Annotated in this window: 111 protein-coding genes, 1 tRNA gene and 1 pseudogene (2 of these 113 cut by a window edge); 72 read left to right on the plus strand and 41 right to left on the minus strand. The window is 63.9% G+C overall.

From position 1 onward, the window contains the following. On the plus strand, positions 1–18 hold the 3' portion of the coding sequence (locus tag AC3FLX_RS06205; RefSeq protein ID WP_488694836.1) for an HD domain-containing protein. Its footprint begins 624 nt before the window's first position; the window shows 18 of its 642 coding nt (coding positions 625–642); the start codon falls outside the window, past its left edge; it ends in the stop codon at positions 16–18. Positions 19–82: 64 nt separating this feature from the next. Further along, complete coding sequence (locus AC3FLX_RS06210) at positions 83–802, plus strand: SDR family oxidoreductase (protein ID WP_488694838.1); 720 nt, start codon at positions 83–85, stop codon at positions 800–802. A 74-nt stretch (positions 803–876) separates the two neighbouring features. Here the strand turns inward: AC3FLX_RS06210 and AC3FLX_RS06215 are convergent, their stop codons facing one another. The 4 genes from AC3FLX_RS06215 to AC3FLX_RS06230 all read right to left on the minus strand — a co-directional run bounded on the left by AC3FLX_RS06215 (position 877) and on the right by AC3FLX_RS06230 (position 4,704). Next, positions 877–1,356 carry a GNAT family N-acetyltransferase gene (locus AC3FLX_RS06215; RefSeq protein WP_488694840.1) on the minus strand — a complete coding sequence of 160 codons (480 nt, stop codon included), beginning with the start codon at positions 1,354–1,356 and terminating at the stop codon, positions 877–879. A gap of 147 nt (positions 1,357–1,503) precedes the next feature. Then, positions 1,504–2,907 carry an ATP-dependent RNA helicase DbpA gene (gene dbpA / locus AC3FLX_RS06220; protein ID WP_488694842.1) on the minus strand — a complete coding sequence of 468 codons (1,404 nt, stop codon included), beginning with the start codon at positions 2,905–2,907 and terminating at the stop codon, positions 1,504–1,506. Between the two features lie 143 nt (positions 2,908–3,050). After that, positions 3,051–3,851 carry a phosphodiesterase gene (locus AC3FLX_RS06225; protein ID WP_488694844.1) on the minus strand — a complete coding sequence of 267 codons (801 nt, stop codon included), beginning with the start codon at positions 3,849–3,851 and terminating at the stop codon, positions 3,051–3,053. An 88-nt stretch (positions 3,852–3,939) separates the two neighbouring features. Next, entirely contained in the window at positions 3,940–4,704 is a 765-nt protein-coding gene (locus AC3FLX_RS06230; RefSeq protein ID WP_488694845.1) for a thioesterase family protein, read from the minus strand. Positions 4,705–5,024: 320 nt separating this feature from the next. On the opposite strand from AC3FLX_RS06230, the gene AC3FLX_RS06235 reads away from it, so the two are divergent. The 4 genes from AC3FLX_RS06235 (at position 5,025) to AC3FLX_RS06250 (ending at position 9,629) form a co-directional block, all read left to right on the plus strand. After that, entirely contained in the window at positions 5,025–5,267 is a 243-nt protein-coding gene (locus tag AC3FLX_RS06235; protein ID WP_488694846.1) for a hypothetical protein, read from the plus strand. Between the two features lie 115 nt (positions 5,268–5,382). Beyond that, on the plus strand, positions 5,383–6,912 hold the full coding sequence (locus tag AC3FLX_RS06240; RefSeq protein ID WP_488694848.1) for an efflux transporter outer membrane subunit: 1,530 nt from the start codon (positions 5,383–5,385) through the stop codon (positions 6,910–6,912). Then, complete coding sequence (locus AC3FLX_RS06245; protein WP_488694850.1) at positions 6,909–8,084, plus strand: EmrA/EmrK family multidrug efflux transporter periplasmic adaptor subunit; 1,176 nt, start codon at positions 6,909–6,911, stop codon at positions 8,082–8,084. Before AC3FLX_RS06240 ends, AC3FLX_RS06245 begins: the two co-directional genes overlap by 4 nt. Before the next feature lie 24 nt (positions 8,085–8,108). After that, positions 8,109–9,629, plus strand: coding sequence for an MFS transporter (locus AC3FLX_RS06250; protein WP_488694852.1), 1,521 nt, complete (start codon positions 8,109–8,111; stop codon positions 9,627–9,629). Positions 9,630–9,632: 3 nt separating this feature from the next. Here the strand turns inward: AC3FLX_RS06250 and AC3FLX_RS06255 are convergent, their stop codons facing one another. After that, positions 9,633–11,252 carry an ATP-binding protein gene (locus tag AC3FLX_RS06255; RefSeq protein ID WP_488694853.1) on the minus strand — a complete coding sequence of 540 codons (1,620 nt, stop codon included), beginning with the start codon at positions 11,250–11,252 and terminating at the stop codon, positions 9,633–9,635. Positions 11,253–11,509: 257 nt separating this feature from the next. Between AC3FLX_RS06255 and AC3FLX_RS06260 the strand changes: the two genes are divergently transcribed. Continuing rightward, a complete protein-coding gene (locus AC3FLX_RS06260; RefSeq protein WP_488694855.1) occupies positions 11,510–12,208 on the plus strand; it encodes a response regulator transcription factor in 699 nt (232 codons plus the stop codon). An 11-nt stretch (positions 12,209–12,219) separates the two neighbouring features. On the opposite strand, the gene AC3FLX_RS06265 is transcribed toward AC3FLX_RS06260, so the two are convergent. Next, entirely contained in the window at positions 12,220–12,597 is a 378-nt protein-coding gene (locus AC3FLX_RS06265; protein ID WP_488694856.1) for a response regulator transcription factor, read from the minus strand. A gap of 388 nt (positions 12,598–12,985) precedes the next feature. On the opposite strand from AC3FLX_RS06265, the gene AC3FLX_RS06270 reads away from it, so the two are divergent. The 5 genes from AC3FLX_RS06270 (at position 12,986) to AC3FLX_RS06290 (ending at position 17,706) form a co-directional block, all read left to right on the plus strand. Further along, positions 12,986–14,023 carry a LysR family transcriptional regulator gene (locus AC3FLX_RS06270; RefSeq protein WP_488694858.1) on the plus strand — a complete coding sequence of 346 codons (1,038 nt, stop codon included), beginning with the start codon at positions 12,986–12,988 and terminating at the stop codon, positions 14,021–14,023. Between the two features lie 249 nt (positions 14,024–14,272). Then, positions 14,273–15,259 (plus strand): Bug family tripartite tricarboxylate transporter substrate binding protein, encoded by a 987-nt coding sequence (locus tag AC3FLX_RS06275; protein WP_488694860.1) that lies wholly within the window; start codon positions 14,273–14,275, stop codon positions 15,257–15,259. A gap of 23 nt (positions 15,260–15,282) precedes the next feature. Then, positions 15,283–15,966 carry a 3-oxoacid CoA-transferase subunit A gene (locus AC3FLX_RS06280; RefSeq protein WP_488694862.1) on the plus strand — a complete coding sequence of 228 codons (684 nt, stop codon included), beginning with the start codon at positions 15,283–15,285 and terminating at the stop codon, positions 15,964–15,966. Beyond that, positions 15,956–16,660, plus strand: a complete 705-nt coding sequence (locus tag AC3FLX_RS06285) for a 3-oxoacid CoA-transferase subunit B (protein WP_488694864.1) — start codon at positions 15,956–15,958, stop codon at positions 16,658–16,660. Before AC3FLX_RS06280 ends, AC3FLX_RS06285 begins: the two co-directional genes overlap by 11 nt. Before the next feature lie 32 nt (positions 16,661–16,692). Beyond that, on the plus strand, positions 16,693–17,706 hold the full coding sequence (locus tag AC3FLX_RS06290; protein ID WP_488694866.1) for a Bug family tripartite tricarboxylate transporter substrate binding protein: 1,014 nt from the start codon (positions 16,693–16,695) through the stop codon (positions 17,704–17,706). 28 nt (positions 17,707–17,734) lie between these two features. Here AC3FLX_RS06290 and AC3FLX_RS06295 read toward each other — a convergent pair whose 3' ends face one another. Next, positions 17,735–18,616: a LysR family transcriptional regulator gene (locus AC3FLX_RS06295; protein ID WP_488694868.1), complete on the minus strand. Its 882-nt coding sequence runs from the start codon at positions 18,614–18,616 to the stop codon at positions 17,735–17,737. Between the two features lie 181 nt (positions 18,617–18,797). Here AC3FLX_RS06295 and AC3FLX_RS06300 point away from each other — a divergent pair, with 181 nt between their 5' ends. After that, positions 18,798–20,177 (plus strand): MATE family efflux transporter, encoded by a 1,380-nt coding sequence (locus AC3FLX_RS06300; RefSeq protein ID WP_488694869.1) that lies wholly within the window; start codon positions 18,798–18,800, stop codon positions 20,175–20,177. A gap of 39 nt (positions 20,178–20,216) precedes the next feature. Here the strand turns inward: AC3FLX_RS06300 and AC3FLX_RS06305 are convergent, their stop codons facing one another. Both AC3FLX_RS06305 and AC3FLX_RS06310 read right to left on the minus strand, forming a co-directional pair. Then, positions 20,217–20,768 carry a hemerythrin domain-containing protein gene (locus tag AC3FLX_RS06305; RefSeq protein WP_488694871.1) on the minus strand — a complete coding sequence of 184 codons (552 nt, stop codon included), beginning with the start codon at positions 20,766–20,768 and terminating at the stop codon, positions 20,217–20,219. Positions 20,769–20,948: 180 nt separating this feature from the next. Further along, the gene (locus tag AC3FLX_RS06310; RefSeq protein ID WP_488694873.1) at positions 20,949–21,848 is read right to left on the minus strand and encodes a LysR family transcriptional regulator; all 900 of its coding nucleotides are present in this window, start codon (positions 21,846–21,848) and stop codon (positions 20,949–20,951) included. Between the two features lie 153 nt (positions 21,849–22,001). On the opposite strand from AC3FLX_RS06310, the gene AC3FLX_RS06315 reads away from it, so the two are divergent. The 10 genes and pseudogenes from AC3FLX_RS06315 to AC3FLX_RS06360 all read left to right on the plus strand — a co-directional run bounded on the left by AC3FLX_RS06315 (position 22,002) and on the right by AC3FLX_RS06360 (position 31,572). Further along, the gene (locus tag AC3FLX_RS06315; protein ID WP_488694875.1) at positions 22,002–22,892 is read left to right on the plus strand and encodes an amidohydrolase family protein; all 891 of its coding nucleotides are present in this window, start codon (positions 22,002–22,004) and stop codon (positions 22,890–22,892) included. A 34-nt stretch (positions 22,893–22,926) separates the two neighbouring features. Then, positions 22,927–23,907: a Bug family tripartite tricarboxylate transporter substrate binding protein gene (locus AC3FLX_RS06320; RefSeq protein WP_488694877.1), complete on the plus strand. Its 981-nt coding sequence runs from the start codon at positions 22,927–22,929 to the stop codon at positions 23,905–23,907. Positions 23,908–23,926: 19 nt separating this feature from the next. Then, positions 23,927–24,661, plus strand: coding sequence for a transporter substrate-binding domain-containing protein (locus AC3FLX_RS06325; RefSeq protein WP_488694879.1), 735 nt, complete (start codon positions 23,927–23,929; stop codon positions 24,659–24,661). Between the two features lie 24 nt (positions 24,662–24,685). Continuing rightward, positions 24,686–24,901, plus strand: coding sequence for a tautomerase family protein (locus tag AC3FLX_RS06330; RefSeq protein WP_488694881.1), 216 nt, complete (start codon positions 24,686–24,688; stop codon positions 24,899–24,901). Further along, entirely contained in the window at positions 24,898–25,695 is a 798-nt protein-coding gene (mhpD, locus tag AC3FLX_RS06335) for a 2-keto-4-pentenoate hydratase (RefSeq protein WP_488694882.1), read from the plus strand. The genes AC3FLX_RS06330 and mhpD overlap by 4 nt, the downstream gene beginning before the upstream one ends. Further along, on the plus strand, positions 25,692–26,486 hold the full coding sequence (locus AC3FLX_RS06340) for a 2-keto-4-pentenoate hydratase (RefSeq protein WP_488694884.1): 795 nt from the start codon (positions 25,692–25,694) through the stop codon (positions 26,484–26,486). Before mhpD ends, AC3FLX_RS06340 begins: the two co-directional genes overlap by 4 nt. Beyond that, positions 26,483–27,442: an acetaldehyde dehydrogenase (acetylating) gene (locus AC3FLX_RS06345; RefSeq protein ID WP_488694886.1), complete on the plus strand. Its 960-nt coding sequence runs from the start codon at positions 26,483–26,485 to the stop codon at positions 27,440–27,442. The genes AC3FLX_RS06340 and AC3FLX_RS06345 overlap by 4 nt, the downstream gene beginning before the upstream one ends. Then, on the plus strand, positions 27,439–28,464 hold the full coding sequence (gene dmpG, locus AC3FLX_RS06350) for a 4-hydroxy-2-oxovalerate aldolase (protein WP_488694888.1): 1,026 nt from the start codon (positions 27,439–27,441) through the stop codon (positions 28,462–28,464). The genes AC3FLX_RS06345 and dmpG overlap by 4 nt, the downstream gene beginning before the upstream one ends. A gap of 533 nt (positions 28,465–28,997) precedes the next feature. Then, positions 28,998–30,374: an MFS transporter gene (locus AC3FLX_RS06355; RefSeq protein ID WP_488694889.1), complete on the plus strand. Its 1,377-nt coding sequence runs from the start codon at positions 28,998–29,000 to the stop codon at positions 30,372–30,374. Between the two features lie 100 nt (positions 30,375–30,474). Further along, positions 30,475–31,572 (plus strand): annotated as a pseudogene (locus tag AC3FLX_RS06360) (porin). 10 nt (positions 31,573–31,582) lie between these two features. Here the strand turns inward: AC3FLX_RS06360 and AC3FLX_RS06365 are convergent. Then, a complete protein-coding gene (locus tag AC3FLX_RS06365) occupies positions 31,583–32,146 on the minus strand; it encodes a J domain-containing protein (RefSeq protein ID WP_488694890.1) in 564 nt (187 codons plus the stop codon). 170 nt (positions 32,147–32,316) lie between these two features. On the opposite strand from AC3FLX_RS06365, the gene AC3FLX_RS06370 reads away from it, so the two are divergent. The 8 genes from AC3FLX_RS06370 (at position 32,317) to AC3FLX_RS06405 (ending at position 40,626) form a co-directional block, all read left to right on the plus strand. Continuing rightward, positions 32,317–33,120: a transporter substrate-binding domain-containing protein gene (locus AC3FLX_RS06370; RefSeq protein ID WP_488694891.1), complete on the plus strand. Its 804-nt coding sequence runs from the start codon at positions 32,317–32,319 to the stop codon at positions 33,118–33,120. A 210-nt stretch (positions 33,121–33,330) separates the two neighbouring features. Continuing rightward, positions 33,331–34,296 (plus strand): Bug family tripartite tricarboxylate transporter substrate binding protein, encoded by a 966-nt coding sequence (locus tag AC3FLX_RS06375; protein ID WP_488694892.1) that lies wholly within the window; start codon positions 33,331–33,333, stop codon positions 34,294–34,296. 24 nt (positions 34,297–34,320) lie between these two features. Continuing rightward, a complete protein-coding gene (locus AC3FLX_RS06380; RefSeq protein ID WP_488694893.1) occupies positions 34,321–35,277 on the plus strand; it encodes an NAD(P)H-dependent flavin oxidoreductase in 957 nt (318 codons plus the stop codon). Between the two features lie 13 nt (positions 35,278–35,290). Next, entirely contained in the window at positions 35,291–36,022 is a 732-nt protein-coding gene (locus AC3FLX_RS06385) for an enoyl-CoA hydratase/isomerase family protein (protein ID WP_488694894.1), read from the plus strand. A 6-nt stretch (positions 36,023–36,028) separates the two neighbouring features. After that, entirely contained in the window at positions 36,029–37,228 is a 1,200-nt protein-coding gene (locus AC3FLX_RS06390; protein ID WP_488694896.1) for a CaiB/BaiF CoA transferase family protein, read from the plus strand. Between the two features lie 37 nt (positions 37,229–37,265). Further along, a complete protein-coding gene (locus AC3FLX_RS06395) occupies positions 37,266–38,045 on the plus strand; it encodes an enoyl-CoA hydratase/isomerase family protein (protein ID WP_488694898.1) in 780 nt (259 codons plus the stop codon). Beyond that, a complete protein-coding gene (locus AC3FLX_RS06400) occupies positions 38,042–39,664 on the plus strand; it encodes an AMP-binding protein (protein ID WP_488694899.1) in 1,623 nt (540 codons plus the stop codon). Before AC3FLX_RS06395 ends, AC3FLX_RS06400 begins: the two co-directional genes overlap by 4 nt. Positions 39,665–39,684: 20 nt before the next feature. Then, complete coding sequence (locus tag AC3FLX_RS06405; RefSeq protein WP_488694901.1) at positions 39,685–40,626, plus strand: hydroxymethylglutaryl-CoA lyase; 942 nt, start codon at positions 39,685–39,687, stop codon at positions 40,624–40,626. Here AC3FLX_RS06405 and AC3FLX_RS06410 read toward each other — a convergent pair. Further along, entirely contained in the window at positions 40,612–41,244 is a 633-nt protein-coding gene (locus AC3FLX_RS06410; protein ID WP_488694903.1) for a MarR family winged helix-turn-helix transcriptional regulator, read from the minus strand. The genes AC3FLX_RS06405 and AC3FLX_RS06410 overlap by 15 nt on opposite strands. A 159-nt stretch (positions 41,245–41,403) precedes the next feature. Between AC3FLX_RS06410 and AC3FLX_RS06415 the strand changes: the two genes are divergently transcribed. Beyond that, positions 41,404–42,582: a porin gene (locus AC3FLX_RS06415; protein WP_488694905.1), complete on the plus strand. Its 1,179-nt coding sequence runs from the start codon at positions 41,404–41,406 to the stop codon at positions 42,580–42,582. Between the two features lie 135 nt (positions 42,583–42,717). Here the strand turns inward: AC3FLX_RS06415 and AC3FLX_RS06420 are convergent, their stop codons facing one another. The 3 genes from AC3FLX_RS06420 to AC3FLX_RS06430 form a co-directional block, all read right to left on the minus strand. Further along, positions 42,718–43,098, minus strand: coding sequence for a hypothetical protein (locus tag AC3FLX_RS06420; protein ID WP_488694907.1), 381 nt, complete (start codon positions 43,096–43,098; stop codon positions 42,718–42,720). Positions 43,099–43,275: 177 nt separating this feature from the next. Further along, a complete protein-coding gene (locus AC3FLX_RS06425; RefSeq protein WP_488694908.1) occupies positions 43,276–43,917 on the minus strand; it encodes a hypothetical protein in 642 nt (213 codons plus the stop codon). A gap of 1 nt (position 43,918) precedes the next feature. Then, the gene (locus tag AC3FLX_RS06430) at positions 43,919–44,596 is read right to left on the minus strand and encodes a hypothetical protein (RefSeq protein WP_488694910.1); all 678 of its coding nucleotides are present in this window, start codon (positions 44,594–44,596) and stop codon (positions 43,919–43,921) included. Positions 44,597–44,753: 157 nt separating this feature from the next. Here AC3FLX_RS06430 and AC3FLX_RS06435 point away from each other — a divergent pair, with 157 nt between their 5' ends. Then, positions 44,754–45,356 carry a hypothetical protein gene (locus tag AC3FLX_RS06435; RefSeq protein ID WP_488694911.1) on the plus strand — a complete coding sequence of 201 codons (603 nt, stop codon included), beginning with the start codon at positions 44,754–44,756 and terminating at the stop codon, positions 45,354–45,356. 222 nt (positions 45,357–45,578) lie between these two features. Here the strand turns inward: AC3FLX_RS06435 and AC3FLX_RS06440 are convergent, their stop codons facing one another. Together AC3FLX_RS06440 and AC3FLX_RS06445 are read right to left on the minus strand one after the other, a co-directional pair. After that, entirely contained in the window at positions 45,579–46,517 is a 939-nt protein-coding gene (locus AC3FLX_RS06440) for a dihydrodipicolinate synthase family protein (protein ID WP_488694913.1), read from the minus strand. A 48-nt stretch (positions 46,518–46,565) separates the two neighbouring features. Beyond that, a complete protein-coding gene (locus AC3FLX_RS06445) occupies positions 46,566–47,294 on the minus strand; it encodes an IclR family transcriptional regulator (protein WP_488694915.1) in 729 nt (242 codons plus the stop codon). Positions 47,295–47,503: 209 nt separating this feature from the next. On the opposite strand from AC3FLX_RS06445, the gene AC3FLX_RS06450 reads away from it, so the two are divergent. The 7 genes from AC3FLX_RS06450 to AC3FLX_RS06480 all read left to right on the plus strand — a co-directional run bounded on the left by AC3FLX_RS06450 (position 47,504) and on the right by AC3FLX_RS06480 (position 53,067). After that, positions 47,504–48,427, plus strand: coding sequence for a tripartite tricarboxylate transporter substrate binding protein (locus AC3FLX_RS06450; RefSeq protein WP_488694917.1), 924 nt, complete (start codon positions 47,504–47,506; stop codon positions 48,425–48,427). Between the two features lie 37 nt (positions 48,428–48,464). Next, positions 48,465–49,163 (plus strand): RraA family protein, encoded by a 699-nt coding sequence (locus AC3FLX_RS06455; protein ID WP_488694919.1) that lies wholly within the window; start codon positions 48,465–48,467, stop codon positions 49,161–49,163. Next, complete coding sequence (locus AC3FLX_RS06460; RefSeq protein ID WP_488694920.1) at positions 49,160–50,104, plus strand: hydroxyacid dehydrogenase; 945 nt, start codon at positions 49,160–49,162, stop codon at positions 50,102–50,104. The genes AC3FLX_RS06455 and AC3FLX_RS06460 overlap by 4 nt, the downstream gene beginning before the upstream one ends. 87 nt (positions 50,105–50,191) lie before the next feature. Then, a complete protein-coding gene (locus AC3FLX_RS06465) occupies positions 50,192–51,160 on the plus strand; it encodes a Bug family tripartite tricarboxylate transporter substrate binding protein (RefSeq protein WP_488694922.1) in 969 nt (322 codons plus the stop codon). Positions 51,161–51,185: 25 nt separating this feature from the next. Then, positions 51,186–52,103 carry an SMP-30/gluconolactonase/LRE family protein gene (locus AC3FLX_RS06470; RefSeq protein WP_488695587.1) on the plus strand — a complete coding sequence of 306 codons (918 nt, stop codon included), beginning with the start codon at positions 51,186–51,188 and terminating at the stop codon, positions 52,101–52,103. Between the two features lie 92 nt (positions 52,104–52,195). Next, a complete protein-coding gene (locus AC3FLX_RS06475) occupies positions 52,196–52,630 on the plus strand; it encodes a YeeE/YedE family protein (protein ID WP_488694924.1) in 435 nt (144 codons plus the stop codon). A gap of 2 nt (positions 52,631–52,632) precedes the next feature. Then, a complete protein-coding gene (locus tag AC3FLX_RS06480) occupies positions 52,633–53,067 on the plus strand; it encodes a DUF6691 family protein (RefSeq protein WP_488694926.1) in 435 nt (144 codons plus the stop codon). Between the two features lie 42 nt (positions 53,068–53,109). Here AC3FLX_RS06480 and AC3FLX_RS06485 read toward each other — a convergent pair whose 3' ends face one another. Next, positions 53,110–54,603: a chloride channel protein gene (locus AC3FLX_RS06485; RefSeq protein ID WP_488694927.1), complete on the minus strand. Its 1,494-nt coding sequence runs from the start codon at positions 54,601–54,603 to the stop codon at positions 53,110–53,112. Between the two features lie 274 nt (positions 54,604–54,877). Between AC3FLX_RS06485 and AC3FLX_RS06490 the strand changes: the two genes are divergently transcribed. Then, entirely contained in the window at positions 54,878–57,004 is a 2,127-nt protein-coding gene (locus AC3FLX_RS06490; RefSeq protein WP_488694928.1) for a LamG-like jellyroll fold domain-containing protein, read from the plus strand. A gap of 88 nt (positions 57,005–57,092) precedes the next feature. On the opposite strand, the gene AC3FLX_RS06495 is transcribed toward AC3FLX_RS06490, so the two are convergent. Then, positions 57,093–57,824: a glutathione peroxidase gene (locus AC3FLX_RS06495; RefSeq protein WP_488694930.1), complete on the minus strand. Its 732-nt coding sequence runs from the start codon at positions 57,822–57,824 to the stop codon at positions 57,093–57,095. 297 nt (positions 57,825–58,121) lie between these two features. Next, on the minus strand, positions 58,122–58,520 hold the full coding sequence (locus AC3FLX_RS06500; protein WP_488694932.1) for a ProQ/FinO family protein: 399 nt from the start codon (positions 58,518–58,520) through the stop codon (positions 58,122–58,124). A gap of 416 nt (positions 58,521–58,936) precedes the next feature. Between AC3FLX_RS06500 and AC3FLX_RS06505 the strand changes: the two genes are divergently transcribed. Both AC3FLX_RS06505 and hmpA read left to right on the plus strand, forming a co-directional pair. Next, positions 58,937–59,932, plus strand: a complete 996-nt coding sequence (locus AC3FLX_RS06505) for an NADPH:quinone reductase (RefSeq protein ID WP_488694934.1) — start codon at positions 58,937–58,939, stop codon at positions 59,930–59,932. A gap of 78 nt (positions 59,933–60,010) precedes the next feature. Beyond that, entirely contained in the window at positions 60,011–61,222 is a 1,212-nt protein-coding gene (hmpA, locus tag AC3FLX_RS06510) for an NO-inducible flavohemoprotein (protein ID WP_488694936.1), read from the plus strand. A 7-nt stretch (positions 61,223–61,229) separates the two neighbouring features. Here hmpA and AC3FLX_RS06515 read toward each other — a convergent pair whose 3' ends face one another. Beyond that, positions 61,230–62,147, minus strand: coding sequence for a LysR family transcriptional regulator (locus tag AC3FLX_RS06515; protein ID WP_488694938.1), 918 nt, complete (start codon positions 62,145–62,147; stop codon positions 61,230–61,232). Positions 62,148–62,467: 320 nt separating this feature from the next. Here AC3FLX_RS06515 and AC3FLX_RS06520 point away from each other — a divergent pair, with 320 nt between their 5' ends. The 7 genes from AC3FLX_RS06520 (at position 62,468) to AC3FLX_RS06550 (ending at position 71,543) form a co-directional block, all read left to right on the plus strand. Continuing rightward, positions 62,468–63,418, plus strand: a complete 951-nt coding sequence (locus AC3FLX_RS06520; RefSeq protein WP_488694939.1) for a pyridoxal-phosphate dependent enzyme — start codon at positions 62,468–62,470, stop codon at positions 63,416–63,418. Positions 63,419–63,444: 26 nt separating this feature from the next. Next, positions 63,445–64,425, plus strand: a complete 981-nt coding sequence (locus AC3FLX_RS06525) for a tripartite tricarboxylate transporter substrate binding protein (RefSeq protein ID WP_488694940.1) — start codon at positions 63,445–63,447, stop codon at positions 64,423–64,425. Positions 64,426–64,557: 132 nt separating this feature from the next. After that, on the plus strand, positions 64,558–64,899 hold the full coding sequence (czcI, locus tag AC3FLX_RS06530; protein WP_488694942.1) for a cation efflux protein, CzcI family: 342 nt from the start codon (positions 64,558–64,560) through the stop codon (positions 64,897–64,899). A gap of 72 nt (positions 64,900–64,971) precedes the next feature. Beyond that, the gene (locus AC3FLX_RS06535; RefSeq protein WP_488694944.1) at positions 64,972–66,228 is read left to right on the plus strand and encodes a TolC family protein; all 1,257 of its coding nucleotides are present in this window, start codon (positions 64,972–64,974) and stop codon (positions 66,226–66,228) included. A 15-nt stretch (positions 66,229–66,243) separates the two neighbouring features. After that, on the plus strand, positions 66,244–67,509 hold the full coding sequence (locus AC3FLX_RS06540) for an efflux RND transporter periplasmic adaptor subunit (protein WP_488694945.1): 1,266 nt from the start codon (positions 66,244–66,246) through the stop codon (positions 67,507–67,509). 15 nt (positions 67,510–67,524) lie between these two features. Further along, positions 67,525–70,716: an efflux RND transporter permease subunit gene (locus AC3FLX_RS06545; RefSeq protein ID WP_488694946.1), complete on the plus strand. Its 3,192-nt coding sequence runs from the start codon at positions 67,525–67,527 to the stop codon at positions 70,714–70,716. Between the two features lie 140 nt (positions 70,717–70,856). Further along, positions 70,857–71,543 (plus strand): hypothetical protein, encoded by a 687-nt coding sequence (locus AC3FLX_RS06550; protein ID WP_488694948.1) that lies wholly within the window; start codon positions 70,857–70,859, stop codon positions 71,541–71,543. Between the two features lies 1 nt (position 71,544). Here AC3FLX_RS06550 and dmeF read toward each other — a convergent pair whose 3' ends face one another. The 3 genes from dmeF to AC3FLX_RS06565 all read right to left on the minus strand — a co-directional run bounded on the left by dmeF (position 71,545) and on the right by AC3FLX_RS06565 (position 73,211). Continuing rightward, positions 71,545–72,588, minus strand: a complete 1,044-nt coding sequence (gene dmeF / locus AC3FLX_RS06555; RefSeq protein ID WP_488694950.1) for a CDF family Co(II)/Ni(II) efflux transporter DmeF — start codon at positions 72,586–72,588, stop codon at positions 71,545–71,547. 15 nt (positions 72,589–72,603) lie between these two features. Next, entirely contained in the window at positions 72,604–72,879 is a 276-nt protein-coding gene (locus AC3FLX_RS06560) for a metal/formaldehyde-sensitive transcriptional repressor (RefSeq protein WP_488694952.1), read from the minus strand. 140 nt (positions 72,880–73,019) lie between these two features. Next, complete coding sequence (locus tag AC3FLX_RS06565; protein WP_488694954.1) at positions 73,020–73,211, minus strand: hypothetical protein; 192 nt, start codon at positions 73,209–73,211, stop codon at positions 73,020–73,022. Between the two features lie 282 nt (positions 73,212–73,493). Here AC3FLX_RS06565 and AC3FLX_RS06570 point away from each other — a divergent pair, with 282 nt between their 5' ends. The 11 genes from AC3FLX_RS06570 (at position 73,494) to AC3FLX_RS06620 (ending at position 84,278) form a co-directional block, all read left to right on the plus strand. Beyond that, positions 73,494–73,991 carry a VOC family protein gene (locus tag AC3FLX_RS06570; RefSeq protein WP_488694956.1) on the plus strand — a complete coding sequence of 166 codons (498 nt, stop codon included), beginning with the start codon at positions 73,494–73,496 and terminating at the stop codon, positions 73,989–73,991. 88 nt (positions 73,992–74,079) lie between these two features. Continuing rightward, entirely contained in the window at positions 74,080–75,813 is a 1,734-nt protein-coding gene (locus tag AC3FLX_RS06575; RefSeq protein WP_488694957.1) for a cation:proton antiporter domain-containing protein, read from the plus strand. 167 nt (positions 75,814–75,980) lie between these two features. Then, a complete protein-coding gene (locus tag AC3FLX_RS06580) occupies positions 75,981–76,625 on the plus strand; it encodes a CDP-alcohol phosphatidyltransferase family protein (protein ID WP_488694958.1) in 645 nt (214 codons plus the stop codon). A gap of 6 nt (positions 76,626–76,631) precedes the next feature. After that, positions 76,632–78,407, plus strand: a complete 1,776-nt coding sequence (locus AC3FLX_RS06585) for a bifunctional alpha/beta hydrolase/class I SAM-dependent methyltransferase (RefSeq protein WP_488694960.1) — start codon at positions 76,632–76,634, stop codon at positions 78,405–78,407. Continuing rightward, a complete protein-coding gene (locus tag AC3FLX_RS06590; RefSeq protein ID WP_488695589.1) occupies positions 78,407–79,804 on the plus strand; it encodes a phosphatase PAP2/dual specificity phosphatase family protein in 1,398 nt (465 codons plus the stop codon). The genes AC3FLX_RS06585 and AC3FLX_RS06590 overlap by 1 nt, the downstream gene beginning before the upstream one ends. Further along, on the plus strand, positions 79,801–80,238 hold the full coding sequence (locus AC3FLX_RS06595) for a hypothetical protein (protein ID WP_488694961.1): 438 nt from the start codon (positions 79,801–79,803) through the stop codon (positions 80,236–80,238). The genes AC3FLX_RS06590 and AC3FLX_RS06595 overlap by 4 nt, the downstream gene beginning before the upstream one ends. A gap of 10 nt (positions 80,239–80,248) precedes the next feature. Then, entirely contained in the window at positions 80,249–80,893 is a 645-nt protein-coding gene (locus AC3FLX_RS06600) for a lysophospholipid acyltransferase family protein (protein ID WP_488694963.1), read from the plus strand. Positions 80,894–80,911: 18 nt separating this feature from the next. Next, positions 80,912–81,868: a phosphatidate cytidylyltransferase gene (locus AC3FLX_RS06605; protein WP_488694965.1), complete on the plus strand. Its 957-nt coding sequence runs from the start codon at positions 80,912–80,914 to the stop codon at positions 81,866–81,868. A gap of 91 nt (positions 81,869–81,959) precedes the next feature. Next, positions 81,960–82,943 carry a Bug family tripartite tricarboxylate transporter substrate binding protein gene (locus tag AC3FLX_RS06610; protein ID WP_488694967.1) on the plus strand — a complete coding sequence of 328 codons (984 nt, stop codon included), beginning with the start codon at positions 81,960–81,962 and terminating at the stop codon, positions 82,941–82,943. After that, complete coding sequence (locus tag AC3FLX_RS06615) at positions 82,936–83,796, plus strand: PhzF family phenazine biosynthesis protein (protein WP_488694969.1); 861 nt, start codon at positions 82,936–82,938, stop codon at positions 83,794–83,796. Before AC3FLX_RS06610 ends, AC3FLX_RS06615 begins: the two co-directional genes overlap by 8 nt. Continuing rightward, complete coding sequence (locus tag AC3FLX_RS06620; protein ID WP_488694971.1) at positions 83,793–84,278, plus strand: RidA family protein; 486 nt, start codon at positions 83,793–83,795, stop codon at positions 84,276–84,278. The genes AC3FLX_RS06615 and AC3FLX_RS06620 overlap by 4 nt, the downstream gene beginning before the upstream one ends. Before the next feature lie 12 nt (positions 84,279–84,290). On the opposite strand, the gene AC3FLX_RS06625 is transcribed toward AC3FLX_RS06620, so the two are convergent. Both AC3FLX_RS06625 and AC3FLX_RS06630 read right to left on the minus strand, forming a co-directional pair. Then, complete coding sequence (locus AC3FLX_RS06625) at positions 84,291–85,058, minus strand: helix-turn-helix transcriptional regulator (protein WP_488694972.1); 768 nt, start codon at positions 85,056–85,058, stop codon at positions 84,291–84,293. A gap of 67 nt (positions 85,059–85,125) precedes the next feature. After that, positions 85,126–85,572 carry a winged helix-turn-helix transcriptional regulator gene (locus AC3FLX_RS06630; RefSeq protein WP_488694974.1) on the minus strand — a complete coding sequence of 149 codons (447 nt, stop codon included), beginning with the start codon at positions 85,570–85,572 and terminating at the stop codon, positions 85,126–85,128. 99 nt (positions 85,573–85,671) lie between these two features. Between AC3FLX_RS06630 and AC3FLX_RS06635 the strand changes: the two genes are divergently transcribed. Further along, positions 85,672–86,895 (plus strand): MFS transporter, encoded by a 1,224-nt coding sequence (locus tag AC3FLX_RS06635; RefSeq protein ID WP_488694976.1) that lies wholly within the window; start codon positions 85,672–85,674, stop codon positions 86,893–86,895. 51 nt (positions 86,896–86,946) lie between these two features. On the opposite strand, the gene AC3FLX_RS06640 is transcribed toward AC3FLX_RS06635, so the two are convergent. The 3 genes from AC3FLX_RS06640 to AC3FLX_RS06650 form a co-directional block, all read right to left on the minus strand. After that, a complete protein-coding gene (locus AC3FLX_RS06640; protein WP_488694978.1) occupies positions 86,947–87,600 on the minus strand; it encodes an alternative oxidase in 654 nt (217 codons plus the stop codon). Positions 87,601–87,870: 270 nt separating this feature from the next. Then, positions 87,871–88,773 carry a sterol desaturase family protein gene (locus AC3FLX_RS06645; RefSeq protein ID WP_488694980.1) on the minus strand — a complete coding sequence of 301 codons (903 nt, stop codon included), beginning with the start codon at positions 88,771–88,773 and terminating at the stop codon, positions 87,871–87,873. 249 nt (positions 88,774–89,022) lie between these two features. After that, the gene (locus AC3FLX_RS06650; RefSeq protein ID WP_488694981.1) at positions 89,023–90,741 is read right to left on the minus strand and encodes a diguanylate cyclase; all 1,719 of its coding nucleotides are present in this window, start codon (positions 90,739–90,741) and stop codon (positions 89,023–89,025) included. Between the two features lie 237 nt (positions 90,742–90,978). On the opposite strand from AC3FLX_RS06650, the gene AC3FLX_RS06655 reads away from it, so the two are divergent. Further along, positions 90,979–91,743 carry a bestrophin-like domain gene (locus tag AC3FLX_RS06655; RefSeq protein WP_488694983.1) on the plus strand — a complete coding sequence of 255 codons (765 nt, stop codon included), beginning with the start codon at positions 90,979–90,981 and terminating at the stop codon, positions 91,741–91,743. A gap of 43 nt (positions 91,744–91,786) precedes the next feature. Here the strand turns inward: AC3FLX_RS06655 and AC3FLX_RS06660 are convergent, their stop codons facing one another. The 5 genes from AC3FLX_RS06660 to AC3FLX_RS06680 all read right to left on the minus strand — a co-directional run bounded on the left by AC3FLX_RS06660 (position 91,787) and on the right by AC3FLX_RS06680 (position 97,308). Beyond that, positions 91,787–92,524: an aspartate/glutamate racemase family protein gene (locus tag AC3FLX_RS06660; RefSeq protein WP_488694985.1), complete on the minus strand. Its 738-nt coding sequence runs from the start codon at positions 92,522–92,524 to the stop codon at positions 91,787–91,789. Positions 92,525–92,552: 28 nt separating this feature from the next. Continuing rightward, positions 92,553–93,971, minus strand: a complete 1,419-nt coding sequence (gene hydA / locus AC3FLX_RS06665) for a dihydropyrimidinase (protein ID WP_488695591.1) — start codon at positions 93,969–93,971, stop codon at positions 92,553–92,555. A gap of 26 nt (positions 93,972–93,997) precedes the next feature. After that, on the minus strand, positions 93,998–94,726 hold the full coding sequence (locus AC3FLX_RS06670; protein ID WP_488694987.1) for a maleate cis-trans isomerase family protein: 729 nt from the start codon (positions 94,724–94,726) through the stop codon (positions 93,998–94,000). 68 nt (positions 94,727–94,794) lie between these two features. Continuing rightward, on the minus strand, positions 94,795–95,970 hold the full coding sequence (locus AC3FLX_RS06675) for a serine hydrolase domain-containing protein (RefSeq protein WP_488694989.1): 1,176 nt from the start codon (positions 95,968–95,970) through the stop codon (positions 94,795–94,797). Positions 95,971–96,009: 39 nt separating this feature from the next. After that, positions 96,010–97,308 (minus strand): MFS transporter, encoded by a 1,299-nt coding sequence (locus AC3FLX_RS06680; protein ID WP_488694991.1) that lies wholly within the window; start codon positions 97,306–97,308, stop codon positions 96,010–96,012. Positions 97,309–97,502: 194 nt separating this feature from the next. Here AC3FLX_RS06680 and AC3FLX_RS06685 point away from each other — a divergent pair, with 194 nt between their 5' ends. After that, positions 97,503–98,228, plus strand: a complete 726-nt coding sequence (locus AC3FLX_RS06685; RefSeq protein WP_488694993.1) for a GntR family transcriptional regulator — start codon at positions 97,503–97,505, stop codon at positions 98,226–98,228. A 314-nt stretch (positions 98,229–98,542) separates the two neighbouring features. Beyond that, complete coding sequence (locus tag AC3FLX_RS06690; RefSeq protein ID WP_488694994.1) at positions 98,543–99,364, plus strand: class I SAM-dependent methyltransferase; 822 nt, start codon at positions 98,543–98,545, stop codon at positions 99,362–99,364. A 33-nt stretch (positions 99,365–99,397) separates the two neighbouring features. Here the strand turns inward: AC3FLX_RS06690 and AC3FLX_RS06695 are convergent, their stop codons facing one another. Next, positions 99,398–100,732 (minus strand): tetratricopeptide repeat protein, encoded by a 1,335-nt coding sequence (locus AC3FLX_RS06695; protein WP_488694996.1) that lies wholly within the window; start codon positions 100,730–100,732, stop codon positions 99,398–99,400. Positions 100,733–100,970: 238 nt separating this feature from the next. Here AC3FLX_RS06695 and AC3FLX_RS06700 point away from each other — a divergent pair, with 238 nt between their 5' ends. From AC3FLX_RS06700 to AC3FLX_RS06710, 3 genes are all read left to right on the plus strand, one after another. Next, complete coding sequence (locus AC3FLX_RS06700) at positions 100,971–101,375, plus strand: hypothetical protein (RefSeq protein WP_488694998.1); 405 nt, start codon at positions 100,971–100,973, stop codon at positions 101,373–101,375. A gap of 232 nt (positions 101,376–101,607) precedes the next feature. Continuing rightward, entirely contained in the window at positions 101,608–101,937 is a 330-nt protein-coding gene (locus AC3FLX_RS06705; protein WP_488695000.1) for a hypothetical protein, read from the plus strand. Between the two features lie 277 nt (positions 101,938–102,214). After that, positions 102,215–102,508, plus strand: a complete 294-nt coding sequence (locus AC3FLX_RS06710) for a GYD domain-containing protein (protein ID WP_488695001.1) — start codon at positions 102,215–102,217, stop codon at positions 102,506–102,508. Between the two features lie 66 nt (positions 102,509–102,574). Here the strand turns inward: AC3FLX_RS06710 and AC3FLX_RS06715 are convergent, their stop codons facing one another. After that, a complete protein-coding gene (locus tag AC3FLX_RS06715; protein ID WP_488695003.1) occupies positions 102,575–102,817 on the minus strand; it encodes a hypothetical protein in 243 nt (80 codons plus the stop codon). A 256-nt stretch (positions 102,818–103,073) separates the two neighbouring features. On the opposite strand from AC3FLX_RS06715, the gene AC3FLX_RS06720 reads away from it, so the two are divergent. After that, on the plus strand, positions 103,074–104,285 hold the full coding sequence (locus tag AC3FLX_RS06720) for an NAD(P)/FAD-dependent oxidoreductase (RefSeq protein WP_488695004.1): 1,212 nt from the start codon (positions 103,074–103,076) through the stop codon (positions 104,283–104,285). An 80-nt stretch (positions 104,286–104,365) separates the two neighbouring features. Here the strand turns inward: AC3FLX_RS06720 and AC3FLX_RS06725 are convergent, their stop codons facing one another. Then, positions 104,366–104,923: an RrF2 family transcriptional regulator gene (locus tag AC3FLX_RS06725; RefSeq protein ID WP_488695006.1), complete on the minus strand. Its 558-nt coding sequence runs from the start codon at positions 104,921–104,923 to the stop codon at positions 104,366–104,368. A gap of 233 nt (positions 104,924–105,156) precedes the next feature. Between AC3FLX_RS06725 and AC3FLX_RS06730 the strand changes: the two genes are divergently transcribed. Both AC3FLX_RS06730 and AC3FLX_RS06735 read left to right on the plus strand, forming a co-directional pair. Beyond that, a complete protein-coding gene (locus tag AC3FLX_RS06730) occupies positions 105,157–105,462 on the plus strand; it encodes a DUF485 domain-containing protein (protein WP_488695007.1) in 306 nt (101 codons plus the stop codon). Beyond that, positions 105,459–107,123, plus strand: a complete 1,665-nt coding sequence (locus AC3FLX_RS06735) for a cation acetate symporter (RefSeq protein ID WP_488695009.1) — start codon at positions 105,459–105,461, stop codon at positions 107,121–107,123. The genes AC3FLX_RS06730 and AC3FLX_RS06735 overlap by 4 nt, the downstream gene beginning before the upstream one ends. A gap of 69 nt (positions 107,124–107,192) precedes the next feature. On the opposite strand, the gene AC3FLX_RS06740 is transcribed toward AC3FLX_RS06735, so the two are convergent. From AC3FLX_RS06740 to AC3FLX_RS06760, 5 genes are all read right to left on the minus strand, one after another. Continuing rightward, positions 107,193–107,411 (minus strand): CDGSH iron-sulfur domain-containing protein, encoded by a 219-nt coding sequence (locus AC3FLX_RS06740; protein ID WP_488695011.1) that lies wholly within the window; start codon positions 107,409–107,411, stop codon positions 107,193–107,195. A gap of 90 nt (positions 107,412–107,501) precedes the next feature. Next, the gene (locus tag AC3FLX_RS06745; RefSeq protein ID WP_488695013.1) at positions 107,502–107,831 is read right to left on the minus strand and encodes a DUF2322 family protein; all 330 of its coding nucleotides are present in this window, start codon (positions 107,829–107,831) and stop codon (positions 107,502–107,504) included. A gap of 78 nt (positions 107,832–107,909) precedes the next feature. Beyond that, positions 107,910–107,986 (minus strand) — tRNA-Val (locus AC3FLX_RS06750). A 207-nt stretch (positions 107,987–108,193) separates the two neighbouring features. Continuing rightward, positions 108,194–108,892: a hydrolase gene (locus AC3FLX_RS06755; protein ID WP_488693076.1), complete on the minus strand. Its 699-nt coding sequence runs from the start codon at positions 108,890–108,892 to the stop codon at positions 108,194–108,196. 186 nt (positions 108,893–109,078) lie between these two features. Then, positions 109,079–109,951 carry a MipA/OmpV family protein gene (locus tag AC3FLX_RS06760; protein WP_488695014.1) on the minus strand — a complete coding sequence of 291 codons (873 nt, stop codon included), beginning with the start codon at positions 109,949–109,951 and terminating at the stop codon, positions 109,079–109,081. A 170-nt stretch (positions 109,952–110,121) separates the two neighbouring features. Between AC3FLX_RS06760 and AC3FLX_RS06765 the strand changes: the two genes are divergently transcribed. After that, positions 110,122–110,978 carry the 5' portion of a methyl-accepting chemotaxis protein gene (locus tag AC3FLX_RS06765; protein ID WP_488695015.1) on the plus strand. It continues 715 nt past the right edge of the window, so 857 of the gene's 1,572 nt are visible here — the first part of the coding sequence; its start codon is at positions 110,122–110,124; its stop codon lies beyond the right edge, outside the window.

Here is a 110,978-nt window from a genome sequence, read left to right on the forward strand (position 1 = left end):
GCGCCGTTCCACGATTGATATCCGATCGACCAACCACGCCATCAAGGTTTGATGGCACGTCGATTCAGCCAGGAGATTTGAAATGAAGATCGAAGGTTCTGTTGTATTCGTGACGGGCGCAAGCCGCGGCTTAGGGCTCGCATTTGCGCGCGAGGCGGTGGCCCGCGGCGCGACGAAGGTGTATGCCGGTGTGCGAAATCCAGCGGCATTCAACGAGCCGGGCATTGTTCCTGTCAGCCTGGACGTGACGGATCCCGCTTCGGTCGCTGCCGCCGCCGAGGTGGCGAAGGACGTCACCGTACTCGTCAACAACGCCGGCATCGCGGAAATCACGGGATCGCCATTTGCCGATCTCGCCGAAGACCACGCGCGCAGAGTGTTCGAGACGAATTACTACGGTGTCATGCGCGTGACGCGAGCATTCGAGCCCTTGCTGCCAGGCGACGGACGGGGCGCCATCGTGAACGTTCTTTCCGACGTAACCTGGCGGACGGTGCCGATGCTGGCCCCCTATTCGGCGTCAAAGGCTGCTGCGTGGAGCTACACGAACAATATTCGGGCGCAATTGAAGGACCGACGTATCTCGGTCGTAGGGTTGCATGTGGGATTCGTCGACACGGACCTCACCAAGGACTTCGACGTACCCAAGGCAAGTCCTTACGACGTTGTCCGCCAGACCTATGACGCGTTGGAGGCTGGAGAAAGCGAGGTACTGGCCGATGCGGGTAGCAAGGCGCTGAAACAGACGCTGTCCCTGACCGTGCCCGGCTATATCGATCCTGAGGTACTTGAGGGGAGATAAACAGTCTTTCGGCGCTGCCCTGCTTAGGATGACCAGGGCAGCATATCGACCGACCGGGTAGTCCCCCCCCGGCCTCAAAGCTGCTTGCGGTACACGACGAATCCGGATTTCTCGGCGACGGTGTCGTAGAGGCGCATGGCGGTCGTGTTGGTTTCGTGGGTTTGCCAGTACACCCTCCCCACACGCTGCGCCTTCGCGTGCGAATAGACCTGATCGATCAAGCGGCGCCCGACTCCCTTGCCTCGTGCCGCCGCGGCCGTGAAAAGATCCTGCAGATAGCAGTTCGGATTGAGTTGAATCGTGCTTCGGTGCAGTAAAAAATGCGCCAACCCGATCAGCTCACCGTCTTGTTCCGCAACTAACGCGTGCATTGGCTCATACGCGTCGAAGAAGCGCGACCAGGTTGTGAGCGTGATTTCCTCCGGCAAAGCCGTGGCATCGTGCCGGCCGTAGAACGCGTTATACCCGTCCCAGAGAACTTTCCAGGCGGGAAAGTCGTCTGGCTCGATTGCACGGATCTTCACCGCGTCGATGGTGGGATCGGTCGTTTGCATCATTCTCCTTTCTGATTGCCTGCAGTAGGTGAGTCACGATGAAATCACCGGAGAAGCGACGGCGGGACCCACGGCCTGGTGTCTGGGATCGGATTGCTCACACGTATTCCGATCGCCTCGGAACCAGGCCGGTATGGCAGGAGAAAACTACCGCTGACCGGTCGTCAGCATTCTCACTTTCACCTTGCGGCCCTTCACCTTGCCTTCGTTCAACCGCTTCATCGCCTCGCGGCCAATGGCGCGGTCCACGGCGATATAGGTCGACATCTCCATCACGCTGATCTTGCCGACCTGTTCCTTCGTGTAGCCAGCCTCGCCAGTCAGCGCGCCAAGGATGTCGCCGGGGCGGATCTTTTCCTTGCGCCCGCCCAGCATCTGCAGCGTCACCATCGGCGGCAGCAGGCGCGGGCCGCCCGACGGCGTCAGTTCGCCAAGCGCGTGCCACTCGAATTCGCCGCCCTGATGCTGTTCGATGTTGCCCACGCGACCCATTTCGTCGAGGCTGACAAGGCTGAAAGCCCAGCCCGCCTCGCCGGCACGCCCTGTGCGGCCGATGCGGTGAACATGGACCTCGGGGTCGGGCGTGACGTCCACGTTGATCACGGCTTCCAGTTGCGCGATGTCGAGTCCGCGCGCGGCCACGTCGGTGGCCACCAGTACCGAGCAGCTCCGGTTGGCAAACTGCACCAGCACCTGATCGCGCTCGCGCTGATCGAGATCGCCATGCAGCGCTAGTGCGGCATAGCCCTGTGCGTGCAGCAGGTCGGCCAGATCACGGCAACGCGCCTTCGTATTGCAGAAGGCGAGGGTGGTGGCCGGGCGGAAATGGTCGAGCAGCAGGCCGACGGCGTTGAGCCGCTCGCCTTCTTCCACTTCGTAGAAGCGCTGCGTGATGGTGGCGGCGTCGTGCGCCTCCTCGATCTTCACCATCTTCGGCTGGCGTAGAAAACGTTGGGCGAGCTTTTCGATGGCAGCCGGATAGGTGGCCGAGAACAGCAGCGTTTGCCGGTCCTTCGGCGCGTGGCTGGCAATGAAGGCGATGTCGTCATGAAAGCCCATGTCGAGCATGCGGTCGGCTTCATCGAGAACCAGCGTGTTGATCGTGTCGATATTCAGGCTGCCGCGATCAAGGTGATCGATGATACGGCCCGGCGTTCCGACAACGACGTGCGCACCATAGACAAGGCTATCCACCTGCGGCCGGATCGGCGTGCCTCCGCTGAGCGTGAGCACCTTGACGTTGTCCTCGGCGCGGGCGAGACGACGGATCTCCTGTGTGACCTGATCGGCCAGTTCGCGCGTGGGGCATAGCACCAGCGCCTGTACATCGAATCGACGCGGATCGAGCCGGTGCAGCAGGGCGAGTGCAAACGCGGCGGTTTTACCGCTGCCGGTACGGGCCTGGGCGATCAGGTCTTGACCAGCCAGCGCGAGCGGCAGGCTGGCGGCCTGGATCGGCGTCATGGCGTCGTAGCCAAGCTGGGCGAGGGTAGCCTGCATGGCCGCGGACAGCGGCAGCGTGGCGAATGAGGTGGAGGAAGATGAAGTCATGCCGGATTATAGATGCGTGGGAGCGTCTTGCCCTCTTTCTCAGCCGAACCGGGCCACCAGTGCTCGCCCGGCGGCCGGGTTGTGCAGGGTGCTGCGCCCAGACGTCGTCGCGTCATGCTTCACGACCGCGCGACGAGGATTTTTCATGCGAACGACATTGGCCCGTCAAACTCGTTCACGTAGCACAGGTGCGACACGGGGGAGTCGCCACTATTCTTCCACCGATGCAGCATGAAAGCCGGGGGTTCCATATACGACGCCGGCTTGGCATCCGCACGCAGCCGTAGCGCAATCTGGGTCGCGGTGCTGGGGCACGTCAACACCGGTATCGGCCCCAGACGGGATTGCATGGCGCGGTGGACATGGCCCGCAATAATCAGGTCGATATTTCCGTGTTTCGACAATAGCTCAGTGAGCGCGTTGATTTCACGTAATCCGTATCGATCCAGATAAGGAATGCCGGTCTCGAACGGCGGGTGGTGCAATGCCACGACGATACGTCGGTCTGTGTTCGCTTCGAGTTCACGACCGAGCCACGCAAACGTCGACGGGCTTAGCTCGCCGTGGTGGAACCCTGGAACAGTGGTGTCTACGGCCAGCACGCGAATCCGGTCGACGTCAAAGCCATAGTTCAGCGCCCCTGTATGCGGCCACCACGGTTGGTCGCCGAACGCCGCGCGCAGCGCATCTCTGTCGTCATGATTGCCGGGCATGAGTACATAGGGATGGATCAACGACCCCAGAAGCTCTTTCAGCATGGCATAGGCTTCCGGGGACCCGTCGTCGGTCAGATCGCCGGTAAACAGGACTGCGTGCGGTGCCGGGTCTAGCCGATTGAGCGCTTCGATCGCTCTGAAAAGCATGGCATTGGAATCGACGATGTCGTGGTAAAGCATGCCGCGAGGCCGAACGTGGATATCTGAAATCTGTACGATCGATGTCATGGTTTTTCCGCTTTCGTCGTAGTGCGTAACCGTACTACCTATCCCATAGCGGCAGTGCTGTCCGAACGGACGCCGCCAGATCGCGCTGCTAGCGCACTGGCTTGAACAGCAGGCCTTGCTGAGCCACGCCGATCGGGCCGTGCTCGTCATGCAGGGTTGTCCGCGTCAGCCCGATACCGTTCTGCTGCACCGTCGTCGTGGACTCGGCTGCTACCCACTCGCCTTGCGGAAGGCGATGCAGATACACGGTCAGATCGGCATTGGCAAATGCAAAGCGATGCAAGGGCACCGCCCAGCTGATGCCATTGCCGAAGTCCGCCGCCGCGATGGCGCGGGCCGCGGCTGACATCGGTCCATCGTCCAGGAAGGGCACCGCCACGCGGAACCAAACGGCGGCAGGCCCAGGATCGGTGACCGTCCCGGTCGCAACGCGACTCTCCATTGCCGTGTAGTGAAACGAAGTCTGCGCGGCCATGCCCGGAATCACGATGGGCGTATGGCATGCATCGGGTGGAGGCAGTGTCGGCGCCTGCTCGCTTGACTGGAGATCGAGGTCGCGCTGCCGCATATACACGGCAGTGCCCTGCAATACTGGGACGTCGTCGTGCAGCAGTTCCAGATGTACGCGCCGTACGGAGCCGCCTGCTTGCGGCGCGACTACGGCGCGCAACGATGCGACGGGAACCGGGCGGACGAACTCCAGCGTCAGGCGCACCATCGCCCAGCCCGGCTCATGCGCCATCGCGCGGTCAGCGAGCGTCGCCAGCAACCCGCCTGGCGCGCCGCCATGCTGGGCACCAGGGTTCCACGGCCCGCGGGACAGAACGGTGGACTCGACGATGTCGCCTGACATCTTGAATATGCTGGAAGGAATGGACACCGGACACCTCGCCATGACGCATTGATTCGCGCATCTTACGCCAGCGCGCCGAGTGCGGTCACCGTGGCGCGCGGACGATTCCAGGCGCTCCCTGCGACGCATGTCCACGCGGCGTAATACTCGTGTATTAGATCACGACGCGAATGTAGGAGTATCCGCAGCCATGTATACGCTAGCTTCGCCACCCCCCGGCCACCTACCCTTGTGACACGACCAGACGACGACACAGCGTTGCAGGCGAACCGCCTCCACGACGACCCGGCTGGCTTGGTGACGTATCGATGGAGGGCATCATGAAGCAAACACGCTGGGTGGGCATTCTGAGTGCGGGGGCCTTGTTGGCAACCGGTATCGCCGCGTGGGCGGCAGGCGGAGAAAGCGATCGCGTGGTGCGGGCGGCTGTGCCGTCGCTGCTGGCGGGAAGCGACCTGACTGGGGTTTCCGCGCCGCCGGCGCGAAGCAGCGGCGCCGACGAGGGCAGCGACGCCAGCAAGGCGTCCGGGCCGCCGCGCAAATCGGTGAGCTTGCTGGCGTAGTGCGGAGGGTGGCCCATCCTGGGCCGTCAAGCCTGACGCGAACCCGAGCGACACCTTCGTGTGGCGCGGCGGGTAATCCCGGATCAACGGATCGAGCAGTGTTTCCATGTGCGTGATGAAAGCAACAACAAGGCCGGCGATCGTGGCGCGATCCGGGCTGCGACCCCTTTTTGCCTTGTGTTGTGCCGGCGTGGTAAGCGCGGCGCTGTCGCTGGGCGGGTGCGCAAGCATGAAGGGATTGAACGCGCAGGCCAGGCTCGACGATGCCAATCAGCTTGCCGCGTCGGCATCGATGGCTGCCGCGCCGGTATCGCCCGCAGTGTGGCCGGTGCGCGAATGGTGGCAGAGCTTTGGCGACCCGCAGCTCGATTCGCTCGTCGATGCGGCATTGGCCGGGCAGCCGTCGCTGCGGATTGCGGCGGCGCGCGTGCGCCAGGCCGAGGCGCTGGCGGGCGGCGCGGAAGCCGCACTGTCGCCGCAGGCCAACCTGTTCGCACGGAGCACACGTCAGCGCTATAGCGACAACGGTCCGGCGCCGCGTCCGCTGGCAGGTAGCTGGAAATGGGCCAGCGATCTGCAGCTTGGATTCAGCTATGAGCTGGACTTCTGGGGAAAGAACCAGGCGACGTTTGACGCGGCGCTCGATCGCGCACGGGCCGCCGAAGTCGACTACCACGCCGCGGCATTGTTGCTGACCACTTCGGTCGTGCGAACCTATCTGCGGCTCGATGCCGCGTATGCGCAACGCGAGCTTGCACAAGACACCTACCGCCAGCGCGAAAACACGCTGACGCTCACGCAGCAGCGCGTGGCAGCCCAACTCGATTCGCGGCTCGACATGAAGCAGGCGGAGTCGGCGTTGCCTGCCACTCGTGAGCGGTTGGCGGCCGTGAACGAAGTCATCGCGCTAACGCAGAACCAGCTTGCCGCGCTGGTGGGGAAGGGGCCGGATGCCGGCGCCGATATCCAGCGGCCGCACCTGCGCGCGGACTTTGTCGAAGCCGTGCCCGCGTCGCTGCCCGCCGAACTGATCGGCAGGCGGCCCGACGTCGTGGCGCAACGCTGGCGCGTGGAGGCGGCGAGCCACGAGATCAAGGCCGCCAACGCGCAGTTCTATCCCAACATCAGCCTGACCGCGTTTGCCGGCCTGCAGAGCCTGAGCCTGTCTGACTTCCTGACGGCGGGCAGCCGCACGATGGGTATCGGCCCCGCGCTGTCGCTGCCGGTGTTCGATGGCGGGCGGCTGCGCGCCAACCTCGGTGCCAGACAAGCGGAGTACGACGTGGCGGTCGAACAGTACAACGCAACGCTCGTCATCGCGCTGCACGATGTGGTGAACCAGCTTGTCTCGCTGCATTGGCTGGGCCAACGCGCCAATGAGCAACGTCAGGCGCTGCAGTTGACGCAGGAAGCGTACGACCTGGCGCGGGCGCGCTATGGCAGCGGTGTTGGAAATTATCTGCAAGTGCTATCGGCGGAGGGGCAGGTCCTGAACCAGAAGCAACTGCTGATCGATCTGGAACACCAGCAACGGTTCCTGCACCTGGAGCTGATCCGCGCACTGGGCGGCGGCTACGAGCCAGCGGCCATGCCCGTCGGCAAGGCTGTCTTGCCCGCGTACACATCGACAAGGAATGCATCATGAATCCGGCCAGCCAACCCGACGCCGCCAATGTTCGGCAAGCCGAGCCGCCGGTCGTCCGCCCGGTGCGGCGTTGGCGCATCGCCGCCGCCGTGGTTGCCACGGCAGCCGTGGCGGGCGCCGCCTACCATCTGCAATTCGGCAGTCGCCAGGTGTCGACGGAGAACGCCTATGTCGAAGGCAACGTGGTGCAGGTCACGCCACAGGTCGGCGGTGTGGTGACGGCCATCCTTGCCGATAACACGGATCTGGTCGAATCCGGCAGGACACTGGTCGAACTCAACGGCGTCGACGCACAGCTCGCTCTGGCCGCCGCACAGGCGCAACTGGCACGAACGGTGCGGCAGGTGCGGGGGCAATTCGCCGCCGCTGGCCAGGATCGCGCCAATGTGGAAGTGCGGACCGTGGATCTGGCGCGGGCGAGCGAGGATCTGGCGCGCCGCTCCGCGCTGGCGGCCAGTGGAGCGATCTCCGGTGAGGAACTGATCCATGCCACGCAGGCTGTGCGTGCCGCCAAGGCATCGCTGGCCGTGGCCACCGAGCAGTTCAAGCGCAACCAGGCGATGGTGGAGCGCACGTCGGTGGAATCCCACCCGGATGTGCTGGCCGCCGCCGCCCAGGTTCGCAATGCCAGCATTGCCTTGTCCCGCACGCGCATTCCGGCGCCCACCAGCGGCGTCATCACCAAGCGTTCCGTGCAGGTTGGGCAGCGCGTCAGCGCGGGTGTGCCAATGATGTCGGTGGTGCCACTGAACTACCTGTGGGTCACGGCCAACCTGAAGGAATCCCAGTTGCGCGATGTGCGGATCGGCCAGCCGGTCACGCTGACCACGGATCTATACGGCGATCGCGTGGTGTTCCACGGACGGGTAGTTGGCCAGGATGCCGGCACCGGCAGCGCCTTTGCGCTGTTGCCGGCGCAGAACGCCACCGGTAACTGGATCAAGGTGGTACAGCGCGTGCCGGTGCGCATCGCGCTGACACCGGAGGAAGTGGCCGCGCATCCGCTGCAGATCGGCCTGTCGATGAAGGTGTCAATCGACACGCGCTCGCGCGACGGCAAGCGGCTGGTAGCCGTCGATACACCGAGCCAGAACTACCGTACGACCGTGTTCGCCGACGAGCTGGCGCAAGCCGACGCGGTCGTGCGCCGCATCGTCGCGGAAAACCTGTAACGCCATCACAACGGGAAGTACCGGATGAAGCCCGCTAACCTCCATGCCTTGCTGTTGCCGATTGGCGGACTGACGCTGGTCGACTTCCTGCAGAACGGCATGATCGCTTTTGCAGCCGCGCCCATCATGGGCGAGATCGGCGCCAGCCCCGAGGAGTACAGCATCGTTGCCACTGCTTATGCCAGCGTGGCCGTGGTGATGATCGCGCTGCAACGATGGATGGTGGAGCGCATGGGTTGGCGCCGCTACGTCCAGGCTACGCTCGGCGCGGCGGCCGCCGGTGCCATCCTGTGCGCGCACGCGGCCAGCTACGAAGGATTTCTGGTCGGACGCGTCGTGATGGCGCTGGGATGTGGCGGCCTGCTGACGTCGTCGCGGCTGGTGGTGAATCTGATTGCGCCCGGTCCGGCGCGCTTTTCCGGCATCACGGCATTGGCTTCCGGTGTGTGCGTGGGCACGGCGCTGGCGCCTTGGCTGGCCTCGGCCATTGTCACGGCGGATAGCTGGCCGCTGATCTTCTGGCTGGTGGCGGCGGCCATGCTGGCATTGATACCAGCCGCCGGTGTCCTGCCGGAAGCCGTGATCGCGCCGGAGGAGCGGTCCCGCGCGAATCTCTGGCGGCTTGCCGCACTGGCACTGGGCAGCTTCCTGCTGTTGTTTGTATTGCAGCGGTCCTATTACGACTTCTACGCGGACAGGCTGTGGCTGGCGATTGGCGCGGCGCTTGGTGCCGGGGCGCTGCTGTTCTTCGTTGCCACGGAGGCGCGCAGCGCGTGGCCGCTGCTGAAACTTGGCCATCTCGCGGGTCCGCGCTACCTGACGGGGCTGGCGCTCTTCACGTTCTGCTACGTCACGATGGGATCGAACGGATACCTGCTGCCGCTTGTTCTGCAGCGCTCGCTCGGGCATTCGTGGTCAACGGCCGGACAACTCTATTCGCTGGGGCTGGCGGCCGGCGTGGTGACATGGCTGACGATGACGCAGCTATTGCCGCGCTGGCCCAGTCCGCGCAAGTACTTCATGGTTGGCTTTCTTGCGTTGGCGGCTTCCGCATGGCTGATGAGCAGGATGCCGCCCGCGCCGGACCCGTGGCGTCATGTGTTGCCCGCGCTCGCGCTCTACGGCGTCTTCATCATGATGCTGGTCCCGGTGACGGCGATGCAGACCTTCAACGATGTGGCGTACGACGAGTCCGTGTTCTCCCACGCGCAGCAGACCAAGAACATGCTCGGTCAGATGGGGCAGGCGATCGGCGTGACGCTGGCTACGGTCGGCCAGCAATGGCTGACCGCCTTGCACTACACCACGCTGCACGGCGCTATTCACGTGGGCAGCCCACAGTTTCAGGAAGCGCATGCGCGCTATACCGCAGTGCTGTCGGCGTCGATGGAGCCGGTCAGAGCGGCGGAACTCGCCACGGCCCAGATCGCCCAGTTGCTGGCGCAGCAATCCGCGCTGCTGGCCAACCTCGATCACTTTCAGGGGCTTGCCGTGATGGCGCTTATCGCGATGGCGGTGAGCGTGTCTCAGCGAGTCATGCGGTAGCGGTCAGCACGCGTTCATGTCCGAAGCGGTGCTGGCCGGCACGGTGAACTGGAAGACAGATCCTCCGGCATCGCTCGCGCACAGGCGCAAGGTGCCGCCGTGGGCGTGCACGATGGACTGGCAGATCGACAGACCCATGCCCATGCCGTTGGGTTTGGTGGTGAAGAACGGGTCGAACAGCCGGCCAGTGGTTTCCGGCGCCACGCCCGGTCCGGTGTCCTGCACGGTGACGGTGATGGCCCTGGCGTCATCGGCGCGGGTCCGGATATTCACTTCCCTGGCGCCAGCCGGCATTGTGCTCATGGCTTCCATCGCATTGACGATGAGGTTCAGGACGACCTGCTGAAGCTGCACGCGGTCGCCGCGGATGAGTGGCAGATCCGCATCGAGATCGGTGCGGACCGCAACGCCCTGCTTGATGGCCTCGCCATGCGTCAGGAAGACGATTTCCTCAATGGCATCGTTTATCTGGAGCGGCGCGTCCTCTATCCTGGCGTGCCTGAACAGGTCGCGGATGTGCGTCATGGTCTTGATCGCGAGCCGCGCATCGTTACCGATCCGCTGAAACGCCTGGCGCGCTTCGTCCAGGTCTGGCTGCTTGGCTTGCAACCAGCGCAGGCCCGCGTCCGCATGGGTGGCGCACGCACCAATCGGCTGCTTCAGCTGGTGGCTGATCGAGGCAGTCAGTTGCCCCATTGTCGTGACGCGATTGGCATGGGTCAGCGCTTCCTGAATTTCCCGGAGGCGGCGGTCGCTCTCGCGCGCCTCGGCCTCGGCATGCTTGCGTGCGCTCTGGTTCAGCATGAACGCCACGGCGTGATTGCCTTCATCCTCATACTTGGCGACGCCCATCAGCACGGGTACGCGGCTGCCATCCTTCCTGAAGTACTCCTTTTCAAACGGCTGCAGATGGCCCACTCGCTTGAGTTCGGGCAAGCGCACACGCAGGTCGTACTCGCGCCATTCCGGCGGCGTCAGTTCGGGCCAGCGCAGGCGGCGTGCGCTCAAGTCCTCACGGTCGTAACCGACGATGTGCAGGAACGCATCGTTGGCTTCGAGGATGGTTTGTGTCTCGATTTCCCAGATGAATATGCCAATGATGTTGGAATCCACCAGGCGTCTTATCTTCAGGTCTCGACTTTCGAGTTCCCGGTTCAATGTCGCCAGCATCTGCAGGTCGGTCTGCAAAACGTCGCGGCAAAGACGCAGAAATCTGAGGAATGGTTCGCTATAAGCGTTCTGTTTGCGATCTAGCACGCAAATGGTCCCGAATATCCGGCCGTCGGGCCAGACTATCGGAACTCCCATATAGGAAATCATGCCGAGCGCGATATCCGGGTTCGATTTCCAGGCTTCCTCGCGCAAGGCGTCGGCCACGCGGAGTGGCCGACGTGACTCCATCACCGTATCGCAATACAGGCCCGTGTTCAGAAGCGCGGTTTCCGCTACTTCGTAGGGGTTTCCCGCCGACTCGCTCGCCACGAAGACCTCGATGTTCGGCGGCTTCGCCCGCATTATCAATGCCGAAGGTACATCCATGATCTCGGCGAGCAGATTTACTATTTCCTGCCATTTTTTCAGAATTTCCAGGGGTACCTCGATTTCCTCTTTCATGATCGTCATATTGATTCACGGCGATTTCCAGGCACCCGTATGGCGGCCGGCTGCGTTCCCCATTCAATGTAGTCTCAGTTCTTTGAATTGCGAATGACGGGCGAATGACGAGTGAATGCCGGCGCTGGTTACGCCATTAGCCACGGTGCAATGCATCGGTTACGCCACGCCGTCCGAATGTGGCTTTAAATTGCCTAGAATGGGGAACGGTACCGTCGGCGGGGGCGCGATTGTCGCGCATGCAGCCGCGTCGGCAAGGAGGCGAGATGGATTATTCGTCGCATTCGAGCCCTGCAAAGGGCCAGCACGATCGCAAGGCAGGCGTGGCATATGTGGTGGACGACGACGAGTCGGTCCGCCTGGCGCTTGACGGATTGTTGCGGTCGATTGGGGTGCGCGTGGAGACCTTCGAATCGACGCAGGAATTCCTGGCCTTCCCCAAGCACGATGCGCCGAGCTGCCTGATTCTTGACGTCAGGCTGCGCGGCGAGAGCGGACTCACCTTCCAGGAGCAGATGTCACGGATTGGCGTGCGCATGCCAATCGTGTTCATGACCGGACACGGGGATATCGCCATGTCCGTGAAGGCGATGAAAGCGGGTGCCGTCGACTTCTTTGCCAAGCCGTTCCGCGACCAGGACATGCTCGATGCGGTCACCAGCGCGTTGGCCCGCGACGACGAAAGGATTGCCGCCGAGCAATCGAGCGCGGCACTCCGCGCCGCGTATGAGTCACTGACGCCGCGCGAAAAGGAGGTAATGCGTTTTGTCGTGGCAGGCCTGATGAACAAGCAGATTGCCTACGAATTGAACCTCAGCGAGGTCACGGTAAAGATCCACCGTGGCCAGGTCATGAAGAAGATCGGCGCAAGATCGGTAGCGGAGCTGGTCCGAAACGCCGAAATGCTGAACGTGGCGCCCGAACCGGCGAGTACTTCCAAACCGATGCGAGACGGCGGCGCCTAAGACAGGCGCGGCTAGGGTGGCGCACCGTCGAGCGCCACACCGAGCCAGTGCTCGATGGCCTCGGGGTCCACGGGCTTGGCAAGCACGGCCAGCGCACCGTTTGCATGTGCCCTGGCTTCCAGTTCGGCGGTTGGAAAGGACGTGACGAAAACCGTCGGTGGCGCGGTGCCGAGCGCCAGGATGCGGTCCAGCATTTCCACACCGGACAGGCCCGGCATCATGACATCGGAGATCAGGAATGCCGTGTCTCCGAGCCGGCCCGACTGCAGGAATTCCTCCGCCGATGCGTACTCGCGCGTTGGCCTGCCAAGCGAACGTACAAGGCTCGCCGTCGCGGCCCGGAAGGCGTCGTCATCGTCGACAATCGAAACGATCTGTGCGGAAGACAAGCGGATAGCCTCCTGCGCCGCGAAAAACGGTACGTTAAGCCGTACACCGCGCGGCAGCGCGGCGTGCATCCGGCGTGCGTTTCGATATCAGCGTAATGTCCATTGCGGCCGCCGAGAATAATACATACGTATTAAGGCCGCGCGCCACGCCGCGGTGCGGTGGCCAGGGCTGTCCCGGTCATACCTCTGTATTAAGACCCAATGCGAATGGAGAGGATGATGCTACCCGCGTGAAGAATGGTGCTGCGGCGCTGGGCGACTACGCTTGTTGTACGGCCGGCGTCAGCGCATTCCGCAACGGCAACCGACCGTATTTCCTCGGCATGAAGGTGCCGCGCCAACGTGATGGCGTATCGGTGCGGAACCTGCGGATAGTGGGAGTCATTTCATGGAACATGCAGATATTTCGCGGCACGCCTGGCGCGCTGGTGTTCCCAACCGGGCGGATGCCCTGGCGAGCTGTTTCGCGGCCAGCTACGCCGGCATCATTGCGTTCATGACCGTCGCGACGGAGGGCAGTTTTGCCCGGGCCGCCGAGCGTCTGGGAATCGGACGCTCGGCAGTTTCCCGCAGTATTCAGAAGCTGGAAGAACATCTTGGTACCCGCCTGTTTCTGCGGACGACCAGAACGACGAACCTGACGCGCGAGGGCGAGCGGTTCTTCGAGAACTGCAATCTTGGCGTGACGCACATCGTAGGCGCCATGAACGACATGCTGGACCTGCGTCATGGTCCGCCGCGTGGCGCGCTGCGGGTCTGCTCGACGGTGGGTTTCGGACGCAGCGTCGTCGCGCCGCTGGTACATAAATTCTCGGAGATCCACCCCGATATTGCCGTCGAATTGCTGCTGGAGGATCGGCCGCCAGAATTCGTGGCCGCGCAGATCGATGTCGCGTTTCGTGATGGCCATATCGAGGATTCCAGCATCATCGCCAGGCAACTGATGCCGATGAAGATGGTGCTCTGCGCGTCGCCGGCCTATGCAGCGCGGCATGAGCTGCCCGCTGCATTGCAGGATATCGCGCAGCATGCGTGCATCAGCCTGAGATCGTTCAGCGGCCGGCCTTGCGAGTGGGAGTTCAACGTCGATGGGCGCACACAGAAGTATGTCGCCGCTGCCAGGTTGTCGTTCAACGATGCGGACCTCGTGCGCAGGGCGGTACTGGACGGGCGCGGCATTGCCCAGCTCCCGATGCATCTGGTTGCCGACGACCTGGCGTGCGGCGCACTCGTCCCTGCGTTGCCGCGACTCGCGCCGACCGGGCGGGGCCACTACATCTGCTACCTGTGCCGGCAGCATCTTCCCGCACGCATCCGGGTCTTTGTCGACTTCATGACCGAGCAGGTGCGCGCCCGCGAGTTCCGCGATCCGATGGAGTACGCCGCCGACGAGGTCCAGGCTCCCATCGAGAAGCTGGCAGCATGAGACCCGCGCCGCTGAAGCGGCACTAGCCCCATCCCCGGCCCTGTCATTGCAAATGCGCTGACGCAGGCAGCATTTCCCCAGCCTTTCACGAACCCGAAGCCTAGTTTTGTGAATCATGAATTCCATTGTCTCCGCCCGCGGCCTATCGTAAGGCGCGATGCGTGTGGCTCCGCCTACGCATCTCGATAGAACAAGATCAGCACGGCGTTACCGCAGCCATGTGGATAAATGCCGGCCAAGGAGACAGGAATGACCAAAGCGATGGGCGGCGCCCGTCTGGCTGCCGCATGGATTGCGGCCACTGCATTCACCTTCGGCATGGCGGGCAGCGCGCAGGCCGCCTGGCCGGAACGTCCGATCCGGTTGATCGTGCCCGCCGCGGCGGGCGGCACCACCGATATCGCCGCACGGCTGGTGGGCAAGCGCATGAGCGAGATACTGGGGCAGCCGGTGGTGGTGGACAACCGCGCAGGCGGTGCCGGCATCATCGGATCGCAGGCGCTGATCCAGGCGCCGGCCGACGGCTACACGCTGATGATGGGCAATATCGGCCCCAACGCGATCAACTACGCGCTGTATCGCCAGTTGCCGTACAAGCCGCAGGACTTCACGCCGATCACGATGGTGGTGTCGGTGCCCAACGTACTTGTGGTCAATGCCAAGGTGCCCGCGCACAACGTGGCGGAACTGGTGGCGATGGCCAAGTCGCACCCGGGCCAGTTGTCGTTCGGATCGTCGGGCACGGGCCAGTCGGTGCATCTGTCGGGTGAACTGTTCAAGAAGCGCGCCGGTATCGACATCATCCACGTGCCGTACAAGGGCGCGGCCCCGGCCGTCGCCGATCTGGTGGCGGGGCAGGTGACGATGATGGTGGACAACCTGCCCAGCTCCTTGCCGCAGATTCAGGCGGGCAAGCTGCGCGCACTGGCCGTTACCAGCGCCACGCGCGTATCGGAGCTGCCCGACGTGCCGACCATGAAGGAAGCCGGCTTTGACGACTTCCAGGTCACCGCGTGGTTTGGCCTGGTGGCACGCGCGGGCACGCCGCCGGCCATCATCGCGCAATTGCACAAGGCCGCCGCCACGGCGCTGGCCGAACCCCAGATCAAGTCGAGACTGGCCGAACTTGGCGGCCAGGCCGGCGGCGACACGCCCGAGCACTTTGGCCAGTTCATCGATCAGGAGCGCCAGCGTTGGGTGCGCGTGGTCAAGGACACCGGCATTCCTCAGCAATAACGTGCCTGCGGCAAGGAGGTTCCATGATCGACAAGATCGTTCCGTCCCTTGAGGCGGCGGTGGCCGGCATTGGCGATGGCGCCACGGTGCTGGTGAGCGGCTTTGGCGGGTCAGGCATTCCGGGCGCGTTGCTCGATGCATTGCTGGCGCATGGCGCGCGCGACCTCACCATCGTCAACAACAATGCCGGCAATGGCGATACCGGCATTGCCGCGCTGATTCGGGCCGGCCGGGTGCGCAAGGTGATTTGCTCGCACCCGCGCTCGAATAACGCCGAAGCGTTTATCGAAGCCTATCGCGCGGGCAAGGTCGCGCTGGAGTGCGTGCCGCAGGGCACGCTCGTGGAACGCATGCGCGCCGCCGGCGCGGGGCTTGGACCGTTCTTCACGCCAACGGCTTACGGCACCGCGCTGGCCGAAGGCAAGGAAAGCCGCGTCATCGACGGCACGGGCTGCGTACTGGAACAACCGCTGCATGGGGATTTCGCGCTGGTGAAGGCGCATCGCGCGGATCGCTGGGGCAATCTGACCTATCGCTACGCCGGCCGCAATTTCGGGCCGGTGATGTGCACGGCGGCGCGCCATACCATCGTGCAGGTCGATGAGGTCGTGCCGCTGGGCGAGATGCCGCCGCAGCACGTGATGACGCCCGGCATCTTTGTCCAGGCCGTGGTGCTGGCCCGATCGGGAGAACAGCATGCCGCATGACGTATCGCGCCAGACCGGCGCATTGCCGCGCCTGAGCCGCGCACAAATGGCACGCATCGTTGCCCATGACATTCCGGACGGCAGTATCGTCAACCTCGGCATCGGCATGCCCACGCTGGTATCCGATCAGCTGCCCAGCGACCGCGAGATCGTGCTGCATAGCGAGAACGGCATCCTCGGCATGGGGGCGGTGATTCGCAGTGGCCAGACGGACCCGGACCTGATCAACGCCAGCAAGGAGTCGATCGGCCTGATACCGGGCGCATCGATTTCCGACCACGCGGTGTCGTTCACGATGATGCGCGGCGGCCATATCGATATCACGGTGCTCGGCGGCTTTCAGGTATCGGCGGGCGGCGATCTGGCCAACTGGTCCACCGGCGAGCCCGACGCGATTCCCGCCGTGGGCGGTGCGATGGACCTCGTCGTCGGGGCGGCGAAGCTGTTCGTGATGATGGAACACGTGACGCGCGATGGCCAACCCAAGATCGTCGAACGGTGCAGCTACCCACTGACGGGGCTTGGCGTGGTGGATCGCATCTACACGGACCTGGCGGTGATCGACGTGCTGCCCGGCAACCGGCTCCAGGTGACCGGTCTTGCCGATGGCGTGTCGTTCGAAGCGGTACAGGCGCTGTCGGCGGCGCCGTTGACACTGGCGGATGATTGCCGCGTATTGCGGCCGGTCGGCTGAGTTACGACAGCATCAAGGTCAAGGGGATATCGATGACAACAACGACGAATCGAAAGATCGAGGCCGCCCGGACGGCGTTGCGCGTGCTGCTGGCTGGCGTGACGCTGGCGACGGCGGCTACCTTGCCGCTCGTGGCAAACGCGGCCGATGCGTGGCCGTCCCGTCCGATCCAGTTGCTGATTCCATATCCGCCCGGAGGCAGCGCCGATCTGCTGGCCCGGCCGCTGGGGGCGAAGCTGCAGGAACGGCTGGGCCAACCCATCGTGCTCGACTATCGTCCGGGCGCCGGTGGCACCATCGCCTCCCAGACGCTGGCGCGCAGCAAGCCCGATGGCCATACGCTGATCATGGTGCTGGCGGCGCACGCGATCAATCCGAGTCTGTATCCGAAGCTGCCATACGACACGCGCAAGGACTTCGCGCCGGTTTCGCTGGTGGCCAATCTGCCGCTGATTCTGGCGGGAAGTCCGTCACTGAAGGCGCGCAACGTGACCGAACTGATTGCCGCCGCCAAGGCATCGCCGGGCACGATCACGTTTGGTTCGGCGGGCAACGGCAACACGGGACACCTGGCCGGCGAACTGTTCGATTCGATGGCTGGCGTCAAGATGACGCACGTGCCTTACAAGGGTAGTGCGCAGGTGGTCAACGCGATGCTGGCTGGCGATATCCAGCTCACGTTCGACAGTATCTCGACGTCGATGCCGCAGATCCGCTCCGGCCGCATGACGGCGCTGGCGGTGACCAGCGCCAAGCGCGCGGCAATGGCGCCCGACGTGCCGACGCTGGCCGAATCGGGCGTGCCCGGCTTCGACATCAACGGCTGGTACGCCATCCTGGCGCCGGCCGGCACGCCGCATGCCGTCGTCGACAGAATCAGCGGCGATATTGCCGCCGTGCTGGCCCAGCCCGAATTGCGCGCCAATCTCGCAGCGAATGGATACGAGCCGGTGGGATCGACGCCGGCTGCACTGGGCGCGCACATCGAATCGGAACTGACGCGCTGGAACAAGGTGGTGCGGGAGGCCGGGGTCAAGCTGGAATAGAACGAGCCGGGGAGATGTGGAACCACCCTCATGCGAGGTTGCGCATCTCAGTATCCATCCAGTCGCAGAACAGCCGGGCCACTCTCGTTTCCGACCGTCGCTGGTAGCGATATTCGCCGACCTCGACGTCTCCATATCCGGGCAGGACGACCAGCGCGCCGGCCTGTATTTCCCTGGTCGTCAATATCGGTGGCGCGAGCACCATGCCAAGCCCGGCAACGCATGCCTGAAGGGCCGCATCGTCCGTGTCGAACTCATGCGCGAACGAAAGGTTCGCCAGCCGGATGTCGAACGTCTCGCACCAGAGCTTCCAGTCGCGGTTGCCGGCGGCGCGCTTAAGGGCCGGCACACCGCTGATGTCGACTTTGCGGGTGTTTGCGCCTTTCGCCAGCAGGCGCGGTGAAACGACAGGGCGGCTCATGTCTCGGGCAAGAAGGCCCCATCCTTCGGCTGCCGCTTCTCCTGCCCGGAAATAACGAATGCTGACATCGGCGATCGGAACGGCGGGCAGATCCCGCGCCGAGCCGGTTTCCACCCGAACGCGGGCCTCTGGACAGAGGGCGCGAAAACGGTCCAGCGACGGAATCAGCCAACGCACCGCAAGCGACGTCGACGCCTGGACGGTGATTTCCGTCTCGTCGCGATAAAGCGCCTGGGCCGCGTGCTCGATGAGTCCGATGGCCGGCGCAACTTCCCGATAGAACCGCTGGCCTGCTTCGGTAAGGGAAACGGTGTTGTTTCCCCGGCGGAAAAAGCTCACCCCTAGCTCGTCTTCGAGTTTTTTCAACTGATGGCTCACCGCGCTGGACGTCACGTTGAGTTCAGCCCCGGCCGCCGTCAGGCTCCCGGTGCGGGCCACCACCACAAACACCCGCACGGCGTTGAGAGAAACGCGATGGTTTTTCTGCATGAATTTTTCTCAGCCACGTCTCAAATTCCTCGTTTGAGGAAGGGAGAAAAATATAGCACGATCGATGCCTGGAAAGCGTTGCATAAAGCCTTGTTATTCCGGGATGGCTTGAGCCCATGCCGGTGCCTCCGGGCAACGTAGCAACGCTTGCAGCAGTAGTTTTGTTCAACCTGGCATCGTCATGATCCGTCTCCCTCGCCGCTACCGCGACATGATCCTGCTTTCCGCGCCGATTACCGGTATTCAGTTCGCGCAGATCGCCTTGACGAGTACAGACCTCATGATGATGGGGCGGCTCGGCACGGAAGCGCTGGCGGCAGGCGGTCTTGCGATGCTGCTATACAACCAGTTCCGCACGATGTGCGTCGGTATGGTGACGGGACTCGGCAATCTGATTGCAGCGGCCATTGGCAGGAGCGAACGGCGCATGGAAATTGCGGTGATCGATGCCGCCGCCCAGGAAGAAATACGCGATCTCATTCACTCTGCGTTCCTTCTTTCCACGGCCGTCGCTTTCGTCTCCGGCGGCTTGCTTGTCGGACTGAGCTACTGCCTGGTGTTTCTCGGCCAGGATTCCGAAGTCGCCGCAATGGCCCGGCCGATCATGATTGCGCTTGCACCGGGACTCTTGCCGATGGTCTGGCTCAACGTCTTGCGCCAGTTCGCCGTTGGCATGCGCCGCCCCGGCTCGCTTTTCTGGGTCACCGTGGTTTCCGTTGCCGTCAACGCGCTGTTGAACGCCATCTTCATCTACGGATGGCTTGGCGCGCCCAGGCTTGGCCTGATGGGAATCGGCCTCTCCACGACGCTTGTTCAGATGTGGACCTTTCTTGTCTACCTTCGTGCGGTTCGACGCGAGGAGGAACTGAACGCATTTCTGTCGCCAACGCTCTGGAGGGGGCAACGGTCAAGCGTGCTCCAGATTGCCAGGATGGGGACGCCGATTTCACTGACCTACGGGCTTGAAGCGTCGATGACTTCGATGGCGTCCGTATTGATCGGTCATTTCGGCCCCGTTGTGCTGGCCGCATCCAATGTCGTGAATCAGCTTGTCAAGATTGTTTATCAACTCAACGTTGGCCTTTCTCACGGGTCTTCGATCATGGTCAGCGGGGCGATCGGGCAGCAAAAGCATGGTGAGATCGGCGCCATTGCACGAGGCGCCATGATCATCTGCCTGGTGCCGATGGCGGCGATAGGGGTGGCTTACCTGCTCTTGCCGCGTATTGTGCTGTGGCCGTTTCTCGGTTCCAACGCGGACCCGGTCATTGTCTCCGCCGCGACCACGCTGCTCTGGTTCGCGGTTGCCAATCAACTCTTCGCGGCTTCGCAGAATATCTGTATGGGCCTCTTGCGTGGCCTTGGAAACACGCATTCGGGATTGACCAATACCTTGGTCGGCTACTGGCTGATTGGTATCCCGGCGATTGTCTTTTTCGGTTACTGGCTCGGCTGGCAAGGCGAGGGCGTCTGGCTGGGCCTGTGCGTCGCTTTCGGCGCCACCAGCGCGCTGCTTTGGCGGCGATTCATGGCCGATCTGAAGCGGTTGCCGCAGCCATGACGATGGGTGCCTGGCCGGCCGACGCCGTGCCATCCATGCCTAGTGACAAGCCTCACTCTCTATGAGATTGCGCAGCATCATGAAACGTTGTTCGGTCGCCGCCCCGAATAGCGGGTCCGCGCTTTCGGGAACCGCCGCTTCGACGGCTTGCCAATCCCCGGGCGTCAGCAACTGGGTGGCGCGCGGCATGACGTATCGCTCCTCGGTGGAAAGGTGATTCCGATAGTAGACGAGGTACATGGCCGCGGCCGCTTCAAGCGCCGCGCGAGAACTGATCATGTCTCGCTCCGCCTCGTTAAGTCGGTCCAGCAATGTCTCGCCGACCGTGGCGATCACGCGATGCTCCTGCTGCAAACGGCTGACCACGATCTCCATGTCCGGATCTCGCTCGACGAGTCTTGCGTATGCAACGTCCTCTCGAGGATGGTGAACGCGATCACCAAAATGCCGCAGGTAATAGAGAATCGACTCCATCAGGCTGTAGTCGGGGCGCTCTCCCCGGTTGAACTGGACAACTTGATTCTCCAGAAGATCAAGCAGCCGGGCGAAATGGATATGGTCTTCATGCCACGTGGCAACTGGGCTGGCCATGATGGGCGTCTCCGTCGGTTTGATTTGGTTGCCTTCGAGGCTTCCTCAAATCAAAGCCCCGTGTGCGAACACTATTCTTCGGCCCACGTTTTTCTCTGATCTAGCTCAACGTTCTAAGTTGGAATTCGGAAATCTCCGATGGCGCCGACGTCGTAGATGGCTGTTGCTCCGCTTTCATCGTCACCGCCGCAAGGGCATTTCGGCGCCCTGGCGCGCCACTTCGAGAAAGGCGTGCAATATCGGCGAGCGATCGTCGCTGCGATACAGGCAACTCAGCTCGATGTCCTTGAGAATCCGCGAGGACAGCGGTTTGTACACGACGCCCGGCAGTCGCAGGTTCGACGCCGATTCCGTCGTGACGCAGAGCCCGAAGCCGCCGGCCACCAGTGCGATGGCGGTCACGACGTCTTCCACTTCCTGTTCGATCGTGAGGCGCACGTTTTCGGCGCGGAACGCCGACATGACCTCCTGCGCCAGCCCGGGGAGCGGAGCGTTCGGATACAGGATCATCGGCTCGCTGTCGAGGTCGCGTAGTGTCAGTTCCCGTTTCTTGCCGAGCCGGTGCTGCTCGGGCAACGCGACGATCATGCGCTCGCGCAGCACCGTTTCCACCATGAGACCAGGCTCGTTCGGTACCAGGCGGTTGAAGCCGACCGTAATGCGTTGCTCGCGCAGGGCATCGATCTGTTCGGCCTTTCCCATGTTGTGCAAGCCGATCCGTACCTCGGGCCGCTCCTTGTGAAAGCGGGCCAGTAGTACCGGAATCACATTGAGCAGGCCAGATCCGAAGATGCCGACATCCAGGGTGCCGATCAGCCCCTGGCCCGCGCGCTGGGCTTTCTCGCGGGCGCGCCGCGCCATGCCGAGCACGTTCGGTACCTCCTCCAGCAGTGCTTCGCCGGCTTCCGTCAGTTCAACGCCGCGTGCCGTGCGCACGAATAGCGGCGTGCCCAGTTCCTTCTCCAATGCGTGGATGTGGCGTGTCAGCGGCGGCTGCGCCATATGCAGGCGCGCTGCCGCGCGGCTCAGGTTGCGCTCCTCGGCCACCGCCAGGAAATAGCGCATCTGCTTCAGATCCATGAGGAATTCCGTGAGTGTTGTGCGGTCGTGCCAGACATACTACTTCGGTATGGCTGGAATGAAAAATAGTATTAGACCGTATGGCTCGGCGGGCGGATCATCACGTCCAAGCGAGAAGCATGTCTCGCAACGATTACCGACAGGAGACACGTCATGAGCACGAGCGTCATCGGTGCGCCGCCGGCCTGCCAGGGTCCAGACCGCAACCTTCGCAGCCCGCGCTTTCGCATGCCGGACGGGGCCATCGATTGCCATGCGCATATCTTTGGCCCGCAGGCGCAATTCCCGTTTTCCGATGAGCGCAGCTATACGCCGGAGGACTGCACGGTCGAGCAATATGTGGCGCTGCTTGACGCGCTTGGTATCGACCGATGCGTGATCGTGCACGGCGGCGCGCACGGCACCGACAACAGCGTCACGCTCGATGCGCTGGCGCGTCTTGGGCAGCGTGCCCGGGGCGTGGCGGTGATCCGTCCGGGCCTGGGCCAGGCCGCGTTGCAGGCGATGCACGACGGCGGCATGCGCGGCTGCCGAATTTCCACGGTGGTTCGCGGCGGCGCACGTTTCGAACACATGGAAGCGCTTGCACAGGAAACGCTGCCGCTTGGCTGGCACCTCGTCCTGCATCTTCATGAATCGAAAGAGCTGTGCGATCTGGCGCCGCGCCTGCTGGCGCTGCAAAACCCGTTCGTCGTCGACCACCTCGGTCATGTGCTCGGCAGTGAGGGCGTTGACTCGCCCGGCTTCCGCTCGCTCCTGCAATTGCTGGAGACCGGTCGCTGCTGGGTCAAGCTTGCGAGCCTGTATCGCTCGTCTTCGGAGCCATACCCGCATCGGGACATGCTGCCGATGATCCACGCAGTGGCCAACGCATTTCCCGAACGCCTGATCTGGGGCAGCAACTGGCCCCATCCAATCTATCGCGGGGCCATGCCGAATGATGCCGATCTCGTCGACCTGATTCCGCTATGGGTACCGGACGAGGCGCGCCAGAAACAGATGCTGGTGGATAACCCGGCCCGGCTCTATGGCTTCGGCGGGTAGCACCACACTTCCAAAATCAGACAGGAGACAACAGATGAAGACCAGCATGCACCGTTTTGGCGGGGCGCTGTGGGCGGCTGCCGCGTTGCTGCCGATCGCTGCCACCACCGCGTCAGCGCAGCCGTTCGACAAGCCGATTACCGTGGTCGTGCCGTTCCCGGCGGGCGGCACCACCGATATCGTGGCGCGTTCGATGGCGGCCGGCATGGGGCAGGTCCTCAAGCAGACCGTGATCGTCGACAACCGTGTTGGCGCGGGCGGCAACGTCGGCGCGGAGATCGTGGCGCGTGCCAAGCCCGATGGCTACACGCTGCTGCTGACCACGGCCGGCCCGCTGGCAATCAACCAGTATCTCTATCATCGTCTTGGCTACGATCCCGCCAAGGATTTCGCCCCGATCGGCCTCATTGCCACAGTGCCCATCATGCTCGTGGCCAATCCGTCGCAGCCGTTCAAGACGCTGCCGGAAATGATCGCCTACGCCAAGGCGCACCGTGGAAAGCTGTCCTACGGCTCGCAGGGCAATGGCACGACCAGTCATCTGACGATGGAACTGCTCAAGAGCCGCACCGGCATCGATCTCATGCATGTGCCGTATCGCGGCAGCTCACCGGCTGCCACCGACCTGATGGGCGGAAACGTCCAGGTGATGTTCGACAACTCGCCGGCAACACTGCCATTCGTGCAAAGCCAGCGCATGCGTGCGCTCGGCGTAGCCACGCCCGCGCGCGTGCCGGCGATCAAGGATGTGCCCGCCATTGCCGAGACCGTGAAGGGTTTCGAATCCACCGCCTGGTTTGCCATCGTCGCGCCGGCCGGCACGCCGCCAACCGTGATCGGCGCGCTCAACGATGCAATGAACAAGACGCTCGCCACGCCCGAAGTCAAGCAGAAGTTTGCCGCATCGGGGGTGGAGTCCGCCGGGGGCAATCCCGCGGCGCTTGCCACTTTCATCAAGAGCGAGAGCGCCAAGTGGGGGCAGGTCGTGAAGACCGCCGGCGTGCATCTCGATTGACCTAACCTGGGAGAAATTCGTGACGATCGACGCTTCCGTCCTGCGTGATCTGGCCCCACGCGGCCATGTGCGCGTGGCTATCAACTACGGCAATGCGGCGCTGGCGCTGCGTGATGCCACCACCGGCGAGCCGTCGGGCATCTCGATTGCGATGGCGCGCGCGCTGGGTGAACACCTTGGCGTGCCCGTGGAGCTTGTCGCCTATGACGCGGCGGGCAAGGTGACCGACGCGCTGGGCCAGGACGCATGGGATGTCGCATTCCTTGCGGTGGACCCGGTGCGCGCGGAGCGGCTGGCGTTTTCGCCGGCCTACGTCCAGATCGCGGCTTGTTACATGGTGCACGGTGACTCGCCGCTGCATCGGTCCGCCGACGTCGATGCGCCGGGTCGTACCGTCGCTGTCGGCAAGGGTGCCGCCTATGACCTGCATCTGACCCGCACGCTCAAGCACGCGACGATCGAGCGCCGGCCCACCGCGGCCGAGGCATTCGCGCTGTTCGAGAGCACGCCGCTCGATGCCGCTGGCGGCGTGCGCCGCGTGATCGAGCGCTATGCGGCCACGCGCCCGCATCTGCGCGTGATGGCCGACAACTTCCTGGCGATCGACCAGGCACTTTGCCTGCCGCGCGGACGCGATGCCGGCGCTGACTACCTGCACGTGTTCGTCGAGCAGATGAAGCGCAGCGGCTTTGTGGCCGACGAGCTAAGCAAGGCGGGAAAGCAGGATATTTCCGTCGCTCCGCCGGCTGCCTGAGCAGCCCAGACATGAAGGAAAAACATGCCATTCATTCAGATCACCCTGATCGAGGGGCGCGATGAAGCGCTCGTCAAGCAATGCATCAAGGAAGTTGCGCGCACGGTTCATACCACGCTCGGTGCGCCGCTGGAATCCATCCGCGTGATCGCGCACCAGGTTCCCGGCGCGCAATGGGCCGTCGGCGACCGTACCAAGGATGAAATCGACGCGGCACGCGCCGCCAGGGAGAACGCATGACGCCCGCACAGCAAGAGGCGGCCGCGCTGGCATTGCGCGAGGCTGCGCGCACCGGCGAGTGGCTGGCACCGCTGCGCGAGCAGTACGCGAGCCTGGATGCCGCTTCGGCCTATGCCATCCAGCGCCTCAACACGGATCAGCGCGTGGCGGCGGGTCACCGCATCGTGGGCCGCAAGATCGGCCTGACCGCGCGTGCCGTGCAGGCGCAGCTCGGTGTCGATCAGCCCGATTTCGGGACGTTGTTCGACGACATGGGCTATGGCGACGGAGAGCCGGTGCCGGTGTCGGCGTTGCAGCAACCCAAGATCGAAGCCGAGGTGGCATTCGTGCTCGGCCGTGATCTCGATATGGCACGCCCCGGCTTTGCCGATGTGCTGCGGGCGGTGGAATATGCGCTGCCCGCGCTGGAGATCGTCGGCAGCCGCATTGCGAACTGGAACATCAAGTTTGTCGATACGGTCGCGGACAACGCGTCGTCGGCGGCCTACGTGCTCGGCGCGACGCCGCGCACGCTGCGTGAATTCGATCCACGGCTGTGCGGCATGGTGACGATGCGCCGTGGCGAGCCGGTTTCCACGGGCGCCGGCGCGGCGTGCCTGGGACATCCGCTCAATGCCGTGGTCTGGCTGGCGCGCACGATGGCCCAGCTTGGCACCCCGCTGCGCGCCGGAGACCTGGTGCTGTCGGGCGCGTTGGGGCCGATGGTGCCGGTACAACCCGGCGACGTATTCGATGCCCATATCAATGGCCTTGGCAGTGTGAAGGCCGTACTCGAGACGGAGCGCGCGCAATGACGCAGACCTCGCATTCCATTTACGAGCGTGCCGTCATGCTCGACGGCGCAGCCGTGCGTGCCACGGCCGTGCCGCAGTTCGATATCGACAACACGCTGTCCGTGGCCGATGCCTATGCGATTCAGGCTGCTTCGATCGGCCTGCGCGTGGAACGCGGCGAGCGCCGCGTAGGCGTCAAGATGGGCTTCACCAGCCGGGCCAAGATGGTCCAGATGGGTTTGTCCGACGTGATCTGGGGGCGCCTGACCCACGCCATGCAGGTGGAGGAGGGCGGTACCGTCGACTTCGGCCGCTTCGTCCATCCGCGCGTCGAGCCGGAGATCGCCTTCCTGCTCAAGCGTCCGCTGTCGGGCGAGGTCACCGCGGCCGAGGCCCTTGCGGCCGTGGAGGCAGTGGCGCCAGCGCTTGAGATCATCGATTCGCGTTTCCAGAATTTCAAGTTCACGTTGCCCGAAGTGATCGCCGACAACGCATCGTCGAGCGGCTTCGTGGTCGGTGCCTGGCATGACCCGCATTGTGATTTCACCAACCTGGGCCTGATGCTGTCGATCGACGGACGCGCGGTGCAGGTGGGTTCCACCGCGGCGATTCTTGGCCATCCGCTGCGCGCGCTGGTTGCCGCCGCGCGCCTGTCGGGCGCGGCCGGCGAGCCGCTGGAAGCGGGTTCGGTGGTCATGGCCGGTGGTGCCACGCAGGCCGAATGGATCAAGCCGGGGCAGTACGTCTCGGTGGATATGGAGCGGCTCGGTCACGCGGGCTTCCACGTAGGTGGCAAGGAGAGGCAACAATGACTCGCAAGAGCAAGGCCGCGATCCTGGGATCGGGCAATATCGGCACGGACCTGATGTTCAAGATCATGCGTCATGGCCAGCATCTGGAAATGGGCGCGATGGTCGGCGTCGATCCGGCGTCGGACGGTCTGGCCCGTGCCAGCCGGCTGGGCGTGCCGGTTACGGCCGAGGGTATCGACGGGCTGATGCGCATGCAGGGGTTCGACGATATCGACGTGGTGTTCGACGCCACCTCTGCCGGCGCGCATCGCCATCACGATGAGGTGCTGCGCAAGCATGGCATTCAGGTGATCGACCTCACGCCGGCCGCCATCGGCCCCTATGTGATTCCGGCGATCAATCTCGAAGCCGAGAACGCGGCCAACATGAACATGGTGACGTGCGGCGGACAAGCGACGATCCCCATCGTTGCCGCGGTGTCGCGCGTGGCGCCGGTCCACTACGCCGAGATCGTCGCATCGATTTCGAGTAAATCGGCCGGCCCGGGCACGCGCGCCAATATCGACGAGTTCACCGAGACCACGCGCGCGGCGATCGAAAAACTTGGCGGCGCGCGACGTGGCAAGGCAATCATCGTGCTCAATCCCGCCGAGCCGCCGTTGATCATGCGCGACACGGTTTTCGTGTTGTCCGAGATGGCGGACCAGGGCAAGGTCGAGGCCAGCATTGCCGAGATGGTCGCCGCCGTGCAGGCCTATGTGCCGGGCTATCGCCTCAAGCAGCGCGTGCAGTTCGATGTGATTCCGCCCGAGGCGCCGCTGAATGTGCCGGGCGTGGGGCTGCGTCATGGCCTCAAGACGTCGGTGTTCCTGGAGGTCGAGGGCGCCGCCCACTATCTGCCGGCCTATGCCGGAAATCTCGACATCATGACGTCGGCGGCGCTCGCCTGCGGCGACATGATGGCCCGTCGCCGCATGGCGGCTGGCATTGCACGCGGCGCAAGGGAGAACGCATGATGCCCGACAAGAAACTGTATATCTCAGACGTGACGCTGCGCGACGGCAGTCATGCGATTCGTCATCAGTACAGCATCCCGCAGGTCAAGGCGATTGCAAAGGCGCTTGACGAGGCGGGTGTCGACAGCATCGAGGTGGCGCACGGCGACGGCCTTGAAGGATCGAGCTTCAACTACGGTTTTGGGGCGCATACGGACGTCGAGTGGATCGCGGCAGTCGCTGAATCGGTCACGAATGCGCGCATTGCCACGCTGCTGCTGCCGGGCATCGGAACGGTGCATGACCTGCGCAATGCCTACGATGCGGGGGCGCGGGTGGTGCGCGTGGCCACGCATTGCACCGAGGCGGACGTGTCGCGTCAGCATATCGAGTACGCGCGCCAGCTCGGCATGGATACGGTCGGCTTCCTGATGATGAGCCATATGACGACGCCCACGCAACTTGCCCGGCAGGCCAAGCTGATGGAGTCGTACGGTGCGACCTGCGTGTACGTGGTGGATTCGGGCGGGGCGCTGGGTATGCAGGACGTGCGCGATCGCTTTCGCGCCTTCAAGGAAGTGCTGCTGCCAGAAACCGAAACCGGCATGCATGCGCACCACAACCTGAGCCTGGGTGTGGCGAACTCAATCGTCGCGGTGGAGGAGGGCTGCGACCGCGTTGACGCGAGTCTGGCCGGCATGGGGGCGGGCGCGGGCAATGCGCCGCTGGAGGTGTTTATCGCCGCGATCACGCGCCTGGGCTGGAAGCACGGTACTGACCTGCTCAAGTTGATGAACGCCGCGGACGACATCGTGCGCCCGCTGCAGGACCGCCCGGTGCGCGTGGACCGCGAGACACTCGCGCTTGGCTATGCGGGCGTGTATTCGAGCTTTCTGCGCCATGCGGAAGCGGCGGCACGCAAGTACGGACTCAGTACCGTCGACATACTCGTCGAGCTTGGCGCCCGCAAGATGGTGGGCGGTCAGGAAGACATGATCGTTGACGTGGCGCTCGATATGCTGGACCGGCGCAAGGCCGCCTGATACCCGTAGCGAAGTGCCTGATACGGTTGCCTCTCCCGTAAATGGGAGGGGCGCCCGCCATCTCCGCACGCCTCCAGGTTTTCGGCCTCGCCGGCCGGCAAACCTCGTGGCAGTTTCCTCGGTTCTCCCCCCCCTCCACTCCACGGCGCCCGCCGTTCCTGTGTACATCCTTTGCGGATGGCGAGCTTAGTCGCTCGGTGCTGCGAAATCCAATGAGTTTTTGCAGCGCATACATGAAATTTTCTTATCGTTGGCCGATACAGAGGCAGAAAGTTTTCGTTCGCCATCGAAGTGAACGGATAGCCATCAAGCTGCACAATATCGCGGCAATTTTCTGCCGCCATTCACTAGCCATACCGCTCAAAAAAGCCGTCTGCATCGGCCAACGCAGGCCGGGTTATCCCGAATTCTTAAGGACCGATGCCAATAACTACGATTGCGACGTTCATATAAAGAACTGCTGTTCGATAAGCGAACCACGTATTCGCTTGCGAAGTTGAGCTGGATTCCTTTTTGTTATACGGAGACACATCGTGCAACCATCCCAAAGTCCACGGACGAGCGCCCCCGTCGACGTGCAGGACGTCATCAACGGCCACCGGTTTTCCGGCTTCCAATGGTTAGTCTTTGCCATCTGCTTCGTTATCGTGCTGCTCGATGGCTTTGATACCGCTGCTATCGGATTTATCGCCCCATCGCTGGTCGCCGAATGGGGGATCAGCCGCCCAGCACTCGCGCCGGTTCTTAGCGCCGCGCTCTTCGGGCTCGCAGCGGGTGCGCTCGTGGCGGGTCCGCTCTCGGATCGCGTGGGTCGCCGGCTCATGCTCATCATGTCGGTGGCCGTATTCGGCGCGGCGTGTCTTGCGTCTTCTTATGCAGGGACCATTGGCCAGTTGACGGCACTACGCTTCATCACCGGCCTTGGACTCGGCGCCGCCATGCCGAATGCCGTCACGTTGATGAGCGAGTTCTGTCCGGACAATCGTCGGGCCGCGATCGTCAATCTGATGTTCTGCGGCTTTCCACTCGGCGCTGCGTTTGGCGGATTCCTGGCAGCGTGGATGATCCCCAACTTCGGCTGGCGCAGCGTGCTGCAGCTTGGCGGCGTTGCGCCGCTGGCGCTGCTGGTGCTGCTGGTGCTGGTTCTGCCGGAATCGGTCCGATACATGGTGGCCAGGAAGCAGCCGGCGGAGAAGGTGCGGCGCGTGCTGGCACGCATCACCGGCCATCCGATCGAAGCCGCGGAATTCGTTGCGAGCGAGAAGGCCGGTGCCGCCGAGCACAACGGCCTGCGCCTGGTGCTTTCCCGGCGCTTCCTCGTCGGCTCCGTGATGCTCTGGCTTGCGTACTTCATGGGCCTGGTTATTTTCTATGCGTCGATCAACTGGATGCCGTTGCTGCTGAAGGAAGCCGGCCTGACGCCGAAATCGGCAACGCTCATCTCCGCACTCTTTCCGCTCGGTGGTATCGGCGCAGTCCTGTGCGGCGTGCTGATGGACAAGTTCAACGCGAACCGCGTGATTGCCATTTGCTATGCGCTGACGGCGGTGTCCGTCTACTGCATCGGACAAGCGGTAGGCAACGTGGGTTTGCTCGTTCTCGTCGTGTTCGTTGCGGGCGTGCTCATGAATACCGCGCAATCGTCGATGCCTGCCCTGGCTGCCGCCTTCTACCCGACCCAAGGTCGCGGAACCGGAGTGGCCTGGATGCTGGGCATCGGCCGGTTCGGCGGCATTGCCGGTTCGTTTTTGGTCGCGGAGCTTACGCGGCTTCAGGTCAGCTTCGGCGGCATCTTTGCGATCGTTGCCGCGGCGGGTCTGATTTCCTGCCTGGCACTCAGCATCAAGCAGGCCGCACACCCCAATTCCGCAACGTCACCGCTCAACGCGCAAGAGGCCATCGGCCACTGATGTCCCGTCTCGCCCGAACTCGACGCGGACCCGGCGGGGGAGAGGGCGGGCGATTCAACCATAAGAAATCCGAGCCATAGAAATAACCGGAGGAGAATACGTGAAGGTTCGAAAAATCATCGGAGGCCTTGCGCTGGCCGTGCCCGCCATCGCATCGGCGCAGTCGTCGTCGGTCACGCTTTACGGCGTCATCGACACGGGCATCGAGTACTTGAACCACGTTGGTCCTGCCAGCAATTCGGTCGTGAAGATGGCCAACCTTGCAGGCACCGTGCCGTCGCGCTGGGGTCTGCGCGGTACCGAGGACCTTGGTGGCGGCATGAAAGCGAACTTTGTCCTGGAATCGGGTTTCGCTCCCGACTCCGGCGTGACCAACCAGGGTGGCCGCCTGTTCGGGCGTCAGGCGTGGGTGGGCCTGAGCAGCGATTGGGGCTAGGTCAGCCTTGGCCGCCAGTACACCATGCTGTTCTGGGCGATGCTCGATTCGGACATCCTTGGCCCGAACGCGTACGGCTCCGGCTCCATCGACAACTACTTTCCCAACGCGCGCGCCGACAATTCCATCGCATACAAGGGCAAGTTCGGGGGCTTCACGATTGGCGCGACATACAGCTTTGGCCGGGACTCGGTCAATGCCGGTCCCAGCCCGTCGGGGACGAACTGCGCCGGAGAGAATCCCGCCGACAAGAGCGCGTGTCGGGAATGGTCGGCACTCCTTGCCTACGAGACGAACTGGTGGGGTGTCCATGTCGCCTACGACTCATTGCGCGGTGGCCCCGGTGCATTCGCGGGCCTGACCTCCAGTTCGCTGAAGGACGACCGGATGTCGACGGGCGGGTACGCAATCGTCGGTCATGCGAAGGTTGGTGCCGGCTGGGTGGCTCGCCGCAACGAAGCGCTCGTCGCGCCGCGCAGCAACCTGTTCTATGCCGGTGTGGCTTACGACATCACGCCAGCCTGGACGATCTCAGGTCAGGCCTACTACCTCGACTATCGCCACAGCGACAACAAGGCGTGGCTCGGTGCCGTGCGCGCCAGCTATGCGTTTTCGAAGCGGACGTCGGTCTATGTGACGGCGGGCTATATCGATAACGGTGGCACGCTCAATCTGTCCGTCGATAGTGCGTCGTCGGGTGCCAATCCAACCGCGGGCGGCAATCAGTTCGGCTCGATGGTCGGCATCAAGCACATCTTCTGATTGGCGTTGGCTAGCGGAATCCGAACAGGCCGTGCCAGAAGGTCTCGAACGCGCTGACGGGCGCTTCGGTGCGCGGTGCGCCTGCATCGGCGGGCGCGCTGGCCTCGGCCTTGCTGGACGATTTGCGCGACTCATGCAGCGCCCAGACGCTGTCGGCAATTCGTCCGGCGAGGTCTGCTTCGCAGTCCCTGCCCAGCAGCACGCCGAATAGGACGTCGCGGCCATGTCCATCGTCGGCAAAGCGCATGGCGATGGCGACCATTTTCTCGTAGTGCTCCTGCGCGACGCGCCGGGCCTCCTCCTGTGCCTGGCGCTCCAGCGCTTCCTCGGCCGCGTGCTCGGCTTCCCGGCGGCGCATTTCGCTTTCGAAAACGTCGTCGTAGACCTGGCGCTGGTCGGCGTCGGACAGGATCGAATAGGCATCGCGAATCTGCTGGAAGGCCGCATGGGCCTCGGTTTCACGACCGGGGTTGCGGTCCGGATGCCACTTCATGGCCGCGCGGCGATAAGCGAGCTTGATCTCGTCCAGGGTGGCATCGGACTGTACGCCGAGCGTCGCGTAGAGCGTGGTCATGGGTGGGTAGGGCGGCGCATGGAAATGGAGGCGTTCATGCTAGCACGGCGATATGTCCCTTATGGACGCGGAAGCGAGGGTGACGCGGTTTAGCGTATCTGGTTGTATCCTGCGATGCGCGGCCCGAATGCCGCCCCCGTTACTTATCCGATCAGAAAGGGAGACGCTCCATGAAATCGAAGCTCGCGGTTGCCGGTATGTTGGTGGCATGCCACGCCTTTGCGTTGTCACCGGAGCCGCCTGCCAGCTATCCCAAGCCGCCCGCATCGGCAACCATGAAACATGTCCTGGAAGCGCGTGAACTCCGGGTGTGCACGCCGGGCGACTACAAGCCTTTCAGCTTCATGAAGAGTCCCGACGTGTTCGAGGGGATTGACGTCGATCTCATGGCATCGTTGGCAAGGTCGCTGAATGTCGACGTCAAGATGGTGAAGACCACCTGGGCCACGCTAATGGCGGATTTTGGCGCCGGTAAATGCGATATCGCGGCCGGCGGTATCTCGGTCACGCTGGCGCGGCAGCAGCTCGCGTATTTCAGTACGCCATACATGGTCAACGGCAAAACACCAATCACGCGCTGCGAAAACGTGGCCAGGTTCCAGACCATCGAGGCCATCGACCAGCCCGGCGTACGTGTGATTGCCAATCCTGGCGGCAGTAACGAAACGTTTGCCAGAACGCGACTGTCCCATGCCCGGCTGACCATCCATAAGGACAATCTCGGAATCTTCGATGAAATCATCGCGGGTCGCGCCGATGTGTTCGTAACGGAAGCCGCCGAGGCCATCGTCCAAAGCAAGGCAAAGCCCGAGCTGTGCGCGGTAAATCCCGACAAGCCGCTGCAGTATGCGGAAATGGCCTACCTGCTGCCCAGCGGCGACGAAGTGTTCAAGCGCTACGTCGACCAATGGCTGCACCTCACCCAGGCCAATGGCGAACTGGGCGCGGTTCGGGAGAAGTGGCTGGGCAAGTAAGCGGATCGCCGGCCCCGCAACGAGGGCCGGCGAAGCCTCGCATTCGCTGTAGGCGTTACGCCAGCGCGTAATCGCTCCGACTCCATCCTTGATGTCTCTTTCCTGGCCTGACCGGCCATGCCGCCCTCGTACAACTATATGGTGGACAACAGCAACGATATAAAATACTATGTCCACAATATTAGAGAAGTTCACAAAAGAGGAGACACGATGTTGCGCCTGATGAAGTACGCGCTGTGGGTGGTTGCCCTTTTTACGGTCAGCACTGCGCAAGCGGCCTATCCTGACCGCCCGATCGTTCTGGTTGTACCGTTCGCGGCCGGCGGACCCGCCGATGTGATGGCTCGAACGCTTGCCAAGTCGATGGGCACACGAATCGGACAGACGATCGTGGTGGAAAACCGACCCGGCGCGGGTGGGCTTGTAGGCATCTCGGTGGTCGCACGCGCCACCGCCGACGGCTATACGCTCGGCATGGCCGGTACAGGCGCAATGGTCTACGCACCGTTCATCTCGCCGAAGATGCCATTCGACCCGCTCAAGGACGTTACCTACCTGAGCACGATGGTCTCCACGCCGAACCTGGTCGTTGTCAACGCCGCTTCTCCATTCAAATCGGTCGCCGATCTGCTGGCCGCGGCCAAGCGCGAACCGGACAAGTTCACTGTCGCGTCCGCGGGCGTGGGCAGCAGCACCCATGTGGTTGGCGCATTGTTCCAGCGCGAGGGCGGCATTCGTCTGCGCCACGTGCCATACAAAGGCGGCGCGCCCGCCGTGCAGGATCTGATGGGCGGACAGGTGGACATGTTCATTGCCGAGGTACCGGCCGTGGCGCACCTGATCAAGTCCGGCAAATTGCGTGGTCTGATGGTGACCGATACCAAGCGGCTTGCGGCGCTGCCTGACGTGCCGACGGCCGCCGAAGCCGGCTTGCCGAAGGTTCTGGCCGCAGGCGCATACGGCATCGTCGCGCCGCGTGGCTTGCCCGATGACGTGGCCCGCAAGATCGTCGACGCCGTCACCGGCGCATTGCGTACCCCCGAGGTGGTGGAGAAATTCGCCGAACAGGGCGGCATCGCACAGGCCAGCACACCCGATGCGTATCGCGCGCTGATCAAGTCCGAGCAGGGGCGTTGGGGGCCGATCATCAAGGCCGCGGGCATCACGGCGGAGTAACAGGTTTTGCAGAGGAATCAGAACATGAGCATCAAGACGCGAATCACCGAATTGCTCGGGATCCGTTACCCCATCATCCAGGCAGGCATGAGCTGGGCTTCGTCCAGTTCGCTGCTGGTGGGGGCGGTATCGAAGGCCGGGGGCCTGGGGGTGATTGCGGCTGGCCCGATGCGGCCCGACGATCTGCGCCGCGCGATCCGGGAAGTTCGAGAAATCACCGATGCACCGTTCGCGGTCAACGTGGCGCTGTACAACAAGCGATCCGCCGAGCATCTGCAAGTCGTGCTCGACGAAGCGGTGCCGATCCTGATCGCATCGCAGGGTAGTCCGCGCGAACATATTGGCCGCTTTCAGGCCGCAGGGGTCAAGTGGCTGCATGTGGTGGCGCATCCCGACCATGCGCGCAAGGCGGCGGCGGCTGGCGTGGACGGCCTGGTCGTGGTCGGTGGCGAGGCAGGCGGACATCCGCCGCCCAGCGGCACCAGCACGCTGGTACTGGTGCGCCTGATTGCGCGTGCCGTCGACCTGCCGATCATCGCCGGTGGCGGGGTGGCCGATGGCGCGGGCGTGGCGGCCATGCTGTGCCTGGGCGCCGATGCCGTGCAGATGGGCACACGCTTCCTGCTGACGCCGGAGGCATCGCTGCATGACGCATATAAGAACAAGGTGTTGGCGGCAGGCGTGGGCGATACCACCCTCGTGGGCTGGCGTGGCCTGCCGATTCGCGCGGTACGCAACGCGTTCACCGACGAATACGAGGCCGCGGAAAGGGCAGGCGAGTCGCGCGAGGCGCTGGAGGCGCTGTTCGGCAGCCGATCGCTGAAGATGGCGGCGCTCGATGGCGATGTCGACCACGGCAAGGTCGAGGCGGGGCAAAGCGCCGCGCTGATCGATGCACTGGAGCCAGCGGCGGCACTGGTCGAGCGCATTGCGGCAGAGACGCGTGAGGCGATGATGCGCATGGCAAATCAATGGAAGTAGAGAGGTAGGGGACATGGACGAACTGCAAATTGACGACGTTGGCCAGGTGCGCGTGCTGCGCATGAACCGCCCGGAAAAGCGCAACGCGCTGAACAATGCCCTGACACGTGGCCTCGTCGAGGCGCTCGCCGCGGCCGAGGCCGACGATGCGGTGCATGTGGTCGTGCTCACCGGCAATGGCTCCGCGTTCTGCGCCGGCGCTGACATCACCGAGTTCAAGGACCTGACCCCTGACCAGATGTCGCGCGTGGAAGAGCGGGCCGAGCTGACGATGCAACTGCATCTGAGCGTTTCCCGCATGAGCAAGCCCGTGATTGCCGCCATCAATGGATTTGCAATGGGCGGCGGCGCGGGTCTGGCCATCGCATGCGATCTGGCGCTCGCCGCGCGCTCGGCGCGTATCGGCTACCCGGAGGTGAAGCACGGCATCGTCGCCGCCATCGTGCTACCGAACCTGACGCGGCAGATTGGCCGCAAGGCGGCGTTCCACATGGTGGCCACCGGGGAATCGATCGATGCCGAGCGCGCGGTCGAACTGGGCATGGTCAACGCCGTGCACGACGACCACCTGCTGATGGACGCAACCATGACGCTGGCCAGCCAGCTGGCAGGCGTGAGCCGCGCCGCGATGGCCACGACCAAGCAGACCTTCCACGAGGTGGTTGACCTGCCATTGGCGCGCGGACTGGAAGTCGGGCGCGAAGCCAACAAGCGCATGCGCAGCTTCGTGCGCACGGAGCGGTAGCCGGCCATGAGCAAGCCACTCGAACACATCACGATTCTCGATCTGTCGCGGGTGCTCGCGTGCCCGTTCGCATCGATGATCCTTGCGGAACTCGGTGCCAAGGTAATCAAGGTCGAGCAGCCCGGCGCCGGTGACGAGACACGCAGCTTCGAGCCGCGCGTGGAGACGGAAGCCGGCAGCGAGAGCGCCTATTACATGGCGTTCAACCGCAGCAAGCAATCCATCACGGTCAATTTGCGCAGCGAAGCCGGACAGCAGATCGTGCGGGACCTGGCCGCCGACGTCGACGTGGTGATCGAGAACTTTCCGGTGGGTACGCTCAAGCGCTATGGGCTTGGTCCGGACACGCTGCGGGAGATCAATCCGAAACTGGTCTATCTATCGTGCACCGGCTTTGGCCAGACCGGCCCCTACGCGCCGCGCAAGGGGTACGACACGGTGTTCCAGGCGATGGGCGGGATCATGAGCCTGACCGGCGAGCGCGATGGCGGGCCGGTCAAGCCGGGTTTGCCGGTGGCGGACCTGACGTCGGGACTCTGGGCGGCCATCGCGGTGCTCTCCGCGCTGCAGGGGCGTAGCGCATCGGGGCAGGGTTGCCACATCGACCTGTCGATGTTCGACGCACAGGTAAGTCTGCTCACACTGGCCGCTGCGCGCTGGTTCACGTTGCACGAAGTGCCGCCGCGCATGGGCACCGAGCATCCGGGGCGCGTGCCATCGGCGAGCTTTCAGGCCGCATGTGGCCGCTGGCTCCATATCACCGCAAGCGATCAGCACTGGGCGCCGCTGTGCAAGGTTCTGAAACTGGAAGCCTGGGGCGCGGACCCGGAGCTGCAAAGCAACGCGGGGCGCGTGCGGCGGCGTGACGAAGTCATGCGGCAATTGACCGATGCCATCGCCGCATACGACCGCGACGCGCTGTGCGACGCACTGGATGCTGCCGGTGTGCCAGCCGGACCGATCAAGTCGGTGGACGAAGTGCTGTCCGACCCCCACGTGCAGGCGCGCGGCATGGTGGCGCATTTCGATCATCCGGTCATCGGCCAGTTTCCGGCGCTGCCGGTGCCGCTGCGCTTCGATGGCTGGGACGACCCCGAGGTGGGCAGACCGCCGCTGCTTGGCGAACATACGGCCGACGTGCTGCGCGAGCGCTTGGGCATCGACGCATCGAAATTGCAGGCACTGCGCGAAGCCAAGGCCATCTGAGCGCCGTCGCGTACCAGCAGGAGCCATCGAGAAAATCATGACGGAATCGAACGAAGCAATCGAGCCGGGCGCACAGCCCGCGGTACTGTATGCCGTGAAAGACGGCGTTGCCACCATTACGCTGAATCGTCCGGAGAGCCGGAATGCGCTGAACCTGGCCATGTGCGAGGGTTTGCAGGCCGCCGCGAGTGCGGCCGAGGCCGATGCCGAAGTACGTGTCGTGGTCGTGCGGGCCGCCGGTTCGGTGTTTTGCGCCGGGGCGGATCTCAAGGAACGAAAGACGATGGATGAAGCGCAGGTGCTGGCTCGCCGCATGCGTGGATTCTTCGCCTACGAGGCACTGGAACGCTTGCCGATGCCGGTCATCGCAGTCGTGGAAGGTGCCGCAGCCGGTTCCGGTGTGGAAATCACGGCGGCCTGCGACTTTGCCGTTGCCACGCCGGATGCCAGCTTCTGGACGCCGGAAGCGCTGTGGGGCACCGTCGGCGCCACGCAACGCCTGGCGCGCATCGTCGGCAAGCGGTTGGCCAAGGACATGATGTTTACCGGTCGCCGCCTGACAGCGGCCGAAGCGCTCGATGTCGGCCTCGTTACCCGCGTCGTCGCGGCGGACAAGGTGGAGTCCGAGGTGGCGGACATGGCGGCGAACATTGCCAAGGCGCCGCCGCTGGGCATGCGCCTGGCCAAGCGTTGCATCGACCGTGGCATCGAACTCGGCCCGCGTGGTGCGCTGGCCGAGGAATTGCTCGCCATTGAAGAGAATCTGGCTCGCTCCGACTGGCGTGCGGGCATCGGTACGTTTGGAGGCAACAAATGACGTGGGAACCTCGCACATTGGCCGCCGTGCTGGCGCAGCAGGCCGCTCAACGTGGTGCGCGGCGCGCGCTGGTCACCCCCGATGGCGACACCGCGTGGCATGAGCTGGAGGCGCAGGCGCGTCGCGTTGCCAAGGCGTTGCTGGCGCGCGGCGTACGGCGCGGCGATTTCGTGGGCCTGCTGTGCGGCAACGATGCGAACTGGGTGGCGAGCTTTTACGGCGCGGCACTGATCGGTGCCGTGACCGTTCCCGTCAATACGCGGTTCAAGGCCGCGGAGATCGAGTATTGCCTGCGTCAGTCCGACGTGCGGCTGCTGATCCTGAACGACCGGTTCCTGAAGATCGATTTCATGGCCTTCCTGCGCGAGGCGGAACCTGCCGTCGATCAAGCGCTGCCGGGACAGGCGCTGCCATTGCTGCAAGACGTGGTCGTGCTTGGCGACGATGTGCCGCGCGCGGGTCTCGCATGGCAGGCGTTCCTTGCCTCGGGCGATGCGCTGTCCGACGAAGCGCTAGTCGATGCCATGCGTGCGGTGACGCCCGACGACCTCCTGCTGATCCAGTTCACGTCCGGCACGACGGCGCATCCGAAGGGCGTGATGCTCACGCACGACAACATGTTGCGCAATGCGTCGGCCGTTGGCCAGCGGCTTGGGATCGAGCCTTCGGATTGCTATTTCAATTGCCGGCCGTTCTTTCATGTGGCGGGGTCCACGCTCTCGCTGCTTTGCGCGCTGTGCGCGGGCGCGAGCATCGCCACGTTGCCCACGTTCGAAGCCGGTGCCGCGCTGGCGATGCTGGAGCGCGAGCGCTGCACTTTCATCTCGGGCAACGAGACGCTGTTCCAGATGCTGATCTCGCATGCGTCGTTCGATCGCACGAAACTGCACCTTCGCGGCGGATGGGCCGCGGCGGGACCCGACACCATGCAGCGCATCATCGATGAAATGGGTATTGAACGTATCTGCTGGGCGTATGGCCTGTCGGAAGCCTCGCCGAACGTCGCCATCAATGACTGGCGCGACGATGCGGCGTTGCGCGTGGGTGGCTTTGCACGCCCGCACGATGGGGTCGCGGTGCGCGTCGTCGATGAGGCAACGGGCGCCGTGTGCGCCGATGGCACGGTCGGCGAGATTCAGGTGAAGGGCTGGGGCGTGATGCGGGGCTACTACAAGCAGACCGAGGCAAACGCCAAGGCATTCACGGCGGACGGCTGGCTGCGCACCGGCGATCTCGGCGTATTGCGCGAGGACGGGTATCTGCGGCTGGTGGGCCGGCTGAAGGATGTGTTCCGCGTCGGGGGCGAGAACGTGGCGCCGGCGGAGGTGGAGCAGGTACTGCTGTCCCATCCCGCCGTCGCTTCGGCCCAGGTGGTCGGCGTGCCCGACGCGCGCCTGGGCGAAGTGCCGGCCGCGTTTGTCACGCTGAAGCCGGGCATGGCACTGGATGCCGAGGCGCTGCTGGCTTGGGCCAAGCCGCGCATGGCGAACTTCCGCGCGCCGCGCTACGCCGATATCGTGACCGACTTCGAACGCATTGGCATGACGGCAAGTGGCAAGGTGCAGAAGAACAAGCTGCGCGAGCACGCCATCGCGCTGTTTCACCTGGCAAGCCAATGAACACCCAGACGGATACGCCCATGACTGCCGAAGTTGTCCTGTGTGAGTGCTTTGCCCGCGACGGGCTGCAGCATGAACCCGATTTTGTGCCGACCGAAACCAAGGTTGCGCTGGTCGACCGATTTGCGGCGATTGGCTTTCCACGGGTGGAAGCCACGTCGTACTCGAATCCGAAAGTGGTTCCGCAGTTCGCCGATGCCACCGAGTTGCTGCGCGCGCTGCCACGGCGCGATGGCGTCAAGTACAAGGCGACCTGCGCCAACGGCCACGCGGTGCAGCGCGCGCTGGCAGACCTGGAAGCAGGTATCGGCGCCAACGAAGTGAGCCTGCTGGTGTCCGCCTCATCGTCGCATTCGGAACGAAATCTCAAGCGCAGCCGCGAGGATCAATGGCAGAACATCGGCGTCATGGCCGATGCGGCGCGCGGGCATTTTCGCATGGTCGGCACTATCTCGGTCGCATTCGGCTGCCCGTTCGAAGGCCGTGTCGATCCGCAGGAGGTGCTACGCGACGTGGGACGGTTTCGAGATGCGGGCGTCACGCTGGTGACGCTTGGCGATACAACCGGCATGGCAACGCCCGAGACCACGCGGTCCCTGTTCAGGGCCATGCGCCACGATTTTCCGGATGTCACGCCGATTGCGCATTTCCACGACACGCGCGGCACGGGGTTGGTCAACTATGTTGCCGCGCTGGACGCAGGGGTGACGCACTTCGATTGCGCCATAGGCGGTGTGGGCGGTCATCCCGCCAAGGTGCAATACGGTGGCGGACATACCGGCAACGTCTGCACCGAGGACTGGGTTGCATTGCTGGACGCGATGGGCGTGCGAACAGGTATCGATCTGGAAGGCATGCTGGAGGCAGCCCGGCAATGTGAAGCGGTGCTCGGGCGAGCCTTGCACAGCCGGGTGTTGCGCAGCGGCCTGAATCCGCTGCGGGCGTCGCTACGCGCCGCCTGAATTGCCAACCAGCTGGTTAAGGCGCGATAACAGCGAGCGGATCTCGCCGAGATCCAGATCGGCGCCTTCCGTGTGCGTCGACGTGTCGGCCGCCGCCACAGGGGGTTCCGTCTCCTCGATGGGTTCGCCGGCGGCGGCCCGTCGCTCCTGGTCCAGCACTTCACGCGCGCTGGTGGTGAGCATCGCCAGCATTTCCATCAGTTGCTTGCGTTGCTCCGCGTTCAGCGGACTCAGCAACCGCTCGTTACGCGCATTGGCGTCGACGATCACCTTGCGGTAGAGCGCGTCGCCGGTCTTGGTCAGGCTTAGCAGAACCGCCCGGGCGTCGGTGTCACTCCGCTCGCTCACGATCAGTCCGCGCTCGATCAGTCCCGATACCGTGCGGCTGGCGTAACTCTTGTCCAGCGCGGCGCGGCGCGCGAGTTCCTTCAGCGATAGCGGTGCGTGCGCGCCGAGCATGCCGATCGATCGCCATTCCAGCAATGTCAGCCCGAACTTGCGCTGCACGCGCAAAGACGCGCTTGCCGCTGAAAGGCCGGCCAGGTTGTGCAGTCGTGAGGAAAGCAGATCGGTAATGATCCGCGGCGCGGCACCTGAACTGCGTTTCGTTGCGCTCATCGGCGAGGGTTTCCATTGGTTGAGTCTGTCAACGATTCTAACTGCATTGTCAATTGGAAGCGACAGATTGCACGTGTAGATAGTTGACGATGTCCATCATGTAATTTACATTCGAAACCAATTTAAAAAGACGTTCCACAACAGAGGAGGAGATGAGAGATGCAGGACAAGGGAGGACTGACCACGGTCAGTACACAAAGGCGAGCCAGCGCCGTGAAGAAGGTTTCCGTGCTTGGCGCCATGCTGACGATTGCAGGCACGGCGCATGCGCAGACGTCCGTCACGCTGTACGGACTGATCGATACCGCCATCGCATATCAATCCCATCAGGTCGCCGCGACGAATGCAGCGGGACGAGCCACCAGCAGTGGTGGCGCGGTGGGTATCGTGCCGGGCTTCTTCAATGGCTCGCGCTGGGGGATTCTGGGCAGCGAGGATCTGGGCGGCGGCACATCGGCGGTGTTCAGGCTTGAGTCGGGATTCAGCCCGGACACCGGCGTATCGCTGCAGGGCGCACGGTTGTTTGGCCGGCAAGCCTGGGTCGGCCTCAATGCGGACTACGGGCAGATCACGCTCGGTCGCCAATACAGCGTGCCGTTCGATATCCTGTTGCCGTTCGACACGATCGGCTGGGGCAATACCGGCGCGAGCGACGTCTGGGTGCAGCTGCTGGAAGGGTCGCGGCTCGACAATTCGGTCAAGTATCAGCAGAACGTTGGGCCGCTGAAGTTCGAGGCCGCGTACTCGCTTGGCGAATTTGCGGGCGCCGCGTCGGCCGGCTCGACGTATGCGGCGGGCGTGGGCTATACCAGCGGACCGCTCGGGTTGGGCATCGTAGGCCAGCAGGCCAGAGACCCGGCCAGGAACAAGCAAACGAACGCCGGTGTGGGCGCGTCCTATGCGATTGGCTCCGTGACACTGCACGGCTACTACCTCTTCACGCGACGCGACGCGGCTTTTGCGCCATCGACCAGCCAGGACTTCGCACCGACCTACGGCACCAACGCGCAGTTCTATGCCAATCCCGGCATTACGAACATCGGCGCCGGTACCGCGGCAAGAACGGACCACGTCTTCCAGTTCGGTGCCACGTACCAGGTCACGCAAGCGTTCGTAGTGAAGGCGGCGGCGATCTATGATGCCGTCGATAACGTCAATGCCGCTGGCGACAACGGCCACAAGCTGTCTGCCTTCCTGATAGGCGACTATTTCTTTTCGAAGCGGACCGACACGTACATCGCGGGAACCTACAACAAGGTCAGCGCAAGCATGAACGGCCCATACGCCGGGCATGACAACAGTGTTGGCGTGTTCCTCGGCATGCGACATCGCTTCTGAGCGTTGACGCACTGAGTCAGGCATGAAATGCGGCGCTTCTGGTTGGGCGCCGCATTTTCATTGCGATGTCATGGCGGCAAGAAGATTCCCTCGGCCGTGAGATCCGCTCGCATCACAATGGCCCGTAGCGTCCGGCTACATCGGGTTGGGCGGCAACACGCTCAAGCCCGAAGCACCGCTCGATGTCGTTCTGCGCTGACTTCTGAGAACGCCGTTTTCATCGAACTCGAACAGGACGGTGGACGACCGAATCTCGCCTCCGGAAAACAGCGGGCCGATAAACGGGATAAAACTCTCAGGGTGAGGTCTGGACGTCGCGAAGGAATAGATCAGGATGGTGGAGCCGTTCCTTAACGTTACCTGGGAAGTTGGCGTTCCAAGCTGGGTGGTGACGTCATCGGCTGTAGAAAAGCCGGGCAGGAAGTTCGACAATTGCTCCGGCTTCACGTCTACGCCGGTCGATACGCAGGCAGCCAACAGGACGCAAAGCCCGGTCAGTGCGTGAACACGCTTCATGTCGTCAGTGCCGTACTTTCGGTGGTGGTGCGGACAGGAACCGCACCCCGTTCGTAAAGAATATATCCGCCGCAAGCAGTTGAATGGGCGGCTGAATGTTTTCCACGGCCAGCCAGTACGGCAAGGCCAGTTTGCGGCACTTGGTGCGCGAGGTTTCGTCTCGGAACCCGCGCGACGCTAGAACGCGACGGTCATGGCGGCAATCACCACCTGCTCATGGGACTTGGGATTGAACCAATAGACGCTGCCGGTGATCTTGCCGAATGTGAGCTGCAGCAAGCCGCCGCGTTGAAAGTCACGATCTCCGCCATAGACCCGGGTGCGTTGCGCAACAAAGCCAAAGCGAAGCCACGGAACCGGCCGGAAGCCCAGCTCGCTCCAGGCATAGGTATAGGGTGTGGTGGAGCCGGTTCCGGGCAGATACTCCGCTTCGATGTAGTAGTCGAACTTGCCCACCGCTAGGCTGGCCTCCGCGCCCGCGATTGGCCCGTGGGCGCTGCCGGCCACGAAGCCGACAATCGGCGTGACCTTGTACTGGATTTTCTCGCCGCCGGAGAACGACCATCCGATAAAGCCCGACTGCGCGTGCCGCGCCTCGTAGTTGACGCGCGCTTCCAGATGAAGCTTGTCATGATCGGCGATAAAAATGCCCGACCCGTAGTTGCCCTCCTGTCGCGGCATGTTCCAGAACCCCGTCGCCAGAAAGGTCCACGCAGGCGGCGGAGCGCCACCAGCGTCCGGCTGGACGACGGCCACTTCCTGGGCAAGGACGCAGCTCGAAGCCAGCCAGAACCCGACGGCGGCCAGGGGCGCGCGCATTTCATCCTCCCAAAGCGATGACCGCCGCGGTCACGGCCACGCCGAGCACCATCATGCCAAGGCCGGCCCGCCACGGGCTGATCCCGCCGTAGTGCCCCAGCGCCGCACCGCCGGCGAAGAGCATGGCCAGCGTCAGAACCCTGGACACGACAAGGGCGGTTGCTACGTCGTGCAACAGGACGAATGGCAGCGCAACGGGAAAGGTCGACAGCACGACGATGCAGAAGATGCGTATCGCGGCAAGCAGGTCCGGAAGATTCAGGGAAGGGCGCTCCGAAACCGTGGCCCCGGCAACGAGCCGCGCCCGTATGGGTTCCAGATCCTCGTTGGCGATGTGTGGATTCATGGCGGGCGGCAGCGCGTCGCGGATCGCCGCAATGCCGGCGGTTGGACTGCCGTGCTTCACCGTCACGGCTAGCTTCTGAAGCATGCCGCGCCCCGCCAGCGTCCGCACCAGATACATGATCGCGTCGACGAGTCCCCAGGCCAGGTTGCAGCCAATGGCGGCACGCAGCATGGTCTGTGCCGCGTCAGGTCCGGCGGTGGTGGAGGAGACCGTGCCAACGAACGTCAGCGCCATGTACAGCCCGAAACACATCTCGGACACGCGGTCGACGACATCCAGAACCGGCGCGCGATCCCTGGCACTTTCGCTTTGCGGCGGATTCAAAGTCGGCATGCTGGTGCCTCCCAAAATCTGGCGTTCGCGCGTTGCTGCTTCGGTATTAACTCCGCACACGGTAGGCCGATCGACGCAGTCCTTCCATTGGACCAAGGTCCTACAAACTCTTCTCCGTTGCCATTCCGATTTTCCGCATTAATTATCGGCGGCAACGATGCGCGGTATCGGTATAGGTATGGGCACGCCAGACGGCTGCGGATTTCCAATTAATGGAACGAGGCGGCATTGCCTCGATAAGCAAAAAGCTGTCGCACTGGTCGGATTTGCACTATACCGGTGCTGGAGCGATGTCATTGCGGTCTGCAATCATCGCATTTTCAGCGGCCGCTACAACGGCGCAAATCACGAAACGGGAGAGAAAATGGTAAGGGTGAACTTCCTTGTCGCTGCTTTCGCATTATTGACTGCCGTCGCCAATAGCGCCGTTTACGCACAGCCCGCGCAAGAAGCGGCGCCAGCGGGAATGCCGGCAGCCGCACCGACTACCACGGATATCAACGAAGTACCGCAGCCGCCAAAGGGAATGACCCCGGCGGAGACAAAGAAGTGGTTTTCCGAACGCTTCAAGGAAGCCGACACCGATCACGACGGCAAGCTGACCCGTGAGGAAGCGCGTGCCGGCATGCCCGAGGTTTACAAGCGCTTCGACCAGATCGATACGCGGAAACGCGGCTATGTGACCGAACGGCAAGTGGGTGCAAGCTGGTCAAAGATGATTAAGGACGATATGCAGAAGAAGAATCCAATCATTAATTAACTGACAGGGCGGAGTCGGGTGGATTCAATGCGGCGTTCCGGTAAAACCGGAACGCCGCATTCGTTGCGATGCCCGATGTGTACGTCGTCGTTGTTCGCGTCGCAATTGCCGAAGATCGCCGCCGCTGTGATCAACCCAATGCCAAATCCGAATGCGATTCCCGTGCGGTAGCCGGAGTAGCCGGCGTATAACGCCGGCGGCCTTGGGGGTGTCGGATGCGCGTTACGCTAGGCATTGCGCGGCGCGCGGGTCCTTGGTGGCCAGCCGCGCCAGAAGGTGGTCGACTTCCTTCCTGGCTCGCTCGGACATTGCCGCGGCGGGCTTGCGCTGGGCGGCGGAACTCAGGATGCCGCGCCGCATCAGCACGTACTTGCGCACGGCCAGGCCGGCGCCGGGCTGTTGCTCGTAGCGAAGCAAGGGCAGGTGCGCATCGAACAGATCATGGGCTTCTTCGCGCCGCCCCTCGGCCGAGAGTCTGACAACGTCGCACAGCATGTCCGGGAAGCAATATCCGGTGTTGGCGCCATCGGCACCGCGTTCGAGTTCGTAGTCCAGGAACAGGCCGTTGTTGCCGCACAGGATGGAGATATGGCGCATCGATCCATCGGATTCGAATGCGCGCAGCGTCGATATCTTTTCCAGACCCGGCCAGTCCTCATGCTTGAGCATGACGCACGACGGCAGCTCCTGAACGATGCGGCGGATCACGCCAGGCGTCATCTGTACGGAGAAGGTCAAGGGGTAATCCTGCAGGACGAATGGCACATCGGCGCCAATGGCCTCCACGGCTTGCCGGTAGTAGGTCACGATCTGGTCGTCGGTGCGCAGCGTGTTGGGCGGTGCAATCATGACGCCGGCCGCGCCCCTATCCATCACGTCTCTCGTCAGGGCCCGCATGGCGGCAAAGCCGGGGGCGGACACGCCCACAACGACCGGCAACCCGGCGGAGCGGGCGATGACGCGGGCCGCGACGTCGAGCGATTCCGTGTGTTCGAGCTTCGCGGCTTCGCCGAGCTGACCGAGCACCGTGACGCCCGTGGATCCACACCCGACGTAGAAGTCCATCATGCGATCGATGGAACTGACATCGATTGAGCCGTCATCCAGGAACGGAGTCGGCGCGATAGGGAATACACCTTTTGCTTCTGCGGTAAGAGCCATTGCATGTTCCTGTTGTCGTTCCGAGGCGAGTGGCGCGACGGAAACCGGTTAGTCGTGCATGAATGAGTCGGTGTTGTAGATCGATTCGCACCACGCGGCGCTGGCGCCCAGCAACCTGGACAGCTTGTTCGCGGCCACAAGCTGGACGCGCGCGATCTCCGATCGATCCGCTGCCTGCAGGCGCGACGCAGGCCCGGAGAGCGTGAGTGCCGCCATGAACTTGTCGCCCGCGCCGAACAGCGGCGTGGCGAATGCCGCCGTATAGACGTCCCGGACGCCAGACGTGAACCACGGCAACGGATCGTCGCGCTTTGCGGATACTTCTTCCTTGCCCCAGTACTTGAGCACGGACCCGATCGCCGTATCGTCGAGTGGGAGGATCGTGCCCGGCAGGCGGGTTTCCCGCAAGCCCTCACTGGGTTCCGCGCGATACAGGCACATCCGCTGCTCGTCGCCGTGGAGCACGTAATAAGACGCGCTTTCCCGCGTTGCGAGCGCGAGCTCCTGCAGGACGGGTTCGATGACCGAGCCGAGCTGGAAAGACTGCTCGTAGAGCTTGCCCAGGTAGAGCACGCGCGGGCCCAGTGCGTATCGGCCGTCGGCGGTGCGTACCACGTAGCTCATTCTCTCCAGCGAATTCAACAACCGGAAGACGGTTGTCTTGTGCATTCCCGACGCCGACGACAAGTGCGCGAGCGAGAGGATTTCCGATCCAAGCCGGAAGCAATCCAGCAGGCTCAATGCCTTTTCGACCGCGGCAACCCCGTGGTTACTCATCTTTGATTCCCGACGATATTTTCTGCGATTGTACGATGTACAACGCTATTTTGTATCGTACACGGGTAAACGACAGGTGGAGCTACGCCGTCTAGCGACTATAGTTGTCTCAAATTTACGAAACGACGTTGTACAGAGTACAACGCTAGGAACGGAGACAAGTAATGCGCGCAGTTCGATCCCGAGGTCTTCTTTTCGCGGCGATGGCAATGGCCGCGATGTCAGCCCAGGCGGCGTGGCCTGAAGACCGGCCCATCGAGGTGTATGTCGGATTTGCCGCCGGCGGGGGCACTGACCTGCTGGCGCGGGCAATGGCGCCTTTTCTGCAGAAGCACCTTGGCGGCAAGGCACGCATTGTCGTGGTGAACAAGCCCGGTGCATCTGGCGAGATTGCATATGTGTCCCTGTCGCGGGCGGCACCGGATGGCTACACGATCGGCATTATCTCGACGCCGTCATTCCTGACGATTCCGATCCAGCGAACGCCCAAATACAACCCGGCCGCCATCGTTCCGCTGGCGCGCGTGATCGACGATCCGACCATGTTCGTGGTGGCCGGCGACAGCAAGCTCGCGTCGATGGCCGATCTGGTGAAGCAGCTCAAGGGCAACCCCGAAGGGCTGGCGATGGGCAGCAATGGCATCGGCACGAACGGGCACATGGCGGCGCTGGCGCTGCAGCAGGCCACCGGCGCGAAGGTCAATCACATTCCGTTTGCCGGCACGTCGCAGACCAAGACCAGCCTGCTGGGCCACCACATCGACGTGATGGCGATGAGCACGACCGAGTACACCGAGGCTGATCGCGCTTCAAAGGACGTGAAGGTGCTGGCGCAACTGGGCAGCGAGCGGCGCCCTGGCGTCGTGGCCGATATCCCGACGGCTCGCGAGCAGAAGCTTGACATCACGATTTCGTCGGAGCGCGGATTCGCCGCGCCACAGGGTTTGCCGCCCGAGATCGCAAGGCGTCTGCAGAGCGCGATCGAAGCCACCACCAAAGACCCTGAATTCCTGAGCCGCGCCGTCAACGAGGCGCGCGGCATCTCCTATCTGTCCGGCGCTGCGTGGACCCAGCACATGGCCGCGCAGCGCGGCAAGTTCGAAAGCCTCTGGAAGATCGCTTCCACGAAGTAGGCCCCCTTTTGTTCGTCCGTGATTTCTGGAGTTGTACATGAGCATCCAAACCAAAGCCTCCCCCGCGATTCGTCGTGAATTCGAGCGGGTATCCCCTGAGCTGGTCGAGCGTGCCTCGAAGTTTCAGGCCGCCATCCTGGCCGATGTAGTGGGCCGTCGCGGCACGCTGAATGCCCGGGTACAGGGACTGTCGCCCGCCATGAAGGTGTGCGGTCCCGCGCTGACCGTGGAGGTGCGCCCCGGCGACAACCTGATGTTCCACGTGGCGCTCGCCATCGCCACACCAGGCGACGTGATCGTCGTCGATGGCAAGGGCGATCAGACAGCGGCCTTGTGCGGCGAGATCATGGCCACGCAGGCACAGGCTTCGGGCGTGGCCGGATTCGTCATCGACGCGGCCGTGCGCGACTCGCACGAGCTGGCCAATGGCCCGTTCCCGGTGTTTTCCGCCGGTACCAATCCGTGCGGCCCGACCAAGGCCATCGGCGGCCTGGTGAACTGGCCCGCATCGGTGGCCGGCGTCGCCGTCAATCCGGGCGACCTGATTGTTGGCGATGCCGATGGCGTCGTTGTCATTCCACGCGAAGACGTGCCGGTAATCCTGGACCTGGCACAAAAGAAGGTGGATGCGGAGGCCAAGCGTATTGCCGCCATCAAGGCAGGCGATCTGCGTCCGGGCTGGCTCGACAAGGAACTGCGTATGGCCGGCGTGCTGGCGGAAGGCGAATCGCTGTGACCGAGGCCAAGAAACCCGTTCTGCTGGTCACGGGAAGCGACCTCGCGCCGCAGGCGCTGGAACTGCTGCATGCTTTCGACGTGTGCTACGCAGGCAAGCAGTGCAGCGAAGAGACGGTGCTGGCACTGGCCAGGGAGAAGGACCCCGTTGCGATGATCGTGCGCTACGGCAAGATCGGCGCCAGCATCATGGACGCCGCCCCGTCACTGAAGGTGATCTCGAAGCATGGCAGCGGCATCGATGTGATCGACCAGAAGGCGGCGTCCGAGCGTGGTATCACCGTGAAGGCCGCGGTGGGAGCCAACGCAGCCGCCGTGGCCGAGCACGCCTGGGCGCTGATTCTTGCCTGCGCCAAGGCGGTGCCGCATCTCAATGACCGTATGCGTGCGGGCCACTGGGACAAGTCGACGCACAAGACCATCGAACTGAATGGACGCACACTGGGCATCGTGGGGCTGGGCGAGATTGGCCGCCGCGCCGCGGTGACCGGCGTGGCCTTGGGCATGCATGTCTTGGCGTTCGATCCGTATGCAAGGACGGTGCCCGAAGGCGTGACGTTGGTGGACAACCTCCAGCAGCTCTATCGTGAATCCGATGTGGTGTCGCTGCATTGCCCGCTGACGGACGAAAACCGCGGCATGTTGAACCGCGAAACGCTGGCCCAGTTCAAGGATGGCGCGATTCTGATCAACACGGCGCGCGGCGGTCTGATCGACGAGTCGGCGCTGGCGGAGGCGCTGCTGAGCGGCAAGCTATACGCCGCGGGCCTGGACAGCTTTGCGGTCGAGCCGATGACGGCGCCTCATCCGTTCCAGAAGATTCCGAATCTCATCCTGTCGCCCCATATCGGCGGCGTAAGCGATGCCGCGTACGTGAACATGGGCGTAGGTGCCGCACGAAACGTGCTGGCAGTATTGCAAGACATCGCCACAGTGGCATAGACGGGGCCGTCGCGCTCCGTTGCATAAAATCGGACAGCGGCAATGGGTGGCGAACAACCAATCCATTGCCGCTGCCAGGAGACAACAATGATTCATCGTATATTTTTGCCGCTGGTCGCCGTCTCGGCGCTGGCAGGCATGGGCACGCCCGCGCTGGCGGCCTATCCTGACAAGCCGGTACGTATCGTCGTGCCAAATCCTCCGGGCGGCGCCGTGGACGTGGTGACCCGCAAGGTGGCGCAGAAGCTCACGGTGCAGATGGGGCAGAGCTTTGTCGTCGAGAACAAGCCGGGTGCGTCCGGCACCATCGGTACGATGCAGGTGCTCAGCGCTCCGGCAGACGGCTACACACTGCTGGCCAACGACAATTCGTACACCACGCTGCCCTACGTTTTCAGAAAGCTGAACTGGGAGCACCAGACCGCGCTGGTGCCGATTGCGCCGTTTGCGTTCTCGCCCGTGGTCGTCGGCGTCAAGGCCGATTCGCGCTTCAAGGATCTGGGTGCACTCATCGCTTATGCGAAGGCCCATCCGGGCGACGTCACGTTCGGTACCGGCGGCCCTGGCAGTTCGCCCCATTTTGCCGCCGAGGCCTTCCAGCAGGCGGCGGGTATCAAGCTGATGCACGTCCCCTACAAGGGCGCTGGCGAAGCAATGGTGGGGCTGCTGGGCGGCAGCGTCGATTTGCTGGTGGTGTCCACGCCGACCGCGCTGGCGCCGGTCAAGGGCAACCAGATACGCCTGCTGGCCATCAGCGGCAAGAAGCGTGTGGATGTGTTCCCGAACGTGCCAACTTTCGCTGAAGCAGGCTTGCCCACATTCAGCCTGTTCAACTGGTCGGGCCTGGCAGCGCCGAAGGGCACCCCCAGGGAAGTGATCGCCCGACTGCAGGCGGAGGTCCAGAAAGCCCTCCAGGCGCCTGACATGAAGGAATTTCTTGCGCAGATGGGCGCGCAGCCAGGTGACCTGGACAGCCCCGCGTTTGCGCAACTGATCCAGCGGGAAACCGCGCAATGGGCCGCCGTTGCGCAGAAAGCCAATATCGAGAAGCAATGATCCCGATAACCCGCGGAGAGCCATGATGCTGTATTTCCAGCAACCGACCTTGCGCGATGCCACGGTGCTGACCCGGCTTCCCGAGTCGTTTCGCCGGCAGGATCGGGACAACGCCTGGTCACTTGCCAATCGTGGCGGCGCGGTCACCGACTCGTTCCTGGAAGGTCCAGTCTGGTCAGAGGGCCATCTCTGGGTGACCGACATCCCCTATGGCCGCGTGTTTCGCGTGTCGATGCAGGGCGACTGGGAACTCGTGGCCGAGTACGACGGCGAGCCGAACGGCATGAAGCGCATGGCCGGTGGAGACTTTCTGATCACCGACTATCGCAACGGGCTGATGCGGCTTGACGCAAAGACGGGCACAGTGACCCCGTTCCTCGAACGCAGAAACTCGGAGCGCTTTCGTGGTGTCAACGACCTGACCTTCGATTCGGCGGGGAATCTGTATTTCACGGACCAGGGCCAGACCGGCATGCATGACCCCACGGGTCGCGTCTACCGTTTGTCGCCGGCCGGCAAGCTCGACGTTCTGCTGAGCAACGCACCCAGCCCGAATGGCCTGGTGCTGTCGCCCGATGAGAAGGTGCTGTACGTGGCAATGACGCGCGGCAACTGCGTCTGGCGTGTGCCGCTGCAGGCGGATGGATCGGTCAGCAAGGTCGGGCAGTTCTTCACGTCCTATGGACCCAGCGGCCCGGATGGGCTGGCAATGCGTGCCGACGGCTTCCTGCTTGTCGCCAACCCGGGGCTTGGCTATGTCTGGGTGCTCAACCATCGCGCCGAGCCAGTTGAAATCATCCGCACGCCCGTCGGCGCATCGCTGACCAATCTTTGCTTTGGCGGGGCAGACGGAAAGACGCTGCTGATGACCGAGTCCACCACCGGCACCATCCTGTGCGCCGAAATGCCGGAAGCCGGTGCGCCCGTGCACGGGGGACGATAGCGATTCGTCGCCGGCTGATGCCCCCGGGCGATTTCAATCTGGATGTTGGCAGTACATGGCATCATCACGACCTTCTCGAAGGAAACGTGAACATGCTGATCGACTTCTCCAACTTCACGCCCTGGGCCTCCCTTTCAGGCGGCGTCCTGATCGGCCTAGCGGCGACGGTGCTGCTGCTGTTCAACGGCCGGATCGCCGGGATCAGCGGCATTCTGGGCGGCCTGCTCAGTATCCCGCGCAACGACATGGCATGGCGGATTGCCTTTCTTGCCGGCCTGATTGGCGCGCCAGCGCTCACGCTCGCGTTCGGCATGCCCGCGGTTGCGGAGATCGAGGCAGGCTGGCCTGAAGTTCTGATTGCGGGTTTCCTGGTCGGGCTTGGCACACGCTATGCCAGCGGCTGCACGAGCGGCCACGGCGTTTGCGGCATTTCCCGTGGCGCTATCCGTTCCCTGGTGGCGACAGTGACGTTCATGGCCGCCGGATTCCTGACGGTCTTCGTGCAGCGTCATCTGCTTGGAGCGTGATCATGCCATTCCTTTTCGCCTTGCTTGCCGGTCTGGTCTTTGGCGTCGGGCTTATCGTCTCGGGGATGGCCAATCCATCCAAGGTGCTCGGCTTTCTCGATCTCGCCGGTTCCTGGGACCCTTCGCTCGCCTTTGTCATGATCGGGGCGATCGCGCTGAGTGTGCTCGGTGTTGCCATCGCCCGGCGTCGCACGCGAACGGTTCTGGGATTGCCCATGCAATGGCCCGCGAGTACGGGGGTGACCGCGCGGCTCGTGCTGGGCAGCGCATGTTTTGGCATTGGATGGGGACTGGCGGGATTTTGCCCGGGCCCGGCATTGGTGGCGTTGGGCGCGGGCTATCCCAAGGCAGTGGGTTTCGTCGCGGCCATGCTGGCCGGCATGTTCGTATTCGAAGTCATCGAGCGCGCCCGCGCCCGACTGCAGCGGGCGGCCTGACGCGTTTCAAAAATAACCATGCGATAGCCGCTGGCTCGGCATCTATGGGGCGGATTGCTGACGGCTGATCGACATCGCTTCCCTGCGGAACTCACGACTCATGTGGTGGTAGAAGGGGTGCGGGTTGAATTGACGGGAGATGAACGAGGCCAGCAACGACGCGGCCAGCAGGAATAGCGTCAGATCCTGCGTGCGGGTCATCTCCATGACGATGACGCTTGCCGTGATGGGCGCCTGCGTGGCAGCGGCCAGAAAGGCGGCCATCGATACGAGCGCGAGCATGCGCGGCTCGGCCAGCCCGCTGGCAAAATGCGCGACGTTCTGTCCGATGCCCGCGCCAATGGCCAGTGCCGGCGTGAAAATTCCACCCGGAATACCAGCGAAGTAGGACACCACGGTCGCCACGAACTTTGCCAGGCCGAACCACAGCGTACTGTGAGGCTCGCCATTGATAAGGCCCGAGGCCTGCTCGTAGCCGGTGCCAAACGTGGCGCCGGCCGTCGCCCAGCCAAGGAAGGCGACAACCAGCCCGCATCCGAAAGCTACCCATATGGGATGCCGGGACACGGCGGCGCGCCATGCCGATGGCGTAAGTCCCGGCACACCGGCAATGAGTGCCTTGGCGAACAGGCCGCCCATCACGCCGTTGACGACCGCGCACAGCAACACCGGTCCCCATGCCTCGCGCAACGGAAGCATCGCAACCTTGACGCTGAAATACGGGTTGTTGCCGAACAGCGCCAACGACAGAAAGCCAGCCGTCAGCACGCCAGATAGCACGAGCCGATCCCATCGGACCGCGGTGCCTCTACCCAGCTCCTCGATGGCAAACACGACGCCGGCGAGCGGTGTGTTGAACGCTGCCGCGAGCCCTCCGGCGGCGCCGGCGGCAATCAGCGCATTGGGATGAAAGCCGATGCGGAATCGGAATTTTTCATGGCACCACCGGCCCCAAGCCAGCATCGCGGCCGCGCCGATCTGCACCGATGGCCCTTCCCGGCCCACGGACGCCCCCGCAAGCAGCGCGCCGATCGTCAGGGGAATCTTCCATAGCGCCTGACGGAAAGAGACGAGCAGGGTCTGCGCAGCCCCAGCCGGCGGCAACATCACGGCGGCGATCACCTGTGGAATGCCGCTTCCCCGGGCTTGCGGCGCCAGCCGGATCGTCAGCCAGCGCAGCGCCGCCAGGCCGAAGGGGAGCATCACAAATGCGAGCCAGGGCGTGGCGCGTGTCACCTGCGCGTTCCAGTGCAGTGCCAGTTCGGCAATCCACGCGAAGACCATCGAAAACACTGCCACGAATCCCGCGCCACACATGAATACGCCATACCTGAGCGATGTGCGGGATATCCGCCCTATCTGCCGTTGCTTGCGGTGCGCCGCGTGGTAGGTGCGAAGGCGAAGCTCGCGCAGGCGCTCGCGGTTGGGGCTGCCTGCGGCGGCAGACTCGCCGGCGGCTGGTTCCGATTCCTGGCGCGGTGGCTCCGCCGGGTCCGTGCCGGCTGAAGAATCGGACGAGTTTTTTGCATCTGACATGGCTGGAGGGTGATTCACCGCGCTGGCAATGAACTCGAATCTATACGCTTCACGGGCGACGCGCCATTCCCCTTGATTGGCGTTGAATCGACGCTCGGGATATCCGCGTCATCGTTTCGCAAGGATTTCGGCGCTCGATGAAACAAGGCACCAACACTGGGAATGACCTTTCGCGGCGGCAATTCCCAGCTTTAATCCATCATATTTTCGTCATCCGGCAGTCACGCGGTCTTCTGAGAATAAGTGCTTTTTCAGATTCTTCAGAACGATTGCCATGCGTAAAAGCAGACCGGAACTTACCGCCGAAATCGAAAAGGCCAGCACCCAACAACTCGAGGGCATTCCAGACCGCCAGCGGCGGCTTCTGCTGAAAGCAGGCATTGGCATGTCGCTGGGCAGCTCGGCGTTGCTGGCGGCATGCGGTGGTGGAGACGATGCGTCGTCCACCACGCCGGGTAGCGGCGGCACGCCGGGAGGCACGTCGCCCACGCCCACTGGTAAGGTATCCAGCTTTGCGCTGGCGGTGCTGCCCGATACGCAGTTCTATTCGCGCTATGCCACGACGGACGAGAACCTGCAGTTCCAGCGCAAATACGGTTCCACGCCATTCATGGCGCAGACCAAGTGGATCACGCAGAATGCCGCCGACCTCCGAATCCCGTTTTCGATTCACCTTGGCGATGTGGTCGACCAGCAGGGCAAGCCGCTGCAATGGCAGATTGCCGACGAGGCGATGGGCGTCATGGAATCGGCGAAGGCACCGTATTCGATCCTGGCCGGTAATCACGATGTGATCTCGGACGTCGACTACGTCGATGCGACGAGCCAGGCGTCGAATACCGACGCGCAGCGCAATCTCGCCAACGAACCGTATCTGAAGACGTTTCCGACCACGCGCGCACAGCGCCAAGCGACGTTCGGCGGGCGCGATCCGTCCGGGTTCCACGAGTACCATTTGTTCCAGGTGGACGGCAATCAGTTCATGGTGTTGTCGATGTCGTGGCGCGCGTCCGATGCGGCCATCGCATGGGCGCGTGGCGTGCTGGCCCGGTATCCGAAGGTGCCGGTGATCCTGTCCACCCACCAGTTGCTCAATATCGCGCCGGATGGCGTGAGTCCGCTGGAAGTGCCCTATGGCCTGATGTTGTGGGAGAAGCTGATCAAGGACAACGATCAGATCTTCATGACGCTCAACGGCCACTATCACGGTGCCGCCCACCTTACCAAGGTCAACAACTTCGGCAACCCGGTCGAAGAAATGGTGGTGGATTACCAGATGGCCTACATGGGCGGTAATGGCCTGATGCGGTTGTACGAATTCGACCTGACCAACAACAAGATCAAGGTCATCTCGTTCTCGCCGTGGGTGCCGCAGAAGCCCACTGCATCGTTGAGCGAATTCGACGTCGCCGTGCTGACCGAGGCAAACCAGCAGTTCGAGATCAACTTCGATTTCCGCAAGCGCTTTGCGCGGTTCAACCCGGCGTTCGCGATTCCGGCGGCAAACAACGCGCCGATCAACGATCGGGCCAAAGCGGCCATCCTGGCCAACTTCACCGAGCCGGCCACCACTGACAAGAAGCCGGCGGCTGATACGAACGACTACCCGCAGGTGGCATCGACGGTGGCGCATTGGCGCTTCTTCGGCGGCGCCGATGGCGCGGCGGTGCCGGTGGGTCAGGTCATCAGCGATGTGACCGGCGCCAACCCGATTGCACGTGAAGCGTTGGCCAACGGCGGCGCCGCCCAGCTTGGCGACGTGACTTGGTCGAATGATCACCACTACCTGTCCGCCGCGCCGGGCAGCGTGAAGTTCGCCAATTCGACCAATTCGCCGCAACGGATGAGCTACTTCGCCACGCAGACCACCGCGGCGCTCAATGCGGTGACGTTCGATTTGGGTTATACGATCGAGGCGTTCATCAAGATCCCGGCGTCATGGACGGCTGGCAACAACGCCTGGATGAACATCATGGAGCGGGAGGGCCGGCGCGATGACATCACCGGCTTTGGCAGCGGCGATGGTGACGAAAGCCCGTTGATCTTTGCGATCTCGAGCCTGCGCGAAGTGCAGTGGGAAGTCACGCCGAGCACGGCCGGTACGAAGAATCCGGCCGCCAACTGGTCAGGTGAAATCATCGCCGAACGGTGGGTGCACGTTGCCGTGGTCAACAGTCCGTCGACCAATGAGACCGTGATGTACGTGGAAGGTGCACCGGTGCTGCGCAATGCGTCCAACACACGCGGCCTGGCCTTCGTCAATGCCACCAGCCGCATGCTGATTGGTGGCGGCGTCTACGCGAACACGCCATCCAACGGCTTCCTCGGCCAGATCGGCGAAGTGCGGATCTGTTCGGAGCCGCTCGGCGCCGAGAAGTGGCTGACCGCGCGGCGCGCGTGATGCTCGAAGGCTGACGCCGCGTTGCCCTGGTGCCGTTGGCGGCATCGGGGCGGCACGGCTGTCAGCATCGGAAGGTTTCTGACGCCGCCTATCCCAGCAGGTATTGCTCCAGCGCTTCCGCGCCGCCGATGCACTGACCGTTGATGAAGACCTGCGGCGCGGTCATGCTGCCCGATACCGCGCCCAGCACCTTGCCACGGATCTTGTGATCGAGCGGTACGTCCACGTAAATGAGGCCGTGCTCCGACAGCAGCTCCTTTGCCTTGGCGCAGAACGGGCAGCCGACTTTCGAGAACACCACGACCTGGTCGGGGCGCCGCGAATTCGGGGCGATATGGTTCAGCATCGTGTCGGCATCGGAAACCTTGAACGGGTCGCCCGGTTCGTCCGGCTCGATGAACATCTTGTCGACCACGCCATTCCTGACCAGCATCGAATAGCGCCAGCTACGCTTGCCAAAGCCCAGGTCGGCCTTGTCCACGAGCATGCCCATGCCATCGGTGAAGGCACCGTTGCCGTCGGGGATCATGGTGATGTTTGCCGACTCCTGGTCCTTGGCCCATTCGTTCATCACGAAGGTGTCGTTGACGGACACGCACAGGATGGCATCCACGCCGGCGGCCCGGAATGCCGGCGCCAGTTCGTTGTAGCGCGGCAGATGGGTCGACGAACACGTTGGCGTGAACGCACCCGGCAGCGAGAACACGGCCACGGTCTTGCCGTTGAACAGGTCGGCCGTGGTCACGTCCTTCCATTCATTGTTGTCCCGCACTCGGAACGTGACATTGGGAACGCGATGGCCTTCTCGGGATGACAGCATGATCGACTCCATTGACGGTCAGTGAGACCGGAAACCACACGCGGCGCTACGCGAGGCGAGCGCGGCAAAGCGGGCTTCCGGCCGATTTTTCCTGTGAAGTCAGTATGCGCTGCGACCGTTGGACGGTCGACGGCCCGATCGGGCAACACTCCCGTGCCCGAAATGCACCAACGGCCGGCAATGGGGCGCCATGCGGCGGGCATGGCAGAGCGGGGGAAGTGAAGAGGGGCGCGCCATCGCGCTCAAGGCACGCGAGGGGGGGCGGATACCCCGGCAGTGGGATGCCGGGGCCGATGATTATTCCGGCTGCGCGGGTGCTGGCTGCTCGGGTGCCGGCTGCGCGGGTGCCGGCTCGGCAGGTGCCGACTGGGCGGGTGCCTTGGCTTGCGCCTGGCCTTGCCTTGTGCGGCCGGAAAGCAGTTGGCGTCCACGGCGCGCATCGGCTTCAGTGACAACCCCGGCACCCTGGCCAGCCAGGTCAAGCCGCTGGGCGCCTTCGGTCAGGCACGCCCAGTAACGGGCGCCACGGCACCACGTCCGGATCGCGTCACGCAGCTCCGCCTCGGTCAGGGCAAGCTCCTGCGCATGCGCCAGCAGGTCCTCGAAAATACCGACCTTCAGCGGCACCTTGGGTGCCGGATTCTTCGGGAAAGCGAGAGGAAAGCGCTTTTGCAGCTTGCCGAAGGTACGAACCACGGGGTCGACCGGGGTCTGATTCTTAGCCGCAGGCGCGGGAGTTTTGGTGGAAGCCCCAGCGTTCTTCGCGGAAGGCGCCGGACGGCGTGCGCGGGGTTTCTGTTCCCGTGCTTCCTTCTTCGCCTGTTCGGCCAGTTTTGCCTTTAATGCTGCCAGTTGTTCGAAGCCCATTTCGTCAAGCCCAATAAAACGTCGCGCGATTATATCAGCCGCGCCGGCACAGGCCCTGGCGCCGGTGAGCGGATCGCCGGGCAGCAGGTTTGGCGGTCGCGCACCAGGGGCAGGCTATCGATCGTGCCGGGCGATAAAAGCCTCGACCGTGTCGTGGTCCCGTCCAGGGGTGTGCAAGGAAGACTAGAATCACCTGTCGCTGCAGGAATACAGGTTTTCGATCCATCAAGAATGAGGAAGACATCATGCGCGCTGCCTGGTACACCAAGAATGGAGACGCCCGGGAAGTCCTGGAAACCGGTGAATTGCCAACCCCGGTGCCGGGCGCCGGCGAGGTTCGCGTCAAGCTAGCTACGTCGGGCGTCAATCCGTCCGACGTCAAATCCCGACGCAGCCGTCCGCTGGGCACCGAGAGGGTCGTGCCGCACAGCGACGGGGCAGGCACCATCGATGCAGTGGGCGACGGTGTAGCCGCCGAGCGCGTCGGGGAGCGGGTCTGGATCTGGAACGGGCAATGGCAGCGTCCTCTGGGTACGGCCGCCGAATACATCGTGTTGCCGGAAGCCCAGGCCGTGAAATTGCCGTCCAATACGGATGTGGCGGCGGGCGCCTGTCTTGGCATTCCGGCGCTGACCGCGTTCCAGGCAGTGCACCTGCTGGGGGACATCGCCGGCAAGACCGTCCTGGTGATCGGGGCATCGTCCGCCGTCGGCCACTACGTCGTGCAGATCGCCGCGCAGCGTGGTGCGCGTGTCATCGGAACCGTGGGGTCGGCGGAGAAGGCAAGGCATGCGATGGCGGCTGGCGCGCAGTCAACGATCGACTACAAGCAGGAGTCGGTTGCGGAGAGGGTCATGGCGCTGACCGGCGGGAATGGCGTGGACGCCATTGTCGACATGGATTTTTCCTCGACCGTACAGCTGATTCCCAAGGGGGTGCTGGTGCCGCACGGCACACTGGTCTGCTATGGCTCGAACGCCTATGGCGACGCGCCGGTTCCGTTCCGGGATCTGCTGTTCCGGTCCATCAGCCTGCGGTTCTTTCTCGTCTATGACCTTTCGCCCGCGGACCGGCAGGGAGCCATCGCCGGGCTGACCCGCCTGATGGAAGAGGGCAAGCTGCAGCACACCATCGGCGCGCGCTTTGCGCTGGATGAGATAGCACAGGCACATGAGGCGGTGGAGGGTGGGAAGCTGATCGGCAATGTCATCCTCGATATCCAGCCCGTGGCGAACCCGTAGCCGGCTGCCACCGAACCCGCCTTGCAACATCACTCGTTTCTGACAAGACTGTTCTAGTCACCGGGACAGGAGCGAACCATGTTGACCCAGCATACGAAGGACATCGTGAAGGCGACGGCGCCGGTTCTGGCGCAGCACGGCCTGGACATCATCAAGTGCTTCTATAAGCGGATGTTCGCGGCGCACCCGGAGCTGAAGAACGTGTTCAACATGGCGCATCAGGAACAGGGCCAGCAACAGCAGGCGCTGGCGCGCGCCGTCTATGCCTATGCCGAGAACATCGAGGACCCGAGCAGCCTGATGGCCGTGCTGGGCAACATCGCTCACAAGCACGCCAGCCTTGGCGTTCGGCCCGAGCAATATCCGATCGTTGGCGAGCATCTGCTGGCCGCCATCAAGGAGGTGCTCGGCGATGCCGCCACCGATGAGATCATCTCGGCATGGGCGCAGGCCTACGGAAATCTGGCGGATGTGCTGATGGGCATGGAGAGTGGCCTGTATGAGCGCTCGGCGGGGCAGCCGGGAGGCTGGACAGGCTGGCGCAGTTTCATCGTGCGGGAAAAGACGCAGGAAAGCAGTGTGATCACATCGTTCACGCTGGAGCCGGCGGACGGCGCGCCGGTGGTGAACTTCGAGCCGGGCCAGTACATCAGCATCGGCGTCGACGTACCCGCGCTAGGCTTGCAGCAGATCCGGCAGTACAGCCTGTCGGACATGCCAAACGGCCGGACGTACCGCATTTCGGTCAAGCGGGAGGGGGGTGGCGCGCAGCCAGCGGGTTACGTCTCGAACCTGCTGCATGACCATGTGAACGAGGGCGATCAGGTAAAGCTGGCCGCACCTTACGGCACGTTCCATATCGACGTGAACGCCCGGACGCCGATCGTCCTGATCAGCGGCGGGGTCGGCCTGACGCCAATGATCAGCATGCTGAAACAGGCCATCCAGGACCCCGACCGGCAGGTGGTGTTCGTACACGGCGCGCGGAACAGCAGCGTGCACGCGATGCGCGACAGGCTGCGCGAAACCGCGAGGACGCAGCCGAATTTCAAGCTCATCGTCTTCTACGACAGCCCGTTGCCACAGGACGTGGCGGGGACCGACTTCGATTTCCCGGGCCTGGTCGAAGTCGAAAAGATCAAGGATGCGATCACGCTGCCCGACGCCGACTACTACATCTGCGGGCCGATTCCGTTCATGCGGATGCAACACGACGCGATCAGGAAGCTGGGCGTCCGCGAGGCGCGCATTCACTACGAGGTATTCGGTCCGGACCTGTTTGCCGAATAGCGCTCGCTCAACCCCGGAGCAGATCCGTCACCCGGTGACGGCACAGGCTGACAAAGTGCTGTGCCGCCGCCGACTGCCCACGATCGGGATGGAATGCCAGAACGGCGCGAAATCGCACCGGGCCGGCAAACGGAATGCTCCGGAGGCCCAGCGGCGCGTACGTGCGCGCCACGAGCGGATTGGTGATGGCCAGCCCCGCGCCGGCCAGCACCAGCGCGCACTGCGTATGGCTATAGGGAGTCGTGGCCGCGAATCTCGGCACCAGCTGGTGCGCGGCGAAGTCCGTCTCAAGTTGCCGTTGAGCAGGGTCGGCGGCATCGAGGCCGATCAGCGGCGCATCGGCCAGGTCAGTCACGTTGACCTTGGCGCGCGTGGCATACGGATGCGTCGCGGGAACGATGCAGACCGCCGGCACTGCATAGAATTCGGACGCGGTCAGGCCGCTGGTATCGACCTCATCGCCCATGAATGCCAGGTCCAGCTCACGCTGGAGCAGCCGCTCCCGCAGCGCGCGTGAACTATCGACTTCGAGCTTGCAATGGCTGCGCGGGTAGCTGTGCGCGAAGTTGGCGACCGCCATCGGCATCACGCTGGCCGCCATCGCATGCAGCGCGCCCACGCGCAAGACCGTGTCTTCGTGTGTGCGCAGCAGTTCGAGCTTGCGCTGCACGGCATCCAGCCCGACGTAGACGCGCTCCACTTCATCCATCAGCGCCGTGGCTTCAGCCGTCGGCACCATGCGGCCCTTGCTGCGGTCGAATAGCTTGAGCCGCGCGGCGTTCTCCAGTTGCAGGACGATCTGGGTCACCGCCGGTTGGCTGATGTGCAGCGCCTCCGCGGCGCGGCGTGCGGAACCCAGGCGCATGACCATCCGAAACACTTCGATCTGGCGGGCACTGATGGTCTGTCCGGTTGGCGCGTTCATATCCACCCTATAAGTTTGGCTTATTGTATAGGCATCCCGCCTTTCCCCTGGCCGGTCGCGCCGAACGTAGACTTTGCGTCATGCCATCGTTGCCTGCCGCCATGCGCCACCATCCTTCCCCGTTCGCCGTCCCCGTTCAGAATCCCGCCCTGCATGGGTTGCGGTGCATCACATGCGGCGCCGAATATCCGGTTGCCGAATTGCCCGAAGGTTGCCCTGCCTGTGCCAGCCAGGGTCGTCCCAGCAGTCTTGAGGCGGTCTACGATCCACGCGCCTTCGATTTTTCGCCGAGAAGAAGAGGTTATACATGGGGCCACTGGATGCCCTATCTGGACGGTGTAACCCTGGGCGAAGGCGCCACGCCGTGCCTGCCGGTGCCCGCGCTGGCGGCGTCGACGGGTGTGGCGTCGCTCTGGATCAAGAACGAGGGGGCGAACCCGACCGGGTCGCACAAGGACCGTATGTCGGCCCAGGCCGTGAGCCGGGCGCTCGCGGTTGGCGCCAGCGAAGTCGTACTGGCATCAAGCGGCAATGCGGCCGTTTCCGCCGCGGCCTACTGCGCGGCGGGCGGGCTGACCTGCGAAGTGGCCACCTATCGTGACCTGCCGCCGGTCTTCGATGCGGCGCTGCGCTACTACGGCGCGCGCCGCATCATCTGCGACACGGGCCATGCGCGATGGGACCATGTGCGCCGCCGCGTGCGCGACGATGGCGCCTTCGCCCTGACCAACTACAGCATTCCCGCCGTGGGTAGCCCGGTGTTCGGAGTGGAAGGCTATCGCGCTGCCGCGCTCGAATGGGTGCAGCAGGGATGCCAGCCGCACCACGTCATGGTGCCGACAGCGCGGGGTGACCTGCTGTGGGGAATCTACAGCGCGCTGCGCGATCTCGTCGCGGCCGGGTTGATCGACCGAATGCCGATGCTCTGGGCGGTGGAGCCGTTCCCACGCCTGTCGCGCGTGCTGGTCGGCGAGTCGCAGCAGGATGATTTCCCTGGCGCCACGCAGCAGTTTTCGACAGCAGGCTCGACGGTGACGGCGCAGCAGGTGTTCGCGGCGACGCGGTCGGGCGGCGGTGCGGTCGTCGTGGAAGACGACGCCGCGCGTGCGGCGACCCGGCAACTGGCATCGGCCGGATTCTGGGTGGAACTCTGCGCGGGTGCGGGCCTGGCCGCGGCGCGGATGCTGCGCGAGGGCGGGCATATCGATGCATCGGAAACCGTGCTTCTGATGCTGACGGCACGCGGCGACAGAGATCCCGCGCAGACATGATTTCGATACAGACCGGAGACTTCCCCATGACATTGCGCAATCTGATTGCCTCGCTTCCATGTTGCCTGGCCGCCCTCGGATTTTTCCACGCGCCGGCGGCGCATGCCGGGTATCCCGACAAGCCCATCCGCCTGATCGTGCCGTGGGCGGCGGGTGGCAGTACCGATGCGCTGGCCCGCGCCGTGGCGCAGCGGATGAGCGAGTCGATGGGACAGACCGTGGTGGTGGAAAACCGCGCGGGAGCCTCGGGGCGTATCGGTGCCGAAGCGGTGGCCAAGGCCGCGCCCGATGGCTACACGCTGGGCGTCATCGAACTGGCGCATACGATCGCGCCATCGGTGTTCCGGCAGATGTCCTACGACGTGCTGCGCGACTTCACACCGGTGTCGCTGCTTGGCGAATCGCCGCTTGTACTGTTTGCCGATAGCGCGCGCTATCGTCCCGGCGACATCCAGAAATTCCTGGCCGATGCGCGCAAGCAGGGAACGCCGCTGCAACTGGCCACCAGCGGCAATGGCACGATCAGCCACCTGGCCTCCAAGATGTTCGAGGCCCAGGCGGGCATCCCCGTCGACGCCGTGCCATACCGTGGCTCCGCCCCGGCGTTGACCGATGTCTCGGCGCAACTGGTGGCCGGCCACTTTGCCACGCTTGCCAGTGGCAGCAGCCTGCTCGGTGGCGGGAAGATCACCGCCCTGATGGTCACCGGCCCGACGCGCCTGCCCGCATTGCCCAATGTGCCGACCGCCGCCGAGGCGAAACTGCCGAACCTGCAGGTCGGTCAGTGGTGGGCGCTGGTGGCTCCGGCCCGCACGCCGACCGCCGTGGTGACACGGCTGGGCGACGAGGTGCGTGCCGCGCTGGCGAATCCGCAGACCAGGGCACGGCTCGACAGCCAGGGCATCGACCTGAAAGCATCGACGGCCGCGCAGCTCGGCGACCGGATGCGCGGTGAGGTCGATCGCTGGGGCGCGCTTGTAAAGCAGGCAGGAATTCAGCCCGAGTGAGGGCCGGGCTGCTCACTCAAAGCGCCCAAACGTAATCTGACTTTAATGTTGGAAGGGACGGATTCAGGTAAACTCCGTGGGCGTTTTTTACCGTGATCACTCCTGCCCCACGCGGGGATTCCTGCCGCTCGCATGCGACGCTTCGTCCTGATACTCGTGCTGCTCATTCTGCCGTTCCAGTTTTCCTGGGCGGCGGCGGCACGCTATTGCCAGCACGAAACGGCTTCCGCCAGCTGGCACCTGGGACATCACGAACACCGCCATCAGGACTCCAGCACCGACCTGGAGAAGAAGCCGGTGATCGACACAGATTGTGGCGTGTGTCACATAGTGTCGCTGCCGTTCGTGTATGCGGCGTCGCTGGAGATTGCCAGCGCACAGCGCGTGCAAAACCTCGATAGTCGCCACCGGTCGGATTTCACCTCGCTGAATCCGAGGGCGCCAGATCGTCCTCAGTGGCTGCGTCTCGCCTGATCGGCGGGACGAAGACTTCCTCACTTTCTCGTCTCGCCGAATTCTCCCGGTCAAAAATCCTGGTGCAATTCGATGCGAAGACTATTTCTGCCGCTCGGGCTGGCGGTAGCATTTCTCAGCCCAATCGTTGCCGTTGCGCAACCCGATACCCGTACGCCTGCGGTGCCTGTGTTTCCCAAGGAGACCGCGGGTCCGTTGACCCTCGACGCCGCGCTCTCTCTTGCCGCGGCGAGTAACTTCAGCCTGTCCGCCGCCGCCAGGGAGGTGGATGCGTCCGAGGGCGGCATCATGCAGGCGCGGACCATCCCGAACCCCGAGATTGCCGCCGTGATGGAAGACACCCGGCGGTCGAGCCGTTCGACGACCGCGCAGGTCAATATCCCGATCGAACTGGGCGGCAAGCGCTCGGCCCGCATCGACGCGGCGGAGCGTACCCGCGAGCTTGCGCAGGCGACGCTGGCCAGCGTGCGTGGCGATATCCGCGCGCAGGTCATCGAGAGTTTCTTCGCGGTACTGATCGAGCAGGAGCGGGTCAAGCTGGCGACCGGTTCCGCCGAGATCGCGGCGCGTGGCGCGCAAGCCGCCGCCCGCCGGGTGGCCGCCGGAAAAATCTCGCCGGTGGACGAAACCAAGGCAAAGGTCGAACAGGCCAATGCCGAGCTGGAACTTGCCGAGGCAACGGCCGGCCTGCAGTCCGCGCGCCAGGCGCTGACAGCGCTCTGGGGCAATGCCGCGCCGCAGTTCGCTGAGGCGCAAGGCAACCTGGACGCGCTGCCGTCCCGGCCCGCGCCCGACATGCTCCAGAAGGAACTGGAAAACTCGCCGCTGGTTGCCGCCAGCAAGGCGGAGCTGGATCGCCGCCAGGCCGTGATCAACGTGGAGCGCAGCCGGCAGTATCCCGACCTCACCGTAAGTCTGGGCGCCAAGCGCGACAACGAAGCCAACCGCAACATGGCCGTGATTGGCGTGGCAATTCCGCTGCCCATCTTCGATCGCAATCAGGGCAACCTGTATTCCGCGATCCGGCAGGCGGACAAGGCACAGGACGAATACCTGGCCAATCGCATCAATCTGACCCGGAACCTGTTGCAGGCATCGAACCAGCTTTCGGTGTCCCGCGCCTCCGCGCAGACCCTGAAGTCCACCGTTCTGCCCGGCGCGGAGCAGGCGTTCAATGCGGCAACCATCGGCTTCGAGGCCGGCAAATTCAATTACCTGGACGTTCTGGACGCGCAACGCACGTTGTTCCAGGCACGCATCCGCTACCTCGGCGTGCTGGGGCAAACCTATCAGGCGGCGACGACGATCGATCGCATTCTGGGACGATAACGGGATTCAGCAATCATGGTTATGACTCGAAAGCAGAAGGCTGCCATCGCAGCCATCGCACTGGTGGGCGGCATTGCAACGGCTGCGGTATTGCTGAGCGGGCGGTCTGCCGAGCATGCGCACGGCGAGCATTCGGAGGCCGAAGGGCATTCAGAAGGCGCGCACGCCGATGCCGAAGGGCACTCGGACGGCGAACACAATGAGAAGACGGCTGCGCCTAAGCCGGCGCAGCCAACGGACAGTCAGCCCGCGAACGACAAGATTGCGCTGACTCCGGATCAGCGCGCCGCGACAGGCGTGGTCGTCCAGACGGCCGGACCGGCCACGGTGCAGATGGGCGTGCAGTTCCCGGGCGAAATCCGGTTCAACGAAGACCGGACCGCGCACGTGGTGCCGCGCCTGGCGGGCGTGGTGGAAAGCGTGCCGGCAAACATCGGCCAGCAGGTCAGGAAGGGCCAGGTGCTGGCGGTGCTTGCCAGTTCGGGGTTGTCCGATCAGCGCAGCGAATTGTTGGCGGCGCAAAAGCGGCTCGACCTGGCGCGCGTCACGTTCGATCGGGAAAAGAAACTGTTCGAGCAGAAGATCTCCGCCGAGCAGGACTATCTTGCCGCGCGCAACGCGCTGCAGGAAGCGCAGATCAGCGTCCAGAACGCCCAGCAGAAGCTCACCGCGATTGGTGCGAGCAGCAACTCCACTGCACTGAACCGCTACGAACTGCGCGCGCCCTTCGACGGCATGATCGTCGAAAAACATATCTCGCTGGGTGAGGCAGTGGCCGATAACGCCAACGTGTTCACGCTGTCGGACCTCTCGTCGGTGTGGGCCGAGTTTGTGGTGTCGGCCAAGGATCTCGAAAAGGTCCGCATCGGCGAAAAGGCTTCGATTACTTCGACATCGTCGGATGTGAAGGCCGAGGGCACCATCTCATACGTGGGCTCGCTTCTGGGTGAGCAGACGCGCACGGCAAAGGCGCGCGTGACGCTGACCAACCCGCAAATGGCATGGCGGCCGGGCCTGTTCGTCACCGTCAACGTGTTCGGCACGGGGGTGGACGTTCCCGTGGCCGTCCTGGCCGAGGCCATCCAGGAGGTGGAAGGCAAGAGCGTCGTGTTTGTGGAGGCGGACGGTGGGTTTGTGGTGCAGCCGGTGAAGACCGGCCGCTCCAATGGCAAGACCGTCGAGGTGGTCGAGGGGCTGAAGGCCGGTGCGCGCTACGCCGCCGCAAACAGCTTTGTCCTCAAGGCCGAGCTTGGCAAGTCCAGCGCCGAACACAGCCATTGATACGGAGAGACAGCAATGTTTGAACGTATCATCCGATTCGCCATCGAGCAGCGATGGCTGGTGCTGCTCGCAGTGTTTGGCATGGCCGCGCTGGGCATCTACAACTACAACCGCCTGCCCATCGACGCGGTGCCAGACATCACCAACGTCCAGGTGCAGATCAATACTTCGGCGCCGGGCTACTCGCCGCTGGAAACCGAGCAGCGCATCACCTATCCGATCGAGGTCGTGATGGCCGGCCTGCCGGGACTGGAGCAGACACGCTCGCTGTCCCGTTACGGGCTGTCGCAGGTCACTGTCATTTTCAAGGACGGCACCGACATCTACTTCGCCCGGCAGCTCGTCAACCAGCGCATCCAGGAGGCCAAGGAGAACCTGCCGGCTGGCGTGGTGCCCGCGATGGGGCCGATCTCCACCGGCCTCGGCGAAATCTATCTCTGGACCGTCGAAGCCGAGGACAACGCACGCAAGGCGGACGGCACCGCCTATACGCCGACCGATCTGCGGGAAATTCAGGACTGGGTCGTCCGGCCGCAACTGCGCAATGTGCCAGGCGTGACGGAAATCAACACGATTGGTGGCTTCGACAAGCAGTACCTTGTCGCGCCCAGCCTGGAGCGTCTGGCTTCATACGGGCTGACGTTGACCGACGTGGTCAATGCGCTGAACAAGAACAACGACAACGTTGGCGCGGGCTACATCGAGCGGCGCGGCGAACAGTATCTGGTTCGCGCGCCGGGGCAGGTTGCGTCCGAGGCCGACATCCGCAACATCATCGTGGGCACCGCCCAGGGCCAGCCGATCCGCATCCGCGATATCGGCGATGTGGAGATCGGCAAGGAGCTGCGGACCGGCGCCGCCACCGAGAACGGCAAGGAAGTCGTGCTCGGCACCGTGTTCATGCTGATTGGCGAGAACAGCCGTGCGGTGTCGCAGGCCGTCGACAAGAAAGTGGCCGCGATCAATCGCACGATGCCGGAGGGCGTCAAGATCGTGACCGTCTACGATCGGACCCGTCTGGTCGACAAGGCGATTGCCACGGTCAAGAAGAACCTGCTGGAGGGCGCGGTGCTGGTCATCGCCATCCTGTTCCTGTTCCTCGGCAATATCCGCGCGGCGCTGATCACGGCGATGATCATTCCGCTGGCGATGCTGTTCACATTCACGGGAATGGTGAACTACAGGATCAGTGCCAACCTGATGAGTCTCGGGGCGCTGGACTTCGGGATCATCGTCGACGGCGCGGTGGTGATCGTGGAGAACTGCGTGCGCCGTCTGGCGCATGCGCAGGCGCATCATGGTCGTCCGCTGACCCGTACCGAGCGCTTCCATGAGGTCTTCGCGGCGGCCAGAGAGGCGCGGCGGCCGCTGATCTTCGGCCAGCTCATCATCATGATCGTCTACCTGCCGATCTTTGCGCTGACGGGTGTCGAAGGCAAGATGTTCCACCCGATGGCATTCACGGTCGTGCTGGCCCTGCTTGGCGCGATGATCCTGTCGGTGACTTTCGTGCCGGCGGCGGTGGCGCTCTTCATCGGTGAGCGCGTGGCCGAGAAGGAAAACCGGATCATGCTCTGGGCCAAGCAGCGGTATGAACCGCTGCTGGAAAAATCGCTGGCGAACACGCCGGTGGTGCTGACGTTCGCCGTGGTGTCGATCGTGCTCTGCGTCGCCATTGCGGCGCGGCTGGGCAGCGAGTTTGTTCCAAACCTGAACGAAGGAGACATGGCGATCCAGGCGCTGCGCATACCGGGTACCAGCCTGTCGCAGTCCGTGGAAATGCAGAAGAAGATCGAGGCGACGCTGAAAGCGAAGTTCCCGGAGATCGACCGTGTGTTTGCACGGACCGGCACCGCGGAAATCGCGTCCGATCCGATGCCGCCAAATATCTCCGACGGCTACATCATGCTCAAGCCGGAAAAGGACTGGCCGAAGCCGAAGAAATCCCACGCCGAACTGATGGCGGCCATTCAGGCGGAGGTGGGCAAGATCCCGGGCAACAACTACGAGTTTTCGCAGCCGATCCAGCTGCGGTTCAACGAGTTGATTTCCGGAGTTCGCTCGGATGTTGCAGTCAAGATTTTCGGCGACGACAACAAGGTGCTCGACGACACGGCGAAGAAAGTGGCCGCCGTGCTGCAGGGCATTCGGGGCGCGCAGGAGGTCAAGGTGGAGCAGACCACTGGCTTGCCGATGCTGACCGTCAACATCGACCGCGACAAGGCGGCACGGTACGGGCTGAACATGAGCGACGTGCAGGAAGCGGTGGCGACGGGCGTGGGCGGACGGGAGTCCGGCACGTTCTTCCAGGGCGATCGCCGCTTCGATATTGTCGTGCGTCTGCCGGAGAGCGTGCGCGGAGAGGTGGAAGCGCTGCGCCGGCTGCCGATACCGTTGCCCAAGGCTGTCGATGCCAAGACGACCTTTATTCCGCTCAGCGAAGTGGCGACGCTGGAGATGTCGCCCGGTCCGAACCAGATTTCGCGGGAGGACGGCAAGCGCCGCATCGTGGTCAGTGCGAACGTGCGCGGGCGCGATATCGGATCGTTCGTGCCGGAGGCCGAGGCGGCGATTCAGAGCCAGGTGAAGATTCTGGCCGGCTACTGGACGACATGGGGCGGCACGTTCGAACAACTGCAGTCGGCCAAGAACCGGCTGCAGGTCGTGGTGCCGGTTGCCTTGCTGCTGGTGTTCGTCCTGCTCTTTGTCATGTTCAACAACATCAAGGACGGCTTGCTGGTTTTCACGGGCGTTCCCTTTGCGTTGACGGGCGGCATCCTGGCGCTGTGGCTGCGTGGTATCCCGCTGTCGATCACGGCGGCGGTGGGCTTTATCGCGCTATGCGGCGTGGCGGTGCTCAACGGGCTGGTGATGCTGTCATTCATCCGCTCGCTGCGTGAGGATGGCCACTCGCTGGACAGCGCCGTGCGCGTCGGGGCGCTGACGCGGTTGCGTCCGGTGCTGATGACCGCGCTGGTGGCGTCTCTTGGCTTCGTGCCAATGGCCATCGCCACGGGCACGGGTGCCGAGGTGCAACGTCCGTTGGCGACGGTCGTGATTGGCGGCATCCTGTCTTCCACGGCGCTGACCTTGCTGGTGCTGCCGGTGCTCTATCGGCTGGTTCATCGGAAAGACGAGGATGCGGAGGATATGCGCCTGCCCGTCGCGCAGGGCGATCAATCGGAGCCTGGTCAACAGCCTGCATGAGGCAACGGAAGGGGCGGTCGGGCACCGCCCCTTTTTGCTGCCCAGGCTCGGAACGATCCGCACTGATGGGGTGTACGGCATGCAATGCGCCGAACGGGGCGTGGCTTAGAATGCGGTTCCCGAGCTCTACAGCCACGTACATGATCGATGCCCAATCGACGCGCCGTCACGCGAAACTGCTGCGCAATGCCGCGCTGACGGCTGCACTGCTCGCGCTGAGTGCCTGCGCGACGCGCCCCTTTCAGCCGAATCCGCCGGCGTACACGATGTGGGAGAAGGCTGGCGTGGCGGAGGATGGTGTACGGAGTGCCATGCTCGATTGCGGCTTCGCCAGTCCGACAGGCAATAGCGGCGCCAACATGAGCGGCAATGCGTTTGCGGCCGCGGAACTGTGCATGATCGCCAGCGGATTTACGTACAAGGGGCGCCGCATCGCCTGCGTTGATTTCCCGGATCTGCCTGCCTGCGCCAACGTGCCGCGCGGCAAGACCTTTGGCACCGACCCCGATTTCGACCCCGGCCGGATCGCGCGCCGCCCGGCGCTGCCGCCTGCATACACGTACTGGAGCCGTCCCGACACGGACACGGAAGGCGTCAAGCGCGCCATGACGGCGTGCGGCTATCACACGGTGGAGAAGCCGGCCGATTCCATGTTGCTGAACGACATTGCCGCGGCGGAGCTGTGCATGATCGACCAGCAGTTCAAGTACGCGCGCCCGGCGAATGCGCTGTTGTGCAAGAACCCGCCGCCGTTGGCGGCCTGCCGGAACCGCACCATCGACGCCCAGCGCTGCTGCGCGCCGCCAAAGGCGGCCGGGCAGCGCTGATTCAATGCGCCAGCGGCATCGCGGGGCCGGGTGCGTCCGGACGGCTGTCGCTGTAGCGCTGAATTTCGACCGTCAGGTGCACGATCTCTTCGTGAATGCTTAGCGCCCGCTTGATCCTTGTGGCGGAGAGGGTGTTGTCGTTGGTGACCAGACTGATGGCGCACGAGAACTTTTCCTTGCCGACGCGCCATACGTGAAGGTCGGCCAGTTGGGTATCGCTGGTTCCGACGTTGAATTGCGCCAGCACTTCGCGGATCTCTTCAACGACGTGGTGATCCATCTCGCGGTCCAGCAACACCACACCGGTCTGCCGCAGCAGGCGCAGTGCCCAGATGCCGACCAGAATGGCGCCCACCACGCCCATGATCGGGTCGAGCCAGCTCCAGCCAAGCAGCCAGCCGCCGCCCAGCGCGATAATCGCGAGTACTGATGTCGCTGCGTCGGCCAGAACGTGGAGGTACGCGGAACGCAGGTTCAGGTCGTGATGCGCGTGCCCGCCATGACCGTGACCGTGACCGTGATCGTGACCGTGACCGTGACCGTGACCGTGACCGTGGTTGTGGTCGTGCCCGTGGTCATGGCCGTGATCGTGTGCCCCGCCCAGAATCAGCGCGCAGGCCAGGTTGACCGCCAGTCCGATGACCGTGACGATCATGGCTTCCTTGTAGTGAATCGCCTGCGGGCTGATCATGCGTTCGACGGAGCCGAATACCATCAATCCGGCGATCCCAAGCAGAAAGACCGCGCTCGCAAAGCCCGCGAGCACTTCGATCTTCCATGTGCCAAAGGCAAAGCGTGCATCGTTGGCGTATCGGCGCGCGGCTGCATACGCGAAGGCGCTGAGACCGATGGCCAGCGCATGCGAGCTCATGTGCCATCCATCGGCCAGCAGCGCCATCGAGTTGAACCACAGGCCGGCGGCGATTTCCACGAACATCGTGGCGGCGGTGATCAGCATGACCAGCCGGGTGCCGCGCTCGGCCGCGTGGTTACCGGTATCGAAAACGTGGGAGTGGGTCCACTGGGAAAGATCGTGCGTGCGCATGGTGATCACCAACCATTACTTGAAATAGCTTCGAACCACTTCTAAGAGCACTTCCCGGGCGTCGCTTTCGCCGTGCTCGCCCGGCTCCGCATCGACGAGGTGGCACCGGATGTGTTCTTCCAGGACGACTGTCAGCAGGCCGTTCATGGCGCCGCGACAACTGGTGATCTGCTGCAGCACGTCGAGGCATCCCTTCTCATCCTCCAGCGCGCGCTCGATGGCGTCAATCTGACCGCGGATGCGGCGGACACGGTTGAGCAGCTTCTGCTTGTCCTGAATGGTATGGCTCATGGGCGGGGATTGGATAGGGTAGGGGGGTATCCTATCCGACCGCGCGGCACGAAGGCAAATCGTCGCGCAAAGACCTCTTGCGGAGAAAGGTTCTTCGGATGGGTGGGGCGTGGAGTGAGTTCTTGTGCCGGTAACGCCGGTTATGCCAGCGCCACCGCGCCGGCCTGACTGTGGCGTGCCTGCCGGCGCAGCGAGGCCCTGGCGACGAGGGAGCAGACGGACAACGTTCCAGCAACCAGGCCCAGCGACGACGACGTCTGAGCATGCGCCGAAAAACCTGTCAGGAAGGCAAATGCGGCCATTTCCCAGATTTGCGGTTTGGCATTCGTCATGGTGGGCTCCGGTATGTAAGGCAATTCAATATGTTTGAGGTTTTATCGGGCGGCGCCGCCATCGCTTGGCTCACGCTGTGGTGTTGTGCTGCCGTCCATGTGTAGAACTATAGCCGTGGCCATATCCGGAAAAGTCGGCTATCGCTGTCATAGTTATTCAAAAATAATGAATAACTGAAAGTGGCCTTGGGAAAACCGCGCCGGCGCGTTTCCTACCATGAGGGGCGGGCTCTCTCGGATTGGGTTTGCCGTATTCACGCCAGAACACCAAGGAGACACTGAATGACCAGCAAGAACACGATTTGCCTATGGTTCGACCGCGACGCCCTGGACGCCGCCAATTTCTATGCAAAGACGTTTCCCGATAGCCAGGTCACTGCGGTGACTCGGGCGCCGGGCGACTATCCGAGCGGCAAGGAGGGCGATGTCCTGACCGTCGAGTTCACCGTGGCCGGCATTCCTTGCGTCGGATTGAACGGGGGGCCGGCCTTCAGGCACAGCGAGGCCTTCTCATTTCAGATCGCAACCGACGATCAGGCGGAAACCGACCGCTTGTGGAATGCGATCGTCGGGAATGGCGGCCAGGAAAGCGAGTGCGGATGGTGCAAGGACCGCTGGGGACTGTCGTGGCAGATTTCGCCGCGCGTCCTGACCGAAGCGGTTTTTGGCCCCGATCGCGCAGCGGCAAAGCGCGCCTTTGACGCGATGATGACAATGCGGAAGATCGACATCGCAACGATCGAAGCGGCCATCGCGGGCAACAAACCGTCCACGGCCTGAGACGCAAGGTTGTCATTGTGTCGCGGAGCGACGGTTACAATCTGTGAACCCCGTCCCGCAGCCTTGCACTCCCACGCCCCGCCGACACATGGATCACAACCTGACCCTCATCACCACGCTCGCCGCCGGTTTTGGCATTGCGCTCGTTCTCGGATTCCTTGCCGAGCGCGTGAAGATACCGGCCCTGGTCGGCTATCTCGTGTCGGGCATCATCATCGGACCCGGAACGCCTGGCTTTGTCGCGGACGTGCACCTGGCCGCCCAGCTGTCCGAAATCGGCGTGATGCTGCTGATGTTTGGCGTGGGTCTGCATTTCTCGATGCGCGACCTGCTGGCCGTGAAGCGCATTGCCATACCGGGCGCCGTCGTGCAGATGGGTATCGCCACGCTGCTGGGCATGGCGCTCGGATGGAGCTGGGGCTGGCATTGGGGCACCGGGCTGATCTTCGGTCTGTCGCTGTCGTGCGCCAGTACCGTCGTACTGCTGAAAGCGCTGGAGAGCCGGGGCGTGCTCGAAACCATGAACGGCCGGATCGCCGTGGGCTGGCTCGTGGTGGAGGACCTGGCGACAGTGCTGGTCCTGGTCCTGCTGCCGCCGCTGGCGGGCCTGCTCGGTGGCTCCGCGGGCGAGCAGGCGCAGACGTCCCAGTCGATCGGCATCACGATCTTCCAGACGTTGCTTCAGGTGGCCGCCTTTATCGCGCTGATGCTGATCGCCGGGCGGCGCGTACTGCCGTGGCTGCTCTGGCAGGTGGCCAAGACCGGTTCCCGCGAGCTGTTCACGCTGGCGGTGGTGGCGGCGGCCATCGGCATCGCATTCGGCGCGGCCGAGATTTTCAGCGTGTCGTTTGCGCTGGGGGCGTTCTTTGCCGGCATGGTGATGCGTGAATCGCAGTTCAGCCACCGTGCGGCGGAAGAATCGCTGCCGCTGCGCGATGCGTTCTCGGTGCTGTTCTTCGTCTCCGTCGGCATGCTGTTCAAGCCGGAAATCCTGCTTGAGCAGCCGCTGCATGTGCTGGCCGTCGTGGCCGTCATCATTCTCGGCAAGTCGCTGGCCGCCTTCGTGCTGGTGCTGGCATTCCGTTACCCGCTCAATACGGCGTTGACGGTGTCGGCCAGTCTGGCACAGATCGGCGAGTTCTCGTTCATCCTGGCGGGGCTGGGCGTGACGCTCAACCTGCTGCCGGAGGAAGGCATGAGCCTGATCCTGGCTGGCGCGCTGATTTCCATCGCCCTGAATCCGCTGTTGTTCGCGGCCGTGGAGCCGGTGCGAAGCTGGGTCCTGAAGCGTTCGGCCACGGCGCGCAGCCTGGAGCAGCGCGGCGACCCCTATGCCGAGCTGCCGATGGAAACCGAGCGCAGGTTCCTGCAGGGGCAGGTCGTGCTGGTCGGCTATGGCCGCGTGGGGCGCCGGATCGCCAGGGCGATGCAGGATCGTGGCATCCCGTTCGTCATTGCCGACGAAAACCGCGAGCTGGTGGAAAGCCTGCGCAAGGCGGGCTTTGCGGCGGTGTCCGGCAATGCCGCGGACCCGGCCGTCCTGATCCAGGCGCATATCGCGCATGCCGCCATGCTGGTGGTGGCGGTGCCGGAACCGCTGTATGTGCGGCAGATGGTCGAGACCGCGCGCACGCTGAATCCGAATGTCGAGATCGTCTTGCGCACCCATAGCGAGGACGAGTCGGCGCTGCTTCGCAAGGAAGGGCTGGGCACCGTGTTCTACGGCGAGGAAGAACTGGCCAAGGGCATGGCGGGGCACGTCCTCGGGCGCTTCGTTCCCGCAACCGCGCACGGGACTGCTGCCAATCCGCTGGCGCTGTAAGACGGGTGCCGGCGATTGCCGCGTTGCACAAGCACGCGGCAGTCGCTTTTGATTTCGCCGTGTGCCGCCAGCGGCCCATTTCATGGTAGCGTTGAGCGCTGCCTGAATGAGGCTGCAATCCACCCCGTTGCCGCTGCGGTCTTGTGCGGCGTTTGCCGGCTCATCGCATGACCCTCTATCAGATCAAACCAAGATTCCAGGCGTGGTTGAGACCCTTCGTGCAGCAGCTTGCCGAACGAGGGGTGACCGCCAACCAGGTGACGACGGTCGCGGCGCTCGGGTCCATCGTAGTGGGCGGGCTCGTCGGCGCTCTGATCTGGCTGCCCGGCATTTTCCTGCTGATGCCGCTCTGGCTGTTCGCGCGAATGGCGCTGAACGCCATCGACGGCATGCTGGCCCGGGAGCACGGTCAGCAGAGCGCGCTCGGTGCCTATCTCAACGAGCTGGGTGACATCGTTTCCGATCTCGCGCTCGTGATTCCTTTCGTACTGCCGTTCGGCACAGTGGTGGTGCCGTTTGCGATACTGGCCGTGGTGGTCGAGTGCGCGGGACTGATCGGCCCGCTGGCCGGTGCCAGCCGGCGCTACGATGGCCCGCTGGGCAAGAGCGATCGCGCGCTGGTGCTGGGTGCGCTGGGCCTGTGGCTTGGGCTCGGTTTCGGCCCCGGCCAGTACGGCGGCTGGATCTGGGGATTGCTATGCCTGCTGTCCATCGCGACGATCGTACGGCGGGTGCAACGAGGTGTGCAGGAAGCCAATGCCGCCCATGCAGTAGCGGGAGGCCAACAGAAGCCGAAGCCAAACCTGGAGTGAATCCCCGTGGCGCGAACTCCCATCGAATCGCAGTTTCAGACCCACGACGGCCAGACACTGTTCTATCGATACTGGCCAGCGACCGCCACCGCTCCGCGTGGCGCCATACTGCTGTTTCACCGCGGGCATGAGCATTCCGGGCGTGTCGCCCACCTGGTCGACGAGTTCGACTTGCCGGATCACGCATTCTTCGCCTGGGACGCGCGCGGTCATGGCCGCTCTCCAGGTGAGCGCGGCTACAGCCCGAGCCTGGCCACATCGGTGCGCGACATCCAGACCTTCGTCGACCATATTGCCGCGACGCATGGCATTGCGGTGCGCGACATGGCCGTGGTGGCGCAAAGCGTCGGCGCGGTGCTGGCTACCACCTGGGTACACGACTACGCACCGCCCGTACGTTGCCTGGTGGCGGCATCGCCGGCGTTCAAGGTCAAGCTGTATGTGCCATTCGCGCGTCCAGGCCTGAAGCTGATGCACAAGCTGCGCGGCAAGTTCTTCGTGAACAGCTACGTCAAGGCAAAATTCCTGACGCACGATCCCGAGCGCATTGCCAGCTATGACACCGATCCACTGATCACGCGGCCGATTGCGGTCAATATCCTGCTCGATCTGTACGAGACCGCCGAGCGCATCGTCGCCGATGCCGCCGCGATCACGGTGCCCACCCAACTGCTGATTTCCGGCGCCGATTGGGTGGTGCATCGGGGGCCGCAGGACCAGTTCTTCGACGGACTCGGCGCGCGCGTCAAGGAGAAGGTCGTGCTCGACGGCTTCTATCACGACACCCTCGGCGAGCGGGACCGCGCAAAGGCCGTGGCGGCGGCGCGCCGTTTTATCGTGCGCGAGTTCGACTCACCATCGGAGCCGGTGTCGTTGCGCCACGCGGATCGGCAAGGAGCGTTCAAGGATGAGTCGGATCGGCTGGCGCAGCCGCTTTCCGCCGGCAGCCCGGCCGGCATCTACTGGGCGCTGACGCGCGCCGGTCTGCGGTTCGGCGGCAAGCTGTCGGAAGGCGTGCGGCTTGGGCATGCCACCGGATTCGATTCCGGGTCCACGCTGGACTATGTCTATCGCAATCAGGCCACCGGCAGCTTTGGCATCGGCAAGATCGTGGATCGCAATTACCTCGATGCCATCGGGTGGCGCGGCATCCGCCAGCGGAAGGTGAACGTCGAGGAACTGATCGGCGAGGCCATTGCGCGGCTCCACGCCGAGGGATCACCGGTGCGGATCGTCGATATCGCCGCCGGACACGGCCGCTATGTGCTGGAGGCGCTGGCATCGCAGAAGGGGCGCCTCAATGGCGCGGCGGTGACGTCAATCCTGTTGCGCGACTACAGCGACATCAATGTGGCGCAGGGCCGCGAGCTGATCGCGGCAAAAGGACTCGCCGATGTGGCGCGATTCGAGAAAGGCGATGCCTTCGACGGCGAGGGCCTGGCCACGCTGACGCCACGGCCAACGCTGGCCATCGTTTCCGGGCTTTATGAGCTGTTCGGCGACAACGACATGATCGCGCGGTCGCTCGGTGGGCTGTCGCGGGCGGTGCCGCCGGGGGGCTATCTGGTCTACACGGGGCAACCCTGGCATCCGCAGCTGGAATTCATTGCGCGTGCGCTGACCAGCCATCGGGCCGGTTCCGCATGGGTGATGCGCCGCCGGTCGCAGGCGGAGATGGATCAGCTAGTGCGCGAGGCCGGATTCGAGAAGATCACCCAGCGCATTGACCCGTGGGGAATCTTCACGGTCAGCCTGGCGCGCCGCGTGGAAGGCGCCGCATGATGCAGGCAGATCCCGCGCCGCAGGCAGCGGTATCCGCTGCCGTCGACGCCGCGCCGGAAGCGCGGCCGTGGCGGCTGGCTTTGCTGCTGCTTGCCGGCATGGGCACGCTGTTCTTCAGCTCGTATGGCTTGGCCAACTGGCTGGCCAGCCTGCGCAGTGGCGTGCCTTACTTCCATTACGAATGGGAGCGGCAGATTCCGTTCGTGCCGTGGACGATCATCCCTTACTGGTCGATCGACCTGCTCTATGGCATCTCGTTCTTCCTGTGGCGCACGCGGGCGGGGCTGCTTGCCCACGTCAAGCGCCTGCTGGCGGCGCAACTGATTTCGGTGGCATGCTTCATCGCCTTTCCGCTGCGCTTTGCTTTCGAACGTCCGGCGGCAGACGGGCTGCCGGGGCAATTGTTCACGCTGCTGGGTGGCTTCGACAAGCCGTTCAATCAGGCGCCGTCGCTTCATATCAGCCTGCTTGTGATCCTGTGGGTTGCTTACGCCATGCACCTGGCGGGCCGATGGCGCTGGCTGCTCCATGCATGGTTCGCGCTGATCGGTATCTCGGTGTTGACCACGTATCAGCACCACGTGATCGACTTGCCGACCGGATGGCTGGTGGGCTGGCTCTGCGTCTTTGCGTTCCCGCTGCCCGCCGCGCTGGCGCGCCCCGAACACGCGCAGTCCACCGTCGGAATCGCCTCGCCCTTGCCGGATCCACGCGCGCGCACACTGGCCCGCCGCTACGGTCTGGGCGCTGGCGTGGTGTTTCTGCTGTCGTTGGCGGCGCTGACCTGGTCGGTCACAACATGGCTGCTGCTGACCTGGGTTGCGCTGGCTTTGCTGTGCGTGGCGTTGATCTATCGCGCGGGAAACCCCGCGGCCTTCGGCAAGACCGATGACGGATCGTTGTCGATGGCGGCATGGTGGATGCTGGCGCCCTATCTTGGCGGGGCGTACCTGAACACACGCTGGTGGACACGTCGCCACGCAGCGGTCAGCCATGTCGCGGACGGCGTGTGGATTGGCCGTCTGCCTGGCCAGTCCGAAATGGGGCAGGCCGGGGCCGACGCATTGCTCGATCTGACCGCCGAATTTCCGAGGCTGGCCAGTTCGCGCGAGTATCGCTGCATTCCGATATTGGACCTGACCGTCCCGACGCAGGCGCAGTTGCGCAGCGCCGTGCAGCAGGTGGCGGCCTGGCAGGGCGAGGGTCGGACGGTGCTGGTCTGCTGCGCGCTCGGTTACTCGCGCAGCGCACTCGTGGTGGCATGCTGGCTGGCGACGCATCGTGGCATTGCCGATGCGCAGTCCGTCCTTGCGCAACTGCGCGCCGCGCGCCCAGTGGTGTTGGGGCCGGCCAGCGTCGCCGCACTTGAACAGTTCATCGCGGAGGGCCGGGCATGAGCGACGTATGCCGCGCCGAGGACAACTGGTTGGCACATGCTGCCTCAGCGTCGCTGCGCGCGGCGGCGCGTCTGAATCTGGCTGGCCTGGTGCTGGCGCTCGTCAACGCATGCCTGGCGGGCATCATGGCGCCGACCGGCAATATCTGGCTGCTGGCCGGCGGCGCGGCTGCCCTGATCGGCGCGGCGCAACTGTGGCTGCTGGTCCGCGTGGAGATCGACCGCAAGCTGTTCGATGCGTTGTCGACGGCATGCACTGAGGCCGACCTCGCCGCGCTCGATGGCGCACTGATCTCGCTCGGATGGATGCCGCAGGAGCGCGCCGGCCGGGCGATGGCGGACCGAGTGCGCGGTGCCAGCCGCTTCCTGGTGATTGGCGGGGCGCTGATCGCGCTGCAATGGCTGGTTGCCGTCGTGATTCTTTTCCTGAGATAACCGGATTCCCATGCACTGGATGGCAAGAGTTGTCGCGCGCGCGATCATTGGGTTTGCACGCCTGCTGACGGGCATGCAGGCGCGCTGGAATGGCTGCCTGCCGATGGCCAGGCAGCGCGTCTACTTCGCCAATCACAGCAGCCACGGGGATTTCGTGCTGATCTGGGGCAGCCTGCCGCCAGACCTGCGGCCGTGCACGCGGCCCGTGGCCGGCGCGGACTACTGGCTCAAGTCGGGGCTGCGGCGATTTATCGGCCGCGATGTGTTCAACGCGCTGCTGATCGACCGCACCGGCGGCCGCGAGGGCACCGCGCCGGACCCCGTGGCGCAGATGACCGAGGTGCTGGCCGCCGGTTCGTCGCTGATCATCTTTCCCGAAGGCACGCGCAATACCACCGAAGAAAGACTGCTGCCGTTCAAGAGCGGTATCTATCATCTGGCGCGCAGTTGCCCGGCCGAGGCGGACGTGGAATTCGTGCCGGTGTGGATCGACAACCTGAACCGCGTGATGCCCAAGGGCGAGATCGTGCCGGTGCCGCTGCTGTGCACCGTGACATTCGGCACGCCGCTCAGGCTGACGGATGAAGAGAACAAGGAATCGTTCCTGGCCAGGGCGCGAGAAGGGCTGCTGTCGATTGCCCCCCAACTGGATTGAAGCAAGGACCGCCGAAGCATGCACGACCTGCACATGATGCGTGAAACCCAACTGCTGTTTGCCGGCGCCTTCGGCGTGCTGGTGCTGGCGTCGCTGATTGCCGGGTTGTTGCGCTGGCGCGTGGCGAAGGGTCAGCCACATGGCGTGATAGACAACCTGTCGTCGCGTATCACCGCGTGGTGGTGGATGATCGGCATCCTTGGCGTGGTGTTTGCGATGGGGCGCGGCGCCATCGTCATCCTGTTCGCACTGGTGTCGTTTTACGCCTTGCGCGAGTTCGTGACGATCACCACGACGCGCCGGGGCGACCATCGCGCCATCGTCGCCGCGTTCTTTGTGTTCCTGCCGTGCCAGTACATCCTGGTCTACACCGGCTGGTACGGGCTGTTCTCGATCTTCATTCCGGTCTACGCCTTCCTGTTCCTGCCGATCCTGTCCGCGTTGTCTTCGGAGACCACGCGCTTTCTGGAGCGCTGCGCGGGCGTGCAGTGGGCGGTGATGATCTGCGTGTTCTGTATCTCGCATATTCCCGCGCTGCTGACCCTGCCGATTCCCGATTTCGAGGAACGCAACCTGCTGTTGATCGCGTTTCTGGTGATCGTGGTGCAGGGCAGCGACGTGCTGCAGTATGTCTGGGGCAAGCTGCTCGGCAAGCGCAAGATTGCGCCGCTGCTGTCGCCGTCGAAAACGGTGGAAGGGTTTGTCGGCGGCGTGTTGAGTGCCACCGCATTGGGTGCATCGCTCTGGTGGATTACGCCATACGGCTCGCCGCTGAAGGCCGGTGCCGTGGCACTGGTCATCGCGCTGATGGGCTTTTTGGGCGGGCTGGTGATGTCGGCCATCAAGCGTGACCGGGGCATCAAGGACTGGGGCCACATGATCGAAGGGCATGGCGGCATGCTCGATCGCCTGGACTCGGTGGTGTTTGCCGCGCCGGTGTTCTTCCATATCACGCGCTACTGGTGGGTGCCGTAAGTCGCAATTCGGATCGAAAGACGTCGCATTCCGGTTCGAAGGCCGTCCGGCACCTGCCTAGACTCCTTGCATGCCAACAAGGAGGAAGCCCGTGTCAATCCTGTCCAATCCATCCAGCCCTGCGCGCCGCGCCGTGCTCGGCCTCATCGCCGGACTGTGCTTCGGCGCCGCGCATGCCGAGACCTGGTCCGCCCGGCCCGTTGTGATCGTCGTGCCGTTTCCGGCGGGCGGCGGCACTGACCTGGTCGTGCGTTCCATCCAGCCGATGCTGCAACGCGAACTCGGCCAGCCCGTGGTGATCGACAATCGCAGCGGTGCCGGCGGCACGCTTGGCTCGGGCTACGTGGCGCGCGCCACGGCTGATGGCTATACGGCCGGCGTCGTCACGACCAGCACCCATGCGGTCAGCGTCGCGCTCTACCCGAAGCTGACCTACCACCCCGCGAAGGACTTCAGCTATGCGGGCTTCATCGGCACCTCACCCTATGTGCTGGTTGTGAACAACCAGCTGCAAGCGACCGATACCAAGGCACTGCTCGCCAGGCTCAAGGCGGACAAGACCCAGCACAGCTTTGGCTCGGTCGGCGTCGGTACGGTGTCGCATCTGATGGGCGAGCAGTTCCAGAAACTGGCCGGCGTGCCGCTGACCCATGTGCCGTATCGGGGCGCATCGCCTGCCTACACCGACCTGATCGGCGGGCAGGTGCAGATCATGTTCGACAATCCCGTTGGCCTTGCGCCGTACATCAAGGCGCGCAAGATCACGGCCATCGCCACGACCGCGCCCACGCCGCTGCTGGCCGATGTGCCGACGTTTGCAAGCCAGGGCGTGCCCGGCTTCGAGCAGCAGCTTTGGTACGGCATTGCGTTTCCAAAGGGCACGCCTGCGCCGATTGTCGAACGCTTCAATGCCGCACTGAACAAGGTGCTGGCGGACAAAGCGGTGGTGGAAGACCTGGCCGGCAAGGGCGTCACGGCGCGTCCCGGCACGCCGGCCGCGCTGCAGGCCGCTGTGCAGAAGGACATTCCGTACTGGGGCGCGATCGCCAAGTCAGTGGGAGCCATCGGTGAGTGAAGTCAGTCTGATCCGGGTGTTCGTACGCGATGGGCTGGGCGGCAATCCGGTGCCGCTGGTAGAGGATGCGCGAGGCATGAGTGCGGCGGAGATGCAGGCCGTTGCGGCGACGTATGGGCATGAGTCCGCGTTCGTGTTGCCGGGGGAAGGCGGCTGCGATTGGCGATTCCGCTTTTTCGTGCCGCAGCACGAGATGGAAATGTGCGGCCATGCCACCGTCGGCACGCTGTGGGCGCTGCGGCAGTGGGGACGCTGGACCGGGCCATCGGCGCGCATCGAGACCCTGAGCGGGGTGGTGCAGGCGTACTGGGACGACGCCGCGCAATGCGCGTGGATCTCGCAACCGGCCGTGCGGGTGCAGACGCTGGACGAGCAGGCATGCCATCGCGTGACGGCGCAGCTGGGCCTGCCACCGGGCGACTACAAGACGGTCAACGCGGCAACCAGCCGCGTGAAGACGCTCGTCGCGTTGCCATCCGTGTCGATGCTGGACGGCTTGCAGCCTGACTTTTCGACGATGGAAGCGCTTTGCACGGAGATCGGATCGACCGGCCTGTATCCGTACGCCATTGGCACGGCAAACGCAGATGGCCGTCCCGTGGTCCATGCGCGGCAGTTTCCGAAATCGTCCGGCTATCCGGAGGACGCCGCCACGGGCATCGCGGCCGCGGCGCTTTGGGGCTATCTCGCCAGCGAGGGCGTGCTGGGCAGCGATCCGGCTGCATCCATCGCCGTATGGCAGGGCGATGCGATGGGCAGTCCGTCGGAGATTCTTGTCGCGCCGCGCATGTCCGATCAGGGCCTGCCCGATGGCTGCTGGCTCAGCGGCGCGGCGGCGTGGGGTGATCGATGAAGATCGATACACCGGAATCCCGGCTTGCCGAAGCGGGCCTGCGCCTGCCCGAGGTATCGACGCCACGGGGCCACTATGCGCCGTTCTGCGCGATTCCGTTCGGCGCAATGCAGTGGGTGTCGATTGCCGGACAGGTATGCCGGCGCGATGGTGTGGCGATGGCCGGGCAATGCCGCACCGACGATGACCTCGCGCCCGCCCGCCACGCTGCCGAAGTGTCGATGCTCAACGCGCTGGCAGCGCTGCGACAAGCGTGCGACGGTGACCTGTCGCGGGTGCGCCAGGTGGTAAGGCTGCGTGGATTCGTGCGTGCGGCGCCGGCTTTCACTCGGCACCCGGCAGTGCTCGATGCCGCATCGGCGGTGTTGCGCGTGGCGTTCCCGGATCAGCCGCTGCCGGCGCGTAGCGCGCTGGGCGTGGCAAGCCTGCCCGACTGCGCGTGGACCGAGATCGAAGTCGACGCGCTGGTGTCGGCCGCGTGAAGCCTGAGCCGGCTACGACTCGGATACTTCGCGCAGCAGCCGGTGCAAGTGGCCGCTGGAGGCGAAGCCGAGCTGCACACTGACGCTGGCCGGTGACCGGCCCGCGTCGATCAGTGCCCTGGCGTGCGCCGCCAGCACGCGCCGGCGTATGGCCACGGGCGAGGCGCCGAGTTCGATCTGGCAGGCCCGTTGCAGATGCCGGATCGTAATTCCCAGTTCACTGGCAACTGCGTCGATCGACGGCAATGGCAAGTCGCGCTCCAAGGCCTGTGTGAATCGCCACACCATGCGATGCGCAATCGAGGCCGGTTCTTCGGGCACATCCAGAGGGCGGCTCGCCACGATCTGTTCGACGATGGCACGTACCAGCCACGATGCGCTGTTGGCCGAGATCGCCGGCGCCAGCAGCGCTTCCAGCATCGCCACGGTCGGCGCGTCGAGGTGGATCGCGCCATGCCGTTGGCCGGCGGGCATGCGATCCGGCGGCAGATAAAGCTCACCATGCTGCTGCCGCTGGTGTTCGGACGCAGTCAGATGCAAGGTTGATGCGGGCAGCAGTACGGCGGTGCCGCGTACCAGCGTGGCGGCGTGCCGTGCATCGTGCGTACCCGGATTTTCGTCCCAGACGGTTTTGAGCCTGCCCATGCGCGGCCACAGCAGCATGGCGCAGTCGTGCATATGCCATTCGCGCCGAAATGCGGGCTGGCGGCTGTCATGCAGCGCAAATCCATGCGTTGCGGTCAGATGCAGCTTGGGAGACAGGTGAGGGCGTTCGATCATCGCGGACATTCCGGCGGCCGGGGCGGAATGTCACCGATCATACGCCGATCCAGCCAGGGCCGCCGGCCTACTTTACCTTGCGAACCTCGGTATCGGCGGGCCGTATGGCGGTCCCATCCCTGGCAGCGGGTTGCATGGGCGGAACGGGCTTGCCCGTGCGGGTGTCGATGAGCGTGGAATGGCGCTCTCCCGCTGCAAACAGGTGCCGCTCGCCCCACTGGCGCAGTGCCACGACGACCGGAAACAGCCGTTCCCCGGCAGTGGTCAACACGTACTCCTGATAGGCGGAGCCATCCGAGGCGGCCTGCATTTCCAGAATCCCCGCTTCCACGAGCTTGTGCAGACGATCGGCCAGGATGTTGCGGGCCATGCCCAAACCACGCTGGAAATCGCCAAAGCGGTGCACACCATCGAAGGCATCCCGGATGATGAGCAAGGACCACCGATCGCCGATGACATCGAGCGATCGGGCGACCGGGCAGGACTCCGGGTTTTGCGAACTGTCTTGCGTCATGGGTGAGGAAGGGGGTAATTACCGATGTGGTTGCATTTTAAAACTAGTTGCCATAGCATTCAACTAGTTTTAATTTGAAACCAGATTGGGGGCTGCGCCATGTCAGTGCAACAACCGCCGGAAACGATGGCAAAGGGGCTGGTGATGCTGTTCGCAGCGGCCGCGGGCTTCAGCGTGGCCAATGTGTACTATGCGCAGCCGCTGCTCGATGCGCTGGCGCGTGATTTCGGGATCAGCCATGCGGCGGTGGGCAGCGTTGTCACGATGACGCAGGTCGGCTGCGCGCTGGCACTGCTGTTCCTGGTGCCATTGGGCGATCTTGTCGACAGGCGCCGGTTGATGCGTATCCAGCTGGTGGTGCTGGTGGGTGCATTGGGCGTGGTGGCGGTAGCGCAGTCGGTGCCCGTGCTGTTCGGGGGGATGCTGGCAGTCGGCCTGTTCGGCACGGCGATGACGCAGGGGCTGCTGGCCTATGCCGCCAGTGCGGCGCCTGCACGAGAACAGGGCAAGGTCGTGGGCGCCACGCAGAGCGGCGTGTTTATCGGCCTGCTAGCGGCCCGCGTGTTCGCCGGCGTGGGCAGCGATCTGGCGGGATGGCGCTTTGTGTATGGGATTGCCGCGGCGCTGATGCTCGTCACGGGGCTGCTGCTATGGAAGGCTCTGCCAAGGCTTGAGCCATCGCGTGCTGGTGTCGGCTATCCGCAGCTCATCTTTTCCATGCTTACGTTGCTTCGCAAGGAACGTGTCCTGCAGGTCAGGGGAACGATTGCGCTGCTGATGTTTGCTGCGTTGAATATCTTCTGGAGCGCGCTAGTCTTGCCGCTGAGCGCACCGCCTTTCCTGTTCCCGCATAGCGTCATTGGCGCCTTCGGTCTGGTGGGTGTGGTGGGCGCGCTGGCTGCCGCGCGCGCGGGCCACGCGGTGGACAGTGGCCACGGGCAGCGCACGACGCTGCTTGCGTTGCTGGTGCTGCTGCTTGCATGGTGGCCGCTTTCCGGCATGTACGGATCGCTGTGGGCGCTGGCCATTGGGATCGTGCTGCTGGATGCTGCCGCCCAGGCGCTGCACGTTACCAGCCAGGGGATGATCATCCGCACGCGGCCAGATGCGCCAAGCCGCCTCATCGGTCTCTACATGCTTTTCTATGCCGTGGGCAGCGGCCTGGGCGCGCTGGGCACGACGGTGGTCTTTTCCCGGGCAGGCTGGCAAGGCGTTTGCCTGCTTGGCGCGGCGGTCAGCCTGTTGGCGCTGTTGTTCTGGGCCGCGACCCGTAAGTCGGTGGAAGACGTCACGCGGCCCGACGGCGTTGTGGCATGCCGTTAAGGGAAAGCCCGCCGGATTCGGCGGGCTTTTCGTTTTGGGTAGCGATGCCGCTTACACAGCCTGGCTTACGGTTTCCCCGGTTGTCAGGGCGTTGGCATAACTATGGTTGACGTCGCGGTGACCCACCTCGTCGGCACGCACGGCCACCACCACGTCACGCAGCCGGGCATCGGCGGGCAGGTTCCAGTATTCGATGGCCAGTGCCGGAGCGGGGACGTTTTCGACGCGGCCGGCATCGATCTCGGCCAGGTAGAGCGTGTAGCTGATCACGGCCTGCTCTTCGAAGTAGCCGACCAGGCGGTGCGCGGTGCGGGCCGACACCAGATACAGCAGAAAGTACGCCACGAAGAACACCGCTTGCACCAGCAGGATCACCACGCGCTCGAACCAGCTTGGCTTGGCGATCTGGATGAACGTCATCAGGTGCATCCGTTCGTTCTCGGCTTCGTCCAGCAGCGTGCGAATCCAGCCTTCATCGGCCACCATCCAGCGCAGGCAGCGCAGGTGGACCAGCATGCCACCCACCATGCCCGGCACCGCCGCCACGGTTTCCAGCACGATGGCGCGGTTGCCGTAGCGCTTGGCAAAGAAGGTATCGGCAAAGAAGCGCAGCGTCATCGTGATGGCCAGGGCGACGCGGTCTGAAAAGCCGGAGACGTTGTGATGGACGTCGAGATCTGCCGGCGTGTGGTTGGGGGCTTGCATGAGTGGCTCCGGGTAAGGTGAGCGTTGCGATTGCAGGAGGTTGATCCGTAGCGGTCCAGGAGAGCCGGCTGGCCGGGTCGTCTCTCTTAAACATGCATTCAAGATACATCTTTAAAGAATCTGCTACAAGGCGATTTGCTGCTGCGCAACAGCGGGCTGTGCGATAACCGGACAGGCGTGCTGGTGCCCGATGAAACGGCGGAAACCAAAAGAAAAGCGGGCAGCTGATGCTGCCCGCTTTACTGCTGTGCATTTCCGGCCGGTGCTGTCTTAAGCCATCGCCCTTTCCACTTCCTGCTGCTGGCGCAGTTCCTCGGTCGTCGTGCCCTTGCCGTCAGGTGCCCAGCCCGGAGGCATTGCCAGGTAGCCAATCGCGTTCACCAGGCTGTTCGACGCCATCATGTCCTTGCCCAGGCTGACCCAATGTTCGAACTGGTTGACGAGCGGGTTGTGCGTGGTGGTCGGGTGGACCAGACCGAAGCGGCACGGTTCGTCTTCACGTTCTTCCACGTAGGTGCCGAACAGGCGGTCGAAGATGATCAGCACGCCGCCGTAGTTGGCATCCAGGTAGTCCAGGTTCGAGGCGTGATGCACGCGGTGGGCCGACGGGGTGTTGAACACATATTCGAGCCAGCCCAGCTTGGGAATCCAGGTGGTATGCAGCCAGAACTGGTACAGCAGGTTAAGGCTCAGCGTGGCTAGTACGACTTCCGGACGAACACCCAGGAAAACCAGCGGTGCGAAGAAGATGGCGGTGCCCGTGATCTTGCCGGTCCAGCCCAGGCGGTACGCGGTGCCCAGCGTCAGCTCATTGGGCGAATGGTGTACCGCGTGGGTAGCCCAGAAGAAGCGGATGCGGTGCGACGCGCGGTGGTACCAGTAGTAGCAGAACTCCTGGCCGATGAAGAGCAGCAGCACCGCAAGCGCGCTGTTGATTTCGACCGTGAAGATCCGATGGTCCCAGGCGAACGCGAAGATCGGCGTGGCGAGCGACAGCGGCAGCAGCGCAAACAGCTTGCGGCCAACCATGTCGGCCAGCGACAGGCCCATTTCATGCCAGGGGTAGGTCTTGCCTTGCTGGCGCGCCTTGCGTGCCAGGAAGTAGGCCTCTACCAGCGATACGCCCACGATGAAGACCGTGGCAAGGAGTGCGATTTTGTGGAGGTTTTGCATGATCGTCCTGTCTGTTGAGCGGTGACGTTGTGCGTCGGTGAGCCAACTGTAGGGGGCGATCGGGCAGGGCGCCATGTGGCAATTATGTCGGCCCATGTCATGACCCGCAAAGCCAGTGCTGGCCTGGGTTTGCGGCCGATCAGGGAGAGTCCGGAGAGGGGGCGTGCGAGGTCGGTTTGTGCGTAGCATCGCGCACAATCAAGCGATGGCTGCTCATCGCACGCCGTGTGCCGCGAGTGGCATTTCTGTTCAGCTTGAGACCACCCGGTTTCTACCGCCGGACTTGGCGTCGTAGAGCCGCTTGTCCGCCAGCATCAGCAATGCATCCAGTTTTGCCGGACCGTCTGGCGCCAGTTCTGCCACCCCGAACGATGCCGTGAAGCTGATCGTTTCACTGCTTTGGGCATCGGCCGCAGGCTCGCAGCGCAAGGCACTCATGACCAGCCTGAGCTGCTCCGCCACGGCGGCTGTGTGATCCGCGCCGGCGCCTGGCAGCAGGACCGCGAACTCCTCTCCGCCCAGGCGCGCGGCAAGGTCGTTCTTGCGGATGTTCTTGCGCAGCGCATCGGACACGGCGCGCAGCACGACGTCGCCGCTTGCGTGCCCCCAGTGGTCGTTGATCTTCTTGAAATAGTCGATGTCGAGCATGATGACCGACATCGGCGGCGAATCCGCCGTGCGGTGCGCGCATTCCGCGGCGAAGCGCTCGGAAAAGGAGCGGCGATTCGCCAGGCCGGTCAGTGCGTCGGTCTCCGCCAGCGTCCGCAGTGCCTCGCCACGCTCCCGATAGTGCTGGAACAGGTTGCGCACCACGGCGAGTGTTGCCCACAACAGAACGATCAGCGCCGCGGCGCCCGCGCCGATGACGCCGCTGAGACGCGCCATGCTGGCCATCATCAGATCCCTGGTGGATACCTCGTCGACCAGGGCCAACTCCCCAAAGCCGATCTGGCGGAAGATGAGGTGGTGTCCATTGCCGTCGGTCAGTGTTCCCGCCTCGGTGGCGAATATCGATACCATCGTCTCGCGGGTCCAGTGGCCGGCCAGTGTGTCTTGCAGTGCTTCGCCACGATGCACATCGTCGGCACTTGCGCCGATGAGCCTGCCGGTACGGTCAATCAGGTAGCTCGCGTCATCAGGAAACGGCGCGTTGCGTAGCTGGCTATCGAGCGTATGACGCGGAATTTCCAGAATGACCATCGCGCGGAAATCGTTATCGAAATAAACCGGAACGCTCAGAAACAACGAAATATCCCCCGGCTCGCCGGTTGCCGGGGCGATGCGGTATCGAATGCGCCGTTCCGGATTGCGCGATGGGAGGCTGTCTTGAAAGTAGGGTGCGGCGGCGTCGCGCCGCAGCGTTGCCAGAGCGGCCTGCTCCGGCAAGGCGGGGTACGAAAGGAGCAAGCCGTTGCTGGAAACGTAGCGCACACGTCTTCGGATGTCCGCCGTCTGTGGCGTCGCACTCAGCAGATGACTCAACGCCCGGGCCACGGCGATATCGGACGGAAGATCGGATTTCCGGTGCGAGAAGCCATCGAGCCCCGCCAGCAGGTCGGGGGCGATGCGATACATCGGGGCCGCATCGTGCGCGGGAAGGCTCCACACCTGGGCGCCGGGTTGAGTACCCGGCTGGATACCTTCGGCATTGCGCGGGGCGGGCAATGCCTTCTGGTTCTGAAACAGATGCTCCGCGTAGTTGCGCAGGCTGAGTATCCGTTCCGATTCCAGGTGCACCAGCGCGTGGATGCTCTCGGCGCGCACGACCTGAATCTGCCGTAGGGACTGGATCTCCCGATCCTGCGCAAGCAGCAGGCCGCGCAGGAGAATCAGCAGCAGAAGGATGAACGCGAGGCCGAACGACGCCGCCACGAATCGGTACGGATGATTGGCGAGCGCGAGCCACACCCTGTTCCGGAGACCGCCGGGTGATGGATTCTGCGCGATGGGGATGGAGGATTCACCCATTTACCGTTTCAAAGTCCGTGGTGCGAATCAGGAGCAGGATAGGCCGATACGGGGCTTATCGTGCCGCAACACGTTCGACGGCCGGCATGTCTGCGAAAGAATTCAGATCGGCTTTGCAAAACTTCAATACGGATATCGCACATATGGATCGCCGCGATTCCTAGAATCAAATCCCGGACAATGGAGACGGCTTGCCCGCCGCTGCTGTGAAATCTGGCGCGGCGAACGATAGGACATATGGGTCAGCTTCTACGGCATCCATTGATACTGTTTGTCGTGCTGATGGTGCTGCTGGCCATTGCCACGGCAGTCGGCGCGTTGGTGCTTCGCCGCATCAAGCCACTCGCGGCTGACAGCCGTGATGACTTCAGCATCATCCAGGGCGCGACGCTGACACTGCTGGCGCTTTTGATCGGTTTTTCGCTGTCGATGGCGGTGGGGCGCTACGACCAGCGGAAGAATCTGGAAGAAGAGGAAGCCAACGCCATCGGCACGGAATACCTTCGGGCCGATTTCCTCGAATCCGGCGAATCGGACAGGGCAAAAGCGCTACTGGCCAGCTATCTGGCGCTACGCATCCGGTATTACCAGGCGACCAGTGACGCGGAGCTGCGCGATATCGAAGCATCGACGTCGCGCATCGAAGACGACATGTGGAAGCTCGTGCGGGACGCGGGACGCAAGGCACCCAGCCCCATCACGGCCCTGGCGGTGTCCGGGATGAACGATGTCATCAATGCGCAAGGCTATGCGGAAGCTGCGTGGCTGAATCGCATACCGGTGGCGGCCTGGGGGCTGATGGTGGGTATCGCGGTCTTCAGTAGCGTGATGCAGGGGTATGGCTCGCGGACGGAGCGGCCGAAGACGGGCCTGCTGCTGGTTATGCCTCTGACAGTGGCACTCTCGCTCGGGCTGATCGCCGATGTCGATAGTCCGCGAGGTGGCTTGATCCGCGTGGCGCCGCAAAACCTGCTGAATCTGCAGAGCGGTTTGAATCGCTGAAAAAATCGGGCCGTCCCATGAAGGAACGGCCGCTTTCATCGCGTCAGGCCAGCAGCCGCGCCAGAGTCGGCGGCAATCCTGCATTGGGCTTCTGCGGCGGTCGTGCGAAGCTGCCTTCGCGTGCACTGCCCGCGCGCAGCGCCACCAGCGATTCGCAATGCCGCACGGCGCTGCTGACGCCATCCACTACCGGTACCGGAATCTTTCCCTGCAGCGATCGCGCCAGGCCGGCCAGCGGCGCACCGGCCACGATGATGACATCGGCGCCATCCTCGCGCACGGCCTGCAGGCTCATTTCCTCTAGCCTGGCCGCATGATCCTGCTGAACGCTGCCGATATCGCGCAACGGCGACTGCAGCGAGCGGATGCTCGCCAGCCGCGAAGCCAGCCCGTTCGCCGCTACGCATTCGCGGTACCACGCCTCGATGCGATGCGAGATCGCGATGATCGAAAAGCGCTGCCCCAGCAGACAGGCGCTGGCCAGCGCCGCTTCGGTCATGCCGACGACGGGCACGTCGAACAGTTCCTTGAGGCCCGCGAGTCCGGGGTCGCCAAATGCGGCGACGATCAGCCCGTCGAAGCCGCCGGCGTGTTCGGCGGCGGCGCAGGCCGTGGCGTAACCGCCCACCAGGGCTTCGAAACGGGTCTCGATATAGGCCACGCCAAAGCTGGCGGTGGCCATCGTGATGCGGGTATCCAGCGAGGCCGTGCGCTGGGCCTCCGCATGAATCAGGTCGGTTACCGACTCACTGATGTTCGGATTGACGATCAGAAGGTTCATGGAATTCATCCGGTTCTTGGTCGGGCTATCAGAGTTCGGGTTGTCCCGCTTCCAGGAACTTGCCGCGACCGGCCGTGGGTTCCAGGTATTCGCCGTTGCGCACGATCATTTCGCCGCGCGAGAACGTGGTCATCGGCCAGCCGGTGACTTCGATACCTTCGTACGGCGTGTAGTCCACCGCGTGGTGCAGGTTGCTGTTGGCGATGCGCACCTTGCGCGATGGGTCCCACAGCACGATATCGGCATCGGCGCCCACCGCGATGGTGCCCTTGCGCGGATACAGGCCGTAGATCTTGGCGGGCCGGTACGACGTCAGTTCCACGAACTGGTGCAACGACAGCTTGCCGCGCTGCACACCGTCGAACAGCAGCGGCAGGCGCGTCTCGATGCCGGGTACGCCGTTGGGGATATGGTCGAACGGCTGCGCGGTGCCACCGAGCTTCTTGCCCTCGGGATCGTCGTAGTTGAACGGCGCATGGTCGGACGAAAACACGCTGAACACGCCATTGGCCAGCGCGCGCCATACGGCCGCCTGGTTCTCCGGATCGCGCGGCGGCGGGCTGCACACGCATTTGGCGCCTTCATAGCCGTCGTCGCCGGGCAGGCCCATGTCCTCGGCGGTCAGATACAGGTACTGCGGGCAGGTCTCGGCCAGGATCTTGAGGCCACGGCCCTGCGCCCAGCGGATCTGTTCGATGGCTTCCTTGCCCGATACGTGCACGATCAGGATCGGCACATCGACCAGTTCGGCAAACGAGATCGCGCGATGCGTGGCTTCGCGCTCGACCACGGCAGGGCGTGCCAGGCCGTGGAAGCGCGGCGCGATGCGGCCTTCGCCGGTCAGCTTGTCGGTCAGCCACGAGATGCAGTCGGCATTCTCGGCATGCACCATCACGAGGGCCTGGTTCTGGCGCGCGACGTCGAGCACCTCAAGCATCTCGCGGTCGGACAGTTTCAGGTCGTCATAGGTCATATAGACCTTGAACGAGCTGTAGCCCTGACGAATCAGCGACGGCAGTTCGTCTTGCAGCACCGTTGGCGTCGGGTCGGCCACGATCAGGTGGAACGCATAGTCGATCACGGCGCGGCCTTCGGCGCGGTGATGGTAGTCGGCCACGGCCGCCTTCAGCGAGGCGCCTTTTTCCTGCGCGGCGAACGGAATCACCGTGGTGGTGCCGCCGCACACGGCCGCGCGGGTACCGGTGAAGAAGTCGTCGGCCATGCGCATGCCGTCGGGCATGGGCTGGTCCAGGTGGCAGTGGCCGTCGACGCCGCCCGGCAGGGCCAGCAGGCCCGTGGCGTCAATTTCCTGGGGTGCGGCGGGCAGGCCGTGGCCGAGGGCCACGATCTTGCCGTGCCGAACACCGATGTCGCAGCGGAAGCGGTCGGAAGCGGTGACCACGTCGGCATTGCGGATCACGAGGTCAAGAATGTTGTCTGCAGGCATGGTCATCACTCTCCAGTACTTATCCGTTACTCGACTTCGCGGAACAGGCGGCCCCAGCCTTTCAGGGCGCTGGTATCGACGCCCGCCAGCCGCAGCGATTTCCATACGACCGTGGAAATCGTGTCGTACAGCGGAATGCCGGTTTCGGCTTCCAGCTCCTCGGCCAGATGCGCGGCGCGCAGGTTGGTGCAGAACGTGGTGATGGCCTGCACGTCGTCCTTTGCCAGTTCGCGCACCATCTTGCGGATGGTGTCTTCCTCGACCTCCGCGAAGCTGTAGTTCACATGCAGATCCAGATGGCGCTCGGCCGTGCAGTCGAAGCCGCTACGCTGGTAGTTGGCGATGATGCGCTGCTGTACGTCGTTCAGATAGGGCGTGGCCAGGCCGAAGCGGCGCGCGCCGGTCTTCTCCAGGATTTCGTTCAGTGCCAGCACCGAGGTGGTGGCCGGGATGCCGGTGGCCTCGGTGATCTGCTTGCACAGCGCCTGATCCTTGTCGAAGCCGAGCCATCCCGACGACGTGCCGTTCCACGCAATCACGTCGACGCGGGCGTCGGCCAGCAGGCGGGCCGCGGCCAGGATCTTTTCCAGGTCGAACTGGCCCAGCGCCTGGTCACGCAGCGAAATCTCGGTGACCGTGAAGCGCGAGAAATGCGCGCTGACGTTGGGCAGGCCGCTGACCATTGCGCTGGTAATCGGCTCCAGCGCAGTGTTGGAAGAAGGCGTCAGCATGCCAAGGCGAATCTGCTTGCTCATGGTTGTTTCTCAAGAGTTGTCGGGCACCGTCTCTGGCGCGGTGCCTCAAGTTGGTATGGGTATGGGTCTTACTGTTCGGGTTTGTCGTTGAAGGCAAGCTGGGTGCCCGGTACGCGCTGGCTGGTGCGCGCGAGTTCCAGTTCCTTCTTCAACGCGGCCTGACGCGCGGCGTCGGGCTTGACGGTATTGCCGGCCTGTAGCGCGGGCAGCACGTAGTCGTTGACCATCTGGCGGTACAGGTCCAGGTACTTCGCATCGCGCAGCCCGCCTTGCGTCGACATGATGCTATTCATGACGATGACCGCGTTCTGCTTCGGCAGCACCGTGATGAACTGGCCCTTGTAACCCATCGCGCTGAACTCGCGCTCCGACTTGACGATGTTGTTGACCCAGCAGTAGTAGCCGTAGTCTTTCGCCGGGCCGGACGGCGTGGTCATCTGCGCCACCCACGAGGCGGGCACGATCTGCTGCCCGTTCCAGCGGCCCTGGTTCAGCATCAGCATGCCAAGCCGCGCCATGTCGATCGAACGCAGGCGCAGGCCCCATCCGCCCGACACGGCACCCTTGCCGTCGGCGCCGTCCCAGCGGAAATGGGACATGCCCAGCGGTTGGAACAGGCGCTGCGCGGCGTACTGCTGCTCGGGCATGCCGGTGACCTGGCTGATCGTGGCGCCGACCAGCACCGGGTTCACGTCGATATAGTCGAACTCGGTGCCGGGCGTGGTGCGCACGCTGGCCGATGCGGCGACCTTGAGCCGGTCGGGCACGCCGTAGTAGAGCGTGTCGGTGCCTTCGACGAGCTTGTACGACAGCCCGCTCGACATCGACATCAGATGCCGCAACTGAATCTGCTGCTTGTCCGCGAGTGCCGGCGCCAGGTCGGGGCGTGCCGCCGCCAGGCGCGGCGCCGGGGCATCGGTGGCACTGAGCTTGCCGTCGCCGACCAGCGTGCCGACCAGCAGGGCGCTGATGAATTTGGTGACCGAGTACAGCTCGTGGTTGTAATCACGCGCCAGTCCGTCGCCATAGCGTTCGAACACGAGCTTGCCGTCCTTGATGACCAGCAGGCTGCGCACGTCGAGCTTGTCGCGGCGAATCCATTCGGACAGCGCGACGAGCCGCGTGGAGTCGACGCCGACGGCCTCGGGCTGCGCCGTGGGCAGACCATCCGCGGTGGCCGCCGTGGCCTGTAGGGCGCCAGCCGCGAGTACCACTGCCGCGGCGATCAACGTGAATCGTTTCATGGGGTGTCTCCTCCAGTCGATTTATCGTGATGCCGGCGCTCAGACCGGGAGCTTCTTTTCGTAGTCGATGGCCGTGGAGGCGAGCAGAAGGCCCACGCCGGCAGCGGCAAAGAACATCAGTGCCAGGAAGTACGAACCGGTGAACTGCACGATCATGCCGACGATGATCGGCACGCTGATGCCGCCGATATTGCCGCCCAGGTTCATCACGCCGCCCAGGAAACCGACCTTGTTGCGGGTGCCCAGGATCGACGGAATGCACCAGAACAGGCCGCACCAGCGCAGGAAGAACAGCGTGGACGACAGCAGTGCCACGACTACCACGGGGTTCGTCACGTAGGCGACGGAGAAGATCGAGATCGTTGCCACCACGGCGGCGATACCGAACAGCGTGCGCATGACGACGTTGGGACGTCCGCCGGCTTCCTTCCACTTGTCGGCAATCCAGCCGCCGATCAGTTCGCCAATAAATCCGCAGAAGAAGATGATGAAGCTTGCGCCGCCCATCGCCTTGATGTCGAAGCCATGCACCTTGTTCAGGTAGTTCGGCATCCAGGTCAGCAGGCCGTAGAACACGGTGTTGAAGCACATCCAGCCGATGGCCATGCACCAGACCGAGCGGTACTTGAAGAAGTCGAGTGAGCGGCCCGACAGGTTGGCGGGTTCGGCGCGATGCTCGTTGGCCTGGGCTTCCTCGATGTAGCGTGCTTCGATGTCATTGACACCGGCGTGTTCGCGCGGCGAATTGCGGATGTACCACCACGCCACGATACCGGCGATGACGGTGCCGACACCGGCCACGACGAAGGCCAGCCGCCACGAACCCAGCGCGGAGATCAGCCAGGTGATGATGATCGCGCCCAGCGCTGCGCCAAGCGGGGCGCCACCGTCGAGCAGCGTGGCACCGCGGCCGCGCTCGTTCTGCGTCATCCAGATGGCGTTCAGCTTGCCGCCGGCCGGGTAGATCGGCGCTTCGGCGGCGCCCAGGCCCAGGCGGGTCAGCAGCAGCGTCGTGGCGGAGGTGCACACGGCGGCCATCGCCTGGAAGGCGCCCCAGAACACGGTGGCGCAGGCAATCACGATGCGTGGCTTGTACTTGTCGGCCAGCATGCCGCCCGGCACCTGCATCAGAGCGTAGGTCCAGAAGAACGAACTGAGGATCAGGCCCTGCATGGTGGGGCTCAGGTCGAACTCCTTGGCGATCAGCGGCATCGCCACCGACAGCGACGCGCGGTCGATGTAGTTGATGGCGATGAGAAAGAGCATCATCAGGAAAATCTTCCAGCGGACGCTGCTGCGCGTGGCCGTTATCGTTGCGGCCTGACTTGTGGATGGCATGACGGGGGTCTCCTTAGCTCCTTGGTGCTGCGTTTTCGAGGCGGTTTCTGTTTGAGGTGTCGCGCAACTGGACGCAGTATAGGATACGTAATCTGTAATTACAACGCTGCTAAGTTATTGATTAATATAGTCATAGGGTAAGCACCAATTCGGTGTGATAGTCTTCGGGCTGGTGCAGATTCCCTATTCTGGTGATGTCCGTGACACAAGCGCTCCCCAAAACCGCCCGCCTCCGCACACTCGGCATGTCCGCCGAGATCGCGGCGCGTCTGCGCACGATGATCCAGGAGGGCGAACTCCCGCCGGGGGTGCGCATCGACGAGAAAGCGTTCTGCGATGCGTTCGACGTATCCAAGACGCCATTGCGAGAAGCGCTCAAGGTGCTGGTGGCCGAAGGGCTGGTATTGCATCGGCAGTACATCGGTTATCGCGTGGCGCCGCTGGACCTGGGCGAACTGCGCGAAACCTTTGAAACGCTGCATGGCCTGGAGGCTCACGCGGGCGAACTGGTGGCGCAGCGGCTCAATGACGCGGCGCTGGCAAGGATCGAGCGCAAGCATCAGGCGATGATCGACGCCCACGAGGCCGGCAAACGCACCGACTACTTCCGCATCAACCAGGAAATTCACCAGCTCATCATCGATAGCGCCGGCAACGCGGTGCTGTCGGGCATCTATGCCACGCTCATGAGCAAGGTCCACCGCGCGCGCGGCGCGGCCAACGCCGACATGCTGCGCTGGCAGGAATCGCACGAAGAACACGAATCCATCATGACCGCCCTGCGCGAGCCGGGCCGGCCGCGCCTGGCGGGTATCCTGCGCGACCACTCCGAGAACACCGCAAAGGAAGTGCTGCGCGTGGTGGAGCAGACGCTCGCGGAACCGGCGGCACGCGTGGCCAACGCGCGGCGGGGCAGGTAGGGCCGTACCGGGGCCGTCGCGCGATCCAGGCGGCCTGCGTTCTCCATCGCGGTGCCACGCCGCGTCACGACGATCCCTGGTTTCCACGACGCTGGTATTGAAGGCGGGCCTGCCACGCAGGTGCCGCCTTTTTGCTTTTCTGACGAGTCCGATTCCGTGGCGGATCTCATCCTTGCGGATGCCTGCGAGCCACGCTTGCGATCCTTTGCTTCCCATTGATAGCCCCATGTTCTAAAAAACCAGAATCCGGGGACGGTGCGGCGTGCTGTTCGCGTCGACAAAAACTCAACAACAGGGCATCAAGGGGGCGACAGATGAATCCGAATCCGAACAAGGCGCTGTGGGAGAAGGGCGATTTCACACGACTGGCGGCAACCATGCGCGAAAGTGGAGACAAGTTCGCGGAAAGCCTCGGCATCACCCCAGGCATGCGGGTGCTGGACCTGGGCTGCGGCGACGGTACTACCGCATTGCCGGAGGCAAAACGTGGGGCTGAGGTCCTGGGTGTCGATATCGCCAGCAATCTGGTGGCCGCCGGCAACCGGCGCGCGCAGGAAGCCGGCCTTGGCAATCTCCGTTTTCAGGAAGGGGATGCCTGCGCGCTGACCGGCCTGTCCGACCAGTCATTCGATCTCGTCGTGAGCATGTTCGGCGCCATGTTCGCCCCTAAGCCCGGTGACGTGGCCAAGGAGATGGTGCGCGTGACAAAGCCGGGCGGGCGCATTGTGATGGGTAACTGGATTCCGAATGATCCGACGCTCGTCGCCCAGGTGCTGAAGATCAGCATGTCCTATTCGCCACCGCCGCCGGAAGGGTTCATCAGTCCCATGCTGTGGGGCAACGAGGCGGCCGTGACCGAGCGATTTGGCGCAGCGGGCGTGCCGCCGGAAAATATCGGCTTTGCCAGGGAGACCTATGTCTTCCAGTATGCCGGCGCCCCTTCGGATTTCCTGGCGATCTTCCGCGACTACTACGGCCCAACCATGAACGCATTCGCCGCGGCCGAAGCGAATGGACGCCAGGCTGACTTGCAGCGGGAACTGGAAGCACTGTTCAGCGCACAGAACCAGAGCGGCAAGCCCGACGCCACTTCCATTCCCGCCACGTTCCTGCGGGTGACAGTGAAACGGCCCTGATTCAGGGACGAGCGCGGCGCTCGTGACTGTGCGCTAGTGCGTGGTGCGGCACGCGTCGGCGCGCCGCACCAGCGTCTGCAGCCCTGGGTTCATCGGCTTGAGCGCGGCCCGCTCGGCCGTCAGTGCCTGGGCCAGGCTGGAGCGGCCCGCACGCAACGCCGCTTCGATCAGTGTCAGGCTCAGGACATCGCGCTGTGCATGGCTGCCGCCAAAGCGGTGCGCGATCAGGCGGATCGGGAGCAGCAGGTCGATGGTGGCTGCGTAGTCGCCCTGTGCGAACGCAATCAACGCATCGGCCGCCGGCAGGCCCACGTCGCGCGACATCATCGCGTTGGTCGTGCTGCCCTGCGCCGCATGCCGCAGCGCGGCGCGCATTTCCAGGGCGGCCTCGGGCCTGCCGGCGCCAAGACTCGCCATGATGGCGTGCACATCATTGAACGCGTAGTAGCCAGCGGCACCTCGGCCCAGCCAGTCATCGGCCACGGCCTGCCAGCGGTTGCCCACGTCGACGCCACGCAGGTGCAGGCGCCACAGCAGCGCGGAAGCGTCGACCAGATCGAGCGCGACGGCCGGCGCGGGCCGGTTGATGTGGTCGTCATAGAGTGAGAGGACATCGTCGACGCGGTCTTCTTCGAGCTGGAACAGCGCCAGGTGCCACCAGTTGTGCACCGCCAGCATGTTGTCTTCGGACCAGTCCGCGCGATGGGCGTCGAGCCAGGCAATGCCGTCCGACAATCTGCCCTGCATTTCCATCACGTGCGCTACCGCATGCACGGCCCAGGGGTCACGTGGATTGCGCGCCACGGCCCGGCGTCCGGTTTCCTCCGCGCGGCCATACATCTGCATTTCCTCCAGGCCAAAGGCTTGCATGCCCAGCATGTAGCCGAAGCCCGGCATGCTGCTGTCCCAATGCGGCAGCGCGTGCGCGATGCGGTCGCGCAGCATCGATGACTGGCCCAGCAAGAAGTCGCCGATATGGGCCACCTGTATCGCCAGGAGGTCGCGCGGATATTCGATCACGATGTCGCCGTACATGCGCACGGCGCGGTCGAACTGTCCGTCCAGCCATGCACGTGCCGCGGCGATGTGACGGCGCTCGCGGTCGTTCGACTGTGCATGCCGCGCTTCGCCGGCTTCCACGCTGTGCCGTAGCAGCGGCTCCACGGTGCCATCGCCGGAGGTCACCATCAGACCCGCGCGCAATGCATGGCCCATCACAAAGCCGGGGTCGCTGTCGAGTGCGGCGTCGATGGCGGCAAGCGGGTCGCCATAGTAGCCATTCAACAGGTGCAGTGCCGCTTCATAGTGCTCGATCGAGCGCGCATGCGGCGTCGATACCGCGAGTCCTCGGGAATCCGTTCTGGCCATGACTGCCTCCGCACCGGCGCACATCGCCGGATCGTCAGCCACCATCGTAGCTGGCGGTAAGGCGGCCGCAACGGGACCATAGTCCCAGGTCTCGTGCGGCGCACGCGCGCGCACATACCGTGCATGGATGTCGACCGCAAGCCTCGTAAATGACAGTTGCAAAACGGAACACATTGTCAGATGCCCCGACGCTACAGTGGCCGTTCCCAAATTTGTGGGCTTTTCAGGAGGTAATCGAATGAAGCAACATCTGGCGAAATCCCTGTTGATGGCTGGCGCGCTGGTCGCGTCGTATCCGCTGCTTGCGCAGCAGATGGCCCCCGTCCAGCAACAGGCCCAGCCGATGCCCGCCACGCAGGCCGCGCCCGCCATGCAGCCAGCGCAGGCCGCTCCCTCAGGCTATGCCGCACCTGCCGCGCCGACGGCACCCGTCGACGTGGCGCAGCAACCCGCTGCCGCCAATCCCTACGCGAAAGGTTCGATGGAGACCGTGCAGATGGGAGTGCCGCCGGCACCCGGCGCCGCGACCGTAGCCCCCGCGCCGATGTCCGCGACAGCGGTGGACCCCGCCAGCATGAGCCTGCCGCCCGATGCGCTCGGCACGCGCCTGGGCCAGCGCAACCGCTTCCTCGACGGCGCCTGAGCGTTCGCGCATGCGCTGCACTAATGCTGTGCGGCGCATCGCGTTGAACGCGCCGCGCGTGGAAACGCCACGCGCGCGCGGCGAGAGCGCTCTTTCCTGCACAACGGTGACGATGCGCCCTTACCAGGCGACCGCGAAATAGTTACCTGGCGTCGCGCCAACGGCTACAGTGATTGAAGTCCCGGCGCGCCCAGGCGCCGCGGGCATGGTCTTTGCGCGACTAGGAACCGCCATGCAAGAGCTTGCCTTTCGCACTCTGCTGTATCGCTACTTTTTCTTCGACTGGCTGTTCAAGGATGTCAGTCGCGGTGACCTGATGGCGCGGGCGGCAGCCTGGCGTTTCAACCAGTCGCGCGCGCACTGGCTGCTGACCTATATGCGGCGCTGGCTCTGGTGCGGCTTGCTGCTGTATGGAATGGGGGGCGCGGTGGAGGTGCTGATGCGCGCTCCGGCGCTGTCCGCCATTTTCTACGTCCCCGGCGCGTTGAGTGTGCCGGTGAACATCGTGATCGGCGTGGTCTGGATCGGGCTCAAGGCGTGTCCCGGTCCCGCGAGGACCTAGCCCGACGTTTCAACCCTGCAACCACTGCGCACGAAATCCGCACGTGCGGATGCGGCCACGTGCCGTCAGTCGGCCTGCCACCGCCAGTGGCGCACAAATTGCATCGGCATGCGTTTGCCCATGCTCCCGAGCGAAGCCGCCGCGACACGCGCGCGAAATCGCTCCTCTTCGTCAGGCCTGGCGCGCACAGACGCCTGTCCGGTACCGCTCAGAAGCCACGAGCCACCGTCCGCAATATCCGGACGGCGTCCGATTCTCTACCTGTCGGAGGTTCACCATGACTCGATACATCGTACTCGCAAGCTTTACAGACCAGGGCATACGCAGTGTCAAGGACACCACAAAGCGCGCCGCGGCCGTTCGTGAAATGGCGCCGCAGTTCGGCGTGAAGGTGACCGATGTGTTCTGGACGCTAGGCAAATACGACGTGATCCTGACGCTCGAAGGACCGGACGACGCGGCCGTCACGGCCTTTGGTCTGACCATCGGTGCGCAGGGCAATGTTCATACGCAAACACTGCGGGCCTTCACCGAAGACGAAATGAAGGCGGTTATCGGCAAGATGCGCTGATCCGCGAGCCAGGCAGCCAGTGCGCCTACCCGCGGGTTGCGCATGGCTGCCCGTCACGCCAGCCCGTCATGCCATCGAGCGGACCGACTTGCGCGGCGGCCCCGATGCCTTGCTGGCATCGCCCTCGTCCCCGGCGGAGTTGGTCAGCCCCGGCGGCGCCGAGACCCCGGTAAGGTCACGCCCCGCCACCAGGGACGGCGTCGTGGAATCCACCACGCGCGCACTCTCATTGCCAGCCGCCCATGCGGCGATACCGGCAGCCAGCACGGCTGCCGCACTCAAGATACCAATCCAGTTCACCTGCTTCATGATGCTCTCCTTGATCTTTAAACTACGACTCGTAGAGTCGGAGTAAGCTTAGGACATGGGCGGAGAAATGCGCAAGCTGAAGTCGGAATTCCCCGACGCGATGACGGGTCATTGAAAAAAACCTTGCACGTTTCAAACTACGACTCATAGAATCGTAGTTAGGCTGGTGATTGGGCAGCGGCAGGTACAGCCTTGCCGCCGCAATCGGCAGTCGAACGCCGTGGAACCAACGAGGGATTGACCCAGGAGTCTGAAGATGTCGAAACGAATTCTTGTGATTGGCGCTGGCTTTGCCGGCATGTGGAGCGCGCTGGCTTCGGCGCGGTTGCTGGATCAGGTGGGGCGCACCGATGTGGAGATCGCTCTGGTGGCGCCGGAGCCTGAGCTGCATGTGCGGCCGCGTCTCTACGAGCAGAACCCGGCTGGCATGAAGGCGCCGTTGCAGGAAATCTTCCGCGCCGTGGGCGTGAAGTTCATCCGCGGCATGGTGGAGCGGATCGATGTAGAGGGGCGGAAGGTGGAAGTGCAGGGCGTGGGCGCCGACACTTCGCATCAGACGATCGCCTATGACCGCCTGGTGCTGGCGGCCGGCAGCCGCTTGTTCCGGCCGCAGATTCCGGGGCTGGATGCGCATGCATTCAACGTCGACCAGATTGCCGATGCGGCACGGCTGGAAGAGCATCTCGAAAGCCTGGCAAAGCGCCCGGCCAGCGTCGCGCGCAATACCGTGGTGGTGGCGGGAGGCGGCTTCACCGGCATCGAAACGGCGGCGGAAATGCCTGCCCGCCTGCGTGAGGTACTGGGCGAGGGCGCCGATGTGCGCGTGATCGTGGTCGAGCGCAATAGCGAAATCGGCCCCGATCTCGGCGCGGGCCCGCGCCCCGTTATCACGCAGGCGCTGACCGAACTGGGCGTGACGTGGAAGCTCGGCTCGGGTGTTGCCACCGTGGACGCCGATGGCGTCACGCTGGAAAGTGGCGAGCGCATCGATGCCGCCACGGTAGTGTGGACCGCCGGCGCGCGAGCCAGCGCGCTGACCGCGCAGATTCCCGCCGAACGCGACAACTTTGGCCGTCTGCACGTGGACAGCCACCTGCGCGTCAAGGGCGTGGACTCCGTCTATGCCACGGGCGACGTCGCTTATGCCGCTGTGGATGACGCCGGCAACTTCGCGATGATGTCATGCCAGCATGCGATGAACCTGGGCCGCTCGGCCGGCCATAATGTGGCGGCCGACCTGCTCGGTCAGGCTCAGATTGCGTACAGCCAGCCGAAATATGTGACCTGCCTTGACCTCGGCCCGTGGGGCGCGGTCTACACCGAAGGCTGGGACCGTCAGGTGAAGCTGGTCGGTGCAGAAGCCAAGGCACTGAAGACGAAGATCAATACGGAATGGATCTACCCGCCCAGCGCGGACCGCGCGGAGGCGCTTGCATCGGCGGACCCGCTTCGGATCGTCGTGGCGTAATGCCGTTTCCGGAAGCGTAATGAAGAAGGGGCGATCACATCGATCGCCCCTTTTTTTTGTGCTGGAAAAATCGGCAGGAATCAGCCGCGCTTGCGCACCTTGGCCGGTGCCGCTTCCTCTTTCTCGCCGCGCCTGTTGGCCGCGCGATCCGTCAGCCAGTGCACGACCTGCGGTCCGTAGCTGGCTGGCGCCTTGTCGATGGTGCGCTGTGCCAGGTCCGCCAGGGTCTGCTGCTTCAGTTCGGCGCGCATGGCTTTTTCCGCCGATTGCATGACGGCGTGGATCGAGCACACGCCGCGCGTGGCCCAGGTCGGCGGTGCATCGTCGAACACTGCGCAGCGGCTGCGGATTTCGCGGCAGTCGAACAGCGGCTTGTCGCCATCGATGGCCACGACCACATCGTGTACCGAGATGCGCTCGGCCGCGCGAGCCAACCGGAAGCCACCCCGCACGCCTTCGGTGGCCACTACCAGATCGGCCTTGGCCAGTTTGGTAAACAGCTTGGCCACGTAATCGACGGGGATGCCCTGCAGTTCCGCCAGGTCACGCACGCTGGCTTCTTCGACGGCCGCATGGGATCGGCTCAGGTACAGCAGGCAGTGCAGTCCGTATTCGACCCCGGTGCTGATAAACGACATGATGAACTCGCTAACTAGGATGCTATGAATCGTAGTTGATAGCCTATACAAAACCGGGCCGGCCTGCAAGCCGCGACAGTGGCGTGCCAAGCCCATGCGGCGCATAAGCTAGGCGTTTACCCCCGCATCGTTGTTGCCGCCGTGTAAGAACCGGGTAAGCGGCGCGCATTACCTTGTAGCCATGCCATGCGCGGCACACGCATGGTCAATGCAAAGATATGCAGGAGACAACGATGCAAGACGATCTGATCGAAAAACTGAAGGCCAGCCGCCAGTATCGCGAGCTGGTGCGCCGGCGTGGCAGGCTGGGGTGGCTGCTGACGGCCGTGATGCTGGTGGTCTACTACGGCTACGTGCTGCTGATTGCGTTCGACAAGGAACTGCTGGCCACTCGGGTTGGTCAGGGCGTGATGACGTGGGGCATGCCAATCGGCCTGTTCGTGATTCTCTTTACCGTGATCATCACCGGCCTCTATGTGCGTCATGCCAACCGCGTGTATGACGATCTGACCGACCGGATCAAGCAGGAGGTGGCATGAATTCCCGTCACGTATCCGTAGCCGCCGCCTGCGCGGCGCTGCTGCTGTCCGCCACCGCGTTCGCGGCGGGCGGCGACATGGGCCAGGCCGTCAAGCAGCCGACCAACTGGACGGCCATCGGCATGTTCGTGGTGTTCGTCATCGGCACCCTGTTCATCACCAAGTGGGCGGCCAAGAAGACCAAGTCCGCGGCGACGTTCTATACGGGCGGGGGCATCACCGGTTTCCAGAATGGTCTGGCCATCGCGGGCGATTTCATGTCGGCGGCGTCGTTCCTGGGCATCTCGGCCGCGGTCTACACCAGCGGCTACGACGGACTGATCTATTCGATCGGCTTCCTGGTGGGCTGGCCCATCATCACGTTCCTGCTGGCGGAGCGGCTGCGCAACCTTGGCCGCTTCACGTTCGCGGATGTGGCCGCGTACCGCTTCAAGCAGGCACCGATCCGCGCGTTTGCCGCATCGGGAACGCTAGTGGTGGTGGCGTTCTACCTGATCGCGCAGATGGTGGGCGCGGGACAGCTGATCAAGCTGCTGTTCGGGCTTGAATACTGGGTGGCCGTGGTCATCGTCGGCGCGCTGATGATGATTTATGTGCTGTTCGGCGGCATGACGGCAACCACTTGGGTGCAGATCATCAAGGCGTGCCTGCTGCTGGGCGGTGCTTCGTTCATGGCGTTCATGGTGCTGGCCCAGTATCACTTCAGTCCCGAGGAACTGTTCGCCAAGGCCGTCGAGGTGCACGCCAAGAAGGACTCGATCATGAGTCCGGGCAACTTCATCAAGGACCCGATCTCGGCCATCTCGTTCGGCATCGCGCTGATGTTCGGCACTGCCGGCCTGCCGCACATCCTGATGCGCTTCTTCACGGTGCCCAACGCCAAGGAGGCGCGCAAGTCGGTGTTCTGGGCCACCACGTGGATCGGGTATTTCTACATTCTCACGTTCATCATCGGCTTCGGCGCGATCGTGCTGGTCGGTACCAACGCCAGCTTCCAGGACGGCAGTGGCAAGTTGCTGGGCGGCGTCAACATGGCGGCCGTGCACCTGGCCAGCGCAGTGGGCGGCAACGTGTTCCTCGGGTTTATCTCGGCGGTGGCTTTCGCGACGATCCTGGCGGTCGTGGCAGGCCTGACGCTGGCCGGTGCGTCGGCGGTGTCGCATGACCTGTACCAGACCGTCTTCAAGCACGGCAAGGCAACGAGTGCGATGGAGCTGCGCGTATCGAAGATGACGACCGTCGTGCTCGGCATCGTTGCCGTGGTGCTCGGCATCGTGTTCGAGAAGCAGAACATCGCGTTCATGGTCTCGCTGGCATTCGCGGTAGCAGCGTCGGCCAACTTCCCGGTGCTGTTCCTGTCGGTGCTGTGGAAGGGCTGCACCACGCGCGGTGCGATGATCGGCGGCTTCCTGGGCCTGATCTCCGCCGTGATCCTGACGGTGCTGTCGCAAGCGGTGTGGGTGGATGTGTTCCACTTCAAGAGCGCGCCGTTCCCCTACACGTCGCCAGCGCTGTTCTCGATGACGATCGGTTTCGTCGGCATCTGGCTGTTCTCGGTGACCGACAAGTCGAGGCGTGCCCTGCTGGACAAGGCCGGGTTCGAAGCGCAGGAACTGCGTTCGGAAACCGGTATTGGCGCGGGTGAGGCAACCGCGCACTGATCCGGCGTTGAGGCAAAAGAAAGCGGCCCCGAGGGGCCGCTTTTTCTTTGGGCGTGTCAGACGCCGCCGTCAGGGCTGAGGAGGCTGCGGGATGCTGGAGAACCCCTTGCGCTTGTGCGAGCCGTCGCAGAAGGGCTTGGTGTCCGAGTGTCCGCATCGGCACAACCAGACCTGATCGCCTTCGAATGTGAACGCCGCACCGGACGGGGTCACGATCCTGACAGGCCCCTTGATGCGCAACGGGCCGTTGTCCTGCACGGTTACGGTGACGATGGTGGCTTCGTCCATGTCCCCTCCAAGTGAACGCGGGGCCCAGTCATCCGGGCGGGCCCGATTCCCTTGGTCACTCTACTCCGTTCCGTGCGGAGCGGCAGCGCCTCAGGCTTTGGTGACCTGGACCCGCAGGGCGTCGCCACCCGCCACGATGGCGAGCAGGCGGTCGACGTTCGGGTGCGCGCCCGGACGGTTGCGGGCATCGGCCGTGTGTTCCGCAAAAACGGCCAGGCCGTGTTCGGCGGCCTTGGCGTCGAGCGTGCCGAAGGTCTGCTGCAGGTAGTTGTACACGGCGAGCGAGCCTTGCTTGCCTTGCACGTTTTCGATGCTCGCCACGACCGTGCCCTGGGTATCGAGCAGGTCGATGCGTGCGATGCCGTCGATGGCGGGCAACTGGGCGAGGTTGTCCTTGAATACCTGGCTCGTCTGGATCATGGAAGCGCTCCTTGAAATCACCGAAAGCAAAAACGGACGGTGCCAGGAATGGCGACCGTCCGTTTTGCGTTTGTGCGTTGGTAGGCTCGATTGGACTCGAACCAACGACCCCCACCATGTCAAGGTGGTGCTCTAACCAGCTGAGCTACGAGCCTAGCGAAGGCGCGAATTCTATAGACGAGTTTCGCAAAGTGCAAGCCTTTCTTGTGTCAGAACGTCAGCGTCCGCGCCACGAGCGCCGCGGCGGCGGCACTCGACATGCTGACAGCCAGCCAGCATCCCAGCAGAAGGGTGCCGCTTGCCACGCGTTGACGGGTATTCATGATGCGGTTCTCCCCTGGGACTGTGCTGGCGTGCCGCGATCAGTGCTCGATCACCGGCGCATGCACCGGAGCGATCGACGCATGCGGTGTCGCGGTGCGCTGCGCGGCCTTGTGGACCATCGTGTAGGCGTAGTCGATGCCCATGCCGTAGGCGCCCGAGTGTTCCTTGGCCAGACCCGTCACGGCGTCGTACGTTTCCTTGTTCTTCCAGTCACGTTGCCATTCCAGCAGTACCTGCTGCCAGGTCACCGGCACCACGCCGGCCTGGATCATGCGCTGCATGGCGTAGTCGTGCGCTTCCTTGGTGGTGCCGCCGGAGGCGTCGGCCACCATGTAGATCTCGTAATCGCCTTCGAGCATGGCGCTCAGTGCGAACGTGGTGTTGCAGACTTCGGTCCACAGGCCGGCCACGACGATCTTCTTGCGGCCGTTGGCGGCCAGCGAGTCGCGCACCTTCTGATCGTCCCAGGAGTTCATCGAGGTACGTTCCAGCGTTTCCTTGCCCGGGAAGACGTCGAGCAGTTCGGGGTAGGTGTAGCCGGAGAACGAATCGCTTTCCACGGTGGTGATGGTGGTGGGCACGTCGAAGATCTTCGCTGCCTTGGCCAGGCCCACGACATTGTTCTTCATGGTCTGGCGGTCCATCGACTGCACGCCGAAGGCCATCTGGGGCTGATGGTCGATGATGATCAGTTGGCTGTTGCGCGGGGTCAGGACTTGCAGTTTGGCGTTCGACATGGTGCTCTCCGGTATAAAAAATGATTCAATAAGTTTGAGGTTATTCAGGGCGGCGTCTGCTTCGCTTCGTTTGCTTCGCTGCGTTGCTGCGCTGTCCATGTGCAGAACTATAGCGGTCGCCTTCCCGGAGAAAGTCGGCTATCGCTGTCATAGTTATTCAAAATAATTGAATTAAGCGGTTCGCCCCTATTTCCACGCGTAGGCGATCCCGGCGCCATACGTGATCTGGTTGCGCGTCCCACGCTGGCTCACGATGGGGCTGTCCGCGGCGTCCCCCGTAATGCGCTGCATGTACACCAGCGCGCCCGCGAACCAGTGCTTGTCGATCTGATAGATGGCGGCCAGCCAGCCTGTGTACTGTTCGAGTCCGCCGCCGGGGCTGTAGACCGGCAGGCCGCTGGCGGCGCTGTCGGCCGGGGTGACCCCGAAATAGGTCTGGTTGAAGCTGCTGCTGACCCAGGTGGCGCCAAGGCCGATGCCCAGGAAGATGCGCCGGCTTGCGGGCATCCAGAAACTGCCGTTGGCCGCGACGCGCACACCGCCGTACTGGATGCCCGCGTTGGTCACGACGTTGATACTGCCCCGCAGGCGGTACGGAATGGCGCCTGGGGCGATGTATTCATAGCCGAAGAACCCGCCGGCCTCGACCGTCGTGTCGATTTCGTGGATGCGGGCCACCACCGGATCGTCGACGTTGTTCCGGCCCAGGCGCAGCTGGACGGCGGGTCCGTACTGCCAGCCGGTCAGGCCGCCGAAGTTGAACTGCGCATACGGCCCATACCACTCCAGCAGCTTGCCGCCTTCCGTCGTGTAGCGCAGCCCCGGCAGCACGCCAAGCGTGCGTTCGTTGCCGCCCGCGTACTGGGTGGTGGAGCCGATGCCGCCGCCCACCATGTTGGGAATCATGCCGGGCAGGTCGATGGGGGAGGCACTGGCGCCACTGGCCACGGCGACGAAAAGCAGCGCTGGAACATGGATGCGGAACGCGAGCATGGCGGGCCAGATGTCGACAGATTCAGCCGGCGAGTGTGCGGCGCCTTCGCGGCGAATGGAATTCACTCTTTTCGCAGCGCGCGTTAAGTGGATCGGACGGCCGGGCCGGCTCAAGTTTCTTTCCGTGCGTCCGTCAACCGAAATAGGTCAGTCTGATAACCAGCGGCGCAGGCAGGCGACAGACCATCATGAGAGCAGTGGGCAATGATCCGCGCCGTTCCGAACGGAGACATGAAATGATGAAGCACCCGTCGATCCGAGGCTCGCTGAGCCTGCTGATCGCGTTCTTTGGGCTGGCGCTGGTTATTGGCGCCGCCGTGGGACTCTATTCCATTCACGCCGGCAACGAGGCGCTCAAGCAGACCTATACCGTCGACACGCCCGCCGTGGCCGATCTAGAGGGCAGCGCCAGCCAGTTGCTGCGCCTGCGGCTGGCGCTTGCCACATATGCCTCGCTTTCCGAGCTGAACGATCAGGAGGGCGCCAACGCGGTGCTCAAGCGATTTGACCAGTACCTGAAGAATGCGAACGAACGCGTCGACCACTATCTTGCAGTCACCGGCAACGGCGACGAAGAGAAGCAGCGCCTGGTCAAGGACATGCAGGACAAGCGTGCGAAGTTTCTAAGCGAAGGCGTGGAACCTGCCTTGGCCGCGCTCAAGGCGGGTGACCGGCAGACCTTCCTGCAGCAACAGGCGCACAAGCTGCCGCCGCTCTACAGTGCCTACGAAAAAGCCATGCTGGCGCTGGAAAAGCTCCAGGTCACCTATGGCGAGCAGCGCTACAACGCCGCACAGGAACGCTTCAGGCTGGTGGTCTGGGCCGTGGCGGTGGGCCTGGCTGGTGCGCTGGTGCTGGGCCTGTTCGCGCGTTGGCTGATGATTCGCGCGATCGTGGCGCCGGTGGATGCCGCCGTCGCGCAATTCCAGCGCATTGCCGGCGGCGATCTCACGGGCCGCGTGGAAGTGGCAAGGAGCAGCGAGATGGGCAAGCTCACCACGGCATTGCAGCGGATGCAGGCATCGCTGATCGATACCGTCGGTACCGTGCGGGCCGGCACCGATGCCATCGGCACGGGTGTGGGCGAGATTTC

Source organism: Cupriavidus sp. 291-E7 (assembly GCF_057798835.1).

Excerpts from the sequence above, each read along its gene's own strand:
- mhpD (WP_488694882.1), top strand. The coding sequence starts at position 24,898 with ATGACGCCCGCACAGCAAGAGGCGGCCGCGCTGGCATTGCGCGAGGCT.
- AC3FLX_RS06635 (WP_488694976.1), top strand. The coding sequence starts at position 85,672 with ATGTCAGTGCAACAACCGCCGGAAACGATGGCAAAGGGGCTGGTGATG.
- AC3FLX_RS06340 (WP_488694884.1), top strand. The coding sequence starts at position 25,692 with ATGACGCAGACCTCGCATTCCATTTACGAGCGTGCCGTCATGCTCGAC.
- AC3FLX_RS06385 (WP_488694894.1), top strand. The coding sequence starts at position 35,291 with ATGGACGAACTGCAAATTGACGACGTTGGCCAGGTGCGCGTGCTGCGC.
- AC3FLX_RS06400 (WP_488694899.1), top strand. The coding sequence starts at position 38,042 with ATGACGTGGGAACCTCGCACATTGGCCGCCGTGCTGGCGCAGCAGGCC.
- AC3FLX_RS06650 (WP_488694981.1), bottom strand. The coding sequence starts at position 90,741 with ATGGGTGAATCCTCCATCCCCATCGCGCAGAATCCATCACCCGGCGGT.
- AC3FLX_RS06245 (WP_488694850.1), top strand. The coding sequence starts at position 6,909 with ATGAATCCGGCCAGCCAACCCGACGCCGCCAATGTTCGGCAAGCCGAG.
- AC3FLX_RS06210 (WP_488694838.1), top strand. The coding sequence starts at position 83 with ATGAAGATCGAAGGTTCTGTTGTATTCGTGACGGGCGCAAGCCGCGGC.
- AC3FLX_RS06285 (WP_488694864.1), top strand. The coding sequence starts at position 15,956 with ATGCCGCATGACGTATCGCGCCAGACCGGCGCATTGCCGCGCCTGAGC.
- AC3FLX_RS06445 (WP_488694915.1), bottom strand. The coding sequence starts at position 47,294 with ATGAGTAACCACGGGGTTGCCGCGGTCGAAAAGGCATTGAGCCTGCTG.
- AC3FLX_RS06255 (WP_488694853.1), bottom strand. The coding sequence starts at position 11,252 with ATGACGATCATGAAAGAGGAAATCGAGGTACCCCTGGAAATTCTGAAA.
- AC3FLX_RS06495 (WP_488694930.1), bottom strand. The coding sequence starts at position 57,824 with ATGCTGTCATCCCGAGAAGGCCATCGCGTTCCCAATGTCACGTTCCGA.
- AC3FLX_RS06595 (WP_488694961.1), top strand. The coding sequence starts at position 79,801 with ATGAGCGACGTATGCCGCGCCGAGGACAACTGGTTGGCACATGCTGCC.
- AC3FLX_RS06710 (WP_488695001.1), top strand. The coding sequence starts at position 102,215 with ATGACTCGATACATCGTACTCGCAAGCTTTACAGACCAGGGCATACGC.
- AC3FLX_RS06425 (WP_488694908.1), bottom strand. The coding sequence starts at position 43,917 with ATGCGCGCGCCCCTGGCCGCCGTCGGGTTCTGGCTGGCTTCGAGCTGC.
- AC3FLX_RS06330 (WP_488694881.1), top strand. The coding sequence starts at position 24,686 with ATGCCATTCATTCAGATCACCCTGATCGAGGGGCGCGATGAAGCGCTC.
- AC3FLX_RS06465 (WP_488694922.1), top strand. The coding sequence starts at position 50,192 with ATGATTCATCGTATATTTTTGCCGCTGGTCGCCGTCTCGGCGCTGGCA.
- AC3FLX_RS06275 (WP_488694860.1), top strand. The coding sequence starts at position 14,273 with ATGACCAAAGCGATGGGCGGCGCCCGTCTGGCTGCCGCATGGATTGCG.
- AC3FLX_RS06520 (WP_488694939.1), top strand. The coding sequence starts at position 62,468 with ATGCCCTATCTGGACGGTGTAACCCTGGGCGAAGGCGCCACGCCGTGC.
- AC3FLX_RS06505 (WP_488694934.1), top strand. The coding sequence starts at position 58,937 with ATGCGCGCTGCCTGGTACACCAAGAATGGAGACGCCCGGGAAGTCCTG.
- AC3FLX_RS06480 (WP_488694926.1), top strand. The coding sequence starts at position 52,633 with ATGCCATTCCTTTTCGCCTTGCTTGCCGGTCTGGTCTTTGGCGTCGGG.
- AC3FLX_RS06640 (WP_488694978.1), bottom strand. The coding sequence starts at position 87,600 with ATGCAAGCCCCCAACCACACGCCGGCAGATCTCGACGTCCATCACAAC.
- AC3FLX_RS06535 (WP_488694944.1), top strand. The coding sequence starts at position 64,972 with ATGCGAAGACTATTTCTGCCGCTCGGGCTGGCGGTAGCATTTCTCAGC.
- AC3FLX_RS06440 (WP_488694913.1), bottom strand. The coding sequence starts at position 46,517 with ATGGCTCTTACCGCAGAAGCAAAAGGTGTATTCCCTATCGCGCCGACT.
- AC3FLX_RS06300 (WP_488694869.1), top strand. The coding sequence starts at position 18,798 with ATGATCCGTCTCCCTCGCCGCTACCGCGACATGATCCTGCTTTCCGCG.
- AC3FLX_RS06755 (WP_488693076.1), bottom strand. The coding sequence starts at position 108,892 with ATGTCGAACGCCAAACTGCAAGTCCTGACCCCGCGCAACAGCCAACTG.
- AC3FLX_RS06660 (WP_488694985.1), bottom strand. The coding sequence starts at position 92,524 with ATGAACCTTCTGATCGTCAATCCGAACATCAGTGAGTCGGTAACCGAC.
- hydA (WP_488695591.1), bottom strand. The coding sequence starts at position 93,971 with ATGCCTGCAGACAACATTCTTGACCTCGTGATCCGCAATGCCGACGTG.
- AC3FLX_RS06670 (WP_488694987.1), bottom strand. The coding sequence starts at position 94,726 with ATGAGCAAGCAGATTCGCCTTGGCATGCTGACGCCTTCTTCCAACACT.
- AC3FLX_RS06715 (WP_488695003.1), bottom strand. The coding sequence starts at position 102,817 with ATGAAGCAGGTGAACTGGATTGGTATCTTGAGTGCGGCAGCCGTGCTG.
- AC3FLX_RS06515 (WP_488694938.1), bottom strand. The coding sequence starts at position 62,147 with ATGAACGCGCCAACCGGACAGACCATCAGTGCCCGCCAGATCGAAGTG.
- AC3FLX_RS06365 (WP_488694890.1), bottom strand. The coding sequence starts at position 32,146 with ATGACCACGCTCTACGCGACGCTCGGCGTACAGTCCGATGCCACCCTG.
- AC3FLX_RS06705 (WP_488695000.1), top strand. The coding sequence starts at position 101,608 with ATGCAAGAGCTTGCCTTTCGCACTCTGCTGTATCGCTACTTTTTCTTC.
- AC3FLX_RS06625 (WP_488694972.1), bottom strand. The coding sequence starts at position 85,058 with ATGATCGAACGCCCTCACCTGTCTCCCAAGCTGCATCTGACCGCAACG.
- AC3FLX_RS06730 (WP_488695007.1), top strand. The coding sequence starts at position 105,157 with ATGCAAGACGATCTGATCGAAAAACTGAAGGCCAGCCGCCAGTATCGC.
- AC3FLX_RS06390 (WP_488694896.1), top strand. The coding sequence starts at position 36,029 with ATGAGCAAGCCACTCGAACACATCACGATTCTCGATCTGTCGCGGGTG.
- AC3FLX_RS06320 (WP_488694877.1), top strand. The coding sequence starts at position 22,927 with ATGAAGACCAGCATGCACCGTTTTGGCGGGGCGCTGTGGGCGGCTGCC.
- AC3FLX_RS06560 (WP_488694952.1), bottom strand. The coding sequence starts at position 72,879 with ATGAGCCATACCATTCAGGACAAGCAGAAGCTGCTCAACCGTGTCCGC.
- AC3FLX_RS06305 (WP_488694871.1), bottom strand. The coding sequence starts at position 20,768 with ATGGCCAGCCCAGTTGCCACGTGGCATGAAGACCATATCCATTTCGCC.
- AC3FLX_RS06550 (WP_488694948.1), top strand. The coding sequence starts at position 70,857 with ATGATCGATGCCCAATCGACGCGCCGTCACGCGAAACTGCTGCGCAAT.
- AC3FLX_RS06545 (WP_488694946.1), top strand. The coding sequence starts at position 67,525 with ATGTTTGAACGTATCATCCGATTCGCCATCGAGCAGCGATGGCTGGTG.
- AC3FLX_RS06395 (WP_488694898.1), top strand. The coding sequence starts at position 37,266 with ATGACGGAATCGAACGAAGCAATCGAGCCGGGCGCACAGCCCGCGGTA.
- AC3FLX_RS06280 (WP_488694862.1), top strand. The coding sequence starts at position 15,283 with ATGATCGACAAGATCGTTCCGTCCCTTGAGGCGGCGGTGGCCGGCATT.
- AC3FLX_RS06580 (WP_488694958.1), top strand. The coding sequence starts at position 75,981 with ATGACCCTCTATCAGATCAAACCAAGATTCCAGGCGTGGTTGAGACCC.
- czcI (WP_488694942.1), top strand. The coding sequence starts at position 64,558 with ATGCGACGCTTCGTCCTGATACTCGTGCTGCTCATTCTGCCGTTCCAG.
- AC3FLX_RS06270 (WP_488694858.1), top strand. The coding sequence starts at position 12,986 with ATGGAACATGCAGATATTTCGCGGCACGCCTGGCGCGCTGGTGTTCCC.
- AC3FLX_RS06380 (WP_488694893.1), top strand. The coding sequence starts at position 34,321 with ATGAGCATCAAGACGCGAATCACCGAATTGCTCGGGATCCGTTACCCC.
- AC3FLX_RS06290 (WP_488694866.1), top strand. The coding sequence starts at position 16,693 with ATGACAACAACGACGAATCGAAAGATCGAGGCCGCCCGGACGGCGTTG.
- AC3FLX_RS06230 (WP_488694845.1), bottom strand. The coding sequence starts at position 4,704 with ATGTCAGGCGACATCGTCGAGTCCACCGTTCTGTCCCGCGGGCCGTGG.
- AC3FLX_RS06375 (WP_488694892.1), top strand. The coding sequence starts at position 33,331 with ATGTTGCGCCTGATGAAGTACGCGCTGTGGGTGGTTGCCCTTTTTACG.
- AC3FLX_RS06260 (WP_488694855.1), top strand. The coding sequence starts at position 11,510 with ATGGATTATTCGTCGCATTCGAGCCCTGCAAAGGGCCAGCACGATCGC.
- AC3FLX_RS06345 (WP_488694886.1), top strand. The coding sequence starts at position 26,483 with ATGACTCGCAAGAGCAAGGCCGCGATCCTGGGATCGGGCAATATCGGC.
- AC3FLX_RS06430 (WP_488694910.1), bottom strand. The coding sequence starts at position 44,596 with ATGCCGACTTTGAATCCGCCGCAAAGCGAAAGTGCCAGGGATCGCGCG.
- AC3FLX_RS06695 (WP_488694996.1), bottom strand. The coding sequence starts at position 100,732 with ATGGCCAGAACGGATTCCCGAGGACTCGCGGTATCGACGCCGCATGCG.
- AC3FLX_RS06590 (WP_488695589.1), top strand. The coding sequence starts at position 78,407 with ATGCAGGCAGATCCCGCGCCGCAGGCAGCGGTATCCGCTGCCGTCGAC.
- AC3FLX_RS06215 (WP_488694840.1), bottom strand. The coding sequence starts at position 1,356 with ATGCAAACGACCGATCCCACCATCGACGCGGTGAAGATCCGTGCAATC.
- AC3FLX_RS06680 (WP_488694991.1), bottom strand. The coding sequence starts at position 97,308 with ATGCCATCCACAAGTCAGGCCGCAACGATAACGGCCACGCGCAGCAGC.
- AC3FLX_RS06690 (WP_488694994.1), top strand. The coding sequence starts at position 98,543 with ATGAATCCGAATCCGAACAAGGCGCTGTGGGAGAAGGGCGATTTCACA.
- AC3FLX_RS06525 (WP_488694940.1), top strand. The coding sequence starts at position 63,445 with ATGACATTGCGCAATCTGATTGCCTCGCTTCCATGTTGCCTGGCCGCC.
- AC3FLX_RS06605 (WP_488694965.1), top strand. The coding sequence starts at position 80,912 with ATGCACGACCTGCACATGATGCGTGAAACCCAACTGCTGTTTGCCGGC.
- AC3FLX_RS06645 (WP_488694980.1), bottom strand. The coding sequence starts at position 88,773 with ATGCAAAACCTCCACAAAATCGCACTCCTTGCCACGGTCTTCATCGTG.
- AC3FLX_RS06250 (WP_488694852.1), top strand. The coding sequence starts at position 8,109 with ATGAAGCCCGCTAACCTCCATGCCTTGCTGTTGCCGATTGGCGGACTG.
- AC3FLX_RS06620 (WP_488694971.1), top strand. The coding sequence starts at position 83,793 with ATGAAGATCGATACACCGGAATCCCGGCTTGCCGAAGCGGGCCTGCGC.
- AC3FLX_RS06225 (WP_488694844.1), bottom strand. The coding sequence starts at position 3,851 with ATGACATCGATCGTACAGATTTCAGATATCCACGTTCGGCCTCGCGGC.
- AC3FLX_RS06655 (WP_488694983.1), top strand. The coding sequence starts at position 90,979 with ATGGGTCAGCTTCTACGGCATCCATTGATACTGTTTGTCGTGCTGATG.
- AC3FLX_RS06745 (WP_488695013.1), bottom strand. The coding sequence starts at position 107,831 with ATGATCCAGACGAGCCAGGTATTCAAGGACAACCTCGCCCAGTTGCCC.
- AC3FLX_RS06310 (WP_488694873.1), bottom strand. The coding sequence starts at position 21,848 with ATGGATCTGAAGCAGATGCGCTATTTCCTGGCGGTGGCCGAGGAGCGC.
- AC3FLX_RS06475 (WP_488694924.1), top strand. The coding sequence starts at position 52,196 with ATGCTGATCGACTTCTCCAACTTCACGCCCTGGGCCTCCCTTTCAGGC.
- AC3FLX_RS06410 (WP_488694903.1), bottom strand. The coding sequence starts at position 41,244 with ATGAGCGCAACGAAACGCAGTTCAGGTGCCGCGCCGCGGATCATTACC.
- AC3FLX_RS06235 (WP_488694846.1), top strand. The coding sequence starts at position 5,025 with ATGAAGCAAACACGCTGGGTGGGCATTCTGAGTGCGGGGGCCTTGTTG.
- AC3FLX_RS06420 (WP_488694907.1), bottom strand. The coding sequence starts at position 43,098 with ATGAAGCGTGTTCACGCACTGACCGGGCTTTGCGTCCTGTTGGCTGCC.
- AC3FLX_RS06570 (WP_488694956.1), top strand. The coding sequence starts at position 73,494 with ATGACCAGCAAGAACACGATTTGCCTATGGTTCGACCGCGACGCCCTG.
- AC3FLX_RS06725 (WP_488695006.1), bottom strand. The coding sequence starts at position 104,923 with ATGTCGTTTATCAGCACCGGGGTCGAATACGGACTGCACTGCCTGCTG.
- AC3FLX_RS06675 (WP_488694989.1), bottom strand. The coding sequence starts at position 95,970 with ATGAAACGATTCACGTTGATCGCCGCGGCAGTGGTACTCGCGGCTGGC.
- AC3FLX_RS06685 (WP_488694993.1), top strand. The coding sequence starts at position 97,503 with ATGTCCGTGACACAAGCGCTCCCCAAAACCGCCCGCCTCCGCACACTC.
- AC3FLX_RS06295 (WP_488694868.1), bottom strand. The coding sequence starts at position 18,616 with ATGCAGAAAAACCATCGCGTTTCTCTCAACGCCGTGCGGGTGTTTGTG.
- AC3FLX_RS06720 (WP_488695004.1), top strand. The coding sequence starts at position 103,074 with ATGTCGAAACGAATTCTTGTGATTGGCGCTGGCTTTGCCGGCATGTGG.
- AC3FLX_RS06435 (WP_488694911.1), top strand. The coding sequence starts at position 44,754 with ATGCGCGGTATCGGTATAGGTATGGGCACGCCAGACGGCTGCGGATTT.
- AC3FLX_RS06490 (WP_488694928.1), top strand. The coding sequence starts at position 54,878 with ATGCGTAAAAGCAGACCGGAACTTACCGCCGAAATCGAAAAGGCCAGC.
- AC3FLX_RS06415 (WP_488694905.1), top strand. The coding sequence starts at position 41,404 with ATGCAGGACAAGGGAGGACTGACCACGGTCAGTACACAAAGGCGAGCC.
- hmpA (WP_488694936.1), top strand. The coding sequence starts at position 60,011 with ATGTTGACCCAGCATACGAAGGACATCGTGAAGGCGACGGCGCCGGTT.
- dmpG (WP_488694888.1), top strand. The coding sequence starts at position 27,439 with ATGATGCCCGACAAGAAACTGTATATCTCAGACGTGACGCTGCGCGAC.
- AC3FLX_RS06470 (WP_488695587.1), top strand. The coding sequence starts at position 51,186 with ATGCTGTATTTCCAGCAACCGACCTTGCGCGATGCCACGGTGCTGACC.
- AC3FLX_RS06450 (WP_488694917.1), top strand. The coding sequence starts at position 47,504 with ATGGCCGCGATGTCAGCCCAGGCGGCGTGGCCTGAAGACCGGCCCATC.
- AC3FLX_RS06370 (WP_488694891.1), top strand. The coding sequence starts at position 32,317 with ATGAAATCGAAGCTCGCGGTTGCCGGTATGTTGGTGGCATGCCACGCC.
- AC3FLX_RS06630 (WP_488694974.1), bottom strand. The coding sequence starts at position 85,572 with ATGACGCAAGACAGTTCGCAAAACCCGGAGTCCTGCCCGGTCGCCCGA.
- AC3FLX_RS06240 (WP_488694848.1), top strand. The coding sequence starts at position 5,383 with ATGAAAGCAACAACAAGGCCGGCGATCGTGGCGCGATCCGGGCTGCGA.
- AC3FLX_RS06565 (WP_488694954.1), bottom strand. The coding sequence starts at position 73,211 with ATGACGAATGCCAAACCGCAAATCTGGGAAATGGCCGCATTTGCCTTC.
- AC3FLX_RS06575 (WP_488694957.1), top strand. The coding sequence starts at position 74,080 with ATGGATCACAACCTGACCCTCATCACCACGCTCGCCGCCGGTTTTGGC.
- AC3FLX_RS06735 (WP_488695009.1), top strand. The coding sequence starts at position 105,459 with ATGAATTCCCGTCACGTATCCGTAGCCGCCGCCTGCGCGGCGCTGCTG.
- AC3FLX_RS06740 (WP_488695011.1), bottom strand. The coding sequence starts at position 107,411 with ATGGACGAAGCCACCATCGTCACCGTAACCGTGCAGGACAACGGCCCG.
- dbpA (WP_488694842.1), bottom strand. The coding sequence starts at position 2,907 with ATGACTTCATCTTCCTCCACCTCATTCGCCACGCTGCCGCTGTCCGCG.
- AC3FLX_RS06700 (WP_488694998.1), top strand. The coding sequence starts at position 100,971 with ATGAAGCAACATCTGGCGAAATCCCTGTTGATGGCTGGCGCGCTGGTC.
- dmeF (WP_488694950.1), bottom strand. The coding sequence starts at position 72,588 with ATGCGCACGCACGATCTTTCCCAGTGGACCCACTCCCACGTTTTCGAT.
- AC3FLX_RS06540 (WP_488694945.1), top strand. The coding sequence starts at position 66,244 with ATGGTTATGACTCGAAAGCAGAAGGCTGCCATCGCAGCCATCGCACTG.
- AC3FLX_RS06405 (WP_488694901.1), top strand. The coding sequence starts at position 39,685 with ATGACTGCCGAAGTTGTCCTGTGTGAGTGCTTTGCCCGCGACGGGCTG.
- AC3FLX_RS06315 (WP_488694875.1), top strand. The coding sequence starts at position 22,002 with ATGAGCACGAGCGTCATCGGTGCGCCGCCGGCCTGCCAGGGTCCAGAC.
- AC3FLX_RS06485 (WP_488694927.1), bottom strand. The coding sequence starts at position 54,603 with ATGTCAGATGCAAAAAACTCGTCCGATTCTTCAGCCGGCACGGACCCG.
- AC3FLX_RS06600 (WP_488694963.1), top strand. The coding sequence starts at position 80,249 with ATGCACTGGATGGCAAGAGTTGTCGCGCGCGCGATCATTGGGTTTGCA.
- AC3FLX_RS06455 (WP_488694919.1), top strand. The coding sequence starts at position 48,465 with ATGAGCATCCAAACCAAAGCCTCCCCCGCGATTCGTCGTGAATTCGAG.